Source organism: Actinotignum timonense (genome assembly GCF_900155575.1).
Lineage (GTDB): Bacteria > Actinomycetota > Actinomycetes > Actinomycetales > Actinomycetaceae > Actinotignum > Actinotignum timonense.
This window is the reverse complement of the sequence record NZ_LT706966.1, coordinates 899,395-1,014,737: the sequence shown is the minus strand read 5'-3', so window position 1 is coordinate 1,014,737 and position 115,343 is coordinate 899,395. Positions and strand designations below refer to the sequence as shown.

The window sequence follows — 115,343 nt, the reverse complement described above, 5'->3', positions numbered from 1 at the left end:
ACTGTCAATTGGGTAAAGGTCCATTGGAAGACAGTTGTTGGCGTGGTTGCGGTAGGCGCCGGCATCGCTCTTCTCTGTTCCGGCATTGGTGCCCCCGCAGGAGCTGGACTTCTTACCGTTGTTGGCTATGGAGCTGCAATAGGTGCCGGATCCGGAGCACTTATCGGCGGAGGATCCTCAATGATTAGCCAGGATCTTTTCAATCACGACAATTTCAGTTGGGGAGAAGTCATTTACCAGACCGTTCTCGGCGGGGTTAGTGGAGGCATTGGCGGCGGACTTGGTGCCGGTGCATCACACGTAACGACCAAACTTCTTAAAGGTGTCAACTGGGTGAAAGGGCAGGTTAGCCATATCCCGCAACGAATTAAGAATATCGGGAATATGTTCAAAGGTAAGCCACGTGTACCTATCAAGATCTCCACAGATCTCTCAAGAGCGCAGGGAATCGGCGTTGATATCGTTAAAAGTGTGACTTCTGATTATTCTAAGGAAGCTACAAATTGGGTCGGAGACTCGCTGTTTAAGGATTACGTCGAAACAGGAAACTTCAATCCAAACTTCAGCGAAGAAGACCTCGCCGGACGCATGGTAACGGTTACCGGTGCACAATTCACGGGCGGAGCTTTACGAATCAAAGGCGTGAACCAGATTCCCACCTCGTCAGGTTTATCAAACGCCCAGAATCTTGTGCTTCAGAAGGGTGGTAAGTTCTTGACGGAATTCGCACCAAAAGAAGTCAAGAATCTCGAAGCTATTCGCGCGGATCTTGTAGACGGCGATGGTGAATTTAAGTCAGCTTCCCACGCACGCAGGCACATCAAGTCATTGGCCGAGTCGGTCAAGGCGTTAAAGTAACGATACGATACGATACGCCTCTCAGACACAGTTTCCTTGAATTTTCGTGGGCGGGACCTTTGAGAGTTCCCGCCCACGAAACTCCAACTTTCATAACTTCTTCACTCCCCTCATCTATACCATCCTGGAGGTTTTCTTTTGAGCAGCTACATCGGGCCTCTCGCTAGTTTCACCGCGGGTGCTGCGGCACCAACAATTCAGCGACGACTCCGGAAGATGAGCACGTACCCGCGTGAGCCACGAGTCTTCTCACAGGCGAAAATCTTCCTTCCGGTCGGTGGAATCGGAGTCTTTCTCCTCGGACTAACGGTCATCGCCCTAGCAACCAGTGACGAGGCCAGCCGCCCCGACGATGCCACCCTAGGAATTATCTTCTGCTCCATCGCAATCATTCCGTGCCTCTGGTTCCTCTGGATGGGATTAGCGCGCAGGTTCGGCGTCGACAATGAAAAAGTCTGGTCCCGTTTTGCACCGGTGTTTTACCGTGAAATCTACTTTTCGGACATCACTCGAATCACGTTCGACAACCTGGGTTTTCGCCTCTACAACAGGCAGAACAAGTTCCTCGGAGTAGCAATCAACCGCTTCGATTACACACTCGCTTACCTGCGAATCCTTGAAGAGCTGAAGTACCGCCGTTTCACGGTGGGCGACGTCGCCCCGCGCGACCCGCGCTGGCCACAGGCCGCACAGGAACTACGCAATGCACTCGCCTCGGAAGCCTATCGCAACCACCAGAACTACTACGACAACCACCCGGCCGAGCTTCACGAGCTCACCGCTCTCGCCCAGGGCCGCTAATTACTTACGTACTCAAAAAGGACGGATACCGATGTCCGCGTCTTTCTCTTTCACGGCCGGCTTCGCAACGGGAGCTACACAATCCCCGCTGCAACGCCGCATCAGGAAGATGAGCGATTACCCGCGCCAAGAGCGAGTTTTCTCGATAGCCAAGCGGGCAGTGCCTATCGGCGGCGTTTTCCTAGCAATCGGGATCCTTGGTATTCTCGGCACCCTCATCGTGTCATCAGGATCAAACCTTGGTGACTTCATCCCGGAACTCGTGGGATTTTCCGCCAGTCTTATTCTGGGTTTGCTCCTGGTATGGGTAGGTCTAGCTCGCCGATACGGCGTTAATCAGGTAGGCGTATGGTCCCATCTGACTCCGTTTTTCCATCACGACATCCCATACTCTCAGATCACCAGTATCACCACTGCCGGCAATGACGGCTGGAAGGTTTATGGGAACAGCACCCATCTCACCCTCTCCAAAGATGTTTTCGATTACACTCTTGCCTACCTACGGATTCTTGAGGAGCTCAAGCACCGCCGTTTCACCGCCAACAATGTTGAACCCCACGACCCGCGTTGGCCCGAAGCAGCACAAAACCTACGTTATGAACTAGCCGCGGAAACCTACCGCAACCACCGAGGCTACTACGACAGCCGCCCCGCCGAGTTCCAAGCACTGATCGAGCTTTCCGAGGGACGTTAAGAGCCCACGGGGTAACGCCCTACCGCTAATGCGTTGAGCTCCTGCAATTCGGCGGGATGGGAATCATAGTAATTTTGGTGGTTCCGATACGCCTCGGCCGCCAGCCGATTACGCATATCCTGCCACGCCTCCGGCCACCGCGGATCATGGGGCTCGATTTTCCCAACCGTGAAGCGCCGGATCCGCATCTCCTCCAGGATCCGCAGGTAGGCAAGAGTGAGATCGAAAACATTGATAGCTAATCCGATGGGCTTTTTTCGCTTACCGAAGACACCAAAACATACGCCATTAAAAGTAATTCGCCTTATATCCGCGTAGCAGATTTCGCGGTAGAAAAAGGGCACAAACCGAAACCAGAATTTTTGATTATCCACACCAAAATGGCGCTTGTATCCGATCCATAAGAACCACATACATACAAGCATCATGATCGAGCAACAAATAATTCCAAGCGTGGCGTCATCGGGTCTACTTGCTTCGTCAGCCGTTGCCAACACGATTGCGGTGAAAGCCATTAAAACCGTGCCCGGCCACCCAATAGCAAAACAAATTCTAGCTTGTGACAAGACCCGCGGCTCGCGCGGATATTTACTCATTTTCCGCAACGCCCGCTGAAATGAGGGCGCGGCCGCAACCAAAGCGCCTACCGGAAAGGACATGAGGAACCTCCAACTCAGGAGCCGCTGCGGCTACCGTGTTTCAGCCGAATGATCGATTGGACGTGGCTACCGATGCCACGCACCATCCACCACTAACGGTACGATGCGAAGCTCGTCCCGCGCTACCGTGTTTTGCCACACCCTCCACCGAGGCCCGCGCACATAGCAAGTGACCAAGCGCATTGTGATGTTCTCGGTAGCAAACAGCCATTTTCGCCAGTGAGCCTCAGCAGCGGGAACACCCCAAAGCACCACGCTATCGCCAATACCCAGACCGCTACGAGCGAGCTCTTAGCATTCTTGTTCAACACTGCACCACATCACGTCCAGCCACCACAAAGCCATCACCAACCGCCGCCAGCCAACTCTAACCGACCCAGAAAAAGCCCTATATTCCCCGTCCCGAAAAATACCAAAACACCCTCTAGTAAAAATAATTCACACCACCCCAGCCCAATAAACTTCATGCTATAAAAGCCCACCGCAAAAGCGCCGCCTCCAACCACCACCCACCCCAGCCCACTCCCCCAGAAACGGCACAATAACCTGGCAAAACACCCGCACTCTCACCCCGCAAAAACCCGCCACCCCGGCCATTTTTCCTACCAGAACCCAAGCTCAATCTGGTTATAATACCTAATAAATTGAGCACTTACGGTACGTCTTTCCGCGGCTTGGCACCGCCCTTATTCCTACCTCCACGGAACAGACCCCGCCGCGCTCCTTGACCAACAGCATCACAACGAATGGATGACACATGAAGAAATCACTGACAAGCTTCGGGAGCGCCGCCCTGGTGGCCGCGCTCGCCGGGGTGGGATTACTTCTGCCCGCCACGGCCGGAGCTACGAACACCCAGCTCACTTTTAACGTCCGCTCGCTCACGGGCGGCGCGGTCAATTGCCAGGGCGAGGATACCTGCGTGGAGAAGATCGGCGACGTCGCCCACGTGACCTACACGGTGCAAACCACTCCCCTGGTCGTTTCCTCGGACCGCATCCAGACCGCGCGCGGCACCTCCATTTTCGTGCCCGCGGTCCTGGAAAACGTGAAGCTCACTCTCACCAGCGTGCCGGACAAGGCTTGGGAGGTTGCGGAACAATCGGATCCTCGTATTACGACGACGACACCCGTGAAACCCGTTGATCAGCCCCTCCCCGTTATTGAGGTCAAGCGCAACTCCGAGGGTGAGCTCGAATCGCCGCTCAACGGCGGGTTGGTTTCCTCGGATGTGACCAATCCGGAATTGGGCGTCTGGCGAATTCCGGCCGGTACCGCTAAGGCCGGGGATGCGCCGTCGTACTTCGGCTACAACGGACCGGTGAAAAATATGGAGCTGTACGACGAATACACCTTCGGCGTGAACGAGCCCGGGGTGTACACGATCAAGGTGGAAGGCGATGTGACTGTGCAGTCCGAGCTGACCGTGCTGCCGATCCGCGCCACCAATAAGCTCTGGAAGTGCTCTCAGGAAGGCGGCGGGCCCGGGTCGTGGGATGAGGGCTGCCAGCCGCTCACGGATTATGACTGGGGCCAGATGGATGAGCTTCCCAAGTATTCGCTCACGGATGCAGCCACGAATAATTTCCTCGCCGGGCATCACACGCCGGCGGGTCTGACCGGCTCGACCCAGTGCATTGTGACCGGGGAGTCGGGCCGCGCTGACCTCATCGGCACGGATACCGGGGAATCTCAGGCTGTCCATAACCTCTATAGCCAGGTTTTCGCGCTGCGGTATAACCCGGCTGTCACGTACTATTTGAGCGGCGTAAACGAGGACGGCTGTGACCAGGCGGCTGCCGTCGTGAAGGTGTGCGCGAAGCCCGCGCCGGAGGACAAGAAGCCCGGCGCGCCCGATGCCTCCGGTGAGGACGCCCCGATCATCCCGGGCGCGAAACCCACTGCTCCGGGTACGCCTGGCACGCAGCCAACTGCCCCGGGTACTGAGCCCACTACTCCCGAAACGCCCGATAGTGGCACTCCCGGCACCCCGGGTACGCAGCCGACTACTCCGGGCGCCCCGGATAATTCGGAGACTCCCGGTGATCACGCCCCGAGCACTCCGGATGGCGATACTCCCACAACCCCGGGTACCCCAAGCACTCCGGGAATTCCGAGCGAGTCCCCCACTGTTCCGAGTACACCCGGCGACCAGCCGAGTACGCCGAGCACTACTCCAACCACCCCGGGCAACCAAACCCCGGAAACGCCCGGTACATCAGGAACACCTGAAGCACCCGGCACTCCGGCCGGCACACCCGCCACTGAAAATCCCGGCACGAATCCGTCCGAGGGCCCGCAACTGACGAAGAAGCGCACCCAGCCCCAGCTGCAGCGCACCGGAGCCTCGGCCGCCTTTGGCCTGGCAGCTGCCGCGGTCTTGCTCCTCGTGGGCATCCCGGTGGTCACGCGCAGCCGAGCCAAGCGCACGGCATAGCGCGCCTTAACCGCAACGCGGGAGAGGGCCGGTCACCAGACCGCGCCTTCTCCCGCGTTTGTTTTCCGTGCGTCAACCACGTATTCAACCACCCTATTCACAGCGGAGGCACGGAACTTGCCACGAATACCTCACCGCCGCCCCCTTGACCAATGTAGCCTATAGACTACAATTAGGTCATGGAGATGATTTCCAGTAGCTTGTTCGATGCGTGGCTAGACAAGCTGAAAGACAAACACGCACAGCGGCGTATCTTGCACGCAATAGCGAGATGCGAAGCTCACGGAATGATGTTAGGAGATATCAAACCTGTTGGCGGAAAAGTCAGCGAGATGAGATTTCATTTCGGTTCGGGCTACCGGGTGTACTACACGCAGCTAGGTGCAGTAACGGTTTTCTTGTTAGCCGGCGGAGATAAGTCCAGCCAAAGCAGGGACATTCACATAGCGCAAGAACTGGCAAAACAACTCAGGGAGGAACAGCGATGACCAAGGTAACTTTTTCAACTTTCGACGCAAGCAAATACCTTGATAGTCAAGAAGCGATGAACGACTACCTTGCTATTGCTCTCGAAGACGGCGATACAAAAACCGTGCAGGTAGTTTTGCGTGATATTGCCCGGGCCCGCGGCATGAGCCAGCTCGCTAAAGATACTGGACTCAACCGCGAATCGCTCTATAAATCACTGTCAAAAGACGGCAATCCGTCCTTTGCTGCTATCACGAAAATCATGAAAGCCCTCGGACTGAAAATAACGCTCGCTCCCCAAAACGTCTAGTTCCCGGTTACCATCTCGAATCACGCCAGCCCAGGCTCCTTCGATCCGTGTCACGGTTACGTTGTCGTTGCAATCGCGTTATTGGAACGACGACGGCGCTATCCCACTACGCCCCCAGCCACGCAGATAGGCTCAGTACGGAGCGCTAACTTCTCCGACCCGTCAGCGTAAGCAAGCGGAGAAGCACGGATCAGGCTCATGCGCCACGCATATCCTCGCCCGGGCTGGATGGTGCGGAACCGTGGTGGATTCTGCACCCGTTCAGCGTATACAGCAGGAGCCGCCCGCGTAGCGAACGGCCCCAGATACTCCTTCAACATCGTGGTTGATGAGTAATGTCAATCTACCATGCAAAAGGTGGCTCTGGCTGTTTCCACGAATACCTCACCAGCCCGCCCCAGGCGTGCTTGCTTGCTCCACGCCAACACACACCGCAAACCAACCAGCCAATCAAGAGGCACAAACACCAAACCAGAACCACCACCAGAATTCGCGGCCCCGATCATGCGCGTGTTCCCCGCAACGGCGTTCTCCAGGACGATAGCCTCACCAACCCCGGCCTCAACCAGCCGGCAAGCCACCCGCCCAGACCCATACCGGCCAACCACATCCAACTGGTTTTCCTTATCCAACCAATACCCCAACTCCCGACTCCCCTCATGCGGCAACAACAACGCCCGCTTCGTAATATCCGCACGCCGCACCGACTCACGCCCCGCCAGATCACTACCACTCCGGGTAAGCAGTCCCCACCGGTCCTCACCCGGCAAGCTCAGTGTCTCCCACGCGTCACACTCCCAGGAAGCATCCAACACCGCGAAAGACGCACTCCCTTCAGCAAGCATGCGGGCCGCTTGCTCACGCCCACAAGCCCGCAACTCAAAACTAATCCCCGGATACCGTTGCCTCACTTGCCCCATCACACTCGCGAGACTCTCCAGGGCACTAGACTCACGTCCCACAATCACAATCCGCCCGCGTGGGTCATCCACACTATCTCGTATCTCACTCACGGTTTTATCCACCAACCCAAGAATCTGAGTCGAGCGCTCCACCAGATGCCAGCCCGCGGGCGTGAGCTCACTACCCCGCCCGGCCCTTTGAGTGAGCCGATAACCCACTTCTTCTTCTAACAACTGGATACGCTTGACCACAGCCGCTGTGGTACACCCGCACTGACGTGCTACCGCGTCCATCGTCCCCAGCCTCGAATACAATACGAGGGTTTCTAATAACTCAAGCCTCACCACAACACCCGTCTTCTAACACCACAAAAGCCACACGCCCACAGGCCCTACACGCGTTCACTACAAAATGGGGAAACTACGCCGTCTCCACCCAGCGCAAGCAAAACTGCACACTCACCGCAATGAAAACTGCACGGGTAGCGCAAGCAAAACTGCACGGCTAGCACCGCCACAACTGCACGGCTAGCGCAATGGAAATAAGTAGGGGTGGTAGGTAAACCAGTTTCGTACATTCACCTACCACCCCCAGCCCCCTCATACACTCAAAGGGGCTAGCCGACATGGCTCTTATTTTGTTTAGTTACGACGACGCTGCCAGGCGATCAGCCCACCAGCCAGCATGAGCGCAACCGCCAGGCCAGCCATGCCCGCGGTAGTCGCACCAGTCACGGGCAGATTCTTGGTAGTGGCCTTGGGTTTGCCGATCTTCACGGTAAACGAATCCAATTCTTTACCCTTACCGTCATTGACCGTGATGGTGATCTTCTCACCAGGCTTAGCATCCCCATTCGGGGTAACAGTGATACTGCCATCCGGGTTCAAGACCGCACTGCCCGGGCCGTTCACGGTAACCGTGGTGCCAGGAGGCACGTCCCCGCCCTTGTTAGGCACGTCAACCTTCTTACCCGGACCCGTGATCGCATCATCCCAATCCGGGGCTGGTTTCGGCTCCGTAATCGTGACAGTTACTTCGTCGAGGGGGTTGCCTACCTTATCGACCACCTTGACCGTGATCTTCTCACCAGGGGTTGCTCCCTCATTCGGGGTGACAGTAATCGAGCCGTCAGGGTTCAACACCGCAGTACCAGGACCAGTAACCTGAGTTGTCGTGCCCTCAGGCACTTCGCCCTTGCGTTTCTCGATAGTTACCGGGGTGCCCGGGGTCGTAGACCCATCATCCCAATCCGGGGTATCAACCACCTTCACCGGCACAGTAACAACCGGCTTATCGGGTGTCGGATACTTAGGTGTCACCTCAACAGGCGGAGTCAGCTCGCCAGGATTCTTGCCCTCAGGGATAGTGATCGTGACCTTACAATCCTTATCCACCGTCACAACTACCCCGTCAGCGCGGGTTACCGGGCCAGTCGGTTCACACTGGGCCGGGTTATCGGGCCCGTTGATCGGATCAATAATGATCTTCCCGCCCGGCGGGACAGGTGTCGGATCCGGATACGTGGGTACACCGGTACCAGCCATACATACCTTCACCTCGTCCTCGTTCATATCCCGAGTTTGGGTCTCCGTCTTAGAGGTGACGTTCTCGGTGTCAAGCACCCACTTCTTCGAGACACTATCCCACTTATACGGCGTGGTTGTCACAGTCCTGGTCTGGGTGACCTTGCGAGTCTGGCAGTCCTTAGCACCCGCGTCTGTCGAGTCAGTCCATTCGGTTTCTTCAGCCTTGAGGCCGGGGTTCACGGTGCATTCTTGCAACTCGCTATCTGTCATATCCCGAACCTGAGACTCAGTCACGACCCGGGCCTTGTCAGTATCAGCCACCCACGTCTTGGTAGCCGCATCCCACTTATACGAGGTCGTGGTGACCGTGCGAGACTGCTTGACCTTACCGGTCTGGCAATCCTTAGCGCCCTCATCAGTCGAGTCAACCCATTCGGTGTTGTCGATCTTGTCAGCAGGCTTAGGGCTACAGACCTGAAGCTCAGCGTCGGTCATATCCCGAACCTGAGACTCAGTCACGACCCGGGCCTTGTCAGTATCAGCCACCCACGTCTTGGTAGCCGCATCCCACTTATACGAGGTCGTGGTGACCGTGCGAGACTGCTTGACCTTGCCAGTCTGGCAATCCTTCGCACCCTCATCGGTAGAATCCACCCATTCGGTGGTATCGACCTTGTCGGCGGGGCGAATCGCACACGCCATAAGTTCCGTGTCGGTCATGGGCCGGGTTTGAGTCTCGGACTCAACCTTCACCTTATCTGCATCCAAAACCCACGTCTTAGAGACGGTATCCCACTTATAGGGCGTGGTCGTCTTGCTGCGAGTCTGCGAGACGGTCTTAGCCGCGCAGTTCTTCGCATCGCTACCGGTCCCGTCCACCCACTCGGCTGTCTTCACGTCATCGGCGGGTTTGGGGGTACAAACCTGAAGCTCCTCATCACTCATAGCACGCGTCTGGGTCTCAGTCTTCGTGATCGCGTGCTCCGGGTCAGCAACCCAGGTCTTCGAGCCAGCATCCCACTTGTGCGGGGTCGTGGTCACGGTACGAGTCTGCGTCACCTGCTTAGTGTCACAATTCTTAGCATTCTGGTCAGTTGCATCCTCCCACTCACCCTCAGTCACCGTATCTGCCGGGGCAGGCTCACGGACATACACCGAGAGCGGAGTAGCCTCACTGAACTCAACCTTGCCATCACCAGTCGTCGTGAAGACACCCGCGGTAAACGACGTATTCACGTCACCAACCTGGTTAGCGGTAACGTTCACGGGCAGGGTGCCGGTTGCAGTCGAGGCCAGAGTGCCGGTAGAAACCTTCACCGCCGTCACAGCCGCAAGAGCGGCAGTCTCGGTCGGGCAGGCAACCCAGGTCAGGGTCTTACCCGACTTGTCAGCCGCAAGAGCGGTTGTTACTTGGCCACGATCTTGAGTCGTGCATTGCACCGAAGCATCACCCGGTACTTCACCAACCGATGCGAGGGTTACGTTCTCGGGCACCTGCCACACCAGCTCACCCATGGCATCACCGGTGGTGGCGTTACCCCACGAGAGCGTCAACGGAATGCTCGCGGTACCGTTCTCCAACGTCACGACGTTGTCAGGAGCGCTGGTGGAAACAGACGCGGTGGCCTGCTCAACCAGACCTGTAGTGAACGAGATGCTCTTAGAGCGGCGTACCTCGCTCAGCGGCTGCTGAGAAGAATCTAGGATAACCTTCGTGGTCCCGGTCTGCGGGGACTTCGCCACAACTTGGGCCTGCACTACATAGTTCGGGTTACCATCCACCACCGGGAACGAAACAGTATCCCCAGGAACAGAGCAATCCTCACGGTTCACATCAGCCGCGGCCGGGGTCAGGGTTCCGCTGGTGCCGGGGTTAGTGACTTTCAAACACGCCGGAAGCGTGGCCGCGACCGTGCCTTCGGTGAGGCCATCTTTCGCGGTGAAACCAAGATTCAGGTTACGAACCTGACCAAACAAACCATCCGCCTTATCCCAGGCCGGATTCAAACCAAAGGTCCCATCAACAGCAGTAAAATACGAGGAGTGATAACTCGCCGTTACCGACTCGTTCGCAACGACTTGTCCGTCAGCAGTAACCATGAAGCGTATAGGCAACTGCGTACCTATAGCCGATGTATCACCAACGGAGCGGATCATGCTCATATCGATGCGAGAAGCGTTTTGGTTATTTAATTGAGGCAAGGAGATCGGCCATCTTCCTTTAACCCGCACCGCTTTTACATCGCTCATGTCTGTAGCGTCACTACTCCAGCCCTCTGTCCCATCCCCAAACATTCCGCAGGAGAAACCATCAGCCATGGAATCAGCGTCACCGCGATAATACTCAGCAGGCTCGTTCTCAACCTTCACAACATTAAGTTGGTCAGGTGGGAACATGGCACACAAGGTAGCGTGCTTATTTTTCAAATTACCGGAGTTTGGGAACCAAGAGGCGAAAGTAATTCCCACTGGCTGTTCTTTCGAGATTGCATACCCCGGAGCGTAATAATCCGGCGTTTTCCACTGATTATGAATTTCCGAGTGAAGAACAGGCTGGGAGGCATCAATAACAGGACGTGTGAACGGTTCAGTTGCTGAGGTAATCGGGTATTCCGCTCCGCTGAGAGTGGTGGCGTAGATTTGCGCTTTGCCAAGCGTAATAGCCGTGTCACCGGTGGCTTTGTCTGCAGGGACAGTGTAATACAGTTTTACGAAAGCAATAATATTTCTGTTCCACGCCCGATCCATATAGTCTCTGATCGGCCAAGAGGACGCCGTCAGATCAGCACCAGTAACAGTAAATACTACTTTCCCATCCGTGACGGTTACTTCACCGCATTCGCCGCTATTGCGGAGAGAAGAATTGTCCGGATGACTACCATATTTTTCACGCGGGTAGCCCCAAACCCTATCTGTTGCGCACGTGAAAATCGTTCCTTCAGGAGCGGTCACCGGAATCTCGACACGGTAGTCTCCACTTAATGCCTCCAAGCCCTTATTTAACCCAGAGTCCGGACGAGGCGATTCGATGTGCACAACCGAGTGAGAATTAATATTCCCGCTGATAGTTTCCCAGCTGGCTTTTGCAGTAATACCGTCCATACTGGCGGTGAAGTCTGGTTTTGCCGACATCGTTGTCGACACCTTATTCGAAGTAGCACCACCAGCCGTGAACTGGAGCGGGATCACCGAGCCATTCGCAGCCCGGCGCACAAACACCTTCACCGCCGACTTCACGGACTGCCCAGCCATACCCGTGAGTTCACAGCGAAGCGTGTTCTTATTCTGGTAGGTCAGGTCATTAGAAATCGCCTTGCCGGCATTCTTACAAAACGAATCAGAACCCGGAGCAAACTCCACACCAGCAGGGAGCTCCGCCTCGAGCGTATAGTCACCATCCTTGGTGACCTGCCAGGACACCTCATAATCAACAGTATCCAGCGAACGCACAATGTTGTTCTTTGGGCCGCTGTCCTTGCCCGGCCCATCATCAGCGGTGAACTCGGGGGTACCATCAGCCACAACCGCGACCACAAGGTCCTTCACCGTATGCTCGGCCGCAAAGCTATAAGACGCTACCCCCCCCCCGTCACAACAGCGAGCGCAGCAACAGACGCCGCAACCCGTTTCCCAATCTTGAACATCAAGACAGCCTTTCTCAGTCCTTTTTCAAGCAAACACAATGTTCGCTTCGTTATCCCGCCACCAGAAAACCAGCGAGATCTATCCCTTCTCGCAAAACTTTTCTAGCTTGGCACGAATAGCCACGTGTGAGTGGCCTTCAATCACATACCTTAACCGATTTCCTTGCATATTTGTTAAGAGAAAGACACCACTATTCACGCATCGCCGCCCGAACCACCGCCAGATCACCTACTCACAAGCCACTGACCTGCATCTTTACACATTTTATTATGCAAGCACCCGGTTCGCCCGTTGCATCCGGTTCACCCGACTCGTCTACTCCCACGCCGCTACGTCACACCAACAGCCACTTCGCGCGAATGGTGTTTCTGAAATATGTGTTACATCGGAGCCCCCGGCAGGACTCGAACCTGTGACCTGCTGTTTACAAGACAGCTGCTCTACCAACTGAGCTACGGAGGCAATTCTTGCCCGGCACACCCACCGAGCAAGGAACCAGAGTTTATCATGCCAGAATCCCCCCTCTGGAACAAATAGGGATCCCGGGAGCTAGCACCCAGCGGGGCGGCGCGAAGCGGCCGCCCCGCTGCGGCGTCGTCGTACCGAAAGGGCACGCGGCGCCGAGGGCACTACTTGAGGGCGTCGAGCGCGGCGCCGAGCTTGCCGTCAGTCCAGTCCGCCACCTGCTTGCCGTTGAGGAGCACGGTGGGGGTGCCGGTGAAGCCGTCGGCGCTGAACTGCTGGAGCGACTGGCCCAGCAGCTCGGAGTACATGGCGGGCTTGCCGTCCCCAACGGAAACGTCCGCGATCATTTGCTCGGCTTCGGCATCGGTGAGGCCAGCCTTCTTACCGAGTTCGGCCAGCTGCGCGGTTTGCGGCACCGGCACCTTTTCCTTCGATTCGAAGAGCGGGGCCGTCATCGCGAAAATTTCGTTGTGGTAGGCCGCGAAAACATCGGGGCGATGCTCGGCCACCCACAGCGCCGAGGCCGAGGCAGTGTGTGAGAATTCGTACTGCGATTCCACCACGAGCGGGTGGTAGACCAGCGTGATTTCGCCGTTCTTCGCGCGCTGGGTGAGCTCCTCCGCGTAGGAGGTTTCCAGGCGGTTGCACCACACGCACAGGTAGTCGAAGTAAATATCAACCACCGGCTTGCCTTCGTTCACGGTGCCCGCCGCCAGCGAGCTGCCCACGCTCACCCCCACATCCGGAGTCACGTTTTTCGGCAGCTGCGCGGTGACCTTCGGGGCGGGGCGCTCGGCCAGCGCGGTGGCCGGAGCGCTCGGGTACGCGGCCGCGGAACTTTCCTGCGAGGCCGGGGCGCCCGCATCATCCTTCTTATTCGAGAGGATGAACCACACGGCCGCCGCGATGAGCGCCACCACCACAACAGCCGCCACAACCGCGAGCGCGCGATTGCGCCGCGCCCGCTTCTTTTCCTGTTCCTGGAGCCGGGCCGCCGCCGCGCGCGCGGTTTCACGCCGCTGCGCCGCGGAGCTTTGCCGGTTATTCTTCTGAGTCTGTGCCATTCACTTTCCCTCGGTTACGACGACGCGCCTGCGGCCAGCCGGCCACTGCGCCTTTCACCCTGACTTTAACATGTCAATTATCGCCGCTTTCCCTGGGAAAAGTGAGGGCCGGCCGGGTGACATTGCCCGCGCGGGAGGTTTGGTGGAGGTTTGGCGGGCTGCGCTGCCGGGTGCTCCGGCCGTTTAGCGCCCCGCGCCGCCCACAATATCCTCGACCATCGTGACCAGCGGTTCGCCGAAGTACCCGAAGCTGAGCGGGGTATGCGCGGGCACGCCGAGCACCCCGGAGAGCGCCAGGAGCGCGAGTGCGGCCGCGCCGGCGGCCAGCACCACAGCCCAAAAGGCCCGGTATGGGCGGGTGGGGGCGAGCTTGGCGAAGATGACCGCGCTGCCGCCGCGCGCTATCCGCCCGCTCGGGCCGAGCCAGGAGATTCCCACGCCCGCGAGCGCCGCCACCGTGCCCGCGCCCGGGCCGGTGAGCCCGCCCAACCGCGCCGCCACGTAGCCGAGCGTAACCGCGAGGAGCCCCACGCCGTGTAGCGGAATCACGCTGAGGGAGCTTTCCGCGAGGGTGAGCGGGGCGCGCAGAATTTGGCCCAGGTGTTCGCCGCGGAACGGCCCGCCTTCTTCTGCACGACGCCGCCGCAGCCGCGCTGCGTTCCGCTCCGCAAAGGCCAGGCACACCGTGACGAGAGCATATCCCACATATCCGGCGATCTGCCAGGCAGCCACCAGCGCACATAGCAACCCGCCCAGCACGAAGCTGAGGACGGGGGTGCGGCGAGGCGGGCGGGCCCACGGCGGGAGCGGGGCGGGTTCTAGCGGGGCGGGTTCTAGCGGTGCGGCGCCCGGATAGGGTGCGGCTTCTGGCTGGGAAGCGAAAGGTGCGGCGGGGCCAGGTACGGCTTGCTGATAAGCGCTGGCTTCCGGATAGGGCGCGGTGGCGGGCGCCGCAGGGCCCGGCGCGGCTTGCTGATAAGCGCTGGCTTCCGGATAGGGCGCGGTGGCCGAGCCGGCGTAAATGGGTTGGGGCCAGGTTTCCGGGAACGCACTGGGAACGCTATCCGTGGCGTTATAGCTCGGCGCCGCCGCCCCGGGAAGGGCCGCCGGCACGGTTGCATCCAGCTGGGTGGGCAGGGCGCGGGGTGCGGTAGCGGCGTCGTCGTACCATGAAACCGGATCCGCAAGGGCCGCAACTACCTCATCAATCCCCCACCGCTGCTCTACCGGCTCGGCAAGCGCGGCGCGCAGGGCGTGGGCGATGCGCGGCGGCACGCCGGTCACGTCCACGTCCCCCTCGAGGACGCGACGCATGATCACCGCCGGGTTCGCGCCCGGGTAGGGATCGTGACCGGTGGCGGCGAAAGCGATGACCGCGGCGAGCGCCCACAGGTCAGCGGCTTCGTCTGGAGCGTGGCCGCGCAGCACCCGCGGATCGAGGTAGCCGGGAGTGTGGGTGACCGCGCCGGACATGGTGAGGCGGCTATCGCCACCCGTTTGCGCGATGCCGAAGTCAATGAGGACCGGGCCGTTCGCGCCGAGCATGACGTTCGAGGGTTTGAGATCGCGGTGCAGCACCCCGAGGCGATGCACCGAGGTGACCGCGGCGTGCAGCTGGCGGGCAAGGGTAACCAATTCCGCGGGCGGGTAGGGGCCGTCCACGCGCACGTCCTCCGCGAGAGTGGGGCCTTCCACCAGCTGGGTGACGATAAAAGCATCCTCGTCATCCGTTTCGGCATCGAGGACTTCGGCAACGTAGGGCCCACGCACCCGCTGCAACATCGCAACCTCGCGGCGCAGGCGTTCGCGCCCGGCCGCCCCATCCACGGCCGCGGGGTGAAGGAGTTTCAGGGCCACGCGGGTGCCGGCGCCGTCCACCGCCTCGTAGACCGTGGACATGCCGCCGAAGCCAATGCGCCGCACCAGCCGATAGCCACCAATTTCCTCCCGCATACCTCAAAAATACCGAAGTGTGCCGGCCCGCGCATTTTTAGCGGGAATTCACTCTCGTATTCCCGTTCCTGACGTGGCATAATAGTGGATGAGCGTGTCAATGCCGACCGCTATAACTGATGGAGAATTCCCATGGCTTCTGTGTCACTCGTCAATGCGACACTGTACTATCCCGATGCGCCTGCGCCAGCGGTGGACCACGTGAATCTCCATATCAACGACGGCGAATTTTTCGCCCTCACCGGCCCGGTCAGCTCCGGAAAATCCACGGTTTTACGCATGATTGCGGGGCTGGAGGATGTGGATTACGGGTCGGTGCTGCTGGACGGTGAAGATGTGACCGCGCTGCCGCCGTCCATGCGCGATGTAGTGATCGTATTTCAGAATTACGCCCTGTATCCGCATATGACAGTCGCGGATAATATGGGCTTCCACCTGAAAATTGCCGGGGCGGACCCAGATGATATCGCCGCGCGGGTGGCGCAAGCGGCAGATATTTTGGAGCTCACCGAGTTCCTGGACGCGAAACCAGCCCAGCTCACCCGCGCCGAACGCCAGCGGGTCTCCATGGGGCGGGCGGTGGTGCGCCGGCCCCGAATTTTCCTCATGGATGAGCCGCTGAAAAATATGGATGTGGAAATTCGCGATGAGATTCGCGAACAGATTGCCGTGCTTCAGGAACGCACCGGCATCACCACGGTGTACGTAACAAACGATCCGCGCGAGGCTTTCAGCTGCGCCCATCGGGTGGGCGTTATGGTGGATGGCGCCCTCCAGCAGGTGGGGACCCCCGCGGAAATTCTGGCGGACCTCACTCCGCCCGTGCGGGCCTTCCTGGAGGAAGCCGGGATGGTGGAGGCGGGGGCGCTGGTTGATGGCGCGCTCGTAGACGGCGCGCTCGTGGCGGAGAACCCGAGCCCCGCACCGGCCTAGCGCGCCCGCGCGCCGAACTACCCGAGCGCGCCCGAACGCGCCGGGCTCTCGAGCTTTCGGCTACGATTAAGCCGCAGCTACTCCCGGAAAGGACACTCATGCGATCCTCGCTATCCATTATGGCGGCTAGCGTTGAACCTGATCTCCTCGATCTGCCGTGGAACGTGGCGCTCGAAGAGTGGCCGCGCGATCTCATCGCTGCGCTCCCGCGCGGTATTTCCCGCCACACCGTGCGTTTCGTGCGACTCTCCGGGCGGATCATCGCCATTAAGGAAATTTCCGAACTGGTGGCGGTACGCGAATACGAACTGCTGCGCACCCTCAAGCGCCTCGGGGCGCCCTCGGTGGAACCGGTGGCGGTGGTCTCCAAACGCACCGACGCGGAAGGCAATGCCCTCAACGCCTGCCTCATCACCGAGCACCTCCCCTTCTCCCTTCCCTACCGCGCGATTTTCGGGCAGCAACACCGGCGCGCCACCATCGCCCAACTGATTGACGGTCTAGCTGTGCTCCTGGTGCGGCTCCATCTCCTCGGATTCTTCTGGGGTGATGTATCGCTGTCGAATACCCTCTTCCGCCGCGACGCGGGAACTTTCGCCGCGTATTTGGTGGACGCGGAAACCGGGGAGCTTTACAGCCCCATCACCCAGCGCAAACGCGAATACGATATCGACGTGGCCCGCACGAATATTATTGGCGAGCTCATGGACTTGCAGGCCGGCGGGGTGCTTCCCGAAGATTTCGACACCATCGGGGTGGGCGATACGTTCTCGGATCGCTACTTCGAACTGTGGGAGGAAATCACCGCGCAGGTGGCCATCGGCCCGGATGAAAAGTGGAAGGTCACGGAGCGGGTGCGCCGCCTCAACGACCTGGGCTTTGACGTGGACGAGATCGCTATCGATTCCGGCCCGGACGAAGACCGCCTCCTCATCCAACCCAAGATCGTGGAAGCCGGGCACTATTCGCGCAAGGTGTGGCGCCTGACCGGCCTGGATGTGGAAGAAAACCAGGCCCGCCGCATCCTCAACGATATTGACGAATATGCCGCCCTCCACAATAAGAGCGGCAAATCCGATATGATGATCGCCCACGATTGGCTCGCGGATGTTTATGAGCCGACCGTGGCCGCGATCCCGCCCGAACTCACCGCGAAACTGGAGCCGGCCGAGCTCTTCCACGAAATCCTGGAACACCGCTGGTTCATCTCCGAAGACCAGCAGCGCGATGTGCCGCAGGCCGAGGCCGTGGCCTCCTTCGTGGAGAAAGTGCTGCGCCACCGGCGTGACGAATCCACCTTCCTGGACGGGGAAACCGGGGAGATTCCCGCGGTCACACCTTAGGCCGCGCTGTTCTCCGTGAGCTCCTTAATAACCAGCTCCGCGAGCTGAATAGTATTGAGGGCCGCACCCTTGCGCAGGTTATCGGCCACGCAGAAGAAGGCCAGCCCGCGCCCGCCCGGCACCGAAGGATCGCGGCGGATGCGCCCCACGAAGCAGGGGTCCTTGCCAGCCGCATCGAGCGGATTGGGCAGGTCCACCACTTCTACACCGGGAGCACCTTTGAGGAGCTCGATTGCAGCTGCGACGTCGACCTCCTTCTCAAATTCCGCGTTGACGGACATCCCGTGCGCGGTATACACCGGCACGCGCACGCACGTTCCGGCTACCGCGAGGTCCGGGATGCCGAGGATTTCGCGCGATTCGTTGCGTAGTTTTTGTTCTTCGTCGGTTTCGCCGCTGCCGTCCGCGGCGAGGTTCCCGGCAAAAGCGACCGCGTTGAAAGCGATGGGAGCCCGGTACACCTCAGGTTCGGGCAGTTCCACGGCGTGCCCGTCCAAGGCGAGGGCTTCCACATCCCCGCCCAGCGCGGCGCGCACCCCGGTGGTTAGCTCGTGCACGCCCCGCACCCCGGAACCGGAGACCGCCTGGTAGGAGGAGGCGATCAGACGAGTGAGCCCGTAGGCATCGTGCAGCGGCTTGAGGATGGGCATCGCGGCCATGGTGGTGCAATTCGGGTTGGCGATAATGCCCTTGGGGCGGCGCGCGATATCCTGCGGATTGACTTCGGATACGACGAGCGGCACGTCCGGGTCGCGGCGCCACGCGGAAGAATTATCGACGACGACGGCACCGGCCGCAACGAACTTCGGCGCGTAGGTGCGCGAGGCATCCCCGCCAGCGGAGAACACCGCGATATCAATGCCGGCCAGGTCAGCGGTGGCAATATCTTCCACCACGATGTTGTTGCCGCGGAAGGGCAGTTCGGTGCCGGCTGAGCGCGCCGTCGCAAAGAACCGCACCCGGTCCACCGGAACGTCGCGTTCTTCCAGCAGGGCGCGCATAACCCGCCCGACCTGCCCGGTTGCTCCCACTACTGCCAAGGTGATGCTCATCGGCCTGTCCCTCCGTAAACGATTGCTTCTTCGCTGGCATCCAGCCCGAAGGCGGTGTGGACCGCGCGGGCGGCCGCGTCTAGCACATTCGGGTCTACCACCACGGAAATGCGGATTTCCGAGGTACTGATCATATCCACGTTCACGCCGTTATCCCCCAGGGTTTTGAACAGCTTGGAGGAGACGCCGCTGTGGGAGCGCATGCCCGCGCCCACGATGGAGAGGATGCCGATTTCGGAGCTGACGGCGATGTCTTCGAAACCGAATTCGGCCTGGTTGGCGCGTAGCGCGGCGACGGCGAGGTCCACCTGATCGCGGGGAACCGTGAAGGAAATATTGCTCAGGCCCACCCGGGTAAGCGCGGTGTTCTGCACGATCATGTCAATATTGCAGTCCGCTTCGGCCACACAGGAGAAGATTTTCGCGGCGGATCCGGGAAGATTGGGCACGCCCGTGACCGAGATTTTGCCCTGGTTGCGGTCGTGTGCCACTCCGACGACGACGGCGTCTTCGTATCCGCCCTGTTTCGCGGTTTCTTCCACTATCCACGTCCCTTCGTTCTCGGAGAATGATGATCGTACGTGCAAGGCCACATTGAATTTCCGGGCGAATTCCACCGCCCGCAGGTGGAGCACTTTCGCTCCGTGTGCCGCTAATTCTAGCGTTTCTTCGTAGCTGAGTTCGCGGCGTTGGCTGGCCGCGGGGACGATGCGCGGGTCCGCGGAAAGCACGCCATCCACGTCCGTGTAGATTTCGCATACGTCCGCGCCGAGGGCGGCGGCGAAGGCCACGGCGGTGGTATCGGAGCCGCCCCGCCCGAGGGTAGTGACGTCATTGGTGTCGTTCACGCCTTGGAATCCGGCAATAATGGCGACGGCGCCGTCTTGCACGGTCCGGAAAATGCGTTCGGGAACGATCCCGGTGATGGAGGCATTGCCGTAGCGTGCATCGGTGTGCAGGCCGGCTTGCTGGCCGGTGAACGAGTGCGCCGCGACGCCTTCGTCATTGACGGCCATGGCGAGGAGGGCCATGGAGATGCGTTCCCCCGCGGTGAGGAGGATATCGAGTTCCCGCGCGGGCGGGTTATCGGTGACGTTGTGGGCGAGGTCCAAGAGATTATCGGTGGTGTCTCCCATGGCGGAAACCACAACAACGACTTTGTTTCCGGCTTTGCTGGTCTGGGCAATTCGTTTCGCCACTCGTCTGAGTCCGGCGGGATCGGCGACCGAGGATCCCCCGAACTTCTGCACGATGAGTGCCACATTAACTCCTATTTTTCCGAGACTTACTAATGGTAACTGGAAGCGCGGGGCCGCCTGCGGGGCTTTCCGAGATTTTCAGGTGAGATTGTTCTCCTGCTCGGTGCTCTTATGAGCGAGATGCCGCATTATACGAAGCGTCGCTTTGTGCGAAGTACCGCTTTGTGCGAGGTGCCTCATTGGGGCGGTGCGCTGTGCTTTACGGTGATCCCGGACTGAGCTGTTTAGTTGTGCTCGCCGTGCGTTTCCGCAACTGGGGCGGAAGGCGTGGTGCCCGGAACCACCGAGGGCATTCGTCTCGTGTCTGTCATGCCTGTTCCGGGCGTGCTCGTGGTTTCCGTGCCCGTGCCGGGTGTGTTCGTGGTGCCCGTGCCGGTGGTTTCTGTGCTTGTGGTGGTGGCGGTTGTGCCGCTGGTAATGCGGGTGCGACCTTCGAAGGCGCGCGAGAGTGTGATTTCGTCAGCGTATTCGAGGTCTCCACCCACGGGGAGTCCGGAGGCGAGGCGGGAGAGCGCGATTCCGATGGGGGTGAGGAGGCGGATGAGGTAGGCCGCTGTGGCATCGCCTTCAATATTGGGGTCGGTGGCGATAATGACTTCGGTGACGCGGCCATCTTGGAGCCGGGTGAGGAGTTCGCGGATGCGCAGGTCTTCCGGGCCGATACCTTGGATGGGGTTGATGGAGCCGCCTAGCACGTGGTAGCGCCCGCGGTATTCGCGGGTGCGTTCGATGACCATGATGTCTTTGGCTTCTTCGACGACGCAGATCACGGCATCACTACGCCGGGCATCTGAGCACAGCGAACAGATATCAGCTTCGGTCACGTTGCCGCAGATCTGGCAGAAGTGAACCCGTTCCTTGACCCGGAGCATGGCTTCCGCGAGCGCCCGCACTTCAGGTTCTTCTTGTTCGAGGAGGTAGAAGGCAATGCGTTGGGCGCTTTTCGGGCCGATGCCCGGCAGGCGCCCGAGCTCATCAATGAGCTCCTGCACGGCGCCGTCATACACCCCCGCCACTACATTCCTCCTTGTGCGGTATCAATTTCTTCAACGATGGTTCCCGAGAGCATTTCCACCACAACTTGCAGACCGACAACATTGCTCTGCTCGATTGTGGGATCATCCAAGGAGACATCATCCTCCTCAGTAGAATACCCCACCCCCGCCTGCGGCGCGGAATTATGCGGGCTGTTCGGACCGGCTGGCGCGGAGCTGGCCGGCGCAGCGGGTGCATTGACACTGGGCCCAGGGCCCGTGGCTCCCCTACCGCCGGGCGCGCGCAATTGCGGGCATATCGCGCTTTTCTGGCGGATGGCTGCTGCGTCGTCGTACCTGAACCACAGCTTGCACTCACGCCGTGAGAGTGCCAGAATCTCTGTTAGCACTCCGAGTATGTGAGTGNGGCCCAGGGCCCGTGGCTCCCCTACCGCCGGGCGCGCTCCCCGCAGGCGCGTTGCCCCCCGCTGCTCCGTGGCGAAGCTGGCGTAGGTGTTCCCGGGCGTCATAGGTGGGGACTTCCTGGGTGCGCTGCGGCGGGCGCGGGATATGGAAATCCTGCGTGGGCTCAGGTGCGGCTGGCTGCCCCGCAGCTACCTGCCCTGCTGCGGGCTGCGCCGCGGCGAGTTGGCTGCCACCTAGTGCCGGACTTCCCGGGGATGCCGGCATATCGTTCGGGCCGGCGAAAGGCTGCGGCATGGGCATGTTTTGAAGATAGAAGGGAATCTCCCCGCCAGGGTTAGCTGATCCGGGGCTAGCTGATCCGGAATTAGCCGGGCCAGGGCTGGCCGCGCCAGAGCTCGCATTTCCGGGCGCGGCTTGTTGCCGGCTGGGCGGGTAGTCTTCCGCGTCATCCGGATCGGAGAGTTCTTCAGGTTCAGGCCACTCATCATCCGCGGCCGCGCTACCTGCACCGCGGACTGCTTCCTGCCGTGCGGGTGCACCGGCAGCGCTGGCGGGAGCAGGAGCAGGAGCGGCCGCCGCGGTGGCGGCATTAGCTTTTGGGTGGGCACCACCGCCATCGGGACCGCTCGGGCGCGGCTGAGCTGTAGCTGGCGATTGGGGATTCTCCGCAACCGTTGCGTTAGCCGGCTGACCCGCGCTACCCGGTTGCCCCGGGGCATCGGCCTGCTGAGGGGCCGCGGAAATAACCCGCACGGTGACCGGAACCGAGGTGAAATGCGAAAGGTGGGCACTCAAACGCTCCACATTCCGCGGATCTTGGAGGGCGCCGAGCACCTTCTCCGAAGAAAACTCCAGGGCAACCTGGTTTCCCCGCGAGCCGAGCACCCTGGTAGGCCCGGAGAAAATCGCTTGGGCGAAACGCCCGGATGAGGCTACCTCCGCCCACCGGGCCGTGAGCTCGGCAGCGTGATCCGGCCCCGATTCCTCCGGAGCGGCCACCCGCTCCACACTACCTTCGCGCGGTTGCTGCACTGCTGGTTCACCGGCTGGCTGAACCGCCTGCTGAGCCGGGTGTTCTTCCGCTTGCGGAGCACGCTGCTGCGCGGGTTGCTCCACCGGCTGCGCGGGTTGCTCCAGCGGCTGAGCTGCAGCTGGCGCCGCGGACGATTCCTTAGCCTGTTGAGGAGCGGGCTGGGTGGGAGTTGCGGCGTCGTCGTTCTGTACCGGAACGGAAGTAACAGGCTGCGGCGCAGACGCAGCCGGAACGCTAGCAGAACCCGGAACTACCGGGGCCCCGCGCTGCGCTGCGGCCGCAGCGGCGGCTGCCCGGGCCTTTTCCCGCGCAATATCCTGCGGCGATTTCCGCGCGTTTCCACCACTTGCCGCGGGTCCAGTAACGGGGCGCGCCGCGCCGCTTTCCCGCGCCGCGCCACCGGAACCGCTCCCCGAAGGCGCCGCCCCGCTGCCGGGAAGCAAAAGCCGAGCACAGAGCAATTCCAGTTGTAAGCGCGGCGAGGTAGCGCCCACCATCGCGGAAAGCGCCTCGTTCGCACGCTCGGCACTTTCGGTGGCGCGCGCCACCCCCAAAGCCTGCGCCTGGGTGCGCATAGCGGCCAGCTGATCCTGCGGTAATTCACCCAAAGCGTCCGCCGCGGCATCCCCCGCCAAATCGATGACGATCAGATCGCGCAGGCGCTGGAGCAGATCTTCCACGAAACGGCGCGGTTCGTGCCCGGCACCGATAAGTTCTTCGACGACGCCGAAAAGCTGGCTGCCCGAACTTTCGGCAATGGCGGTGACCGCGCGATCCAGCAAGCCGCTATCCGTATAACCCAGCAGCGCAACCGCCTGAGAATACGACAGCGTGGAGGTTTCCGAACCGCCCATGAGCTGGTCCAAAACCGAGAGGGAATCACGCACCGATCCCCCGCCCGCGCGCACCACCAAACCGAGCACCCCCGGTTCCGGAGTGATGCCTTCCTCCGCGCAGATTTGCGAGAGGTATTCCTCCATGCGCGCCGGGGAGACCAGGCGGAACGGATAGTGATGAGTACGCGAGCGGATAGTGCCGATAACTTTTTCCGGCTCCGTAGTGGCAAAAATGAACTTGATATGAGCCGGAGGTTCTTCCACGAGTTTGAGCAGAGCGTTGAAACCCTGAGTGGTGACCATATGGGCTTCGTCAATAATGAAAATCTTGTAGCGATCCCGGCTAGGGGCAAAAGCCGCGCGTTCGACCAGGTCACGGGCATCATCCACCCCGCCGTGGCTGGCCGCGTCCATTTCTACCACGTCCAGCGAACCGGGGCCATCCCCCGCCAGTTCCCGGCACGAGGCACATTCCCCGCACGGCGTATCCGTGGGCGCCTGCGCACAATTCAGGCAGCGGGCAAGGATGCGCGCCGAGGTAGTTTTCCCGCACCCGCGCGGGCCGGAGAAGAGATAGGCGTGCACCGTGCGCTCCCCGCGCAACGCAGCCATGAGGGGACGAGTTACCTGCTCCTGGCCGATAACATCTTGAAAACGCTCCGGGCGATACCGCCGATACAATGCCATGCTCACGAGTATCAGTCTACGGGGTACCTACGACACGAATCACGCGCGCAAAAAACCTGTGGATACAAGATGGTAGATACAAGACGCCCCACGCACCCGCCAGAGCCCGCATACCCTTGCTGCCTTCCGGCCCTGGGGGAGTTTTGCAAGATGACGCCACGTGGGGAGTCAGGTGCCAGTCTAAACGAGTTCGCGGGGAATGCAAAACACGGGGAGAAACACGGGGAGATCCCCCGGCTTCATTTTCACCATTTTTTGTGTCGGAGGCCCGCGGTACACTCTCTAGCGTGAGTGGGCGGTCCCCGCGATGGCGGGAGTATCGCCGTCGTCCACAACAACAGGGAGAATCAATGGCTTTCCTTACCGAAGATCTATTGGAAACACTGCGCTCGCGGGCGGCGGCGGTGGATGCCGCCAATGAATTCCCGCGTGAGGACTACGAAGATTTGAAGCAGGCCGGCTACTACGGCGCTTTTGTCCCCAAGGAATACGGCGGGGCCGGCTTGAGCTTGGTGGAGATTTGCGCGGAACAGACCCGTTTGGCGAAGTACGCTCCAGCCACTGCGCTGGGCATTAATATGCACCAGATTATTGTGGGGCTCGGCCGCCACCTGGTGCGCAACGACGTAGCCGCCGGGGAAAAGATTCTGCGCGAAGCCGCGGCCGGTAAGCTGTTCGCTTTCGGTATTTCTGAACCTGGTAATGACCTGGTGCTTTTCGGTTCGCTCACCCGGGCCGAACGCGATGAGGCGGGATACCGGCTGTACGGCACCAAAGTTTTCACGTCCCTCGCGCCCGCGTGGGATTACCTCATGACTTTCGGCGCGCTCAAGGATGACTCCGGGGTGCGTGACGTTTTCGGCCTGGTTGAACGGGGCGACGGCGGCTTCGCCATCAAGGACGATTGGAACACCCTCGGGATGCGGGCCACCCAATCCAATTCCACGGTTTTGGACGGCGCGCTACTTCGCGATGAAAACGTGCTGGGGATCGTGGCGCCGGGCCCGAATAAGGAACCGGTTGTTTACGGCATCTTCTCCAATTTTGAGATTCTGCTCGGGGCCACCTACCAGGGCATTGGTGAACGCGCCATTGAGGTTGCGGTGGAGCATGTTAAGAAGCGCCGCTCGGTCCTCCACAATGATGTTTACGCAAATGATCCCGATATTCGCTGGCGCATTGCGGAAGCCGCGCTCACAATGAACGCGGTGGGTCCGCAGCTACGCGAACTGGCCGCACATATTGACAGCGGGGAGCTGGGCGGGGCGGATGAATACCCGCGTTTCTCCGCGGCCAAGAATGCGGCGGCGGAAGCGTCGCTGCGCACCGTCGAAGAATGCATCCGCGCCTGCGGGGGAAGCTCGTATTACGCAGGTCATGAACTTTCGCGGCTCTACCGCGATGTGCTGGCCGGGCTTTTCCAGCCTTCCGATCAGGAATCGCTGCACAGTTCCTGGGCCAGCCTGGTGCTCGGGCCCGTCACACGTAAGGAGAACTAGCCCCAGAAATCAAGGAGTATCTATATGAGTGAATCCGTACCCGAAGTTTCTTACAGCGCGGTTCCGGGCAGCTCGGTTTCGTCTAGCGCAGTTTCGGGCAGCTCACTTTCCTACAGCGCGAACGTGGATCGCGCGCTGCTCGGTGATCTTCCCTGGCAGCCGGCGCTTGAGCATCTGGATTTGCTGGCCGCGCCGGTGGCGGCAGGTTTGCAGGCCGTTGCACAGAACCATCCTGAACTGGGCGCGCAAGCCCTGGTCACGGAGATTGATCCGGAGTTCGCGGATACCGAACCGATGACGGAGCATTACGGGCTCGATTTGGCGGTGTCGTGTAATTGCGTGCTGGTGGCCGGCAAGCGCGAAGGTGAGGAACGGGTGGCTGCCTGCGTGGTGCGGGCAACTACCCGCGCGGATGTAAACCACGTGGTGAAGAAGTTCCTCAACGTTCGCAAGGCTTCGTTCTGGCCTACCGAGCTGGCGGTGGAAGCTTCGGGTATGGAGTACGGCGGGATTTCCCCGGTTGGGGTTCCGGCCGCATGGAATCTCCTGATTGATGAGCGGGTGGCTGCCGGGACGGCTCTTATCGGCTCGGGGCTGCGCCGCTCGAAGCTCGTGGTGCCGGGTGCGCTGCTCGCGCAGCTACCCGGCGCGCACGTGCTGAGCAACTTGGCGATTGAGTGATCGGCGATCAGGTAGTTGGCAATCGAGTAATCGGTAATCGAACTGACTGGCGACTGAATAATCGGCGATCAAACTAACTGGTGATCGAATAACGTGGGCATCACCTCATCATGCTGAGTGGTGCTCATGCCCGAATCTACGCTAAGCTGTACAGGCAGTTTAAAACTGCCCTGGAGGATTCGCCTAGTGGCCTATGGCGCACGCTTGGAAAGCGTGTTGGGTGCAAGCCCTCGGGGGTTCGAATCCCCCATCCTCCGCAATAGGTTTAGCCCCCAAGCCGGACAATCGGCTTGGGGGCTTAGTTTTTGTTGAGCTGGTGCGGGAAAGTCGGGGTTGGTGCGGGCCTATAGGACACTTGGGGGTGCGGACGGTTTCCTAGAGATTTTTAAGGAGAACGTTCAATGAGTAAGCGTACGTACACGAGAGAGCAGATCCGTAAAGCCCTCACCACCTACCAACGCACGCAATCGGTAACCGCCACAGTCCGTAAACTGGGCTACCCAGGCCGAGACACGCTCTACAAATGGATCCGGAATAGCAACGAGAAACCAGAGCAGAGAAAACCGAAGAAACACGCCCCTAACCAGAAAATATCAACGGACGTGAAAGTAACTGCCTGCAAGCGATTCCGCAGCGGGGAAAACGCCTACACTATCGCCCAGGATCTAGGAATCGTGAACTGCACAAACATCTATGCTTGGGTTAAAAAGTGGGATGCGGAAGGCAGTCTAGGACTCATGAACGAGAAAGAATGCGACCAGATCAAAGCGAAAACCCGCCACCAACTGGAAGCCCAGCTACCCCAAGACCCGGAAGAATTACGTGCTCTTGTAGCCGATTTAATCGTGCAGAAACGCGTCTTGAAAGCCCAGCTCGAGCTAGCAAAAAAAGGAAAAGCCCGCACAGGCGGGCGCAGTGAAGCGGTAGAGAAAACACGGGTAGCTAACCAGCTACGCTCTACCACGCCGCTAGCCATGGTCTTAGATACCTTGGATTTGCCGGCAAGCTCGTACTATTACACCGCTAAACAGCTAGAGCGGCCTGACAAGCATGCTCGCTTGCGTGAGTTGATCGCTCAGATCGCGCGCGAGGGCTTGTATACGTATGGGTATCGGCGTATCCGTTTAGCGCTTAGAAAGCTTGGGTATGTGGTCTCGGAGAAAGTCATCCAGCGCTTGATGCGGGAAGAGGAAATCCCGGTCAGGTATGCCAAAGCACGCCGGAAGTACTCTAGTTACGGCGGGGAGATCAGCCCGGCACCGGAAAACCTAGTCGAGCGTGACTTCCACGCTGATGAGCCCGGACGGCTTTGGCTCACGGATATCAGCGAGTTCCACGCAGCTAACGGGAAGGTTTATCTCTCCCCGATTATTGACTGTTATGACGGGAAAGTCGTGGCGTATACGAGGGGATTACACCCAACCTCAGTGTTGGCTGATTCCTCCCTTGAAAACGCCCTGGCAACCCTCCCGCACCAGCGTCTAAACGAGCTACAAGCCGGCCAGAGTGAGCATCCACTCGTGATCCATTCGGATCGGGGAGTCCACTACCGGTCTGTGTCCTGGATTGAGCTTACGCGGCGTTACGGGTTGACGCGGTCGATGTCGAAGAAGGGGTGTAGTCCGGATAATTCTGCTTGTGAGGGGTTTTTCGGGCGGATGAAAACCGAGATTTATCACGGGAAGAAGTGGGCTACAACCGATGAGTTATGCGAGGCGATAGACGAGTATATGTTCTTCTATAACCAGAAGCGTATTACCTTGAAGTTCGATGGTTTAACGATTGTGGAGCATCGTCAAGCGGTTTTAAGCGATAATGTCCAATAAACAGTCCGCAGCCCCTTTTGTCCTATAAGCCACGGTCGTGTCGCGTTTGTTCTGGTCTTTGGTGGTCTTTTTCGGGTTCTTGGGGGTACATTCGGGGGTACACGTTCGGGGTACGAAGTAGTACCCCCAAAGCTAGGCGGCAAGCTGGCTGACACGCCCCGCAGTAATGCCGAGAGCGGATGCGATATCCCGCGTAGAGTACCCCTCCTCCCGCAAAGCATGAATCGAGCGCAAGGTCGCTTCTTGCAAACGGGCCTTTTCTTCTTGGAGTTCGAGTCGCTTCTTAGCGATTGCGAATGCCGTTCCAATTTCCGGGCTTAAGCCTTCGCCAGCTTCTAGCTGGATGTTGAACGTGGCGTCGTCTGGTAGATCCGCAGAGAGGATAATTGCGTCAGTCATTCCTTTGCAGAGCTTTTTAAGGGTGGGAGCAAAGTCGAGTGCTCCGGGATACTCGACACACTGACCAAGCCAGTCACCATCTTCCCTGGTTACAGTCACGCGGTAGGTTTTCATTTCGTTAGCCATCCTTCCCCGAGTATTGGCGCAAATTACTTTTCGACCGTCGCCGACATTTCGATGCGTTTGTTGATTTCTCCTGCCTTTACATCTACAAATTTAGCCACTAAACACTAACTGGTCAAGATTCTAAACATTCCGATCTTCCCGGCCGCCAGCGGGTGTCGAACGGAAGGAAAAACCCGATCTGTTTACCCATGTAGACGCGGCATGTTTACAGGGGTACACTATCCGCTACGAAACGGGCCCACCCCTTGAACGAGCTCAAGACAATCGCGAAACAGACCGGCCACACGCTCGTAACCACCGAAGGCACTTGCCACACGCGCGTTACCATCGGCAACGTAAGCAACATCGTGGGGCGCCACCGCGACATTCCAGAGGAAACCGCAAAGGGCACAATCCGTAAGTTCAGGAAAGGACTAGGACTATGAGCAGGACGCACGTGAGAGCCTTCCGCGACCACGGATGGTGGGGGCTCGAACTTACAGTAAACGGGGAAATTTACCATTCCCAAGCCCGCAGACTCAACGAAATTAGCGATATCGTCGCCGATGCGCTCAATCTTCTTAATGTTGAAAACCGCGGATTCGATTTAGTCATAGACGTTGGCTCAACCGCCGAAACTATTGCTCGGGCCAAGAAACTATCCCGGCAAGCTCACGAACTTCAGTCACGTGCATCGCAAGCTACACGAGAAGCCGCTACCAGCTTGCGATCTTCGGGTATGACCGTCCGTGAAGTTGCAGAGATTATGGAGCTCTCACCCGGCCGCATTTCCAAGATCCTACAAACAGCCTAGGAACCACGAAATCTCACAGGAGACCCACGCTTTGAGTAGCGTGTTGTGCGATGCTTATCCATAACCGCCGCGGGGCGGGAAGCTTCTTCGGCTTCCCGCCCCGCGTGCATCCATTTATTTTTTGAGGCCGGCGCAGTCCTCAGCAGAGTTCCGGTCAAGCCCGGCCGAGTTCCAGCCAGGTTCCGATCCAGATACCGGTCCAGTCCCGACCAGGTTCCGGTCCGGTCTCAGCCGAATCCCCGTCCAGCCCCGCTCCGAATCGCCACATCATTCGCTCGAGTCCGGGGCGCTTAGCTGCGCCGTCGTACTACAAGGTGCGGCTAATTGCTGGCGTGCGTTCCGTCCGCACCGTGCGAAGCCTCGCGCGAAGCATCCGCGCCGCTCGCGTGATCCGCACCTGCGGCACCGCCCGCGCGCTCCGGAAGCCCGGCACCGCCCGCGTGCGTCGCGCCTTCCGCAAGTTCCGCAATCCCCGCGATTTCCGCGAGCTCCGCAAGGTCCGGCGCGCTCTGCACCCGCTGGCTCGCCGGCGTGCGCGCCAGCTTCCCATCAGGCTGAACATCCCAGGACCGCTCCAGGTGACCTTCCGCAAGTTCCGCACCCGCGGGGGCCGAGGCCGGCGTCGCCGGTTCAAGAGACGTACCGCGCAGGCGCGAAACCGCGCGCATGCAGTGGTAGATGATAATGGCACCGAAGGAACCGAGCGCGATCCCCTCGAAGACCATATCCCCCACCGTCCAGGTGTAATTCGCGATCGCCACCACCATCGCCACCGCGGCGGTATTGAGGTTGACCGGGTCGGAGAAGTCCACGCGGTTCTGCACCCAGATACGCACCCCGAGCATGCCGATCATGCCGTAGAGGATCGTGGCCGCGCCGCCCAGCACTCCGGGAGGAATCGTCGCAACAACCACGCCGAACTTCGGGAACATGGACAGCACCAGGGCCGTGACCGCCGCCACGATGTAGGCCGCGGTCGAGTAGACGCGGGTCGCGGCCATCACGCCGATGTTTTCCGCGTACGTCGTGGTACCCGAGCCGCCGCCCGCGCCGGCGAAGACCGTGGACAGGCCGTCGGCGAACAGCGCCCGGCCGGTCACGCCGTCCAGATTGCGCCCGGTCATCGCGGAAACCGACTTCACATGCCCCACGTTTTCCGCGATCAGCACCAGCACCACCGGGACGAACAGCCCGAGGGTGGATACATCGAAAGCCGGGGCGTGGAAAGTGGGGATACCCACCCAGCTGGCGTCGCCAATCGCGCTGAAGTCCACTTCGCCGCGGATGCAGGCGCATACATAACCGATAATCACACCGATCAAAATGGACAGGCGCCCGATAATTCCCTTGAAGAGGACCGTGACCGCGAGCACCGCCACGATGGTCACCACCGCGGTCACCGGCGCGGCCTTGACGTTATTCCAGGCCGCGGGGGCCAGGTTGAAGCCGATGAGCGCCACAATTGTGCCGGTCACCACCGGGGGCATGAGCTTATCGATCCACCCCGCGCCGAAGACCATCACGATCAGGCCGACCAGCAGCAGGGCCGCGCCCGTCGAAATAATGCCACCCTGCGCGAGCGCCATCCCGTGCGAATCGATGGGGCCACCGCCCTGGGTGTAGCCGGTCACCGCGCCGATAGGCGCAATGAGGGCAAAAGAAGAGCCCAGGTAACTGGGCAATTTTCCGGCGGTAATAAGGATAAAAAGAAGGGTTCCGCATCCCGTGAAGAACAATGTCGTCGAAGGATCGAAACCCGTTAGTAAGGGAACGAGGAACGTTGCGCCAAACATTGCAACAACGTGCTGCATTCCAATGCCGATTGTGGCTGGCCACCCCAGCCGTTCGTCCGGTTGAACCACCTCACCCGGCGCGATGCGCACACCGTCGCCGTGAAGTTTCCATACTTGTGCCATGAATGCTCTCCTCGTTGCTCTTCGCGCGGGCTTACCCGCGCATAGAAGGAATGGGTTCGCAATCTCGCAGTGGCGCGACCGGGATACCGCGTGGCGACCGGCCCGCCCACACTCGTTTGAACCTGAATTAGTGTATGGCTTTTTACGGACGGTGCAAGTCCCGCGCGGCTCGCTTCACAGGGACGACGACGCCGCTACCGCTCAAAAACTAGGTAAACTCTACGTAAACAAGGTGACATGGGATGTGTCACACCTCCGGAGTCGGCGAACAGTGCGGGCTATCTCCCAGCGCGCGCAGCTGCTTTTTCGGGGCCGGTGAACTAGCGTTAAACCCGTGACCCAGCAGCATCTTGGGCCCCGCGAGGCCTACCGTCGTAAGATCCAGCAGCGCCAGACCGTGGTGTTCAGCATCGTGTCCGGGGCGCTCGCACTTGTTTTTGCCCTCTGCCTGCTCATCTGGCTCGGCATCATCCCCTCCCCGATCAATAAGGAATTCGCGGCCGACCCGGATCCCGATGAGGTCACCATCCCCTGCCTGAGCGGCCCCACCGCGCCGCTGGAGCTCTCGAAAATTAACGCGAATGTGTATAACTCAACGTCGTCGAGCGGCCTTGCGGCGGAGGTTGCGCATAACCTCGCGGAAATGGGCGTCACGGTAGGGACGACGGCGAACTGGCCAGCCGGTGTAGATAAATACGGTGCGATTGTGCAGGCCGGACCCGATGGCCTGGCCGCTGCCTACACCCTGGCAACCTTCATTCCTGATTCGGTGGTGGGATTCTCTAATGACACCACGGGCCAAACGGTCACGGTGATCCTGGGTGAGAAATTCGATGCACTGCGCAACCCGGAAGATGCTGCCGCTCAGCTCACCGATGGGCAGCTTACTTCCCCGGGCAATTGCGTGCCGGTAAGCGAAGCGCGGAAGTAGGCAGCTAGCTTAGTTGCCGGCCACCGCGCCGGGCCCGAGGTGATCATCGCGGTCCGAGTAGAGCACGGTGAAGCGCTCCACCACCACATCCCCGGCCGGATCGAATTCCAGCCCGGCCGCTGCCGCTTCTGCCCGGAAGAATTCCGTGTGGGCGGCGCGCCAGCTCTCCAAGCTGCAATCACCTTCGCCTTCAGCCTGCGCGATCTGCGCGCTGACCTCTGTAAAGGGCATGACCTCCACGCTATCGGTGCGGATAAGGGCACGCGGGCGTTCTTCCCCATCCAGCACAATCGCCAAATCGCCTTTTTCGGGGAGCGGCACATCTTCGGCGCGGTAGCTATCCGCCCAGCTCGACGTCGCAGTTTTCCTCCCCGCCACGATAAGTTCAGCAATCTCGGTGGCCTCTTCGGAGGTCAAACCGAAGCTAAATGCCGGGGGCCGGAAAGCGGAAATTGATTCACCACCGGTGATGACCTCAAGCGGGTTGATTTTCCCGCGCGTGACCGCGCGGGCCCAAAAAGCTTCGAGGAAGCCTTCTACCTGGGTGTTCTCACTCATGAGCGCTCTCCTCGAACGGCTCGGACGGTTCGGACGGTTCGGATGTGCGTTTCGCCGGCCCCGGGTTCAAACCTTCGGCCTCCAATGCGGCGTTGAGCCATTGGGTGGTAAGAATGCGCACCAGGGCATTAGCGCCCAGCGCCCCGCCCGCGATGGTCAGCGCGCGATACCCGCGTTTATTCCAGCGCCTCGCCCCGGCGATAACCATCGCCAAGCCCAGCCCGGCCTGCGCGGAAGAAATAATCTCCAGCAGCCGCGGATGATCCAGGTAGAGGCGCCGGTACACCTTCCACATTCCGGCCGGGGCCGAACCGTAACCGGATACCTCATAGGCCAGGGAGGCTTTCATGCGTTCCGGGAAAGCCTGCGGGGTGAAGACGGTCGCTTCCGGAATATCCGCCGGAATATCCGCGGCTTCCCGCGCCCCGCGCAGCACTTCACCCACCGCTGCCGGCAGGCCCAACACCTCAAGGAAGCGCGGCACCGCTTCGGATACCGGGGCGGTGAGCGCCTCGGTGAGATCCCCGGCATCCACCTCCGGGAAATCATCGAGAATACGCCGCACCCGCGCCCCTGCTCCCAGTTCTTCCCGGGAGAAAGCCGCGGCGGCACTATTGGCTTCCACGTGCGGAAGATCCTGGAGGGTATCCAGCCACTTCCAGTAGGTGATCCCGGAGTTCTGCCGGATGACCAAAACCGGGTTGCGCCAGCTGGGCGCCGCCCCCGCGGTGGAAAGCACAATCACGAACCCGGGCCGCCGCCCGATTTCCGCATCGCGAGCCAGGGGCACATCCGCCACCATGACATTGGCGTTCCCGTGCGCGAAAACAGCCACCGGTTTTTTGATGCGAGCCGCCAGGCCCGGCACCCGCGCGAAAGGCACATCGGAAATAGCCACCATGGGCCCGTTGTGCATGGTCGGGATTTTACCTTCATCACCGGGCAGCAGCGGGGAATCGGAAACCGGAGCGAAAGCCTGAGTTTCCTCCACTATCGGGTTCGCCGCGGCCGGTTCCGCCGCGTGAGCGGCGGCGTCGTCGTGCTGAAGGTGCGCATCCGCGTACGCGAGATCCGCCTCCGTGACATCCACTTCACCCAAATCAATATTCGGGTACACCACGTATCCATCCACCTCAATGTGGATTTTGCGCAGTTCGTGATCCATTTTTTGGGCGAAATCCACGAGGTTGAGGCCGGGCACGATGCCGGGTTCTTCCTCCCGAGCGCTCGCGCCGGTATCGGCATCCGCACCGGCCTCGGATTCTTCACCGCTTCCGGAAGGCACCGCGTTTTCCTCGCCAGCCGGCGCCGATGTGCCGCTAGGCCCATTCGATTCAGCCGCTTCCAGCACGCTCCGGATCGTGGCGACGCGGCGCCGCTTGCCGGTCACCGCGATTTCGAAACGGAAAATATCACCGTCGTGATCCCCGCGGACCACCACGCCTTCGCGCGCGAAGAATTCCTCGAGCTGGGCGGGGCTGGTCAGGCTCTGGTCGAGCCGCTGTACCTCACCGCGAACCGGCCTCCACTGATACATTGTCCCCTCCGTTCATCCGTGCCCGGATCCGATCAACCTGGTAGAGCGAAATCCCCGTGGCGACCGCGGCGTTGAGCGATTCCATGCGCGCGGCAATCGGAATCGAGGCAATCACATCGCATTTATCGCGAATGAGCCGCGCCAGCCCGCGCCCTTCCGAGCCGGTCACCAGCACCAGCGGGGTATCGGCCAGGCTGAGGTTCTCCACCGTGGTGGAGCCGCCGCCGTCCAAACCGACCACGAAATAGCCCATTTTCTTCAGCTCATCGAGCGTGGAAGCAAGGTTCGTGACCCGCGCGGTCGGCACAATGGACACCGCCCCGGCCGACACCTTCCACACCGTGGCGTTCACCCCGGCCGCGCGACGCTCCGGCACGATGACCGCGTCCGCGTTGAACGCCGCCGCGCTGCGCAACACCGCCCCCAGATTATGCGGGTCGGTCACCGAGTCGAGAGCCACGAAAAGCGGCAGCGGGCCGCCCGCTTCGTGGCGCTCCAGAGCCGCGTGCGCTTCCTCAATGGCATCCGCGTACTCGTAGGGCGGCACTTCGATGGCCACGCCCTGGTGCACGGCGTTATCCGTCATGCGGTCAAGCTCCCCGTGGGAAACTTCCACCAGCGGGGCGCCCAGCGCGGTTGCCTGCGCCACCAGCTCCGCCAGGCGCTCATCGCCCACCGCGGAAGTCTGCATAAAGACCCTGGTCAGGGGCACGCCGGCCCGTACCGCTTCGCGCACCGGGTTACGCCCGCAAATAAGTTCGTGGCCGGGCGCCGTGTGCAGATCGCGGCGCAGCTTGAAGCTGGAACGCTCGCGCGCCTCGGCTTGCGCCTTGCGGGCATCGCGCACCTGCTTTTCTTTATAGGCCTTGTGGTAGACCCGTTCCTCCGCTTTCGGGGTGGGGCCTTTGCCTTCCAGGCGCCGGCGGTTATTCCCGCCCGAGCCGACCGTAGCGCGCTTCTTGCCCTTGGGGCGCCGGGTGCGTCCGTCTCCCATATTTCTCCTACTTTTCTTCCGCGCCGGTGGCGAGCTCTGCTGTTGCGGTGGCGGGTTGCCCGGTTTCGCTAGCGGGCACGCCTGCGCCTGCCGCGGGCACTTTCGCCGCGGTGGCGGTTTTTTGCGCGTTTTCTAGGTGCCAGTGCGCGCCGTCCGCCGAATCTTCCACCGCGATGCCGGCCACGTGCAAAGCATCGCGGAGCGCATCGGCCCGGGCCCAGTCTTTCGCGGCGCGCGCGGCCGCGCGTTCCGCCAGCATAGTATCGACGACGGCGCCCAGCGCCCGCGCGGTTGCTTTATCAGCGCCACTGGAATTACGCCAGGGGGCAGCCAGGGGATCCAGGCCGAGCACATCGAGCATGGCCCGCACCCGCACCTGGGCGGCGCGCACTCCGGCGCTGTCCCGTTCCGCGAGCGCGGCGTTCCCGCGGCGCACCTCCTCATGGATCGCGGCCAGCCCACTCGAGACATTGAGGTCATCATCGAGAGCCCGCACGAATGCTTCGGGTAGATCCGCCGGACCCACCGCCGCGATTTCTTCCGCCGGTACTTCTTCAGTGGCAGCCACCGAGCGTTCCACGAATCCAGCCAGGCGCTCCCACACCGCCCCGGCTTCCGCCAGGCTTTGCGGCGAGTAATCCACGGTGGAGCGGTAATGCACCGTTCCCAGCGCGAAACGCACCACCGCCGGGGATACCTGCGCGGTAACATCCTCCAACGAGACGACATTCCCCAGCGACTTACTTATTTTTTCGCCATTAACGGTCACCCAGGCGTTATGCATCCAGTACCGCGCGAAATTCCGCCCGGCAGCGTGGGCCTGCGCCTGCTCATTTTCATGGTGCGGGAAGCGCAAATCGATCCCGCCACCGTGAATATCAAATTCCTTACCCAGGTAGTGGGTGGACATCGCGGTGCACTCCAGGTGCCAGCCCGGCCGCCCGCGCCCCCAGGGAGTATCCCAGGCCGCGCTTTCCGGTTCACCCGGCTTGGGGGCCTTCCACAGCGCGAAGTCATGCGGATTGCGCTTATCGGCTTCCCCGCCTTCCTCATCCACCACCATATTTTCGAGCTTTTGGCGGGTGAGGGAACCGTAATCGGGTAGCGATGCGACGTCGAAATACACATTGCCGGGCTTGCCCACATAGGCGTGGCCGGCGTCGATAATCTCCTGAATAAGCGTGATCATCTGCGGGATGTGCCCGGTAGCGCGCGGTTCGTACGTGGGATCCAGGATGCCGAGGGTGCGGTAGGCGGCGCTGAATTCCTTTTCGAAACGGTAGGCCCAGGCCCACCACGGGGCACCGGCTTGCGCCGATTTATCGAGGATCTTATCGTCAATATCGGTGACGTTACGCACCAGGCGCACCTCATTGCCGCAGCGGCGCAGCCACCGCACCAGCACATCGAAGGCCAGGGCGGAGCGAATATGCCCGATATGCGGGGACCCCTGCACCGTAGCGCCGCACAGGTACACACTGACCTTCCCGGGTTCCAGGGGAACGAAATCCCGGACGGCACGGGCTGACGAATCATAGATCTTGAAGCTCACGTAGTCAGTTTACCCGCTCCCTGCCGGCCAGGCAGCGCCCTTCCTCTGCTGGTGTACCGAGACGGCGCAACTGCGCCGTGACCGAAGCTGCGCCGTCGTACCTATTCCCGCACCACTCCCCCGCGAGCGCCGTTCAACGCCTCGTTACCCTCCTCGCCTACGATGAAGCCATGCACAACACTTCCGCAACGCCGGGCGCGAGCATGCCGCCGGCCACGCAACCGGCCAGCACGCCGGCCACGCCGCCCGCGCGTTCCGTTCTTTTCAACCGCCGCGTGCTCCCGTGGGCGCTGTGGGATTGGGGTTCGGCAGCTTTTAACGCCGTCGTCACGACTTTCGTTTTCACCCCGTATCTGTCCAACGAAAAATTCTTCGGGACCCAAGCCAATGCTTTGATCGGCTGGGGCCTGGCGCTGGCCGGGCTGCTCGTGGCGCTTATCGCGCCTGCGGTGGAGCAATGGGCGGACCGCTCGGGGAAGAAAAATTCCCTCCTCACCCTCACCACCTTCGTCACGATTGTGTGCATGGCGCTGCTGTTCCTGGTGGCGCCTTCGCCTTCTTACCTGTGGCTCGGGGTGGTGCTGCTGGCCGTGGGCAATATTGTTTTCGAGATCGGTTCGGTGGTCTACAACGCGATGGTCACCGATATTTCCACGCCGGCCACCCTGGGCCGCATCTCCGGTTTCGGTTGGGGCATGGGTTACGTGGGCGGTATCGTGCTGCTCCTCATCCTTTTTATTGGTTTCATCAGCCCGGATACCGGTTGGTTCGGGGTGACGAGCGCGAACGGCATGAACATCCGCGTATGCATGATCGCGTGCGCGCTGTGGACGCTCGTTTTTTCCGCCCCGCTCATGGTGCTGTCCCGCGACGAAGCCCCGCGCGGGGAACAATCCCGCGGCATCATCGCCGCCTACCGGGCGATTTTCCGCTCTATTGCGCGGCTGTGGCGCGCGGATCGCTCCACGTTCTGGTTCCTCATTTCTTCCGCGATTTACCGCGACGGCCTGGCCGGCGTCTTCGCCTTCGGCGGGGTGCTCGCGGCTCGCGTTTTCGGTTTCACGCCCGGGGAAGTCATGATTTTCGGCATCGCGGCGAACGTGATCGCGGGGGTTGCGACCATTGCGTTCGGGTGGTTGGAAGATATTATCGGTGCGCGCCGCGTTATTTTGATGTCGCTCACTTTGATGATCGCGTGCGGCTGTGTGTTGTTCTTTATGCACGACGCCGGGAAATCCCTCTTCTGGGTCTTTGGCTCCCTGCTGTGCATTTTCGTGGGGCCGGTCCAGAGTTCTTCGCGTACCTACCTGGCGCGGCGTGCCGGCCGGGAGAATAGCGGCGAGCTTTTTGGCCTCTATGCCACCACCGGCCGCGCGGTTTCTTTCCTCACTCCGGCCCTCTATTCGGCTGCGATTATGAGCTTCGGCTCGCTGGCGGGGGTAAGCGGCGACGCCGCGGCCCACTACGGCATCCTCGGGATTATCGCGGTGCTCGCGGTGGGGCTGGCCGCTTTCTACGGTTCGCTGCGCGCCGGGCGGCGCTAACTCTGGCAGCGTCGTCGAACCTTAATGCGTGAAGCGGCCCGGGAGAATTCCCGGACCGCTTCGTTCACACGGATCTCAAAACGTGCCTGTGCTTCAAAACGAGCGTGCGCCGTAAAAAACGAAAACGCCACGCGCCTGAGGCGAACTAGGCGGAAGCCGCGGCGCCTTCTTCTGAGCTACTTTCCCGGCCTTCGTTACCTTCGGCCAGGATCTCATCGAGGAGTTCACCGGCTTCTTCTTCGCTCAATTCGCGGGCGAGGGCAATTTCCGAGCAGAGGATCTGGCGGGCGCGCTGGAGCATCCGCTTCTCCCCCGCCGAAAGGTGGCGGTCGGTATCCCGGCGGGTCAGGTCACGCACCACTTCGGCTACCTTATTAACATCCCCCGAGGTGAGCTTTTCGGTATTCGCCTTGAACCGCCGGCTCCAATTGGAAGGTTCTTCCACATCCTGTTCGCGCAGGACCCGGAACACCACTTCAAGCTGATCTTCGTTGGAGACATCACGGACCCCAACTTCCTCAATGGATTCGGCCGGAACCTGAATGACCATATCGCCCTGCATGACGTTAAGCGTGAGGTAGGTGCGCTTTTCACCCCTGATAATCTTGTCTGAAATATCAGTAATTTCCGCTGCCCCGTGATGCGGGTAAATAACGGTTTCTCCGACCTTGAACGGCATTGAATCAGAACCCTTTCTCCGCTGCGCGTTCGCGCAATATGCGCATATCCGATAGACATTTTACCATTGACGGTGTAGTCTCTGATCTTTTTTGCGCTGCAAGCCACAAAGCGCTGAGGTGCGGGCCACAAGTTCGCAGGCAGGCAGGCCGCCCAAGTTTGCAGGAAGACCGACCGCACGCTCACTCCGCATGCGGGAACGCGGGCAGCCGCCCGCGCTCGCGCCCAGGCCGCGACTACTCAGAAACCAGCTTGTAGCCGAGCCCGCGCACCGTCACCAGCGCGGTGGGCGCGGAGGGATCCACTTCGATCTTCGAGCGAATCCGCTTGACGTGCACATCCAGGGTCTTGGTGTCACCCATATAGTCCAGGCCCCAGATACGGTCGAGGATCTGGGGGCGGGTGAGCACCCGGTCCGGGTTACGCAAGAAGAGTTCGAGGAGTTCGAATTCCCGCAGCGGCATGCTGATGAGTTCCCCGCCCACGTAGACTTCGTGCTTATCGGTATCCATTTCGACCCGGCCCACCCGCAGCACATCTTCGTCCACGTCGTCGGCGGCCCCGGTGCTGGCCCGGCGCAGCACCGCCCGCACCCGCGCCACCAGTTCCCGGTAGGAATACGGCTTGGTCACGTAATCATCCGCGCCGACTTCCAAGCCGACCACCTTATCGATTTCAGAATCCTTGGCGGTGAGCATAATGATGGGCACATCGGAGGTGGCCCGAATCCGGCGGCATATTTCCTCCCCGGACATCCCCGGGAGCATGAGGTCAAGAAGCACCACATCGGGGCGCGCCACCCGGAATTGTTCGAGGGCCGCGGTGCCGTCCGCGGCGGTGACCACCTCGTAACCGTCCCGGCCCAGGTTGAATGCGAGGGTATCGCGGTAGGTCGGTTCGTCATCAACAACAAGAATCGTGGTCATGGTGTTTCGTTACTTCCTCTCCGAATGCTCGAGCAGATCGGTTTCAAGACTAGGAGCCAGCGCAGAATCCCCGGCCAACGCAGCGCTACCGGCCAGCTCAGAACCAGCAGCAGAGTCAGGAATATATGGCTCGGGTAGGCAGATGGTGAAGGTGGAACCCTGGCCTACCTTGCTCCACAATTTGATCCGCCCGCCGTGGTCCTGGACCACGTGCTTGACGATAGCAAGGCCGATCCCGGAGCCCCCGGAATTGCGGTCCCGGGCGGCATCCCCGCGGTAGAACCGTTCAAAAATACGCTCGCGTTGCGCCGCCTCAATTCCTTCACCTTGGTCGACGACGGAAATAAGCACCTGCCCATCCGCCAGCGATGTTGCTATCGAGACCCGCCCGTGCGGCCGGGTGTAGCGCACCGCATTATCCAAAAGATTGCGGATCGCGGTGGCGAGCATGCGCCTATCGCCATACACCGCGAGGCCCGGCTGCCCGCCGCTCACAATTTTCACCCCGCGATTGGCGGCTTCCACATCCATCCGCGCAACCGATTCGGCCACCACCGCATCAACATCCACGAGCTCCGTGGTGGTCAGCGCATTGCCTTCTTGGAGGCGCGAAAGCTCGATAATATCCTGAACCAGGCCGCGCAGGCGCACCACTTCGGTATCCAGCTGGGCGGTGAAATGCCGCACCGCCTGCGGGTCATCCGCCGCGCTTTCCAGGGTTTCCACCAGCAAAGAAATCGCCCCCACCGGGGTTTTTAGCTCGTGGGATACATTGGCCACGAAATCCCGCCGGGTTTCCTCCAGCTTGAGCTTCTCGGTATTGTCCTCGAAAAGCACGAGCACCCGCCCGCCGGATAGCGGCGCCGCGTAGACCATCAAGCGGGTATCGCTCTGGTTTTTCAGCGTGGAGCGCTTAATGGAAAGCGGGCGGGAGAGTACTTCCCCGGTATCGCGCACCCGCGCCACCAGCTGGATGAATTCCGGGCGCACCAGGCGATCATCACGTACCAGCCCAAAACTATAGGCCTGGGTGGAAGCGCGTTCCACCACATCAAGCGCGGACACCAGCACAAAGAACTGCGGAATCGCCTCGAGGACTTTCACGGCATCCTCCACCGGCTCCACCGTGGTGGTCACCCGCAGCGGGCGCAGGGAACGCTGCGAATAGGCGAAAGCCAGGGAGGCGATAATGCCCACGGCGATGCCTCCGCACACCGCAGCAAGAACAGCGATTCCTTCTACCATGGTTCCAGACTAGCCTGTCCGAGCGGAGCCTGGCACGCCCCACAGCCCCGAAACCCCGCTATTTACCTACTGTTTACGCAATATGCCGCTAGTGTTAACCCCGTACTGCTGAAATGAAACCTGTGGTGCGCCGCCGTGCGCTACGAACGCGCCCGCGGGCGCACAGACATGAGGAGCTTTAATGCGTCAAGAATTCCGCAACGAAATGAAGACGCTCGAGGAAACGCTTGCCAAGCAGGCTCGCAGCGCCGCTCGGGCGATGGAACACGCCGCAGATTCGCTGCGGAACGCCAACCTGGCCCTGGCGGAATCGGTTATCGATGCCGATGCGAATATTGATGAGCTGCAGCGTCAGATTGAGGATATGGCTATTTCGCTGCTGGCGCGCCAGGCGCCGGTCGCCTCGGATTTGCGGACCGTGGTGACCGCCATGCGCATCGCCATCACCCTGGAGCGCATGGGCGATCTGGCCCGCCACGTTGCCTATATCGCGCGCGGGCGTTTCCCCGAGCGCGTGGTGGGTGGCCCCGGCTACGACCTGCTGGTACGCATGGCTGATGAGGCAGTGCGGGTGGGCCGCCAGGTGGAAGAGCTGGTGCGCAAGCAGGACCTCGCCATCGCCGATGAAATCGATGAACGCGATGAGGTTCTTGACGATCTGCACCGCCAGTCCTTCCAGCTGGTGCTCGATGAAGATAACGGCATGAGCCACCAGGAAATCGTGGACGTGGTGCTGCTGGGTCGCTTCCTGGAACGCTACGGGGATCACGGGGTGACCGTGGCGCGCCGCATGCACTTCCTGGTCACCGGCCTGCGCGTGGATGTGGAATCCACCCCCGGCACCGAAGAAGAAATGCTCGGTGGCGACTTCCCCGAAGGTTTCTCCGCCGGGGATATGGAAGACTAATCGCCGCCTCGCCGCACCGGCCAGCTTCGCGAGCCAGCTCAGCTCACTAGCCAGCTAGGCTCCCGCGGCCGGCCGCGGCGCCGTCGTTCGGGCCTGTACTACACGCGGTCGCTGACGCGTGCGGTACGGGCCCGCACTAGTTTCCCGCGCACCGGAACACTCAACCACACGAGGGCGAAGAGCGCCGTCGTGACAAGAACAATGGCCGCACCCGCCGGAATATCCGCCGCCCAGGACAGCCACACCCCCACGAAAGCACTCGCGCACCCGAGGAGCGGGGCGAGGAGCATCATCGTGCCCACGCGGTCGGTGAGGAGGCGCGCGGTGGCGGCCGGGGTGACGAGCAGGGCCAGCACCAAAATATTGCCGATGGATTGCACGGAAATCACCACCGCGAGCGCCACGGTGAGGTAGAGGCACACGTCCACGAGCAGCACGCGGGTGCCGGTGGCGCGCGCGAAATCGCGGTCCACGCTCACGGAGAGCAGCGCCGGGTGGAGCACGGCCAGGAAAAGTAGCACGGCCGCGGCCACCACCGCGGAGGTGAGCACGTCGGAACTATCCACGCCGGTGAGCGACCCGAAGAGGAAGGATTCGAGGGAACCGGTGTAGCCGGGGATGCGCGCGATCAGCGCCACGCCGAAGGCGAAAGCCGCGGCCATAAAGATGCCGATAATGGAGTCTTCGCGCAGGTTGCGGTTTTGCGAGGCGAGCGCGATAAGAAGGGCGACGACGCCGCCCGCGACCGCTCCGCCCACCAGAATGGACCCCTGGAGCGCAAATGCGATAACGATGCCGGGGAAAACGGCGTGGGCGAGGGCATCCCCCAGGAAGGACATGCCGCGCAGCACCACGTGTACGCCCACCGCCCCGCACACCACCGCGGAGAGCATGGCGACCAGCAACGCGCGCGGGAGGAAGCCGAGTACCGGATTGGACAGGTCGGCCAGGAAATCAAAGAAACTCATGCTTTCACCATTCCGAGGACGCGCAGCAGCGGCGAGGAAGCCCGCACCTGGAAAGTTTCCATCCACAGGTCGGCGCGGAGGATATCGGCGGGCGGACCGGCCGCGATAATTGTGCGGTTGAGGAGGGCCACGCGGGTGGAAATATCGACGGCCTGGGTGAGGTCGTGGGTGGACATAATGATTCCGGCCCCGCCGGCGCGCAGCGAGAGGAAAAGATCGGCCAGGGAATCCTGGGTGGGGTGGTCGAGCCCGGTGAAGGGTTCGTCCAGGAGGAGGATGGCCGGGTCGCGCACGAGGGCGCGCGCGATGAGGATGCGCTGTTGCTGCCCGCCGGATAGCTGCCCGATGGGACGACGGCGCATCTCGAATAAATCGACCCTATCGAGCGCCGCATAGACTTTTTCCCACGCGCTACGCCCGAGGCGCGCCCGGGCGAGCAACCCGCGGCGTTCCAGCCCGGTGGCCACCAGTTCCTCCACGCTCATGGGGTAGCCCCATTGGGTGGCGCGGGACTGTGGCACGTAGCCGATGGCGCGGTGCGGGCGGCCGGGCCGGACCCGCTCCCCGCGCACCTCGACCGTGCCGGCTGCCGGGGTGAGCAGACCCATAATGCTGCGCATGAGGGTGGTTTTCCCGGCACCATTCGGGCCGATGAGGCCAACGAGCTCGCCGGCTTCCACCTCGAGATTGACATCGCGCAGCACCCGCACTCCCCCGAGCACAACCGCGAGGTCACGAACCNGTGCGCGGTAGAGAATCGAGTCATGAGTTGTCCTTCGTGGGTTCGGTAGCGGGAAGCTGAGCGGCGGGCGGCGCGGCTTGCGAATCAGATTGCGGCGCAGCGCCCGGGTCCGCGTGCGTATCGGGCGCGGTAGGCAGGGGCAGCCGCGGGACCTGGTAGTCGGGAGGCCAGGCCGGCAGCGCGCCCGGATCGAGGCAGCTTTTCAAGGCGCGGCCATTGGCGATCATCATGGCTTCGTAGGTGGTGGCGGCGCCGTCGAAAGAATCAGAATAGAGCTGGCAGACCGCCACACCCGCCGCGCCCGCCACGGCCCGCAACTCCCCCGCGTGCGAGGCCGTGGTCGGCTCCCCGAATACCGCGGGAACGCGCAGGTCCAGGAGCGTATGGGTGAGATTGGCGAGCTGGCGCGCGGAAGGCTCCAGCGCCGGATTCGGGGTGACGAAACCGACCGTGTCCAGGCCGTAGGCACGCGCCAAATAGCCGAAGCCGTCATGCGCGGTTACGAGCTTGCGTTGCCGCGCCGGAATAGAGGCGACGACGCCGCGCAGCCACTCATCCACGCCTCGCAATCTGGCAATATACGCCTGCGCATTGGCCGCGTAGGTGGGCGCTCCCTGCGGATCAAGGGCACTGAGCTCGGCCGCGATGGTTTCCACATAGGCGATGGCGTTCGAGGCATCCAGCCACAGGTGCGGATCCACATCGCCGTGCACGTGTTCGCCGAGCACCGCCTGGGCCAGCACCCAGCTGGTATCCCCGGCCCGCCCTAGGAAACGCCAGGCGGGATCGCCGGGAATCTGGGTGGCCACGGTATGGGGCACCGCCACAACCGCGCTATCCGGGGAAACTTCGGTGGTGCGGGCCGATTCGATTTCCCCGCGCAGGGTAATGGCGCCGCTATCGGCCATGGTGATATCCACGTGGCCGGCATCGATCACCCGGGTCCGCCCGGTGCTGGCCGGGTCTACCCCAACGGCAAAGACCACCGTGCCCTCCCCGAGGCTGCGGCTCTCCCCGTTCTCCTGCACTTCGGCGCGCATGCGCAATTCGTAGATGCCGGGGGCGGAAAAAGCCCAAGACATATGGGTGTGGGCCTGGGCGGGAAGATCCACATGGCCGAGATCCTCGCGCGAGGAATCAATATAGACCTTGGGTCGCCCGAACGTTCCGGTGGTGAAAGCGGCGAGGGTGCCCGGGCCGGTGACCGAGACCGCGCGCAGCGAAACACTGGGAGCCGAAGTGGTGGGGGCGGAAGGGGCGGCGTCGTCGTTCCCCTCCCGTGATTGTGCCGCAACGGGTGCGCCGGCACGGAAACCGAGCCACACGGTACTGAGGGCTGCGTCTTCAACGAGTGCGATGTGGCGTGCGCCGTACGCGACGGCCGCCTCACCCAAACCGACGTTTTTTACGCCGGGGCGCCTGGTAGCATCCATGGTGGCGAGCAGCGCTTGGTCCTCCAGCAGCAATTGGTTGGAGAAGACGATGTCCGCCCGGGCCAGTTCCCGCAAGGACCGTAGTGACGGTTCAAAAGAATGCGGGTCTGCCCCGGGCGGCACGAGGGAAGTCACCTCACCCCGCTCGCCCAGAACATTCTGGGCGAGGTCCGCGAGTATCGGAGTGGAGGCGACAACCCGTGGCGCATCGGAATTCCGATCGCCAGTTTCGGCGCGGGTCCTCACTCCCGCGGCCGAAACACTACCCGTCAGCGCTTCCTGGCTCCCACCGGAAGGGATACCGGCAGGGCAGACCATCGCGAAGATGGACGCGATGGCGGGTAGCAGCTTCATCATGCTCGGACACACACCTCCGGATACGTGAATCCAGGCCGCCGGGCGGCGGCGCTGCGCTCGGCTTTCAGGCCGGGCGCTTCCCAGGCAGCGGCCGAGCCGCTCACAAGCCGTAACGATAACCGTTATCATTACCAGCTCAATGGTAGGGGGTGGGGCGGGGATGGACAAGTCCCGGCCGCGCTGCCGTGACTGAGTTAACAGCAACAGGGCCCCGGTCTGACCGGAGCCCTGCTACCTAGCTTGCCTAGCTCAGCGCTAGCAGCTGCAAATTACGTGCGCATGACGCGAATTACTTGCCCTGGTTGGCAACTTCCGCGATCTTCTTCTGCGCTTCGGGATCGAGGTAGGTGCCACCCTTCTTCACGGGCTTGAGGGTTTCCTCATCAAGCTCGTAGACCAGCGGAATGCCGGTGGGGATGTTCACGCCCACGATGTCATCATCGGAGATGTCATCAAGGTACTTGACGATGCCGCGCAGCGAATTGCCGTGCGCCGCGATCATGACGGTCTTGCCGGTCTTGATAGCGGGGACGATATCGGATTCCCAGTAGGGCAGCGCGCGCGCCAGCACATCCTTGAGGCATTCCGAGCGCGGGATCGGCTCACCGGCGTAGCGGGGATCCTGATCCTGCGACCATTCCGAACCGAGCTCAATGGCCGGCGGCGGAACATCGTAGGAGCGGCGCCACTGCATGAACTGCTCTTCGCCGTATTCGTCGCGGATTTCCTTCTTGTTCTTGCCCTGCAGCGCACCGTAGTGGCGTTCGTTGAGGTGCCAGGAACGCTGCACCGGAATCCAGTGGCGATCGCATTCATCCAGGGCAATATTCGCCGTGGTGATCGCGCGCCGGAGCAGCGAAGTAAAGAGGAGGTCGGGGAGGATGTTGTTCTCCTTGAGGAGCTTGCCGCCGTGAGCGGCTTCCGCGCGCCCCTTTTCCGAGAGCGGCACATCAACCCAACCGGTGAACAGGTTCTTTGCGTTCCAATCGCTCTCACCGTGGCGGAGCAATACCAGTGTGTAGGTCATATTGTTATTCTTTCATGTCGCGGCGCGGGTTACCACGCCCTTTGCCTAGAACTTAAAGGGGAACGACGACGCCGTGCGCCCGCGCCCGGCATCACTGCCGGCCGCGTGCGCAGGGCTGGGCCACCAGCGGTTTAGCAGCCGATTGACAGCTGCGAAACGGCCACTTAGCAGCCCGGCGCGTTCGATTCCACCGAGCAGGATCCGGGGCCCGAGGAGCTCGGGTCGGAACTGGGGTTATCCGAAGGGGACGAGGAACACGAGGCCAGGGCCAGGGAGCACAGCAGTGCGCCCGCCACAGTCAGTAGTTTCTTCTTCACCTTACCCACTCTACCGATGGAAGCTCGCCACGGGCGAGCCTTGAGGCCTAGCGCGGCGGGCGCCGGACTGCGTGTCCCCGGCGCCCGCCACCTGCCAGGCTGGCTCTGCCGGCTTAGTTCGCCGCGCCTTCAGCTGCGCCGTCGTTCTTCTTTTCCGCCTTGGCGCCCTTCCCGGAAGCCTTTGCGGAAGCGGGCGAGGCGCCCTCGAGCTGGGTATCGACGAGCTCTTCGGCGGCCGGATCATCCTGATCGGCTTCGGCGTGCNTGGAAGCTCGCCACGGGCGAGCCTTGAGGCCTAGCGCGGCGGGCGCCGGACTGCGTGTCCCCGGCGCCCGCCACCTGCCAGGCTGGCTCTGCCGGCTTAGTTCGCCGCGCCTTCAGCTGCGCCGTCGTTCTTCTTTTCCGCCTTGGCGCCCTTCCCGGAAGCCTTTGCGGAAGCGGGCGAGGCGCCCTCGAGCTGGGTATCGACGAGCTCTTCGGCGGCCGGATCATCCTGATCGGCTTCGGCGTGCTCGAGGCTGGCCTTGGCCTTGTGATCGTAGATCTCCACCTGGGCGTTCGTGGCCGATTGCGAGGCCGAGGGCCGCGAGGAGTCACCCTTGCGTGCCTTCGCCGCGCGGCGGCGGGCCGCCTCACCGGTGCCGAGGTCAGCGAGCACATCCACGCCGCGCGAGGCGGTGTAGCCCACTTCGCCTTCGAAGGCGTCCACGATGAGGGTGCGCAGCTCGGAGACGAGCGGGGCCTTCGGGTTGGCCGGGGTGCACTGGTCTTCCAGGGCGCGGTCGGCCAGCCAGTCGAGCTTGGGCTCGAGCGCTTCCCAGGTCACCCCGTTGGCCTTGAGGCTCATCTCGATACCGAGATCCTCGGCGAGCTTAGTGACCTCGTCGATGAGGGATTGCACGCCCTCTTCGGTGGTCGAGGCCGGGAAGCCCATGTACCGCGCGAATTCCGCGAGGTCTTCGTCGGCGCGGTAGTGCTCGTAGGCCGGGAAGATGGAGTGCTTGTAGGGCTTGGTGGCGTTGTAGCGAATAACATGCGGCAGGAAGATCGCGTTGGTGCGACCGTGCGCAATATCGAATTCACCGCCAACCTTGTGCGAGAGCGAGTGCACAATGCCCAGGAACGCGTTCGCGAAGGCCATACCGGCCATAGCCGAAGCGTTGTGGACCTTTTCCTTCGCTTCCATATCGCCATCCAGCACGGACTTGCGCAGGTTGGCGAAGATGAGCTGGGCGGCGCGAATGGACAGGCCGCGGGTGTAATCGCTGGCCATCGTGGACACGTACGATTCAATCGCGTGCGTGAGCGCGTCCATACCGGAATCGGCGGCGGTGCGCGCGGGCACCGAATCCACGTACTGCGCATCCACAATCGCCACATTCGGGGTAATCGCGTAATCGGCGAAGGGGTACTTGACGTGGGTTTCGGCGTCGGTAATCACCGCGAAAGGCGTACATTCCGAACCGGTACCCGAGGTGGTCGGGATGGCCACGAACTGCGCCTTGCGCCCCAGCTTCGGGAAGCGGTAGGTGCGCTTGCGAATATCCATGAACTTCTGCTTCATGCCGAAGTACGAGGATTCGGGATGTTCGTAGAAGAGCCACATGGCCTTCGCGGCGTCCATGGGGGAACCGCCGCCCAGGGCGATAATGCAATCGGGCTGGAATTCTTCCATGAGTTTCGCCCCGCGGAACACCGTGGTCGAGGAAGGGTTGGGTTCCACGTCCTGGAAGATGTTCCAGGCGACGTCGTCCCGGCGGGCCTTGAGGTGATCGATAATAACGTCCACGTAGCCGTTCATGACCATGCCCGGGTCGGTGACGATGAAGACACGCGAGATCGCGGGCATCTTCTGCAGGTACTGCGTGGAGTACCGCTCGAAGTACGTCTTCGGCGGAACCTTGAACCACTGCATATTGTTACGCCTTTCCGCAATTCGCTTGATATTAATGAGGTCGACGGCGCTGACGTTATGCGAGACGGAATTCCGCCCGTAGGAACCGCACCCGAGCGTCATGGAGGGGATGAGGCCGTTGTAAACGTCGCCGATGCCACCCAGCGCGGAAGGAGCGTTGACGATAATGCGGCAGGCCTTCATACGCAGGCCGTATTCGCGCGCCACGTCCTTATCTTCCGTGTGGATCACCGCGGTGTGGCCCAGGCCGCCGAAACGCAGCAGCTTTTCGGCCACGTCGAAGCCTTCGGCATCGCCTTCCACGGTGGTGTAGCCGAGCACCGGGCACAACTTCTCACGCGAGAAGGGTTCTTCGGGGCCCAGGCCCTCCAGCTCAACAAGGAGGATCTTCGTTCCGGTGGGAACGTCAATGCCCGCACCTTCGGCGATGCGGTCCGCGTTCATACCCACAACGTCGGCGCTGATGGTGCCATCCGCCTTGACCATGAACTTAGCAAGCTTCTTCTTTTCCTCCGGGGTGACAATATGGCAGCCCATGCGCTCGAATTCGGCGAGCAGTTCTTCGCGGATCGAGGCATCGATCACGAGGGACTGTTCGGAAGCGCAGATCATGCCGTTATCGAAAGTCTTCGAGAGGATGAGGTCATTAACGGTGCGCTTGATCTTGGCGGTCTTGTGCACGTACACCGGGGCATTGCCCGGACCCACGCCCAGGGCCGGCTTGCCGGTGGAGTAGGCGGAGGCCACCATGCCCGCTCCCCCGGTGGCGAGGGCCAGGGAGATGGAATCGTGGTTGAGCAGGGTCTTCGTGGCTTCCAGGGAGGGAGTTTCGATCCACTGGATGCAGTGTTCGGGGGCGCCGGCGGCAATCGCGGCGTCCAGCATGACCTGCGCGGCCAGCGCCGAAGACTTTTGCGCACTGGGATGGAACGCAAAAATAATCGGGTTGCGGGTCATAATCGAGATGATGCACTTGAACATCGTGGTGGACGTCGGGTTGGTCACCGGGGTCACTCCGGCGATCACGCCCACGGGCTCGGCAATTTCGATAATGCCCTTTTGCTTATCCTGGCGAATAATTCCCACGGTGCGGTCATACTTGATGGAGTTCCAGATGTATTCCGTGGCGAAAAGATTCTTGATGCACTTATCTTCGTAGAGGCCGCGGCCAGTTTCTTCAATGGCGGCCTTGGCGAGCACCATGTGCTGATCAACCCCGGCAAGGGCCATCGCGTGCACAATCGCATTAATCTTTTCTTGATCGAAGGCATCGAATTCTTCGAGGGCGGATATTGCCTGCGATGCCAAGCGATCGATCATGTCACCAACGTCGGTGCGGTCACCAATTTGCTGAGTGGTAGCCATAGTTCGCTTTCTCCCGATGGATCCGCGCCTGTGTCACCTTCGGCATATAGCGTTGCCCCGCGCTGCGGGAGGCCCGCCGTGCGGGAGAACGCCGGCTCTTGACGAACCACGCGCGTTTCCGTGCGAGCCGTGATGCCGGTTGCCGGCTCCATCGTCGCTCGCGCCTTTACCTTAGCGAATGAAAGATGCTTGCGTTGTAGCGCAGCTCGCACCGGGCGCGCCGCGGAATGAGCGCGGGGAAAGTCGGGACTTTCTGCCCGTTACCTGCGGTTTTACGCGCGGAAAACGCACTGAAAAGCCCTGAAAACTCCTCAGAAAATCGCGGCTCGCGCGCGCGGTGCGACGCAAAAAGTAAAAGTCAGACAACTTTGCGGGACTGATGTCCTCTTCTTCGCCGCCCGCAAAGTTATTTTTTTCACGACGGCGCTAGCCGGGCGCGGGGTGCTTCGGCGGGTGATGTGAAGCTTCGCGGGGCTCCACTCATACCCTTAGTCGTCCAACTCCTCCTCGTAATCCTCCCGGACCGCGCCGGTAGAGCCTGTAAGAAGAACACCGCCATCGACAATAGAACCGGGTTGCGGTGCCGGCTCAATATCAATGGGGAGAGCCAGCTTGATGGGGAAGCCGCAATCAGCGTCGATGCTGTACCACTTTTTACCTGTACGGCTATTCGTGACAATCTCAACGTTCTCACACACTGCCGTGAAGAGGGCACTGGGACTGGCTTCATCGGGCTCACACTCGCCCTCGTATAGGTCGAAAAGATCTGGACTCATGATGAGTTTCGGACCGAAAGTGAAGCTGTCGTCACCGATGGATTCCTTAGCTTTCTCCCACTCTTCAAGGGTCGGAAATACCTCGAGGGCCACCCCAATAGCGGCTAAGTGATAGTTAGTGTAGTGAGCCAGATCGCCGGTGCTGTAGGCATAGCGAACGGAATGGTGGATGGGATACATGTGGGGGTCATCCACACACACGAGCACGCGCGTGAGGAGCCACTTATCCGCATCTTCCTCGTTGAAGTCCGGATCATCGAAGATCCCTGGATCGTCGAAGAAAGCCGGATCGTATACATCTACGAGCGCAAGCCCCGGCGCCAACTGGAAAGCACTCACCACGTGCCCAGCGGAACCGAGAAGCGCCATTGTTTCAGCGAAGAAACCATCCGCAGTTTTAAAGAATCCCACGCATACGCCCGAGGGGTCATCGTGAATAACAAGGAATTCGTAGTAGGGATCACCGGCCAACATTTTCATGGTGCTCAGATCCAAGCACTTCTTCAGCTCGGTAGTATCTGCCGGAAAACCCACTACCTCTAATGCACTCATTGGTTCCATGCGCTTATTTTTTCATGGAATATCTATGCAAACAATGGCATGTCGCAGTCCGCGAGCGCATAGCCAGGTAACGCTTTTTGTAATACGATAATTCTATGGATGAAACGATCAAGGGAATACCGGTTACCGAAGAACAAATACAGGCATGGGCCGCCGAAGCGGAAGCCGGCTACGATGTCGAGACTCTTACCAAACGGGGGCGGGGGCGCCCCGGGCGAGGCACCGTTCCCAGCCAGGTGGTTGCCGTCCGTTTCACGCCAGAGGAAATTAAAGCCATTGATGCTCGCGCTCGGGAGCTCAATGTTACACGCTCCGAACTGATTCGCGAAGCCGTCTTAGCATGACAATTTCACTTCATGCCTCAGCCCCTACAACCCCGTCGCGCTACTCCTGATCGCTACTCCTGGGCGTTATTGGCCGGCTCGCTGACCCGGCGCAGCGCGGGCACCAGCGCCAGGACCGCGAGCAGGGAAAGCACCAGCGCGGCCAGCAAAGCCACCAGCAGCACAGGAGAGAAAGAGGCATCCAGGGAAACAGAACGCATCTCCATGAGCAGCCAGCCCGCCCCGAAACCGGCCGCCGTTGTGATCGTGGCGATGACCGCCAGCGGCAGCACCGACTCCACCACGAGCATGGCGGCCAGCTGGCGCACCTGCATGCCGCTCAGGCGCAGAGTCAGCAAAGAGCGGCGTCGTTCCAATAACCCCGCGTACGTCGAGACCAGCAGCGACACAATCGCCACCGCAAAGGTCAGCGCAATTCCGGCGTAGACCAGGTACGTCATCGTCTCCACGGTCTTATCCACCGCCACCGCGATACCGCGCCCACCGGCGAACACAAACACGCCGCCTGGCTCGGTGAGCTGCGCATTCATGAGGACCGTGCGCACGGCCTCAATATCGCCCGGCTCGCGCAGCTCCAGCAGCACCGCGCGCGCCTCCCCGGAAATATACGCGTTGTAACTTCCCTGCACGGTTTCGGCTAATTGCATGGCATCAGGAGCTTCGACGACGGCGCCCGGCGCATCCGCCAGATCCCAGAAATTCACGCCGATCACGCCACTGCCCTGGCACGTGAGCCCCACAGCGCGAGCGGCACTCTCGCAGGGAAGCACCACCCAGGACCGCGCGAGATAAGGCACCGTGAGGGCCCTCGCCCCCGGAACATTCGCCGGAATCGCCCGGGCCGCGGCCTCGGCCTGCTCCGGGCTGAGGTTCGCGAGCACCGCGGTGGTGCTCGGCATCTTCTCCGCCACGGTCGGCACCTGCGCGCCCAGGAAATCCACTTCAGAAACCGTAGTAATAAAGAAGGTACCGGCGAAAAGCGCGAGGATCACCCCGGAAACCGAGCGGGCAATCCGCCCCGAATGCGCCCGCACGTATTTTTGGCCAATAATCATGGGCGCCCGCCGCGCCCAGCGCGCACTCAGACCGGCCAGCACGTAGATCAACCAGCGCGCCGCCACCACCAGGCCGAGCATCATGATAACCAGCGCAATCAGGAAAAGATTTTGTTCGGTGCCGGTGGCGTTATCCGGCTCGCTGGTGACATACAGATAGCCAAAGATCGCGCAGGCCAGCGCGATACCGGCGAAACTGATCGGAGAGGGGCGGGTGAGAGTGCGGCGGCGTCGTACCACCCCCAGAGGCGTGGCATCGATGCGCCGCAGCCCCCACAGATTCGCTCCCACCACCATCGCAATAATCGCGAGCGCGGCAAGCGCGTAAGCCAGCGGCGTGACCGCGAGGGACTCGGCCCAGTAACGCCCGCGCGCCAGTGGAATCTCCGCGAGAAGCGGCCGCGCCACCGTGAAAAGCGCCGCGCCCAGCACGTACCCGGCCGCCGCTCCCACCAGGGCCTCAAGAATAAGAATCCCGCGCACCTGCCGCCGGGTAGCCCCCACCAGGCGCAAGGTGGCGTAGCGCTGTTCGCGCTGAGCACTGCCGAGCGCCGCCGAAATGGAAATAAGGAAAAGCACCGGGAACAGCAGCACCACCAGCCCGATGAGCAGCAGAATGAAATTCGGGTCGCTTCCGCTGGAGCCGGCCGGCTCGAAGGACGCAAGGCTGCGGGCATCTTCCACTTCGCTCAGATCGGTGCCCACCACGGCGAGGAGGTCGTCCGGGCCGTTGGTGAGCTCTTGCGGCAGCGTGCCCCGATCCACGCGCCCGAAGCGGTGGGCGACCGCCGGATTCGCGCTGGTCTCCAGCAGGGTTCGGGCACCGCGCGAGAGCAGATATTCGCCGCGGCCCGGCCAGGTAATGCCGTGCAGCTGCGCCGGATCGCTCACCCCGGCCGCGTCCACATACACAACCTCGACCTGCGCCCCACCGATCACCGCAAGGTCATCGATACCGGGGCGATACATTTTTATGTGCGACGACGCCGCAGCTGCGGGCAGATCCGAAGCATAAGGTGCATCGTGCAGCGTGTCCTCCCAGGATTCGGCGGTGCGATCCAGGGTGGCGTGGGTGAAAGCCGCGAAGGCGAGCAGGAGGACGGTTCCGAAGGCGACCGCGCCGGTGATGAGGGCGAGGCGGCCTTTGGTGCGGCTGAGGGATTGGCGTACCACGATCCAGGCCATATGCATGGTTATGCCTCCAGGATTCCGTCGCGGACGATGATCTCGCGGTCCGCGTAGGCGGCGATGGTCGGTTCGTGGGTGACGAGCACCACGGTCATGGCGTGTTCGCGGGCCAGTTGGACCAGGCCGCTCATGACGTATTCGGAGTTGAGGGAATCGAGGGAGCCGGTGGGTTCGTCGGCGAAAAGGATGCTGGGGTGGGGGCTCAGCGCGCGGGCGATGGCGATGCGCTGGGCTTCCCCGCCGGACATTTCGCCAGGTAGGGCCTTCGCGTGGTCCGCCAGGCCGACGCGTTCGAGCCAGCGGTAGGCGGTGGCGTAGGCGGCGCGTTTCTTGGTGCCGCCCAGGAGAAGCGGCACCGCGATATTATCCAGGGCGGTGAGCTCCGGGACGAGCTGGCTGAATTGGAAAACGAAGCCGAAATCCTCGCGGCGCAGCCGGGTGCGGTCGTTATCGGAAAGCGCGGTGAGCTCGCGGGGATGGGTTGCGGCCGCGGCATCCGGGGCGCCGGACTGGCTCGCGAGCTGGCGTGCGGTCGCGGCATCCGGAGCGCTGCGCCGGTCCGCCGGGGCCGGGCCGAAGTACGTGACCGTGCCGCTATCGGGAAGTTCGATGCCGGCCAGCGCGTGGAGCAGGGTCGATTTGCCCGATCCGGAGGGCCCCATAATGGCCAGGACTTCCCCGCGACGAATATCCACGCTGACGCCGCGCAAGGCCACGGTTTTGCCGTAGCTTTTCGCGAGGTCGCGGGCGGAAAGGATGATATCGCTCGCGGCTGGTGCGCCCGTGCCGATGCTAGTCATAGCGGTATTGCTCATAGCTCCTCCTTGAGCTGGTCGAGGCGCGAGGAAGTCAATTGGATCCACCGCAGATCGGCCTCGATATGGAAAATGGCGCTGTCGAGAAGAAGTTTTTCGGCCAGCGGGGCATTCTGTTTGCGGGTGGTGAGTTCGCGCATGCGCTGCTGGTGGGTGGCGCGCTGCGCTTTGAGGTAGCCGGAGGCATCTCCGGTGACGAGGAGCGAAAGAATCGTTTTGAAATAGAGGTCTTCTTGGAGGGCTAGCGCCGGAACTTCCGGAGTGGCCAGCCATTCACGCAAGGAGCGCTCCCCGGTGGTGGTGAGGGCGTAGCGCGTGCGGCTCGGGCCACCCGAACTTTCATGATCACCCACCTGCGCGACTTTGGCATCGCGGGCCAGCCGCGCCAGGGTGGCATACACCTGGCCGGCCAAAATCGGCTTATCGCCCGCGAAGTAGCGGTCGTAGAGCTTTTTCAACTCGTAGCCGTAATTCGGTTCGCGGGTAAGCAAACCGAGGAATGCGTACTGAACTTCCATTCCGATACCAACTATTCACTCAGTAACTAGTTCTACTAGTCACCGAGTGTATAGCGGCGGGCGCGGGGTGTGCAAGGAGTGCGGGAGCCGTAGCGAAAAGTAAGTGCACCGGGCGGGTTGCGATGATAGCTACACGAGCACGCGGGGCGGCAGGCGCGGCGCCGTCGTTACTACCGCAGGTCAAGGAGGCAAAAACCACAAACGATTTTCCCACTCAGTTTGCGTCTCACGGATTTTGCCATTACTCTTTCAACCATGGCTTTCAACACCGCTGCATTCGTATCCGCCTCCATGGCTCTGGGTACCTGCATGTGTATGTGCATGCGAATGTGCATGTGCCACTAAATTCACTTAGCGCATTTTCGTCGCCGCATCGCCCGTAGTGGGCACAATTCCCTCATTTTTCGGATAGCAATATCCGCAATTTCACGCACCCAAAAATGGATTAACTATGCCTAAAAACCTATCTTTTGCCACCCGAGTTGTTAACGATTACTCCGCATCGCGCCCGGATGACCAGTACCGTGCGGTCATCCCGCCTATTTATTTGGCCTCCACGTTCGAGCAGCCCACCGACGGCTCGGCCGGCGCGTACGGGTATCAGCGCAGCTCCAACCCGACCCGCGGCTCTGTTGAATCCGCGGTCGCGTACGTGGAAGGCGCCGAGCACGCCCTGGCTTTCGCCACCGGAATGGCCGCAACCGCAACGGTATTTTCCTCCCTGACCACAGGCGACCGGGTTTTACTCACGTCCTCGGTGTACGGAGGTACGTTCCTCTTTGTTGATGAATTTTTCGCCCACCGCGGGATAACCGCCGAGTTCGTCGATGACTTCAACGAATTGACCGAGATTCCCGAGGATACCGCGCTGGTATTTCTGGAATCGCCCACGAATCCCACCCTGCGGGTGACCGATATTTCGCATGTCGTGGCTTTGGCGAAAAAAGTTAATGCCAAGGTGGTTGTGGATAATACGTTCTCAACCGCATACCTGCAAAAGCCTCTGGAACTGGGCGCAGACGCCGTGGTGTACTCGGGCACAAAGTATTTCGGTGGGCACTCGGACGTTTTAGCGGGATTCATATTAACGAACGACGACGCCTGGTACGCCAGCCTGAAAATCGCCTCCAAGGCACTGGGCAATCCCCTCTCCCCCTTCGATTCTTATTCGATTCTGCGCGGGTTGAAAACACTTGTTATCAGGCTCGACCGGCAGCAAGAAAACGCCGCAATCCTGCGGGACTACCTAGAGAATCACCCGGCAGTTTCGCGGGTATTGGCTCCGGGCTGGTATTCCCCCAAAGAAAAGGAGATTCACGCGCGCCAATCCCGCGGCGACGGCGCGCTCTTCGCCTTTGAGCTCGCTGAAGGTATCGACTTCCATGCCTTCGCGAAGAATTTGAAGCTTATGCGCTTCGCGGTTTCCCTGGGCTCCGTGGAAACTCTCATCTGCCACCCGGCAAGCATGATCCACGAAAACCTCACCCCGGAAGAACGCGAAAAGGCGGGTATCTCCGATCGCCTGCTCCGCTTATCCGTTGGCACTGAGGATGCTCACGATCTCAAGGCCGACCTAGAAAATGCCCTGTCCGCTATCGATTAAAGGAACCGTCGATTATCTGAACCCTCGATTGAGGGAAGCATCAAGTACCCGACCCATCGATCAAAGGGAACCATTAGGTACCCAAACTATTAATCACCCCAACCATCAATTAAGGGAACCACAATGAAGAAAATATTTAAGGTGCTGGCCGCCGGCCTTGCCGCTGCGACCGTACTGAGCGGTTGCGGAGCTAAGAAAGACGCGCTCGCCCAGGTAGAAGAATCCGGAAAACTCAAAGTGGGTATCGAGGGCACCTTCGTGCCCTACGGCTACCACGACGAGTCGGGCAAACTGGTGGGCTTTGAGGTGGAAATCGCCAAGCTCATCGCCCAAGACCTCGGCGTTGAACCCGAATTCGTTGAGACAAAATGGGATTCGCTCATTGCCGGTCTTGATACGGGCAAATATGACATCGTCATCAATAACATTAACCCGACTGAAGAGCGCCGGCAGAAATACGATTTCACCAACCCTTACGCCATTTCTCGTTCCGAGATTCTAGTGAAAAAGGGCGCCGGTATTACCAAGCTGGAGGATCTGAAAGGCAAGAAGTGCGCCCAGACTCCCTCGTCCGACTACGGCCAGACTGCCGCCGCGGCCGGTGCCGAGATCGTGCCCACCCAAGGTTTTTCGGAATCAACCCAGCTGGTCATTAACGGCCAGGCTGACTGCACGGTGAACGACGTGGTGACGGTTTCTGACTTCCTGAAGAAGACGACCGCTACCGATCTGGACGGCATCAAAGTTCCCGGCGGCGAGCCGGTCCAGATTTCGGTCATGCTGGCCAAGGGCTCCGATCCCCTCAAGGACAAACTGAACGAATCGATTGCTAAGGGCCTCAGCAATGGCTCGTACGCACAGATTTTCGAAAAGTACATCGGCGAAGATATTTCGCCTAACTAAGCCCATATAAAAGGTACGTCATGAATACGATCACGCTATGGCTCGAGTCATTTCCGCAACTCTTAGAGGCCACGTTAAAAGTTACGATTCCGCTTTCGCTCATTTCTTTCGCGATTGCGCTCGTGTTGGGCATCATTACCGCCCAGCTTCGGCTATCGAAGAGTCGAATAGCTCGGGCCATAGCGTGGTTCTACGTGTGGATTTTCCGCGGTACCCCGCTCCTCGTGCAACTATTTATCGTCTTTTTCGGGCTTCCCAAAGTTGGCATCACGCTATCGGCCTGGCTCGCCGCGATCATCACTTTTTCGCTCAATACCGGCGCGTATATTTCCGAGGGAATCCGCGGGGCGCAACTCTCCATTCCTTCCGGCCAGTGGGAGGCCGCATCCACCTTACGGCTCACGCATTGGCAAACACTGCGGCACGTTATTGGCCCGCAGATCTGGCGGATCGCGCTGCCCTCTATCAGTAACGAGTTCGTGAACCTGGTGAAATCAACCTCGCTGGCATCCGTTATCACTATTTCCGATGTTTTCCAGATCGGCCAGCAGATCACCGCGCGCGTCTATGAGCCCCTGGTACTTTACGTTGAAGTTGCGGCGATTTACCTCGCTATCTGCACGCTACTGACCTGGCTGCAGGCATACCTGGAAAAGAAAACCTCCAAGCACGTGGTGAAAAATGATTGAGATTAAAGACCTAGCTAAAACATTCGGCACTGATATCCACGCCTTAGCGGGCGTCACCGCGAGCTTTTCTCCCGGCAAGACCACCGTGATCGTGGGGCCATCCGGTTCCGGTAAATCCACGCTGCTGCGCACGCTGAACCTGCTGGAGATCCCCAATTCCGGGAGTATCCGGGTTGAGGATTTCTCGCTCACCTTCCCCGCGCAGGTCACGCGAGCAGATAAAGAAAAAATCCGTTCGCACTCCGCCATGGTCTTCCAGGGTTTTCACCTGTTCCCGCATCTGACCGTCCGCGAGAATGTTGAACTTGCGCCACGACTGCACGGAAAAGACCAGAAAGCCGCGCGTGCCGACAGTGAATTATTACTTGAGCGAGTTGGACTCAGCGCGAAAACAGATGCGTATCCTGCCGAACTTTCCGGCGGCCAGGCCCAACGCGCGGCAATCGCCCGGGCGCTTGCCATGCGCCCGAAGTATCTTTTGTGCGACGAACCAACTTCAGCGCTGGATCCGGAGCTCGCGGCTGAGGTGTCCAAGGTTCTTTCCGAACTGGCCCGCCAGGGTCAGGGCTTGATTGTGGTGAGCCACGATATGAATTTCACCAGGCGCGTGGCCGACCAGGTGGTTTTCTTGGACGCTGGACACATCCAGTACGAGGGCGCCCCGGAAGATTTCTTCACATCCGCGAACGAACGCATCGTGAAGTTCTTATCGGTGTACGACCCGTCAGAGAATTTGTAGGAGCGCGGCAGGCGCGGCGTCGTCGTACTACTATGGCGCGCACCCGCGCGCGTTCCTAGGCGTTATCCGCCTCCCATTCGCCGAAGGTGCGGCCGTCATCCGCGAGCCATTCGCGCCGGCCGTTCGAGGAGCGCCCCAGGATCACCGCGGCCGCGGTGGAAGGCGAGCCGAAAGCAATATCGCGGGTGAGAACCGCGGCGCCGTCGGAAATTTTTATGGAACCATCGTCGACGAGCTTGTGATGCAGCGCGGCGTAGCTGGTGTAGGAACGGAGCGTCGATTCGGAAGCGCCCCGCAGCTGCCATTCGGCGACGACGCGCGAACCTTTGAGAACGAAATATTCGCCATCCACCAGCTGCATCGTGGCATCCACCCCTTTATTGGCCTGGCGGAGGTGGAATAGCGCGGACGTGGACGCGGGCGTTTCGGGAGCGGGAGCAGCGGGAATCGTGGAACGCGAACGCAGCACATTCACGCCGAGAATCGGGAGAATGACCTTGACGTTATCCAGGAATGATTCCGCCGAGGCCTGCTGCCCCTCCGAAAGCTTGCGCAGCCGCGGGACCTGCTTGTTATCGGGCATGGAGCAGCGCTCGGCGGCCTGCGCGATATCCACGAGGCGCGACTCGAGGTAGCCCCAATGCCCTTCGTTGAAAGATTTTTGCATGCTGCCGATAATGACGACCCGGTTCCACTGCGGTTTGCGCTGGTCGTGGGTGCGCAGGCGCTCGCTGAAATTTTCAGTTTTGCCGATGTAGCACCAAGTGTTGTCGATGGCGTCCGGATCCGTGCCGAGGAGGAGGTAGACGCCGTTGCCGTGGGCGTCCTCGCGGCGCAGCAGTTCCGATAACTGGTCGCGGCGTGCGGATACGACGACGCCCGTCCAGTCGGCGATGCTTGCCGTCATGATCCCGCCGGGCGTGCCATCCACCAAGAACAGCTCAATCGCTTTGCCGCGTGCCATGCCACCAGTGCCTTTCCGGGGTTCCATCTGGGGATTTCCTAGACGTAACTGCGTTCGGCGCCTAGGTTCCCCCGATGTGCCAATGCTCCTCTCAGATTCTATGTGAAAGTGCAGCAGCCGCGACTGGGCACGACTATCGCCACGCAATTAGTCACGCAACTAATAACGCAGCCTTCGCAAGCTTATGCTTCCCGCGCTGATGAGGACGCCAGCGAGAACCGCAAGGGGCAGGGTAACTGCACCGGTATGGGCCAAGCTCGTGCTGGGGCCACTGGTGTTGCGCGGGTGATTCCGGGTGGGCGAGGCCGTTGGGTCTGTTGAGTCTGTTGGGGTAGCACTCGGGGCTGTAGCCGTTGGCGAATCGGTTGGTGTCGCGGTTACCGGAACGGTCGGCGTAACAGTTGGTATTGCGCTTGGACGCTCGGACGGTGTTACCGTCGGCGCGGAGGTCTGCGTCGGCGGGGCAGGTGTGACCGTCGGGCAGCTCGGGGTAGGAGTTGGCACAGGCTTGCGCGGTGTTGGTTCTACCGTCGGCCGTGGTTCCGGGGACTCCGTTTCATTCGGATCAGGTGTTTCCGTCTTGTCTGGATCAGGCGTTTCACCACCCGCGGGTGTAAAACTACCTGGCGACGGCGGCACTTCCGGAGCTGGCAATGTCGGCGTAAGACTCGGTGAGGGAATTAGTAGAGGCGGGGGCGCAGTGCCCACACCCGGCGTTGGGACCGGATCGGGAGTGGGTTCCTCTTCTTCATCATCCTTGGGTTCGGAAGGCTCGGGTTTGTCAACAGGTTCCGGAGGGCACATTTCATTGGCACTCAGCACCTTCGAGGCGATCACGTCTTCCGTATCTTGAGTCCGCGCAACTAACGATACTTTAGTTCCCGCAGTCAAGTTATCGGCTAGGAGGTTGGTGTCGAGATCCTCAAAGGTTGTCGATTCGCCGAAGTAGTTATCGTCAATTTTGAGCCGGTACGTAGGGACACGGTTTTCTACGGTTGGAGCGGTAAGTCCAATCTGTCGCCATTCGCCCCAGCGCGTCTCGCGCGCGAAGTACGTTATCGTGACCGGCTGGGCAGCTTCGGCATCGCTCGTTAGGTCAAGTTCACCGTCACAATTAAAGTAATGTGGTATGCCCAGAGAAACTTTGGGATTGCCCTCCTCATCTCTGACGGCTGGTTTCGGGGACCACTGACAGTTATAGGTGTCGTTGACGCGCAACTTCAGAAAGGGTGCCACGAAGCTAGGCTTGCCATGCTCACCCGCAAGAGTGACCTTAACGGAGAGCTTGAGACGGTACTTCCTATTCGTTTCCGCAACACTAAGCCTGGTTGCACCATTATCGCAATGCGACGCGATACTGAATTGCGCAGTTTTATCAATGAACCCCGTGCCATTTTCCAGCTGTTCATCAATCCCCACGCCGAGGGCCGCTGGAGTGGACACACTCAAAGAGAGGAAGGCGACGGCAACTCCCGCGAGTGATCGGAGCCAGGCATTCGTCATTCATTCACCCCAATTCCAGGACAAATAATGGTTCATTCATATCTCCGGTATTGTTCCGCGCCTCGCAGTGGGTGGCAGTATGGAACTCGTGAGACTTCCACACATCCGACGAGCAGTGACGACACGGACATAACACCTAAATCGTTTTACATGTTAACACGCAAACATACTTAGTTTTGGGACTAAATATAGTGATGTAAGGGCGATATATTTCCAATATGTTTATATTTGAGTCGTACCCAATCTCTTGACTATTCGGCACGTCACTATAGCATTGCAATTGGCTTAGAACGCTCTCCCACCTGGGCAAACGCACCCATTCGCCAACACTCCTAGCAAGCCCCGCGATTCGCTGCCACATAGTAAAAAGCGGCAAATATTTCGATGTGACGAATTTACCACCGGCGATGAGAACCCAAGAATAATGCGGCCTAATGAAACTGAATGAAAACTGTAGGCATGGTCGGAAGCGTCAGTAAGGAGTCTGATAGGCACCTTGGAGTGCACACCATGTGGCAGCTTCCAGAGGCTATCTAAGCGGCATAAGTGACGTATGCGGCGGTCCAACTTGCACAACAGAAATGGGCCAACTTGCACAATAAAAACGGTCCAACTTGCACAATAAAAACGGTCCAACTTGCACAACGGACGTGTTAACATGTGATAACGATAGTGAAAGGAGGGTATCCACATGGGCGATTCTTCAACCCTTCCAGCCTATTTACCTCGGGTAGCCGACAGCCTGCTGGCGCGAAAACTCAAAGTAGCTGGAGCTGTACATATTCAAGGCCCGAAGTGGTGCGGCAAAACGGCTACCGCACAACAGGCAGCAGCGAGCGCTATCTACTTGCAAGATCCGGATCGTTCCGCTGATTACCTTCAGCTCGCTTTCTCAAAACCCTCTCTCCTTCTGGAAGGTGAACGCCCGCGCCTGATTGATGAATGGCAGATGGCTCCGCAGCTCTGGGATGCGGTGCGCTACGCCATCGATAGGGAGCATGGCCGCGGCAGATTTATTTTGACGGGTTCGTCGACGCCGCGCCAATCTGAGATGCCAAGCCACTCGGGCGTTGGCAGATTCGCGCGGATCACTATGCGCACCATGTCCCTGTGGGAAACTCAGGAATCAAGTGGCGCAGTTTCCCTTACCGAGCTTTTTGATGGCCAGCACGATATTGGTGCTTTAGTCAATTTCGATATTGAGCGAATTGCTTTCGCAATTTGCCGGGGTGGTTGGCCCGAAGCCGTCACCGAAAAAGATGAGGGCACCGCCCTCGATATGGCGAAGGAGTATATCCAGCTTCTCTTGGATACCGATATTGCGCAGATCGACGGAATTAACAGAAACCGCACCTGGGCGCAGGCAATTTTGCGTTCCTACGCCCGTAATATTTCTTCTCAGGCGACGCTTGCTACCATCGCGCAGGATATGCAGGGAGAACCGCCCGCGCGCAATACCGTTTCTGATTATGTGGATGCTTTGAACAGAGCCTTTGTATTCGAAGATTTGCCCGCATGGAATCCGCGCCTGCGCTCGAAAACGGCAGTCCGCACCAGTCCTACGCGCCATTTCTGCGATCCATCGTTGGCCGCCGTTATGCTCAACGCCACCCCGAAGCGACTTTTGAACGATTGGGAAACTTTCGGGCTTCTTTTTGAATCGCTGTGCGTGCATGATCTGCGGGTTTATGTTGATGCCTTGGGCGGCCAGGTCTACCACTATCGCGATAAAACAGGTTTAGAAGCCGATGCCGTCCTGGTCTTAGATGATGGGCGCTGGGCCTTGGTCGAAGTGAAATTGGGAGAACAATCAATCGACCAAGCCGCTGACCATCTCAAGAAGCTCGCACAACGGATCAATACCTCCCACGAGGGTGAACCCGCATTCTTGCTTGTGGCCACCGGCACTCAAGTGGCTTATCAACGTGACGACGGCGTGCTGGTCGCGCCCTCGGCGGCGCTCAAGCCCTAATTGGAACTTGCCCTCGCTCAGCGTTGAGACACAGCGGTAGAGTTCGCAACGATACGGAGGTGAGATGTGAACGAGCGTAACTGCGGGCATCGGTCGTCATCCCCACCGAGAATCACGCCCCTCGTCAAGTGTTTAGCGCTCATAGGTTGTTCTCAGCTCGTTGCCGTCGGGTTGTTTTACTGCGTAGCGGAAACGAATGCGGCTACTGCTTCTTTTGCATCAGTGTTGGAAATGAGCTTCCTGACGATATTGGCCAGCTTCTTCCTCAGGAACGGTGTCATCACTGCTCTGGTAGTAGCTTGCATGTTACTCATGCTCATATCTCTCGCCCTCATTGGAGTACTTGTGCGTAAGCCCGGAATGTCCCTCTTCGCTACGCTGTCCAGCATCACTCTAGGCTTGTTGCTATATTTCCCAACCGCAGGTGGCGCACTGTTTCCACACGCACTTGAGATGTCGCCAATATCTTTTGGGCTACTTCTGCTTTTCGGGGTTCCTCTCGCAGTGGTCATCTGCGGGCGGCTGATTCATAAACAATGCTCACACACAAACCATTAGACATTCTCTCGGCGCCGGCTCGGGAGTAGGAGTTGATTGCTAGGCTACGTCCCTTCTGCACAGAAGAGAGATACCCACAGACGCACAAACCAGCAGCCAGCAAATTATGAAAATGAAAGCGACTAAGCCTGAATGCAGCGTGTTAACCCCGGGCGAAGATAGGAGGCTAAGCAATTCAGTTCTGTCCAACGCTGCCGGAAGTGAACCAATATTCCCAGTCAAGGTAAACCCGTGCAAGACTTTGAAGAAGCCAGAAGAGCCGGACAACATTCCAATGCCAAGCGTTTCAATGCCGAAGGTCCAGCCAAGGCCGAGCATCACAGCACCCAATATCGACCTGGTCAGATACCCGAATAGAGACCCCAAGACTGCATATGAGAAGAGCCCGAGAGCCGTGGCGCCAAGACCCAACATCGTTCCGCCGAAATCAAAGTCGAACCCCGCACCTTGAATAGCGGTGAAAATAGTGGAGCAAATAGCCGCTGCAATAAAAGAACACAAGGCCATAATCAAGGAGACGACCGCCATGGTGACCAATCGGCTGACTCCAAGCCACCAGCGTTTGGGGATTCTTACCAAAAGGACACCCAAGGTCCTTGACTCGTAGTCACTGCAGACCAGGATGGCTCCCACTGTGACGCCAACCGGGATGGCATAAAGAGGGACAGAAGCTGTAACGTATTCACCCAGCACCGACAACTCGAGGCCTGCCCGTAGAGCTTCAGCAGCTTCGGGCCCGATTGCATCGGTCGCAGTGTGGTAGACGATGTACGGAATTACATAAGCAAAAATCACGATCTGGAGAACCCAGATGAGCACAGCTATCCGAATCGCCGGCCTAAGGGTCGCCGCTTTCACATCTGTGCGAACGATCTGCCATAAATCTGTTGACGAGCTTTTCTGGACACTAACAGTACTCATTTCACTGCTCTTTCTGAGTCATCGACAGATAGGCGGCCTCTAGGGAGTCTCGTCTTTTGACGGACCTGACCTCGATATCCTCCTTGACTAGGACCTTGACCAGATCGGATGCATTCACATCCTCCGGCAGATAGGCAAGGAGGCTTGACCCCTCGGCCTTGACCTTGACGCCCATGGCCTCCAATAGCCGTGCAGCCTTAGCTGGGTCTCCCACTTGCAGCTCTAATGGAGCCTTACCGTTGAACTGTTGACGAAGCTGCTCTGGTGTACCGTTAGCCACAAGTTTGCCAGATTCCAGGACGGTGACAGTGTCGCAAACTTGCTCAATTTCTCCTAGCAGATGGCTGGAAAGCAAGATTGTGGTTCCGGACTCCCGAAGGGCCCTCATCAAATCTCTCGTTTCCGCAATCGCCTGCGGGTCCAGGCCATTGACCGGCTCATCAAGAATTAGCAACTCGGGCTTGCCTAGAAGGGCAATGGCTATTCCGAGGCGCTGCTTCATGCCGAGAGAGTATCCTGAGGCCTTATCTTCAGCTCGATTGGCCAATCCAACAAGATCGAGGATACGCTCACATTCAGCAGTGTCCACACCGAAATATCCGGCGAATAGGGCCAAATTTTGCCTTCCACTAAGGTGCTTATAGAAGGCAGGCATTTCAATCAACCCACCCACCTTGTGGGCCATCTGCCCGGCAGGCCGTCCGAATACATTAACGGTGCCGGATGTGGGTCGAATCAGATTAAATAGGCACTTCATCAACGTAGTTTTACCGGCCCCATTCCTACCCACTAGCCCATGAATGGCACCCTTTTCTACAGAGAAATTGAGGCCATCAAGCGCCACCATTCCTGTCCGGTAGGTCTTACTCAGACCATGACAGTCAACAACCTTTTCCATTGGCTCTCCTATAGCTTCGAACCAGTTTGTCTTCAGGAGCGGTACCGAAATCACTGTACTTATCAGCTAGCAGGTAACCAGTTTTTTCCACTTGCGAATCTTGGTTCGGAAGGTGGTAAACGGGGCGACCGTGTTGATATGCACCCACTTCCACACCGGCCACGCCGATGGCGTGGAAGATGCCCACGCCCGCTGCCCAGACTCAAACAACTCCGCTTCAGTCAGGCCACCCACCATCTTGACCACTTCACCAAGCAAGTTCCCGAACTGGTCAATCAACTCTTCAGCAGGTTCTTGTTCCCAACGCTGGTAGAACGACTCATACAAGCCACCCAGCTGGTTCCACTTAAAACCAGGGGCCGGAGTCACCACATCTTTGCCCGCTTGCTCGTCACGTTCCCAGCTGAGCAATAGTTCTATCCAGCCCACCTGGTAGGCGATCATCTGCCGGGGCGTGCGATCAACACCATCAACCAGCCGATCCCAGCCATCATCGGGCACGTCTGCGAACTCGCCGAGAAATAGACTGCCGCGTTTAGCGATCTCTACCTGCAGCTCAGTGCCAGATTCATATGATCTCACCGCACACCTCCTTGCGAAGCAGCGTTAGTTTCATGCTCCGCTAGAGCATTATACCATGAACCTATGCCCGATTACGAGAAATACGACACCCGCTAACGCGGACTTATTAAATCCGACGTGGAAGTTGGAGCCACCTGAGAGAATCGAACTCTCGACCTATTCATTACGAGTGAATCGCTCTGCCGACTGAGCTAAGGTGGCACGCTACCCGCAGCTAGCCGCGTATGCGGCCAGTTCACAAGGCAACAGATGCATACTACCCGGCCGGTGCGCGGGCACGCAAACCCCGGAGCCGTGAGCTAGCGAACGTTGCGGGCGGGGCAAGGCGACCGGGCGGCAGGCGCGGCGTCGTCGTAAAAAGAAAGGAAAGAAAAGTGTTGCTCCCCGGGGCGAGAGTCACATGAACTCGCCTCGGGGAGCAACATGGGGATTACAACATCCCCAGATGAGCACACCGACCACCACAACCGGCGGCTCAGGCCTATAAAGTTTTTGACAATCAGCCCTGCTTGAAAGCCCATTCAAGAATGGCCGCGTCAGCACATACAAGCATAACGCCCCGGCGCTAAGGGAGCAAAGAATTGCGTTCCCTATTTATGTGTACAACTTCACTACGGGACCGTAACTTCGTGAAATTTGCAGCAATTCCATGCCGACCTGGGACGATAGGCCGATATTAAGCACACGCCCCGGCCCGCTCAGCCCGGCGTTCACCGCACCTCGCCCACCTCGGCCGCTCGCCACGAAGCGCCCGCTCACCACGCTAACGCGCCGGGCAATTAAGGTTCTCCGGGACGGCTCCGGTGAGGTAAAACTGGCGAATCGGATCATCGATGCACCGGCCCGCGGTCCCGAAAGCGGTATGCCCATCACCTTCCCAGGTCACCAGCACGCCAGATTCTAAATCCTCAGCGAGGGACTTCGCCCAAGCCTGCGGGGTAGCCGGGTCGTACTTGGTGCCGATCACGATGATGGGCGCCGCGCCGGCCGCGCGGAAGGGCCCCGGATTCTCCTTCGCCTGGGTGGGCCACACCTGGCACAGATCCGAACCCGCGTAAGCATCCCCGAGCAGCGGGCCACCCTTGGTAGCCCGCGAGGCTTCCTCCAGTTCCGCATCCGTGGCGGGCCGGTAATCCGCACAATTAATAGCCCAATTCGCTTCCGTGGAATTATCCAGGAAATGCCCGTCGCTCGGATCGCGGCTCTGCCCGGTCAGGGCGATGAGCTGGAGAACCGTCCCCTTATTTTGCTTATCGACCTCCGAAATCCCCTCCATGAGCACCGGCCACAGCATCTTGCTGTAGAACGGAATAGTGAAAGCCGATAGCGCCTGCGCGCCGGTAAGCGGCATATTCGGATTCCCGGTGGCGATGGGGGTGGCGGTGGCGGCGTCGATAATACCGCGCATATGCGCGATGCCCTCATCCACGTTCCCCTTCAACGGGCAGCGCGAACCCTGTTCCTGCTGGCACCATTCCACGAAACGGCGCGCGGATTCTTCGAAACCACGCGTTTGATCGGTGGCGAGACGGGCCGTGCCCAGGGTGGTGTCGACGGCGCCGTCGAGCACCATACGCCCCACGTGAGCAGGGAAAAGATCCGCGTACTGCGCGCCCAGGAACGTGCCGTACGAATAGCCCAGGTAGTTGAGCGAGCGATCCCCCACCAGGTGACGCAGCACATCGAGATCCTGCGCCGCCGAACGGGTATCAACGTACTTGAGATACTCGCCGTTTTTCTCCTTGCAGCGTTCGGCCACCCGCCGCGCATCCGCGGCCTCCTTCGCGCCCGCCTCCGGATCGGAATCCGGGTAGGTGGTATCTACGAGCTGCTGCAATTCCGCATCCGTGAAACAGGTTATCGGGGTGGATTCGCCCACCCCGCGCGGGTCAAAACCAATGACATTATATTTTTCGACAACATCCTTGCCCAGAGAAATCGAGGCCGTGGGGAGCAACTCAAGACCCGAACCACCCGGGCCACCAGGATTAATAAAAATAGAGCCGACGGCGCTGCCACTCGCCTCTTGTTTCCGCATCGATAATTCGATGGTCGCCCCTTCCGGGTCCTCATAATTCATGGGAACCTGGACGCGAGCGCATTGATCTTTGCCGCAAGAAGTCCATTCCACCCGCTGCTCATAGAACCGGGCGAGCTGCGCCGGATATTCGGGCAACCCGCCGGTGGAGGTATTGCCGGTGCCGCCACGCACCAGGGCATTATTGGCACACCCGGAGACTAAAAACAGCACGGCGCCGAGAGCAGCAAGAGTTCTTTTCACGTGTCTAGCGTACGGGAGCAAGCTGGTAATAGGCAGGAGGCCGCCATAATTTCGCTAGCCGTGCAATTACTGCATTTTCGCGTCTCGGGCATTGCGCGGGCGGTCACCCTCTGACAGACTGAATGTGACGCTCACTACACATATTGAGAATGTCGCGTCCACGCCCCAACCTGCGTGCCCACGTAAAGGAGGAAGAATGAAGGCTATTCGCTACTACGGCAAGGAAGACGTCCGGCTTGAGGATATTCCTGAACCTGAACTCCGGCCGGGAACCGTGAAGATTTCCCTGGCGTACAACGGTATTTGTGGCTCTGATCTGCACCTGTACTTCGATGGAGTCATGCCACCGGCTCCCTCGGCTGATGAACCCCACCCCATTTCCGGAGAAACTCTTCCGGTGGTTTTCGGCCACGAATTCTCGGGAACGGTGGATGAAGTCGGCGAAGGCGTCACCAAGGTCAAGGCCGGTGACCGTGTTGCCGTGGAACCCTTTATGGTGTGCGGGGAATGCCCGGCCTGTAAGAAGGGCATGTACAACCTCTGCGAAAAGATGGGATTCATTGGAATCTCCGGGCGCGGTGGTGGCCTAGCCGAAAAGATCGTGGTGGAGGAACGCTGGGTTCATAACGTTGGCGATATTCCGCTCGATCAGGCCGCTCTTATCGAGCCGCTTTCCGTTGGCCATCACGCGGTCGCGCATGCCGGCGCCGCTTTCGGCAAGGCCGAAGGCAAGGTCGCCGTGGTGGGCGGGGCCGGTCCGATTGGGCTGCTCACCGCCGCGGTCCTCAAGGCTTACGGCGTGAAAACCATCGTGTCCGAACCTTCCGAAATTCGCCGTAACAAGCTCAAGGAAGTGGGGGTTGCCGATCTGATCGTCAACCCGGCGGAAGAGGATCTGCTGGAGAAGGTGAAGGAATTTACCGACGGCGTGCTCGCGGACTTCGCTTTCGATTGCGCCGGGATTTCCGCGGTGGCCGATCAGCTTCTCAGCGTGCTCACCACCGGCGGGCACCTCGAAGTGGTGGCGCTCCACGTCCATCCCTTCGAGCTGGATCTTATGGGTGCCATTATGATGCCCGAACGCTCCATCAGCGCGTGCATTGGTTACTGCAATGATCACGAACCGTCCATCAAGCTGGTGCAGGAAGGCAAGGTCAATCTGGAGCCGCTCATCACCTCGAAGATCACCGCTGATCGCATCGTCGAGGATGGCTACAAGCGCCTGCAGGGCAACCCGGGCGAAGTGAAGATCCTTGTTTCGATGAAGTAGCTCGATGAAGTAAGGAGTAGCGCGAGCTAGCGAGCGGACGCAGGCGCGAGAGTCGGCGAAGCCAAGTCGATAAACATCGCTTCGAGGGCGAGCTGCGGAGCAACATTCGCGGCCAGCCGGCGCCGCGCCTGCGCCACCGCGTCCATGCGCGCCACCGAGAGCTCCGGGGTGGAAGCCGCCGCGGCAGCGATAATCTGCGTTTCGAAATCGGCGTTAATAAGTTCGACGCCGGCATCGACCTGCACCGCCAGCACATCACGATAGAGTGCCAGCACATCAAGCATGGCCCGATCCAGGTAGTCGCGGTCCTCCCGCACCGCCCGCTTTTTCCGCTGTTCCTCAAAAGCACGGATCTGGGCGCGTTGCGAAGCCGAACCGCTCTCCCGCTCCCCCAACCCAATACTGGCCCGGAATTCCGCGAGCTCGGTATCGGTTTCGGTACCAGTTGCCGCCTTCGCGCCCTTTTTCGATGCGGTGCCGGAGTGCGCGGATTTCGACGCGGTATTTTTCGACGCCGCACCCGCGCTTGCCGGATAGTGATCGAGGAGATGCTGGGCGGCGAGCACCGCGTCGGCAGTCCCGCTCAGATCAAGAGTTTCCCGTAGCAGCGCGGCGCGTTCCGCCGCGACCTGCGGATCACGAAGTAGAGCGCGAGCCCGGCCAATATGGCATTGCGCAATACGGGCGGTCGCGCGGGCCGTACGCTCATCAACCTCGAATTCGCCGGCCAGGAGCTGGGCGACCGCTTCCACGCTCGGAACCTGGAGGGCCACGTGGCGGCACCGGGATCGAATCGTGGGGAGCATATCCTCCGGCGAAGCGGTAATCAGAATCCACACGGTATCGCGCGGGGGTTCCTCGATTGCTTTGAGGAGAACATTCGTGGTGCGTTCCAGCATGCGGTCTGCGTCTTCAATAATGATGATGCGGCGCCGACCCACCGAAGGGAACGTATAGGAAGATGCTACCAGCGAACGGGTTTCTTCCACCGAGATCGTCACCGAGCGCGGATCCATCCGGATTACATCGGGATGGGTGCCGCCCAGCGTGGTGGTGCAGGCATGGCAGTGCCCGCAGCCGGGCACAGCGCCGGTGCATTGCACGGCAGCCGCGAAAGCGAGCGCGGCAACCGAGCGCCCCGATCCGGGCGGCCCGGTAACCAACCAGGCTTGGGCCATTGCCGCGCTGCTAATATCCGCCGTCGTACTAGAATCTGGCGATGGGCCGGGCAGCTCCGGGTCGCCGATCCGCGAGGCCCAGGCCGCCCGCTGCAAGAGCTCGGCAACCGGCTGCTGGCCAATAAGCGCGTCGAAAACGCTCATGATGCTTCTCCCGCACCCGGCCCGGATGCACCGCGATCCGCCAAGCCCTCCACGGCTTCCAGGCCTGCCAGATTTTCCAGGCCGGCCAGACCTTCCAGGCCTGCCAGCAGAGTTTCCACCCGCGCAATAATCTGGGCGGCCAACTCGGCAACCGTCTCGCGTGCATTAAGCACCAGGTAGCGCTGCGGATTATCCGCCGCGAGCGCGAGGAAATTCTCACGCACCGCCCGGTGGAACTCCCGGCCTTCCGCCTCGATACGGTCGTAGTGGCCGTCATCCGCGCGCGCTAAGCCCTCATTTTCCGGGATGTCGAGGAGCACGGTGAGGTCCGGCCAGAGTTCTTCGGTGGCCCACTCGGATATCGCCCGGATTCCCGCGCCGAGCTCGCGCGCCCCGCCCTGGTAGGCCAGGGACGAATCAATATAGCGATCCGAGAGCACGACCGCCCCGGCCTCCAGACCCGGGCGAATAACGGAAGCGACGTGCTGGGCGCGATCCGCGGCGTAAAGAAGCGCCTCAGCGCGCGGACTGACGGCACCCCCGTGCAAAAGCAACTCCCGAATCTGGGTACCGAGCATGGTCCCCCCGGGCTCCCGGGTCTGCACAACCGTATACCCGCGCTCGGAAAGCGCCGCAGCAAGCAGCTGCAACTGGGTTGTTTTCCCAGCTCCATCCCCACCTTCAAAGGTAATGAACACCCCGCGCATTTATGCCTTCTCGGTGGTCGATTCGGTAGCGGACTTTTTCGCGGAAGGCTTCTTCGCGGTGGTCTTATTCGCAGCCGGTTTCTTCGAGGTTGTCGTCTTGGCCGTCGAAGTTTTCGCGGAGGTCTTTTTCGCCGTCGTTTTCTTCGCGCTTGAGCTTGCGGACGCGGTCTTCTTCGCCGTGGTACGCCGTTTCACCGGGCCCTTCGCGCGCCGATCCGCGAGCAGTTCGTAAGCGCGCTCGGGGGTAATATCCTCCACGGTATCGCCCTTGCGCAGCGACGCATTCGTTTTCCCGTCGGTCACGTACGGCCCGAAACGGCCCTCTTTGAGCACCACCGGCGCTTCGGTCACCGGATCGGTTCCCAACTCCTTGAGCGGGGGCTTGGCAGCGGCCTGCCCGCGGCGCCGCTTGGGCTGGGCCAGCAAGGCCTGCGCCTCCTCCAGGGTGATCGTGAAAATCTGCTCCTCGGTTTCCAGCGAGCGCGTATCTTTCCCGTGGGTGATATACGGGCCGTAACGCCCGTTCGTCGCGGTGATATCCACGCCGTCCTCACCCTGCCCGATCACGCGGGGCAGATGCAGCAAACGCAGCGCCTCCTCCAACGTGACAGTTTCCGGTTGCATGGACTTGAGTAGCGAGGCCGTGCGCGGCTTCGGCGCTTTTTTGGAGACTTTCCCGGTGGGAGTGAGCGCGACTTCACCCTCGCGAATAATTTCGGTGACGTAGGGCCCGAAACGCCCGGATTTTACGACGACGCGCCGCCCGGTTTCGGGGTCTTCGCCCAGCTCACGCCCATCGGAGGATGCCTTCTCCAGGATGTCGCGGGCGGCCTCCACCGTCATTTCATCGGGGGCCATGCCGGCTGGCACCGAAGCACGTTTATCCGAGCCCTCTACTTCAAGATAGGGCCCGTATTTGCCGTTGCGCAGGGTGATTCCCTCCCCAATCGGGGTGGAATTAATAGCGCGTGCATCAATATCCCCGAGGGATTCCACCCGGCCTTCCAGGCCCGGTTTATCGCCATCTCCCCGCCAGAATTTCGACAGGTAGGTGACCCGGTCCCCGCTGCCCTCCGCGATACGGTCGAGGTCGGTTTCCATCTGGGCGGTGAAATCGTAATCCACCAGGTCGGGGAGGTTTTCTTCCAGGAGGCGCACCACGGAGAAAGCCGTCCAGGTAGGAACGAGCGCCTGGCCGCGATGCTCTACGTATCCGCGGTCGGTAATGGTGGAGATCGTGGAAGCATAGGTTGAGGGGCGCCCGATACCCAGTTCTTCCATTTTCTTCACCAGCGATGCTTCGGTGTAGCGCGGCGGGGGAAGCGTTTCGTGGCCGGTGGCTTGCGGGGCGCTGACCAGCAGCGCTTCCCCTTCTTTTACGTCCGGGAGCCGGGCGGCATCCGTAGCTTCGTAACGATTAGCATCCCGGCCTTCTTCGTACGCGGCCAGGAACCCGGGGAAGGTAATCACCGTTCCGGATGCGGAGAAGGTGGCGGTTTGGGCTCCGGCCGCCCCGCTCACCGGCACATCAATTTTTAGCGAAACCGTTTGCCCGCGTGCATCTTCCATCTGGGAAGCAACCGTGCGCTTCCAAATGAGTTCATAGAGGCGGAAGTCCGCTCCGGACAGTTCCCCGGCCACCATCTGCGGGGTGCGGAAATGGTCCCCGGCCGGGCGGATAGCTTCGTGAGCTTCCTGCGCGCCTTTCGCTTTCTTACCGTAGAAACGCGGCTTTTCCGGCAGGCTGGCCTGCCCGTACAATTCCTTGATTTGGCTGCGGGCCGCGCTGATGGCCTGCGCGGACAGATTCGTGGAATCGGTACGCATATAGGTGATATAGCCCGATTCGTACAGCGACTGGGCGATCCGCATCGTTTGGCGCGAGGAGAGGCGCAGCTTACGCCCGGCTTCCTGCTGCAAGGTTGAGGTGGTGAAGGGTGCGGCAGGGCGACGGCGATACGGCTTTTCTTCCCGGGTGCGTACCGTACCCCTCGCGCCTTCGAGTGTTTCCGCCAGCTCACCGGCCAGCTCGGAGTTCAAAGCACGGACGCCTTCTTTAGTGGCCTTGGCGGAGAGGGCGCCGTCGTCGCCAAAATCTTTACCGGAAGCAATTCGCGCGCCGTCAAGGGAATGGAGGGCTGCTTCGAATTGTTCGGACGTGCCGAAAGTAGCGGTCACGTCCCAATACGAGGCGGAAACGAAAGCCATGCGTTCGCGTTCGCGCTGGACGACGAGGCGCGTGGTGGCGGATTGGACGCGGCCGGCGGAGAGTCCCGCGGCGACCTTGCGCCACAGCAGCGGCGAGACTTCGTAGCCGACCAGGCGGTCGAGGATACGGCGTGATTCCTGGGCGTCCACCAGCTGGGTATCGAGCGCGCGAGGTGTTTCCAGGGCGCGGGAGATCGCCTCAGGAGTGATTTCGTGGAAGACCATCCGCGAGGTGGGAACTTTCGGCTTGAGCACCTCGTAAAGGTGCCAGGCGATTGCTTCCCCCTCGCGGTCCTCATCGGTTGCCAGGAAGAGTTCATCGGCGTTCTTCAAAGCTTTTTTCAGCTCGGCAACAGTTTTGTTCTTCCCGGCAGAAATAACGTAGTAGGGCGCGAAATCACCGTCCACATCAACAGCGAAGCGCCCGTAGGGACCCTTCTTCATACTGTCAGGGAGCTCCGAGGGCTGGGGCAGGTCTCGAATGTGCCCCACGGACGCCAGCACCTCGAAATCTTCGCCTAGGTACCTGCCGATCGTGCGCGCCTTGGCGGGAGACTCCACGATAACCAGCTTCGTCACAACTGCATCCCTCACTACTCACGGCGTGACAAGGTCACGCCTCCAACACATATTTTGTGCCCTGTTGTCACACGGTAGCACGCCCGCGCCGAAAACCGGCGCTCGTGACGGGTACTCCTTACAGGTACTCGTGACGGGCGGCTCGTGACGGGCGCTCTATTGTTTATCGCCTAGCTCCCGGTTCCTGTTCCCATTCCTGTTCCTTCGGTCAAGAGCCCGGTGGCGATGAGCTCGCGCACCGTCTCGAGCAGGCGGGCTTGGACCGCACTGCTATCCTCCCCGTAAATCTGCGCAATCGCCTGGCATAAGGCCCCCACGCTCAACTCGCCATCGCAGGCACCCACGAAAGCCGCGACTTGAGAATCGGCCGGGAGGGTCTGCTGGAATCCGCCCGTGTGCGCGAGAACAATACGCAGTGGATCGGCCGCCCCGGGATCATAAAAACGATGCTCGATTACTTCGGTGCGGGTGAGGTGGCGCTGCGCTAAATCCTCATCGGGGGCGGCCACCAGGTGCCGGTTATTCCAAACCCGCTGAATATGCTGGCGAATATCACCCTGGGGACGGCCCGGTATTCCCTCGGTGCGGATCATAGGTTCGCGAGCGGCAGCCGGACGGGAGAGGATTCCGTAGCCCAGGCTGATGGCGCGTATCCCGCGCGCGGCAAAATCATCGAGCCAGGTACGGTAGGCATCCTCGTATCCAGCATCGCGCGGGCGTAGGCCGCCATCCCGGAGCCACATTTCCACGTAGTGGGCCGGATCGACGTCATCACGCGCAATGAACCAGGCATCGAGGCCCGCCACCCGGGCCCACACCTGCGGGTGGGTATCCCAAGAGCAGCCGTCTTCCACTTCCCAATTCCCCAAAATATAGGCGGTGCCGGTATCCGTGAGGTGGGCGGGAAGCGCGGAGATGAGTTCAGAGAGGAGAGTATCCCCACCGAAGCCACCGTCGCGATACTCGAAATCGACTTTTTGCCGGACGCTTGCGGGGGTGATAACGAAGGGCGGATTGGACACGATGGTGTCGAAACGCCCTTCCACCGGATCGAAAAGGGAGCCTTGGAGCAGTTCCACTCGCACGGCCGCGAGCGCGATATTGAGGGAGGCGAATTGCAAAGCTCGCGCTGAAATATCGGTGGCGACCACCTCGCAGCCGTGCAACGCGGCGCTAATGGCATGGATCCCGCAGCCGGTTCCCACATCCAGAACCCGTCCCCCGGTATAGGTGACGATATTCGCGAGGGTGCGGGTGGCCCCACCCACCGGCATAACGTGGTGGGCTCCGGGTACCCGGCCGGCCAGTTCCCCGAAATCGGAGGCGATCAGCACTTCGGTGCGGGTGATCCGCCGAGTGCCCTTGCGGGTAATGTCCAGCGGAACGGGAACCACTTGGAAACGGGCCCGGTATCCCGCGTTGCCGATAACGAGCAGCGCGTCGCGCGTGACCCGGTCACCGAAGGTAGCAGGAAAAGCGCCCTCGAGTTCCGCGGCACTCAAGGTGTCTCCAAGAATAAGGAGGCGAACCTGGCAGGCCAGGATCTCCGCTTCGGTATGCGGGGCGGTGGCCTGGTGGCACGCTTTTTCGCATACGAGGAGCGCGGGAATGCGCTGCTCGCGGCGCATGGCGGCAGTGGCTTCCGGGCCGAGCAGGGTGGATATATGTGTGGTGGTATAACCTGTGAGATCTTGACGTAACGTGGTGGCGAGGCGCTCGGGGGCGCCCGGGACAAAGAGCTCCATGCCATAACAGTAAACTGCCCGGCCGTGTTGAGGAAAGCCCCGGGCGCAGAAGCGGGAGCTGGCTGTACGGCTAGCGCGCTGGTCTTTGGTTTCCGGCGCCATGGCCTTCGGTGCTTTGGACTGCAACGCTTGAGACCGCATTGCTTTGGCCTTCAGCGCTCCATCGGGCACACTACACATATGCGCCTCCTTTCCCTTCTTGAAGAATCCGCCACCGCGGGACAGTTGGTAGCGCTGCGCAAACAAAACGCCCGCCTCGCGCGGGTGGCCGGGTGGCCCGCGTGGGTCAACCCGCAGGTCAAGGACGCCTGCGCTAGCCACGGCGTCCCGCACCTGTGGGAGCACCAAGTGCGCGCCGCGAACCTCATTCACGCGGGGACCCATACGGTGGTGGCGACCGGGACCGGTTCGGGTAAATCTTTGGCGGCGTGGGTGCCCGCGCTCACCGAGATGCTGAGCCCGCGCGACTCGGGTAGTTTGGCGCGGGTGAGCGCCCCGCCAACCGTGCTGTATCTTTCCCCCACCAAAGCTTTGGCGGCGGATCAATACACCTCGCTGCGGGCCCTGGCCCGGGATGTGGACTCCCGTATCACGGTGGCTACCGCGGACGGGGATGCCGACTCGGAGGAGAAAACTTTCGCGCGCGACCACGCCGATATTGTGCTGACCAATCCTGATTTCGTGCATCACGCGATGCTGCCCCAGAAAGACCGGTGGCAGCGGATCTGGCGTGGGCTGCGGATGATCGTCGTCGACGAATTTCATTCGTATAAGGGCCTGTTCGGGGCGCATGTGGGCCATGTGGTGCGCCGGATTTTGCGTATCGCGGCGCTGTACGGCGCCCATCCCACCGTTGTTTTCCTGTCGGCAACCGCCGGCGCACCGCAGGAAACCGCCACCAGATTTATCGGAACAGCTTTCGGACCCATCGAAGCGGTCACGGATGATGCCTCGCCGCGCGGCGAACGTACCGTTGCCTTGTGGCAGTGTTCTCCTGTCGACGACGACGCAACCGGCCACGTTCCTCCCGGGGAAGAACCGGGAGCCGCGGAGGATACCGCACGCCGTTCGGCCATGGTGGAGGCGGCTGATTTGACCGCTCGTTTCGTGGCCGAAGGCGCGCGCGTCCTCACCTTTGTGCGTTCGCGGGCCGGAACCGAACGGGTTGCCGAGCTGACCCAGGAGTTTTTGCGCGAGGAACACAATCCGCTTGCCAAGGCTGTGGCGGCTTATCGCGGCGGGTATCTTCCTGAGGAGCGCCGCGATCTGGAGCAGCGGCTGCGCTCGGGGGATCTGCGAGCCGTGGCAACAACGAATGCCCTGGAATTGGGGATTGATATTTCCGGGCTGGACGCGGTTATTCTCACCGGGTGGCCGGGCACCACCGCCTCTTTTAACCAGCAGGCGGGGCGTGCCGGGCGGGCGGGTAGTTCCGGTTTGGCCGTCTTTATTGGAACCTCGAATCCGCTAGACCAGTATCTTCTGGCCCATCCGGATACGATCCTGAGCGCAGGTGCAGAAGCGAGTGTTTTCGATCCGCTCAATCCGAATGTGTTGACCGGGCAGCTGTGTGCGGCCGCGGCCGAGCATCCTCTCACCGCGGCAGATGCCGCAGTTTTCGGGCTCCCTGACACCTCGCTTTTCGACGAGTTGAGCGAGCAGGGGCTCTTGCGCCGCCGCCCCGGCGGGTGGTTCTGGGGGCACGCGGGGATTAGCGCCCACAATCTGGTGGACCTGCGCGGTGAGGCAAGCACCGTATCCATTGTTGATGAGGAAGATGGGACCATCTTGGGGACGGTGGATGCCGCGCGGGCGGATACCACCGTGTACCCGGGGGCTATCTACGTGCATCAGGGTGTTCCTTTCGATGTACTGACGTGTGATGGTGACGAGGCGATCGTGCGGCATCGCCTGAAGGATGATCTGCGGACTTTTGCCTCGGAGGAGACAACCGTGAAAATCCTCCGTACGCGCGCCAGTACCGCAACCCGGTTCGGGACCTGGGCCTGGGGTGATGTGGAGGTATTCAACCGGGTTATCGGGTACCACCTGCGCCGGGCTCGCGATGGCATGTACCTCGGGTTTCACCCCATTACTCCGCGGGAGCGCAGCATGGAAACGTGCGGGACCTGGTGGACGATGTCATCGCAGGATTTGGAGGAGCTCGGCATTCCTGCCGCGAATGTTCCCGGGGCCCTGCATGCCGCCGAGCATGCCGCCATCGGTATGCTTCCCCTCTTCGCGATCTGCGACCGGTGGGATGTGGGAGGCTTGTCTACCGCGTACCACCTGGATACCGGGGCGGCTACCGTGATTATCCACGATGCTGCTGCCGGTGGTTCGGGTTGCGCCGAACGGGGGTATCGGGCCGGCCGGGAGTGGATCCGCGCCACCCGCGATGCCGTGGCCGGCTGCCCGTGCCAGAGCGGGTGCCCGCGCTGCGTCCAGTCCCCGAAGTGCGGTAATAACAATGACCCGCTGTGGAAAGAGGGCGCGGTACTGGTGCTCAGCGCTTTGAGCTGCGCGCTCGATGAGCTGGCGTCCGCGCCGCCGGTACCGTGACCCCGATCAATAGGCCCGGCCCGCGATGTCACCCGGACCGCTACCGGCACCGCGCGGGCGCGGGTGCGTACCCGAATCGAAAATATTTCTTCGGCTTCGCTACATTCTTCGACGACGGCGCCGCTGCGCTGCGCGCTGCGCTCGCTCTTGGTGCAGGCTTCGGCTAGCGACCAACCCTGGTTGATCACCCGCTCCGCGGTTTGCACAGCGATGACATCTGCCGTGGCACGGGCCTCCATTCGCGCGATCACCACGGTGACCGCGGTGAGCACCGCCCCGGTCAGGACAAGCACCAGGGCTATCACCCCAATCGCGAGCACCGTTCCTGCTCCCTGCTCGCAGGCTTGAATTGGAACCCGGGGCCGGGCAGTGCGCGGCTTCCAGTGCCGGACGTGCAGTGGATCCCGATGCCGAGCACGAGTCGAATCCTGGTGCCGGGCGCGGGCTGAATCCCGAGGCCGGCCCCGGCTTTCCCTCCGGCACAGCAGATAGAGCCGGTGCCATTCGCGCCAGCTATCCCGCCAGGAGATACGCTGCTGCACGAGCGCAGTCCGCTTCCCGAGCACAGTTCGCCGCCCGAGCACGGGCGCGCCCCGGCTCCTCGCTGAGGCCCTCATGTTCCGAGCACCCCGGGTTCCAGATCTACCGAGGTACTGGCTTCCATGGTGATACCCAGGGCCCGCAGCGGACCGGCTGCCTGGGCTCGCACCACCACGTTCACGTGATCTTCCGCGCGTTGCAGGTGCAGCTTGGCCCGGGGTGGGAGTTCGCGAGCGCGCAAGGACTCCTCACTTTCCCCGCGTGCGGCAAGAACCGCAATATCGTGGGAGGCGCTGCGTAAGGAGATGTATTGGGCGCCGGCGCTCAGTGCCCCGAGCGCGAGCAGCACGATAATGAGCACGCTGACAATCCCGAGGGCCACTTCCACGGTGACCATGCCCGCTTCCCGGTTCTCCACGCCGTAGGGCCGGCGCAAAATGCGCGAAAGTTTGCGCGAGCGGATCTCGCGGCGGCGGCAGGCACAGGGAATTGCGATATGCCCGCGGGCCTCAATTACCTCGTGGCATTGTGCGCACAGGCGCCGGCGTTCCCGGGACCTGCGGACCGGCTGGGCAAGCGGGCCGGCGAGCAGGGCTCCCTCGCCGTCCGTGCCCCGCGGGAGAGAAGGAAACTCCTGGCATTGCTCAGGGGATTGCTTGGGTATCATGACGGGTCTTTCTCTTTCTAGGGAGCCGCGAGCACCCCACCGGCACCGGTGGGGAACCCGGGGCTTATATGGGTCAGGCGATATTGAGTCCGCGCCGGAAAATCCCGGCTATGAGTTCACGCATCCAGTCCTGCTGGGAGAGCCAGTAGAGGATCCCGGCAATAGCGCAAGCGCCGAGGGTGCCGACGGCGTATTCGGTGGTGGTCATCCCCGCTTCCGGGTGGCATTTCCCCTCGAGGAAGGTACCGCCCGGATGCGCGGGGAGAGCTGATCGAACGGGGCTGAGTGCTGTGGTCATGATGCTTCCTTTCTTATCTGTAACGAACCGTGTTGTGGTTGTTGGTGGGTGGTGCCGGACCTCGCTACCCACCGCTCAGAGCCTGGGCTGCGGGCTGCTCGGAACGTGCTCGGTCCGGCTCCGTCAGTCTCCCGCGCCTTGCACCCTCCCGCATCCGGCCCCTCGGCATCTGTGGATAACCATCCCGTTCCACGTACCTGGGGATAAAAGTGGATAAAGCAGCGTTCGGCGGGATGCGCCGGAACGGCCCGGCTTTAGTGGAAGAGGCCGGTGGCGGCGCCAGCTACCGCCGGAACGATTCCGACGAGGATAAATGCCGGTAGGAAGCACACCCCTAAAGGAACAACGAGGCTATTGCCGAGTTCGGCCGCGGCCCGGCGTGCTTCTCTAGAACGACGACGCCGGTAGCTGCGGGCAGCCGTGCCAAGCAGGGTGAGCGGGGCTACCCCGTTTTCCCAGGCTGGCTGGAGGGCCTCCCGCAGCAAGTGGGCGCGTGGATGTATTCCCTCCCATGCTTCAGCCCAAGGTGCGCCCAGCAGGAGGAGCTGCGCCGTCGTACCGATATCGAGGTGAGCATGTTCTTCGGCGACGGCGAAAGATACCGCTTCCAGTGCGGCGGGCAGGGAAGCCCCGGAGGAGAGCGCCACCCGCGCGAGGTCGGCGAGGAACGCCGGATCGGAGGGAGGTAGGCGCCGCCCGGTTTGGTGCGCCGTTCCCGGCAGATAAGAGCCATCCTGCCGGCGCGCACTTCGCCTGGTGGCGGGCCTCCACGTCCAAGCGAGCAGAAGGACCAGGAGGCACAGGGCTAGCCCCATTGTTCGGCTTTCCGTACGAGGCGGCGCATCCAGAGGATCCCGGCCACTTCGCAGATGAGCGCGAGGGCAAGGCAGCACCGCCCGATGAGGGTGCCAACAAGGAAAGTCACGGGATTACCTCCGAAAAATGAGCCGAGGAGCATGCCGAATAGCGGCATGGCGGCCAGCATTTTCACGGCCGAACGCGGTCCGGCCAGGGCGATGCGGCGCTCCCCGAGCGCATCGCTGGATTCGGAGAGCGCTGCCGCGCAGCTCTCGAGGATGCGGGCGGCCGAGGCACCGGTGTGGTGGGTAAGGCGGCATACCGCGATAAGTGCGGGAATGCCGAGGAGGCCCCGGGCGCGGCGCGGATTGCGGGGCGCGCGCTCCCATAGTTCCCGCAGGAGTACGGGGACTCCTACGTCGTCGATCTGGCCAGCGGGGTCGCGCTTGGGTTCGCTCCCGAGCCCCCTCCTAGAATCGCCCGCGCCACCGCCCGTGCCCCCGAGTGCCGCACTTTCTCTATGCGGCTGGAAACGGGCGAGTGCGGCGAGCCAGGCGCGGCGGTGATCGGCACCCGAATCAATGCGGGCCGCAACTTCCACGGCGAGCAGGCCGGCGTCGAAACTAGGCGGGGAAGCGCGCATTTTTCTGCGGAGCACCCCGCGCCCGGGCGGTGTGCTGCCCGGCGAGCGCATCAAGCGACGTGGCGTATCGTGGGCACGACTCCCCGGCCGGCTTGTATGAGCTCGGCGCCGGGGCCGGCCCGCATGGGTTCGGTTCCCCGACCGGCCCGCGTACGCGTATACGCTCAGCAGAATTCCGAGAATAACCAGAATTACCATGTTCCCTCCAGCCCTAGTCGCGGGCCCAGGGTGGCCCACCCGGGGCCAGCACGGATGGTGCCGTCGGCACTGATAGTCAACGCATCCGGAGCCTCAAGCTCGCCATTGCGGCTGTGGAGGATAGCCACGTGGGTGATGCGCCGGGTCGGCCCGTGGCGCTCGATGGAAATAATGGCGTCGAGGGCCGCGACCGCTTGAGCGGCAACCACCGCGGCAGACATTCCGGCCAGTGCCCCGAGGGCCACAAGCCGGGCGGGAACATCGCGTGCCGAATTGGCGTGAATGGTGGCCCATCCGCCTTCGTGTCCGGTATTGAGGGCCGTGAGGACCTCGCGCACTTCTTCACCGCGGCACTCCCCCACCACTATTCGATCCGGGCGCATCCGCAAAGCGGCCCGCACCAATTGGCTCATGGTGATTTCGCCGTGGCCTTCCACATTGGGGCGCCGGATTTGCAGGTGCAGCACATGCGGGTGCGCGGGGCGTAACTCCGCGGCTTCCTCAATAATAATGAGGCGTTCGGTGGCCGGTACGCAGCTGAGCAGGGATGCCAATAATGTGGTTTTCCCCGAGCCGGTAGCGCCCGCCACCATGACGTTGGCACGCCGCTCCACCAGGGCCGTCAATACCGGGGTGAGGGCGGCAGGAAACGTGCCGGCAGCCTCGAGCTCGGCGAGCGTGAAGGTGCGGGCCCGTTGGGTACGCAGTGAGATAGCAGCACCTTCTGCGGCCAGTGGGGCGAGGACCGCGTGCAAGCGCGTTCCATTGGAGAAGGTGCCGTCGGCGATAGGAGCGGCGTCGTCCAAACGTTGGCCGGCGCTGGCAGCTAAACGCACCGCGAGTGCGCGCACCTCCCCCGCGTCGGAAAGTAGGGCGCTCAAGGCTTCGTCGCGTTCCAGTCCGGTTCCGCGATCCAGCCATACCCCGGTGCCACCGTTGATTAAAATATCGGTGACGGTGGGGTCCTCAATCACGCGCCGCAGGTGCGGGCCCCAGCCGCGGGCCACCGCGTTAATATCGCGGGCCGCTCCCAGCACATGTTTGATTTCTATCGCGTGGGGCGCCACCGCGTAGAGCACTCCGGGCACGCTGACGCCGCGGGCTAATTCCCGGCGGGTACGGGCCAGGTCACCGCGGTTGCGGGCCACACCCCCGCGGTTGCGTATCTCATCCGCGCGGGCACCGGCCAGTTTTCCGCGGGCACCGGCTAAAACCCCGCGGGCCCGAAGCACACCTAATTCGCGCGGGCTATCCATATATCCACCCCTTACCCGCCTGCCAGTACCGCATCGAGATGCGCGGCGAGCTGCGTGATATCACGCGCCGCAACGGAGCGGCGCTGCTCACCCACCGCAACGCCGTGGGAGAGGTCCTCATCCATTCCGCGCAGGCGCCGCACCGGAAGCACCTCCTGGCCGATATCCACACCGAAGGCCTGAGCCTCCACCTTGTGGGCGCATCGCGCCGCGATGACCACGGGCGTGTTCTCCCCCAGGTCGCGCAGGATTCTGGGGATGGCCTGAGCATCGCGGTCGGTTACCCCGGTAACGAGGACCACCGCATCGCACCAGGCCCGCCAGCTGGCCGGCCCGGTGCCCGGCAGCAAGGAGCTGCGCGGGAGATCCACATAGGTGGTGTCGTTCGCTTGGGAGAGCGCGTCAATGGCGTGCGGCACCGCCTCGCCGTTCGGTGGCGCTCCGCCGCGAACGTCCGCGCTCAGCAGGCTCAGCTGCCCGCGCGAGGGCAGGGCCGCCCGGAGCCGCTGCGGGATCAGCGTGCCCTCCGCCTGGGCAATATCCGCCCAGCGCACCCCGCGTTTGTCCCGGAAACCCATGAGAATTTCAAGCCCGGCCGAAAGCGGATCCGCATCCACCACGGCGGTACGCGTGATACTCAGCGAGGCTAGCCAGGCCGTGATCATCGATACCCCGAGTCCGCCGCGCACCCCGGCAAGCCCGATAATGCGCCCGCGCCGAGTTTGCCCAGCCGCCAGTACGAGCTCGAGAAGATCTTCGGCTTGGCGCGGGAGTTCCAGGACCACCGATCCGCGCGGAAAATAGCTGGCCAGCACCGGGTGGAAACGCGCGCGAACCGTGGGCAGGGCCGCCGGAAGTTCCTCCAATTCGAGCACGGCCGGCGGCGCAGCTACCTTCGGTGAGCCGCGCGCCACCTGTATTCCGGCCAGCTCCGTGACCGCCTCCACCTCCCGCACAACTTCCTCATGCTCGCAGATAAGGGAGACGAGCTCGCGCGGGACCGCGGAGATGAGGGGCGCGGGCGAAGCACCACCGGAAACAGAAGCCCCGCCGGAAAAAGAAGCCCCGCCCGAAACAGCAGCGCCGGACGACTTTCCGGCGGCGGCACCGGAGGCAGCGCCAGCAGCCGAAACACCAGGGGATAAAACACGAGAAGAAGTCATACCCCGAGCTTGCCGCGCCTCGCACACCTCCGCAGCCGGGTTGTGCGCCGCTGTGGATAACCCCTACACGAGCGGTTCTGTGGATACGTGCGCCCGATCTACATCACACCACCGGCTTACCGTCACACCACCGGCTTACGTCACACCATCCACCCCGGCGGGCACCACACCACCCACTTTGTGACACGCCGCCCGCTTTATGGCACACCGCCGAAATTCTCCACATCCGCGTGATTTCTGGCATATCTTTGAGAAAGAACTATCAAGGGAGGACCCATGTCTACGCCAAATGACCCGTACACTACCGCGTCGCGCCGGCCACTAGATGATGACGATATTCTCGAGCCCATTGCCGAGGACCATCTCGCGGACCAAGAAACCGCCTACCTCCCCACCACCCAACCTCCCGCTCCCGCCCCCGTTTTTTCGAACGACGACGCCGCTCCGTTCCCGCCGGCTCACCCCGCTGCGGACGTTGCTAGCGAGCCCGCCCCTTTGAGTGATTCCGCGCCCGTGGTTGCCGCCACGAAGGAACCCGAAGGCGAAGTCGCGGACCAGCCTGAAGCCGCTGGCCAACCCGAAACCGCGGGCCAGCCCGAGGGCGCCACCACCGAAACAGAGCAGCCCGCCTCGACTCAGCCCGCTCCGGAAGAAGCCGAAGCCGCGCAGCCCACCAGCGAGGAACCCGCCGAAACCACCGCTTTCGCGGAGGCAACTACTCCCGCCGAAACCACGCCTCTTCCGGAGCCCACCGAAGCCACGCTTCCTGCTGAAGCCACCTCGGCTGAGCCTTCCGAGCCCGCCACGCCAGCGGCACTCGCACCGGAGGAAGCCAGCCCGGAGCCAGCCGCGCCGCGGCGTCGTTCCGTATCTGAATCACTGGCCGCCGGAGCTTTCGATGATGGCTACCAGGCGGAAAGCTCCGCCCCGGACCGCGAATACGCGAACCTGGCACAGGCAGCCGGGGTGACCGCAACCGTTCCCGCAGCGTCCGCCGGCCCGGAAACCGGCACCACCACGGACACTGATCCCTACGCCTCCGCCGGTGCCGATCCCTACGCCACCACAAACACGGACCCGTACGCCTCCGGGGAAGCGACCGCAACCGCGCTCTACCCGCCGGCCGGCGAGTTCGGCGACCCCGGCGCGGAACCGGCAGCGGCACCTACCGCCGCCCACGCCGCGGGCTTCGACGCCCCCGTCTTCCCGGCCGTGCGCGAGGAAAGCTTGGAAGACCAGCGCACCTGGGCGGATATCGCCGAAGTGGAGCCGATTCCGGATGCCCCCAAGGGCCGGGTGTGGACCCATATCTGGGTCGCGGCGGTCACGCTCCTGCTGCTCCCACTGACCTGGTATCTCATCTCGGACGCGGTGGCACGCCTGCACCTGGCTCGCCCGATCGCCCTGGAAACCGCCCCGGTTAATGTGGCGGCACTCATCGAAATGGCCGGAGGCGTCGCGCTGCTCGTGGTTATTGCGCTGCTCGCGGGGCTGTCCTCCCTGGGCGCACAGCTGTGGGGCTGTCTCCTGGTAGTTGCTGGTCTCGCAGGGCTCGTACTTCCCGGATATGCGCTGCGCGGGGTGCACTGGCTGGATTCGCTTATCGGCGGATTCAAGCCGATCACGGATAATATCGTGCACCACTTCGCTTACGACCTTGCGTTCGGTGGGTTTATGCTGCTGGGTGCGGTGCTGGCGGCCATCGGATTCGCGGCGCACTGGGCGCGGTCCCGCGGTTCGCGGCGCGCCCGCGCTTTCACGGTGCGTGAATACCGCCTCCCCGAAGACGAAGCATAAAAAGCCGGGGCCGCGAAAAGCCCGCGCGCAGAAAACCGCACCTAGAAAAACCGGAGCGTAACAAGGTACCGTATGAGCTCACTTCCCGCCGATAATTCCTGCGTATGGATCCCCGGACCGTGGGAGCATCGCCTCGTGACGGCGAACGGTGCGCAATTCCACCTGGCCTATGCCGGGAGCCACTCGACCCGCACCCCGCTGGTGCTATTCGTGCACAGCTACCCGGAGTACTGGTACGCCTGGCGCCACCAGATCGAGCCGGTGGCGCAGGCCGGTTACGAAGTCGCGGCCGTGGATCTGCGGGGCGTGGGCGGCAGTGATAAAACGCCGTCGGTGCAATCGGGGCCCGAACTGGCCCAGGACCTTATTTCGCTGACCGAATCCCTGGGGGCGAGCTCGGCGGTAATCGTGGCCGCCGGCTCCAATGCCGTGCTCGGGTGGGCGGCGGCGGCCATGGCCCCCGATATTATTACCGGGCTCGTGACGGTAGCCAGCCCGCACCCGCTCGGGCTGCGGCATTTCGGACGCGGGATTCGCCCGCGCGGCCTGCTCGGTTTACTCACCTCACGGCTGGGGAATCGTTCCCCGCGTGCACTCGGGGATACGCGAAATATGCGCCGGCTGCTCCTGGAATGGTCCGCCCCGCACAGCCACGGCGCCGCGGACGAAGCCGAACAGTACGCCGCTGCCATGCGGCTCCCGGAGGCCGCGGCGAGCGCCGTCGAACAACTGCGCTGGACCGCAACCTGGCGGCGCCGCCCCTCCGGCAAAGCCTGGCGCGATATCCTCTCCACTCCCGTGGATGTGCCGGTGTGGGCGGTGCGCGGCCTGGCCGACCGCATGATTAATGAGCGGGCCTGGGCTGATGATCGGTCCTTCGCCACCGGCTCCTACCGGCTCATTGCCGTGCCGGGCGCCGGGCATTTCATCCCGGAAGAATCCCCGCGCGAATTCACTAATATCGTGCTGGATTTCCTTTCCCAACTCGAGCGCTCGGCCCGGGTATGAGACATTTTCCGTGAATAATGGCAAAATGTGACATGAGACTACTTCAGGAATATTCTGAGTACATCGGAGGAAGGCTAGAGATGGATACCAGCGTTTTACGAACCGTGCCCCTTTTCAAGGACATGGATGAGGAAAGTCTCGCCGCTCTCGGCGCGATGATGAGCGATACGTCCCTCAAGCGGGGCGAATCCCTTTTCCACGAAGGCGACCAGGGTGATCGCCTTTACATCGTCACCGACGGCAAGGTGAAGCTCAGTCACACGTCCGACGACGGGCGCGAAAATCTGCTCGCCGTTCTCGGACCCGGGGAAATCATCGGTGAACTTTCGCTCTTTGACCTGGGGGCTCGTTCCTCCACCGTCACCGCTATTGCGCCGACGCATCTGCTTTCCCTCGCGCATCGCGATATGAAGAATTTTATCGAGGAGCACCCCGCGCTGGCCATGTCGATGCTCCGTGAAATGGCGCGTCGCCTGCGCAATACCAATGAGAATCTTGCCGACCTGGTGTTCTCGGACGTTCCCGGCCGCGTGGCGAAGGCGCTGCTCGACCTGGCCAATCGTTTCGGCGAGCGCACCCCCGAAGGCGTGTACGTGGCGCACGACCTCACGCAGGAAGAGCTCGCGCACCTCGTGGGTGCCTCGCGTGAAACGGTCAATAAGTCTCTGGCTGATTTTGTTTCCCGCGGGTGGATTCGGCTCGAAGGTCGCGCCGTGCTGCTCCTGGAGATTGGCCGCTTGCAGCGCCGCGCCCACTAGTCTCTACGTTTTATACTCACGTTTAACGCGTGACGCGGGTGGCTGGGCCCTGTCCAGGGTTCCGACCGCCCGCGTTCGCGTGCCTTCCGGGCCCGTTTCCTTACGGTTTGGTACGACGGCGCAGCTGGGGCGACGCCGCAGCCGCGTTTCCGTGCCGTTCCGCGCATTGCAGCGCAGTGCTTTTAGTACGACGGCGCAGCTATCGGCCATCATGAACCTCAACAATCACACCAGCACCTGGGGAGGGGGGCATGTGTTGTCGGAGCTGTACTTCGCATGTACAACATCTGCAGTACACCCCGGAAAAACACCCAGCCCCGCCTCCGCAGACCGGAAAAGCTGAGCGCCGAAGGAATGCCACAGGATGCAAATTGGTAACCATCACGGTCGCGTAGTGCAAGCCCAGAGCAGAAATCAGGCCAAAATGGTGCGTGGATTTGCACCCTGTTGCAGGCCCACTGTTGAGCCTTCGCACGCAACCAAAACCCGCTTCTTTACCGGGCGGCGGGAGTGTTGGGCTAATAGACAAATGGGGGTGCGGACGGTTTCCTAGAGATTTTTAAGGAGAACGTTCAATGAGTAAGCGTACGTACACGAGAGAGCAGATCCGTAAAGCCCTCACCACCTACCAACGCACGCAATCGGTAACCGCCACAGTCCGTAAACTGGGCTACCCAGGCCGAGACACGCTCTACAAATGGATCCGGAATAGCAACGAGAAACCAGAGCAGAGAAAACCGAAGAAACACGCCCCTAACCAGAAAATATCAACGGACGTGAAAGTAACTGCCTGCAAGCGATTCCGCAGCGGGGAAAACGCCTACACTATCGCCCAGGATCTAGGAATCGTGAACTGCACAAACATCTATGCTTGGGTTAAAAAGTGGGATGCGGAAGGCAGTCTAGGACTCATGAACGAGAAAGAATGCGACCAGATCAAAGCGAAAACCCGCCACCAACTGGAAGCCCAGCTACCCCAAGACCCGGAAGAATTACGTGCTCTTGTAGCCGATTTAATCGTGCAGAAACGCGTCTTGAAAGCCCAGCTCGAGCTAGCAAAAAAAGGAAAAGCCCGCACAGGCGGGCGCAGTGAAGCGGTAGAGAAAACACGGGTAGCTAACCAGCTACGCTCTACCACGCCGCTAGCCATGGTCTTAGATACCTTGGATTTGCCGGCAAGCTCGTACTATTACACCGCTAAACAGCTAGAGCGGCCTGACAAGCATGCTCGCTTGCGTGAGTTGATCGCTCAGATCGCGCGCGAGGGCTTGTATACGTATGGGTATCGGCGTATCCGTTTAGCGCTTAGAAAGCTTGGGTATGTGGTCTCGGAGAAAGTCATCCAGCGCTTGATGCGGGAAGAGGAAATCCCGGTCAGGTATGCCAAAGCACGCCGGAAGTACTCTAGTTACGGCGGGGAGATCAGCCCGGCACCGGAAAACCTAGTCGAGCGTGACTTCCACGCTGATGAGCCCGGACGGCTTTGGCTCACGGATATCAGCGAGTTCCACGCAGCTAACGGGAAGGTTTATCTCTCCCCGATTATTGACTGTTATGACGGGAAAGTCGTGGCGTATACGAGGGGATTACACCCAACCTCAGTGTTGGCTGATTCCTCCCTTGAAAACGCCCTGGCAACCCTCCCGCACCAGCGTCTAAACGAGCTACAAGCCGGCCAGAGTGAGCATCCACTCGTGATCCATTCGGATCGGGGAGTCCACTACCGGTCTGTGTCCTGGATTGAGCTTACGCGGCGTTACGGGTTGACGCGGTCGATGTCGAAGAAGGGGTGTAGTCCGGATAATTCTGCTTGTGAGGGGTTTTTCGGGCGGATGAAAACCGAGATTTATCACGGGAAGAAGTGGGCTACAACCGATGAGTTATGCGAGGCGATAGACGAGTATATGTTCTTCTATAACCAGAAGCGTATTACCTTGAAGTTCGATGGTTTAACGATTGTGGAGCATCGTCAAGCGGTTTTAAGCGATAATGTCCAATAAACAGTCCGCAGCCCCAATGGTGGGTCTTATACCCGGACTTTTCCTTGCCATACCAATGAAAAGTTGACCTTATTGAGCTCACGCACCCCAATGGACTTGCTTCCTTGACATTCATGGCGTGACATGCGTTGACGGATAACTCTTTGCATCCATGCTGCCGCGCACCACAGCCACAAGGTGGGCAGAGCACGCAGTGTGCGTTCCGGGCCGCGTAGACGCCACAGTGCACGTTAAAGGCACGAAAACGGTCGTGAACGGTGCCCTCCCTCGCACTTCGTTTGCCAACCCTGTTCATACGGTTCCGGGCCAGATCCAGGCCCCGCCCGCACTCGCGGGCCTGCAGCCTCTGTTTCCTCGCGTCCTGGTACGACGGCGCAGCTAGGGCGACGGCGCTACTCTAGCAGCCACACACAATACAATATCTACCCCCCTAGACTTGAATTAGTCGAGAGGGGTAGACTACGCTTATGAAGCGCAGAGATTTACTCAACGAGCTACGAAAGGTAGCGAAAGCCAAAGGCGAGGAACTAATCCTCACCGAAGGAGGGAACCACACCCGGGCACAGATCGGGGACTGGGTCGAACCAATTCCCCGCCATCGTGAAATTTCCGAAAGGCTCGCTCGTAAGATTCTCGAAAGGAGCAAGAAGTGACAACAATAGATACCACGGTTACCCGTGACGGAAATTGGTGGGTCGCCGAATTTACCCTTAACGGAAAAGAATACGGCACGCAGGCGCGCCGCCTTGATCAGATCGAAGAAATGGTTAAGGATGCCGCTGCGCTTATTACGGGAGATTCTCTCGATAGTTTCGCCGTTAACGTCACCGTTGACACGCCTGAATTCGCGGAGGATATTAAAAAATATAAGGAGGCTTCGCTCCGTTTGGTTCAGGCGGAACACGAAACTCGAGACGCTTCTCGGCTTGCGGTTGCCCGGTTACGGGATGCAGGTTTTTCTCTTCGTGACATTGGTGTAGTTATGGGGATTTCATACCAACGCGTAGCTCAACTCTGCGCATAGCCATCATTCGAAACAAGGATTGGAAAACACGGGACGCCTCCCACCCGGCCATCCTGAGGTCGCTCTTCCAGGTAAGCCCGGATAATCGCTCTTGTGACGGGGATTCTCCGGATCGCTTCGCGGTGAGCGTCACCGAGGTATGAGAAAATCCCGCGTCACAGGCGGACCTATGACGCGGGACATCACATGGTCGGGGTAGCGGGATTTGAACCCACGGCCTCTTCGTCCCGAACGAAGCGCGCTACCAAGCTGCGCCATACCCCGTACTTTGGCAACTCAATAATAATAGCCCTCCGCAGCGGAAAAAGCTAAATCCGATCTAGTGATCTGGCGTACAACCAGGCAAGTGCGCTATGCGCCTCGCAGGTCAGCGGGGCACCTTCCCCGCGGGAACTTCCCCGCAGCCCAGCCCAGCACCTCCCCGATCAGCACGCTCACTCCGCGCCACCGCGCACCCGCAGCACAATCGCTTCGGGTGGCCGGAGGAACCTGACCGGCGTATACGGCGACGTCCCCAGGCCCGCAGACACATTCACCGCCATGCCACCACGCAGCACGCGCACGCCGTCGCCGCGCAGGGGCAGGCGCTCCTCGGCCCGGTCGCCTCCCGCACCCGCGCCACCCGCACCCGGCCCAGTACCGACCTCATCACCACAAGGCCAATCGAAAAGCCCGGAATCGTAGCGCAACGGGAGATCACAATTCGTGGTCAAAGCGCCGAATCCGGGCACCGCCAACTGCCCTCCGTGGGTGTGGCCGGCCAGCGTCAGAGCTGCGCCGTCGTTCATTAAGACGTTGAGAGCGGCGCAATACGGTGCGTGAACGACGCCGAGACGCAGATACCCACGCCCAGCGTTCATGCGCGGCGCGCGGCCCGTGTTCGCGCTTTCACCCCGAGCCGCGGCACCTTCCGCGGTATCGGTAACCTCGCCGGGCCGCGGCATCCGGGCCCGGCCGATATGGGGGTCGTCCATGCCGACTGCGTCGATGTCCCAGGCCGCCGCGCGCAGCCGCGCCCGCCGATTATTGAGATCGATCCAGCCGAAAGCTTCCAGCCCGGCGGTCATTTCCTCCCAGGGCAAATCCGGTTCGTCCTTCTCGGCGAGCGGCGGGAAGAGCCCCTGCGCCACGTAGCGCAAGGGATTCTTGAGCACCGGCGCGAAATAATCATTCGAGCCGTACACGAAAAGCCCCGGAATATCAGCGAGCGGCGCCAGCGCCTCAAGGAGAGGGCCGACGGCGCGCGCTTCGGACAGATGGTCGCCCGTCAGGACTACGAGATCCGGGCGGCAGCGCTCGGCCAGGTCGCTCAAGAATTGCCGCTTGGCTCGGTGGCGGCGCAGCAGGTGCATATCCGAGAGGTGGAGAATGCGCAGCTCACCGGCCGTGCTCGCAACTTGCGGCAGCACCAGCACCCGCTCGCGCAGAGTGTAGCGGTGTGCTTCGTGCAGCGCCCAGCCCAGGCACCCGGCCCCCGCTGCCACGCCGGCACCCAGGGCCTTGAGCGCGGTGCGCGGGACTCGGTGCTTATCAGCTTCGCTCACGGTATCCGCCTTCCTTTTCGCGCGTCCTACGGTTTCTGGAATGCCACCGGCCCTGATGACCCGGCCCGCCTAGCACACCCGGCCAGAGTTTCGCACCGCGCAGCCCGGGCCGCGCAGCCCGGGCCGCGCAGCATCGGCTACTCTTCCACAACCTCGACTTCTTCGTATTCTTCGTTGCTCTCGCCTTCGTGAACGGACTCGGGCGGAACCGCGCCCTGCTCCCCCGGCGCGGGTTGCGCAGGGGCCGGTGCAGGCGTGGGTGATGGCGACGGCGTGGCCGGCTCCCGCATGGCGGGTGCCGGGCGCCGCATCGGGGTGGTGGGCTGCGGGAACGGCACGGCCGGCTGACCGGCCAAAGCGGCGTTCATATAATCGGAGAACATCATGGCGGGGAATAGCCCGCCGTAGACTTCCGAGTGCCATTGGCCCTTAATAACGGCGTCGAACATAGAAATATTGCCTTCCATGTGACCCTGCCAGGTCACAGTGGCAAGCTGCGGGGTGTAACCCATAAACCACGCGTGCCAGTCCTTATCGGAGGTACCGGTTTTCCCGGCCACCTGGCGCCCGCGCAGCGCCGCTTTCTCACCGGTCGCCCCGGGTTCTACCACGTGCTGAAGCACCGCGTTTGTTTTGCGCGCGGTTTCCTTGGAAATAGCCTGCTGGCACTGCGGTTTACGTTCGGAAATAACCGTACCGTCATGCTCCTCGATGGAGGTATAAGACATCGGATCGCAGCGAATACCATCATTGGCGAGGGTGGCACCGGCCGTCGCCATAGAGAGCGGGGTGACGTTATTCGTACCCAGAATCATCGGGGGAACAATAGTAAAGGGCTCGTGATCCCCGCGTTCCACGCCCATGGCCTGGGCTTTATTCGCGATCTGGCACAGATCCAGCTTCTGGGCCATATGCGCGAAAGTCCCGTTGGTGGACATACGGGTACCTTCCAGCACCGTGCGCGGGCGGTTGGACTGCCCGAGGTTCCCCACCGGCCAGGGTTCACCCGCCAGATTCGTGCAGGAAGCCTGGAATGAGCTCTGCGGCAGCAAGCCTTCGCTACTATCCACCACGTCATAGGCACTACGCCCAGAATCCAGCCATTCCACCAGGGTAAATATCTTGAATGTTGATCCGGACTGGAAGCCGGCACCGCCACCCATATCCTGCGGGGCCGTGACATTCACCTGCGTCATGCGGGTATCCGTGTCATTCGGAACCCCGAAGCGGGTATTTTGCACCATCGAAACAATATGCCCGCTCCCCGGCTCCACGGACACCAGCGCGGCATCAATTCCGGAGGCATCATCCACGGGCTGGTGCGTGACCACCGAGTCATACGCCTGCTGCTGGCGCGCCGAATCCAGGGTGGTGCGGATGACTTTGCCGCCGCGGTAGAGCTGGCGGGTACGCTCGGCGCGGGTGGCACCCAACGCCTTGTCATTGAGCAAATCCTTGACCACGTACTCGCAGAAGTAGGCGCTAATACCCGCCGAACCGCAGCCGGCCGATTGCTCGGAAACGTGCATATACGATTCAATCGGAGTGGCCTGAGCTTCCTTCATTTCCGCTTCGGTAATAAAACCGGAACGGTACATTTCGCCCAACACCACATTGCGGCGCTCGGTATTCGCTTCCGGATGGCGCACCGGATCCCACTGGGCCGGATTCTGGGTGATCCCGGCCATCGTGGCCGCTTCCACCACCGTCAAATCCTTCGCGGACTTGGAGAAATAGCGCTGCGCGGCAGTTTCCACCCCGTATTGCGAGGGGCCGAATTGCGCAAGATTGAGATAGCCGGTGAGAATCTCATCTTTCGTCATCGTTTTTTCGACGGCGATAGCGTAACGAGCTTCGTTGATTTTACGCGCGATAGTCTGTTCGGTAGCCCGCTTGATTTTCTCATTATCATCAGCGATACGTCCCTCTTCCAGGAGCGCATTTTTCACGTACTGCTGGGTGATAGACGAACCACCCGAAAGCCCGCCCGAGGTGAGATTGGAGACCAACGCGCTGACGGTGCCCTGCACGTCAATGCCGTGGTGCTCGTAAAAACGCCGATCCTCAATTGCGACGACGGCGTTTTTCATATGCTGCGAGATCTGATCGGAGCGCACGTTGATCCGGTTTTCAATATAGAACCGGGCCAGCACCGATCCGTCTTTGGCCAGCAGGACCGTCTGCTCCGAAGGTTCGGTAAAGCCTAAGTCCTCCGGCACGTCGTCGAAAATACCGGTCACCGCACTCGCCGTAGTCCCCATCGTCATAACGAAAGGCAGCGCAATCCCGGCCATGAGGGCACCTCCGCCGCACAGAGCCAGGATCAGCGCCAGCACGAACGTTCCAATTTGGCGTCCGGTCGCTTGTTTTTTCGGGCTAGAACTCGACATACCCCTAAGAATACTGACCCGGCGCAGCGAAAGAAACGAGACATACGCTTCCCCGGGGTTCCCCGCGCTTCCCCAGCGCTTACCCAGGCTCCGCCCCTCCATAAGGCGGACCAAAGTAGCGCACGTCATAAAACGCTAATACTATGATCGTAAAACAGTAAAGAACTGCACCGTTAAACACCACCACGCCGGAGTGAGGGGGATAGATGACCACAACACTAGCCCTGTATCCGCACTGGGCAGATGCCGCCGCCTGCACCGATATCGATCCCGATTCGCTTTTCGTGCGCGGCGCCGCCCAGCGCCAGGCCCGCTCGATTTGTTTTCGCTGCCCGGTGCGCCTGCACTGCCTGGCTGATTCGCTGGACGCGGAAATGATGTTCGGGGTGTGGGGCGGGATGACGGAACGTGAACGCCGCGCCCTGCTGCGCCACCACCCGGAGGAACGCAATTGGAGGCGTCGCATTTTTGAGGGGCGCGACCCCCTAGCCCGCTCCCTGCGCGAGGGGGAGGGCTAAGCACGCCCACCGGAAATTTAGCCCGCGGGCAGCTGGCTGCGCCGTCGTTCCACCAGAGACGCCGCAACTTCGCGCAGCCGTAACCTTCGCGCTAACCTATGACCAGGCGCGGTATTCCGCGCGCTCACACTCAACGATTCCGCGAGAGGCCTACGCATGGACACTATCAGCACCCGTTTGACCAGCCTGGGTATCACCCTTCCCCCGGTTGCCGCTCCTGTTGCAGCTTATATTCCCGCCAAGCGGCACGGGGATACGGTGCGAACCTCCGGGCAGCTGCCTTTTGTGGACGGGCAACTGCCGGCCACCGGGAAACTCGGCGCGGAAATCACCGCGGAGGACGGCTATTCTTACGCGCGTATCGCCGGGATTAACGCCCTCGCGGCGGCCGCGGAAGTTGCGGGCGGCGTCGATCATATCCGCGGTATTTCGCACGTCACCGTTTTCGTGGCGTCCGACCCGAGTTTTACCGCGCAACCCCAGGTCGCGAACGGTGCCAGCGAACTTTTCGGGGAGATTTTTGGCGGCGACGGCGCACATACGCGCTCAGCCGTCGGCGTGAGCGTGCTCCCGCTGGACGCCCCCGTCGAGGTCGAAATCGAAGTGCTGCTGCGCTAACGGCGCATTGCGGTTCGCGCGCGGGAGCTGGCGCGGTGAAGGCGCGCGTCCGGTGGCGGGCCGGAGACGCGAACTAGGAAGCGAGTTCCTGGCGCGGTTGGGCCTCCAGGAATTCGCGCACCTCCGCGCTGGGGATCTCGCGCGCGTAACTGCCACCCGCGAAGGTCTCCATCGCGCCAATGCCGCGCTGGAAAACAAAGCGGATGGCCCCGCCCAGCGATTTTTTATCGTGGCCCATGGCGCGCATAATATCCGCCACTCTCACCCCGGCGGGTAGCTCGGTGGGCAGGCCGATGGCGCGCAGCAGGATATCCACCCGCTGGGCGTCCTCCGCGGTGAGGTAACCGTAACGCAGCCCGAGCCGGCATTGGAGGTTCAGCCCAATCGCCACGCATTCCCCGTGCGGGAGGGAATAATCGAGCGCGGCTTCCAGGGCCCGCCCGATAGTGTGGCCGAGGTTGAGGGCCATGCGGCGGTTGCCTTCGTGCACATCGGATTGCACGATCTCCACCTTAATTTCCGCATTGCGGCGGGCAATATAGCCGCTGAGTTCGGTATCGCCCACCATCTCCCGCACGCCCCTACAGCGCCGCACGAAGTGTTCTTCCAGGGTCTCGAAGAAGTTGCGGTCGGCCAGGCAAGCGTGCTTGACGGTTTCGCCCATGCCGTCGCGCAATTGTGAGTCGGTGAGCGTTGCCCAGCACGCCACGTCGATGAGGACGGCGCGCGGCTGGTGGAAAGCCCCGATAAGGTTGGTGGCGGCCGGGGTATCCACCGCGGTTTTGCCCCCGATGGCGGCATCTGCGGCGCCCACGAGCGTCGTCGTCATGGTGATATACGGGACGCCGCGGGTGAAGGTAGCGGCCACGAAACCGGCCAGGTCGGAGACCACCCCGCCGCCCAGGGCCACCACCACGGTATCGCGGTTGAAGCCGGCCGCGAGCATGGCATCTTCCAGCTGTTCTTTGGTGGCGCGGGTTTTGTTTTCTTCCCCGGCCGGGAAAACGAAGAGCTGCGGGGCGCGGGATTGTGCGGTCGGAGATTGGGCGGCGCGGGCGAGCACCTCCATGACCTGCGCGCCAATGAGTTCATTGACGGTGCTATCGGTAATAACCGCCACCCGGGAGCGGCCCAGCCCGGCCGCCTCCAGCACGCCGGGCAGCTCGCCGGCCAGATCGGTGCCGATAAGTAGCGGGTACGACTCATCAACGGTGCGAGTCAATTCAACATTGAGGCGGGTAACCACGTGATCCTCCTGGGTTAGTGGTTGGTTACGGGTGCGGGATTGGAAGTATGCGCGCAATTGGCAGCGTTGTCGGGATGTGCGCTACGCGCATGCTGCGCCACCCACCAGTGCATGGCGATGGCCGCGGCCGCGGCAACGTTGAGGGAACGAGTGGAGCCATCCTGGGTGATTTCCACCGCGCCGTCGCAGCGTTCGAGTAAATCGGGGGAGATCCCGGCGGATTCCTGCCCGAACACCAGCAGGCAATTCTCCGGAAGTTCGGACTTCTCCAGGGGCACCGCGCCCTCCTGGTTATCGATGGCGATGAGCTGGTACTTATGCTCGCGCGCCCATTCTTCCAGGTCAGCCGGAGTGGGATGGTAGTACATCGTGAGGTAGCGATCGGTGACGAGCGCCCCGCGCTTATTCCACTTGTGCCGCCCCACGATATGCACACCGCCGAAATTAAAAGCATTGGCGCTGCGCACAATCGAACCGATATTGAGGTCGTGCTGGAGATTCTCAATGGCAATATGGGCGCTGACCGCCCGGCTCGCCATATCCGCCTTGATCGCTTCCACGCTCCAATAACGATATGCGTCGACGACGTTACGGTGGTCACCTTCCGCTAAAAGCTGCGGGTCCAGGCGGGGGTCGTCCGGCCAAGGCAGCGGGTGCGGCCCCACCCCGACCGTGCGTTTTTCACCGTAGGGCGAGCCACCCGGCTCCGGGATGCGGTGCGCGGGCAGCTCAGCGGCCTCATCCGCGGGCGCGGCGGGATCGCCAGCGCCTGCGGTAGGCGCCGCATCGGCAGTATCCACGGCAGGGGCAGCCTCATCCGCGGGCACGCTGAGATCATCACGAGAATCACAAGACTGGGAAGAATCTGTCACTCCCCCAGTCTAGCGGCGCGCCCGCCCCGACCATGGGGAAGCGCCATATTTACCCGCGGGCCACCGGGGCCCGTGTTTCGTTGGCGCCGTCGGCCTTGTACAGTGGTATACGCAAGCGCAATAAACGATTCGCCACCCCGAGCCCGGGTGCGGGAAACCCTAAGAAGTGGAGCAGCGATGACGAAGATGTGGAAACCTCTCGCGGTGGTGGCCGCCGGTGCCCTGATCCTGAGCGGGTGCGCGAATAATGCGCTGGTCTCCTCGGAAGGCGGGCACGGCCCGTCGATCAGCGAAGGGCACGGCCGGGGCGGATCGGACGGCGCTCCTATTTTTGACGAAAGCATTTCGAAAACCGGGCAGTTCACGCCGGTTGCCGATAGCGCTCAGGCCCGCGAGATTATTAAACGCGCCATCGCCAAGCAGGATGAGATTATTGCGAAAAGCTCGCAGGATTTCTTCGGCACCGCCATCGGAATGGATATGTCCATGGAGATTTCCGCGGATGTGCCCGGTGAGGGCCCCGGGGTTGCCACTATCGATATTGATATCGATGTAGATCCGAGCACCCGCCTCATGGCCATGGAGATGGATATTGACGCCTCCGGAATTCCCGGGGCGGAAGCGGAGGGCATGCCCAGCAAACTCTCCACCGCGCTGTGGATCGGGGAAGGTTCGAAGCCGGATACTGTCACGGTGTATACGAATATGGCCGGTTTCTGGAGCAAAACCGAGGAAAGCCTGGCCGATATTGTGGATTCCGGAGATGCCCCCACCTCGCCCGGCTCCTACCGCGGGGAAGATATTTTCCCGAATATTGAGAAGACCCAGGTTTTTGAGGACGCGGAAAACTACCTCATCGTCGGCCCGCTTTCCGAGACGATGGCGCAGGAAATGCAGGGGGCCTCGCCCGGTTTGGACCTGAGTGATTCCGCCAATCTTCAGGTGCGTATCGATAAGCAAAGTTACGAGGTGCGGGGCATGGCCATCGTGGCCCCGGCCTACTTCCAGGGCCTGCCCACGGAAACGCGGGTGCGCTGGGATTACCGCCAGGCCAAGCCGCTCCAACTGCCCGATGAGGCACGTAAGGCCCCCGCGGAAAGCAGTAGTTTCTAAGCTTGAGTGCGCCCAGACAGCCCCGGCCCCGCGAATTTCCGCACCAGGGCGCGCGGGGCGAAACGTAACGCCGCGGCGGCCGCCTTGTACAGCGCGGTGGGCGTAACGAGCACCCGCCCGCGCCGGCATGCCTCCAGCGCGGCACTCACCACGGCTTCGGGCTGCGCAAAAAGCAGATCGGCCCACTGGCTGGCATCGACCGCGGCCCGCTCGTGGAATTCGGTGCGGATAAGCCCCGGGGTCACGCAGGTGACCGCCACCCCGTTCGGTGCCAGTTCCGCGGCCAGCCCTTCAGAAAATGTGCGCACCCAGGCTTTATGCGCGGAATAGGTGCCTTGCGCGGTGCCGGCCGTCATCGAGGACACGTTAATAATTCCCCCGTAGCCGCGCCGCGGAAACTCCCGCGCCGCCGCGTGGCACGTGATAAGAACCGCGCGCACCATCACGTCAAGCGCTTCTTCTTCCCGCTCCAGCTCCCCGGCGGAAAATTCCTGCCCCAGCCCAAAGCCCGCATTATTGACGAGCAAACCGATGGGCCGCGAGCGCTGCGCTACCCGGCGCGCAACCACACGAGCGTCGTCGTGCCGCGAAAGATCAGCGGCAAGCACCTCCACCTGCACCCCGGCGACCTGCCGCAGATCATGCGCAATCGCCTCCAAACGGGCCCGATTGCGCGCCACGAGCACGAGGTCATTTCCTTCGGCCGCGAGCTGCCACGCAAATTCCAGGCCGAGCCCGGCGCTGGCACCGGTAATAAGAGCACTTCCCATAACCGCTATGGTAACGTGCCCGCGGCTCTCTACACTGGTGCTATGCGTATTGCCACCTGGAATATTAATTCTGTGCGCGCCCGCGCCGAACGCGCCCGCGCCGTCCTGGAACGCTGGGACCTGGACGCCCTACTCCTCCAAGAAACGAAATGCACGCCCGCGCAGTTCCCGCGCGAAATTTTCGAAGAGGCCGGATACGAAGTCGCCTGCGCCGGCCTCAACCAGTGGAACGGGGTCGCGATTCTTTCCCGCGTGGGGATCGAGAACGTGCAGGTGGGCTTCCCCGGTCAGCCCGGTTTTTCTAAGGTCGACGACGACGGCGCGCTGCTCAGTGCGCCCACCGTAGAAGCGCGTGCCCTGGGAGCGCGCCTGGGTTCGGGGCCGGCCGCGGTCAATGTGTGGAGTCTGTATATTCCCAACGGGCGGGCCTACGGGGATCCGCATTTCCATTACAAGCTGGAATTCCTCGGTGCCTTGCGGGCGGCGGTGAGCACGCGCCTGGGCGAGGAACCGGAGTATCCGCTGCTGTTAGCGGGGGATTGGAATGTGGCCCCGCGGGATACGGACGTGTGGGATATTGATTATTTCCGGAACGACGTTGGCATGTACGTGACCGCGGAGGAACGCGGGGCGCTGGCCGGGCTGCTGGAGGCAGGGCTCGCGGATATTACCCGGGCGGCCGAGGGCGCGGATTACACATTCTGGGATTATCAGCGTTTGCGGTTCCCGAAGAATCACGGGATGCGTATTGATTTTGGTTTTGCTTCCGCGGCGCTGGCCGCCCGGCATACCCGCTCCATCATTGACCGGGACGAGCGGAAGGGCAAAGGAGCTTCCGACCACGTCCCGGTCATTATGGAGTTTGCGGGCTAGGCGGCGGAGTTGTGGCGCGTGCCCGCCACGCTAGGCCGCGCGGGTGATCTGGGCGCGGCGCCGGCGGGTACGCAGGGGCAAAATCCGCGGGCCGCCCAGCCCCGTGGGTGTCTCTTATACCCCTCTAGATGGGTATAAGAGGNCCCGCCCAGGAGCATCGGCAGCGGGGCGAGGGCATTGGTGAGAGTATAGGCGCCCATCGCCGCGCTCAGCCCGTAGAGCTGGGTGGCCGGGAGTTGGAAAATTGAGAAAACGTATGAGCACCCGGTGATGAAGGTGAGCAGGCAGGCACAGACGAGCACCCGCCAAGGATGAACCTGACGCATGATTTCTCCGTCGTTACACGAAACCGCCCGTCGCGGCGCGGCCGGCGGGTAACGCGGAGGTGTGGGCCTGTGCGCCCTGGCGGCGGCGCGAAGCCGCACACCGGGCACGGGCACAAAACCGTGCACCGGACACAGGCTCCCCGCCCGCGTTACCTACGGTAGCGTAACTTAGGGGTGGGGTGCCGACCGTGCTATCTCATTATTCGGCCATCGGAACCCGTGCGCGAGGTTGCGATTGAGAGTCAGTGACGGGTGTATAGAACGGGTTCGAATTTATCCACAGAATCGCGAAACGCTGCCCTTATCCGCAGGGCGGCGGATAGCTCTTTGCTGCGCCTTGACACCATGCGAGAATTACGGAGAAGGAAGGGTAACCACCCGAAACTCACAATCGAAGGAGAGACACCATGAGTATTGATAGAGCACGTAGAGTGACTCCAAATCTCACGTTTAACTCGCTTGAAGATGTCCTCAAGCGCAAAGAAGAAATCTTGCAGGAGGTCAGAATGACCCGCGAAGAATTCGACCTACGCGCCGATAACTACCAGCTCGGACCAGACGAGGCTGAAGCCTATTTCGAGATGGAAGGCTTAGATTACTTCGAAGAGGTGTGCCGTGGTGAACGAATACTTAAATGAGCGTGCTGATGAATTTGCGGCACATCTACAGCTAATTGGGGAGCTCATCGATCCCAGGTTTTCCGTATTGAAGCAGGCCCTCACAAGAGAAGACCCTCCGACAATAAGATTGTCGGGAAATATTTACACTGATCGTTTCCTTATTGTCCGCTTCGAATACGCGGTTTTTCTCAATCCGGATAACGGGGTTCTTACCGTCGCGGAATCAACGTTCTCGGTGATACGCGGGGAGGTCGGAAAAGAGCCCCTGGTGCGTTGGGATTATATTCGCTCACCACGTTCGCATATCCCCTGCGCACATATCCAGGTACATGCCCATCGTGATGAATGGACACACGCCTTAGTATTAGGCGGTACTCATTCCCGTCGCTCACGCCGGCGCATCAAGCATGCATTGCGTACTCCCCGGATTGCCGATGTCCACTTCCCCGTGGGTGGACGCAGGTTCCGGCCCTGCCTGGAAGAAATCCTCCTTTTCGTTATTGACGAGTTCGGGGTCGCATGCACACCACAAGCCCTCGAAGCACTCCAGCAAGGCATGCGGAAATGGGAAGAGATCCAGCTAGAATCCGCGATCCGTAACAACCCCGCCACCGCAGTCCGAGTGCTAGCAACGGTTGAAAAGTAGCCCAACCGAGAAGAATCGGACGGATAAGGTGCGGAAACCGGCTACCTGCAAGGCAACGGCAACCAGAAGACCTCATTCGGCCATCGTTACCCACACAAGAAGCAGCTAGAGTAGCTCCGCCACTTCCGCGATGGAGGGATGCACATAATCGGGGCGGTAGGGGAAGTTCACGATCTCCTCTTGCGCAGTGGAACCGGAAAGCACCAGGTGGGTTTGCAGCCCGGCTTCCATGCCCGCGAGGATATCGGTATCCATCCGGTCCCCTACCAGCGCGGTTTCTTCAGAATGCGCGTCGATAAGATTGAGCCCCTTGCGCAGCATGACCGGATTCGGCTTCCCCACGTAATAGGGCTGGCGTCCGGTGGCTGCGGTAATCATCGCGGCTACCGCCCCGGTTGCCGGAATCGGACCCAGATCGGACGGGCCCGTCACATCCGGGTTGGTGGCGATGAACCGGGCACCCTTGTTGATGAGGCGGATTGCGGTGGTGAGCGCCTCAATGGAATAGGTGCGGGTTTCCCCGAGAACCACCACTTCCGGATTGACATTCGTCATGACGAAACCAACGTTGTACATCGAGGTAGTGAGCCCAGCTTCACCCACCACGTAGGCGCGCTTATTCTCCACCTGGTCCGCAAGGAAATTCGCGGTGGCAGCTGCCGAAGTCCAAATATGATCTTCCGGAACAATCAGCCCGGCTGCTTCCAAGCGGGCGGAAAGATCACGCCGGGTAAAAATCGAATTATTGGTAAGAACGAGGTAGGGGTACTCTTTTTCGTTGAGTTTATTGAGAAAATCCGCGGCACCCGGAAGTGCCTTTTCTTCGTGGATGAGCACACCATCCATATCGGTGAGCCAGTTTTTAATCACTCGTGTCATACCGCCATGATATCGAGTTTCACAGCTCTCGAAACGTGCCGAGGGCCCAGGCCGCTCCGGGCTAGCCAACCCGGCCCTCACACGCAGGCAGCTCAGAGCCGCGTGCATCAGCCCCGCGGCGCACCGCCGGCTTAGGCCCGTGCCTGGCGCAGATACCGGTACACGGTCGGCTCGGAAAGATTCATCGCGAGCGCCAGGTCGGTTACCGCCCCGCGCAGCTGGAAGAATCCGTCCTCGTCCAGCGAACGCACCACTTCCAGGCGCTCGGCCTGGGTGAGGTGATCCACGGAGACGTGGTAACGCGAGAGCACCGACTCCATAGCAGCCGTTTTCATATCGGCAACCGAGGAAGCCAAAATTTCCGGCTTTTCCGCAGGCGCTTCTTTGCGCCGCTCGGGATTGGGGAAATACAGGGAGGCGATTTTTTTGACCGTTTCGTCCAATTGCCGCAGCACGGTTTGGTCAGAATTAAGACAGAGCATCCCAATGATGCGGCCCCGTCGTCGTATAAAAAAGGTGGACGAACGCAAGGTGCGCGCGCGGCCGGGCGTAATCGCCTCGTAACCGGTGAGGTAATCGGCTGTGGTTCCTTCGCCGGCGCGCAGCACCCGCAACATGAGGTCGGTGGCCGGGGAACCCACGGTGCGCTGAGTGACATGCGAATTCGCGATGGCGATAACCGAATGGTCCAGGTCGCTCACGTCGTGGAGTACCACCTCGGTACTCTCCCCCAGCGCTACCCCGAGGAACTCCACCAGCGGCTTGAAGGAAGCCACGTACTCGCTATCCGCCTGGGATATTGCTTCACCGGATATCCCTTCGCGGGATATTGCAGAGTCCACTTCGCCTGATATCTCTTCCCGGGACCCGACTTCCTGGGATATCGCTTCTCGTGGCGCCTCGTCGCGTTCCGCTGCCTCCATGGCACAGGCTCCTTCCTGCCTACGGCCCCATTGCTGTATCTTCTGACAAAATATCTTAAATGACGACATAGTGCGGGGGTGCACACCGCTACGAGTGGCACCCCCGACTAACCGCCCTGCTTTACAGGGTCTCTTCACCCTTGGCGATGTAGGAATCCATCTCCTTTTCGGGAACCATATTGCCGCCGGTGATCCACGTGAGGTGGGTGGCACCCGCGAGCTTCTCCGGGGTCAAGCCCGCCCGCTCCAGGTACTCGCTGGCGGCGAGCACGTGGAAGGGCCCTTCGAAGGAAGTGGAGGAGGAAGGCTCGATGCGCAGGTCCTCGGTCTGGGCCAGGAGCGCCACGTTTTCGTACATGGTCTGGTCCTCAACGGTGTAGTAGCCGTCGATGAGGTACTGCATGCGCGACCCCACGAAAGCGGAAGGACGCCCGCAGGCCAGGCCGTCCGCGGCGGTGAGGTTATCGATGCCGAAATCTTGCACCGCGATCTCGTCGTGCTTGCCGGTCATCACGCCGAGGAACATGGAGGGCGAATGGGTCGGCTCGGCGAAGATGCAGTGCACGTTATCCCCGAACACGGTCTTGAGGCCGAAGGCCACGCCGCCCGGGCCGCCACCCACGCCGCAAGGCAGGTAGGCGATCAGCGGATGATCGGCATCCACCGTGACATCCAGGGACTGGAACTGGCCCTGCAGGCGGCGCGCGGCCACCGCGTAGCCGAGGAAGAGCGAAGGCGAATTCTCGTCGTCCACGAAGTAGGCGGTGGGATCCGATTCGGCTTCCTTGCGGCCCTGGGCCACCGCCACCGAGTAATCCGATTCGTATTCCACCACGTTCACGCCGTGGGAGCGGAGCTTATCCTTCTTCCACTGGCGCGCGTCGGCGGACATATGCACCGAGGCCTGGAAACCAAGCTGAGCGGACATAATGCCGATGGACAGCCCCAAATTCCCGGTAGAGCCCACCGCCACCTTGTACTGGGAGAAGAACGTGCGGGCTTCTTCGGTATCGAGCTTGCGGTAGTCATCCTCGAGGGTGATGAGGCCGGCTTCCAGCGCGAGTTCTTCAGCGTGCTTGAGCACTTCGTAGACACCGCCGCGGGCCTTGATCGATCCGGAAATCGGCAGGTGCGAATCGAGTTTCGCCCACAGCTGGCCCGGGATCTGCACGCCCTTGCGTTCGGCGAGCTTGGCTTGCATGGTTGGAACCGCGACCAGCGGGGATTCCAGGATGCCAGCCGTGGGGCGAGCGGCCGGGAAAACTTGGCTAAGGTAGGGAGCCCAGCGCTTGAGCCGAGCTGCGGCGTCGTCCACATCGACCACGGTCAGGCCGACCTTTGCCAGGCCCTCCGCGGCGGGAAGCACCTCCGGATTGAACCAATCCGCGACCTTGAGGTCCACGAGGTCCTGAATAAGCGGGTAGTCCTCTACCCACTGTTCGAGCGTTTTTCCAGCGATAGTTGTCATGACTGAGTCCTTTCTCAGATGGATTGGCGGATAAGTGTGGTGCTGCTAATAAGTGTGCGGCGACTAAGCGTGTAGCTGCGGATAAGCGCGCGGCGGCGGAACCTGCCGCGCCCGTAATGCCGTCCGCATCTGCAGCGGCGGCGAATCCCGCGCCTAAATCACCAGGTGAAGCAGCATGGTCATGCACAGGGCCACCACCGAGGCAATGGTGGTGCCCACGGTGAGAGTCTTGAGCGCATCCCCCACCGAAATGCCCATGTATTCCTTGTACAGCCAGAAGAGCGAATCGGTCACGTGCGTGAGGCCGATGGCGCCGGCGCCCACCGCAATCGCCATGAGCGCGGGGCTGAGATCCGGGGATGCCTGGAGCATCGGCAGCACGATCCCGGCCGCGGAAATCATGGCGACCGTGGCGCTCCCCACCGCGAAGTGCAGCACAATGGCGATAAGCCAGGCGAGGATCAGCGGGCTCACGGGCAGGCTTCCCATGGCGCCCGCGATGGCCTTGTCCATCCCGGAAGCCATAAGCACCGCGTTGAAGGCACCGCCCGCGCCGATAATGAGGAGCACCCCGCCGATGGGGCTGAAGGAGGAATCGGTCACCGAGGACAGATCCGAAAACGACTTGCCCCGCGAAATCCCCAGCGAGAAGTACGCGAAAATCACCGAAATAAGAAGCGCCAGAATCGGGTTACCCACGAGGTCCACGAATTGGCGCAGGCCGTTTTCTTCGGGCAGGGTCTGATCCGCAACGGTGCGGCACACCATAATAATGAGTGGCAGCAGAATTGTGAGCAGGGTAATGCCGAAACCGGGCAGGGAACGGTCCGCGTCGTCGTTCTTAAGAACATTTTCGCCCGCGGCAGGCGCGTCACCAGGGGTTCCGTTTGATTCGGGGCCGGGTTTTCCTTCGGCGACGACGCCGCTTACCTGGCCGGCGCCCGCGGTGACATGTGCACGTTCAAGCTGACGCAGCCCAATTCCGGTGTAGAGCGGGCCGCCAATGAGGGCGGCTGGGATCCCAACGATGAGACCAAGCATGATCACCATGCCGATATCCGCACCGAGGGTACCAGCAATAGCGGTAGCGGCCGGGTGCGGGGGCAGGATACAGTGGACCACCATAAGGGAGATGGCCAGCGGCACTCCCACTCGGATCTTCGAGCAGCCCACTTCCTTGGCCACCACGAAAACGAGGGGCACCAGGAGCACGAAGCCAACTTCCACGAAGACCGGGATACCGGCGATCAAGCCGAGGAATGACATAACAATCGGGGCGCGTTTCTCGCCGAAAACCCGGAGCATTCCCTTGGCGAGGCGTTCGGCCCCGCCGGATACTTCCAGCATTTTTCCGAGGATTGCGCCGAAGCCAATAATAAGAACGAGGAATCCGAGCGTTCCACCAACGCCCTTTTCGAGTACATCGCCCACTTCCGCGGGCTTCACGCCCGTGACCAGTGCGACGGTAATCGCCGCGATGGTCAGGGCGATCGAGCCGTGTAATTTCAAGCCGACGATGAGCACAACAACGAGCACAATCGCCGCTATGAGGACTGCGATCAGCCCTCCGGTTCCTAGGGTCATCATAACCTCCCGTGTAGCGCCACATCAGTGTGGCCTGTTCCCAGCCTACACACCCGACGATACTTTTGTCATCATGATAAGTTTATTATCACGCTGTGGCGCAGCTTGCATGGGCCCGTATATTTCTGCGGAGATGGCAGACTTGAGCCATGTCCGTGGATAACAACACCGTTAGCAGCGCCGATAACCGACTCGCTTCTGATTCTTTTAGCTTCCCGCATGCGCTCGGTGTTATTGACGGCGCCGGGCGCACCACTTTTTCTTATGGGAATCCCCGGGAGATCTACCCGTATATGTCGGTCACGAAGCTGCTGGTGGCGTGGGCGACTCTCATTGCAGTAGAGCGCGGCCTGGCCGATTTTGATGATCCGGCCGGCCCTCCCGGTTCCACGGTGGTTCATCTCCTCGCGCATGCCTCCGGGTTGCCGGAAGAGGAAGGTCCGGCGCGGGCCGGGGTTGAAGAAAAGCGCATTTATTCGAATTACGGTTTCGAGGTGCTCGGTGATTATCTGGAGAAACGCACCGGGATATCGATCCAGAATTGGGTGCGGCAGGTGGTGATTGAGCCGCTGCGCCTGAGTTCGGTGGCCGTGGAGGCAAGCCCGGCGTATTCGGCGGTGGGGAATTTGCGTGATCTGGCGCGGTTCGCCGGGGAGCTGCTGCGCCCGCGCCTCATTTCCACCGAGTTGGCGCGCTATGCCACTACCGTGCATTTCGACGGTCTGCCTGGGCTGCTGCCTGGCTACGGCTGGCAGCGCAATAACACCTGGGGTTTGGGGATGGAGATTCGCGGGGAAAAGGACCCGCATTGGACGGGGCCCTCATTTTCACCCCACACCTTCGGTCACTTCGGGCAATCGGGTTCGTTCCTGTGGGTGGATCCGGAGCTCGGCAAGGCCGGAGTTTTCCTAGGCGCCCGGCCTTTCGGGCGCGAGCACCGCAAGTTCTGGCCTGCGCTCACGGAGGAGATGCGCGGCCTCTAGAAGGCCACGCCCCCAGAACAGCGCTACGCCCACCTGCACCTACTCGCCGGGAAAGGCGAGCTGCGCAGCTGCGCCGTCGTACTAAAATCAGCGCCCGCAACAGCTGCCGCTACACAACAGCGCCCGCGGCGGGTTTCCCTACCACAGGCGCTGTCATACACAACTCACTCGCGTGGAGTGACCGCTTTAGTCTTCGCCTTCGCCGTTCGGGGAGACGAGGATCTTGACCGCGGTTTCGTTGCGGTTGATGAGGGGGTCGAAGCCCTTGTCAACGAGGTCTTCCAGGTTGATCTTGCCGGTGATGAACGGGGCAAGATCGATCTTGCCCGAGGCGACCAGCTCAATCGTGGCCGGGTGGGTGTTGACGTAGCCGATAACGCCGCGCACATCGAGTTCCTTCATGACCACGGAGTGCATATCAATATTCGGCTGGTGACCCCAGATCGACATATTGACGAGCACGCCGCGCGGCCCGAGCGCCGCGATGAGCTGGTTGAGTACCACGTCCACCGAGGTGCATTCGAAGGCAACATTGGCGCCCACGCCGCCGGTGAGCTTCTTGGTCTCTTCCACGATATCGACTTCGCGCGGATCCCAGGCGTAATCAACCACGCCGGCATCAACGGCGCGCTGGCGGCGCAGCTCGGAGAGTTCCGAAACCGCGACCTTGAGGCCCTTGGCTTTGAGCACCGCACAGCAGAGCACACCGATGGGGCCGGCCCCTCCCACGAGGGCGAAATCGCCTTCCTTGACGTCGCCGCGGTCCACGCCGTGGACGGCCACGGAGAGCGGTTCGATGAGTGCGGCCTGGTCAAGCGGGATATTGCCCGGGATCTTGTGGACCCAGCGCCGCTTGACGACGATATTTTCGGCCAGGCCGCCGCCGCGGCCGCCCAGGCCGATGAAGTTCATATCGGGGGACAGGTGGTACGTGGTCGATTCGGGACCGGTATCCACGCTGTCGCGGATAATATACGGTTCGACGACGACGTGGTCGCCGGCCGCGAGGTCCGTTACGCCTTCGCCAACTTCGGCAACGACGCCGGACATTTCGTGCCCGAGGGTGACCGGGACTTCCTCACCGGAAATCGGATGCGGGTGGCCTTCCGCGGGGCAGAAAATGGGACCGTCGAGGTATTCGTGAAGATCGGTACCGCAGATACCGCACCAGGCAACCTTCACCCGCACAGTGCCGGGTTCGAGCGGCTGCTCCTCGATATCTTCGATGCGAATATCGTGGTTACCGTAGTAACGCGCTGCTTTCATATCTCCTCCATTGGGTAGACCGTGCGCGATTGCGCGCTTTTTATTTTAGTCGACGACGACGCAACTATGAGGTGCGGACCACTTTTTACGCTGCACGCTGGATTGGGGCCACGCCCTTGCTTTCTGGGCTGGAGGCAGGGCGCACCCGCCGTGGAGGAAACACCCTGGCCGCCTGTCATGTGCATGGTCAGCTCTTCGGTTTAAATGCGTGTGTGGGGTGCCAGCCCCACAACAGGACTAACACCCCACACAATAAAAAACATGGCGGCAGTGACCTACTCTCCCACACCCCACCGAGTGCAGTACCATCAGCGCAAACAACCTTAGCTACCGGGTTCGAAAAGGAGACCGGGCGTATACCCTTGCCGCTATAACCACCGCCACAACCAAACAAACACCAACCAACCACACGTGGTGGCCAGTCATCGCACAGTGAACGCAAACATACCTATCTCACGCAAAAACAAACAAAAGCAACCCGTCAAAAGTTGTTTTGGTTATCGGTCCATTAGTACCAGTCAACTAAACACCTCACAATGCTTACATCCCTGGCCTATCAACCCGATCATCAACCGGGGACCTCACCCACTTATCTAGTGGAACGAGAACTAATCTCGAAGCAGGCTTCCCGCTTAGATGCTTTCAGCNAGACCGGCGAAAACCAACAGGGTGGTGCGTAGATTGCTGGAGTCGAGGAGTCGTTGGGCCAAGGGCGCCATGACGATGCCGGAGGCTCCGTTCACGCAGGAGATAATTCCGGAGATGAGCCCGCGTCGGCCCGGGAAGAAACGCAGGGTATTGGACAGCGCGGAGGTGAGGACCAGGCCCATGCCGATGCCGCCGATGAACCCGTAGCCGAGCACGAACTGGAGCGGGGAGCTTGCGCAGGCCGCGCTGGCCCAGCCGATGGCCGCGCACAGCGCGCCGATGGTTGCCGTCCAGACCGCGCGGCCGCGGTCAATGAAGTACCCGCCCAGGAGCATCGGCAGCGGGGCGAGGGCATTGGTGAGAGTATAGGCGCCCATCGCCGCGCTCAGCCCGTAGAGCTGGGTGGCCGGGAGTTGGAAAATTGAGAAAACGTATGAGCACCCGGTGATGAAGGTGAGCAGGCAGGCACAGACGAGCACCCGCCAAGGATGAACCTGACGCATGATTTCTCCGTCGTTACACGAAACCGCCCGTCGCGGCGCGGCCGGCGGGTAACGCGGAGGTGTGGGCCTGTGCGCCCTGGCGGCGGCGCGAAGCCGCACACCGGGCACGGGCACAAAACCCCGCGGCGGGCGCCGGCGGGACAGGCACCATGAGGACTCGAACCGCGGGCTTGAGCATCGCCCCCGGATACAGGCGCTTGAGGCGCGCCTGCCGGGAATCGGGCAGCGCCACCGGCGTGAAACGCACATTGCGCCCCATCTGGGTAATTTCCTCCAGCCCGGCACTGCGCGCCAGGTCACGCAGCTGCGCGATCCGGAAGAGCCGCGCTGCCACCTCGGGAATCTCCCCGTAGCGGTCGCGCAATTCCGCGCGAATTTCCTCGCGCTGGGCCTCCCCGCGCGATGCCGCCAACTTGGTGTAAATTTCCAGCCGCAACCGTTCGGAAGGCACGTAATCCTCGGGTAGGTAGGCTTCCACCGGCAGCTCGATGCGCACATCGCTACTGGCGTCGTCGTCGCCCGGAATCTCCCCGCGCATTTTCGCGACCGCTTCGGAGACCATGCGCACGTACAAATCGAAACCGACGCCCTCGATGTGGCCGGATTGTTCGCCGCCGAGCATATTGCCGGCCCCGCGGATTTCGAGGTCTTTCATGGCGACCTGCGTGCCGGCCCCGAGGTCGGTATTCGCGGCGATGGTGCGCAGGCGTTCCAGGGACGTTTCCGTGAGCGCGCGGTCCGGGTCGTACAGGAAATACGCGTAGGCGCGCTCGCGCCCGCGGCCCACGCGCCCGCGCAGCTGGTGGAGCTGGGAAAGCCCGAGCTTATCGGCATTATCCACAATAAGCGTATTCGCATTGGAAATATCGAGGCCCGTTTCCACGATGGTGGTGCAGATGAGGACGTCGATCTCGTGGTTCCAGAAATTCTGAATAACATTTTCCAGATCGCGTTCGCTCATTTTTCCGTGGGCGACGGCGATGCGCGCCTCGGGCACCAGCTCGCCGAGCTGCGCGGCCACCCGGCCCATATCCCCCACCCGGTTATGCACGTAAAAAACCTGGCCGTCGCGCAGCAACTCGCGGCGAATCGCGGCGCTGATCTGGCGATTTTCCCGCGCGCCCACATAGGTGAGAATCGGGTGGCGCTCCTCGGGCGGGGTGGCCAGGGTGGACATTTCCCGCACCCCCGTGACCGCCATTTCCAGCGTGCGCGGAATCGGGGTGGCCGACATCGAGAGCACATCGATATTCGGGTACATCTGCTTGAGGGTCTCTTTATGTTCGACGCCGAAACGCTGCTCCTCGTCAATCACCACCAGGCCGAGGGCTTTGAAACGCACATTTCCCGTGAGTAGGCGGTGGGTACCGATCACCACATCGATACTGCCGTCGGCCAGCCCCGCGATGACCTCATCCGATTCGCGCGCGCTCTGGAAACGCGAAAGCGCCGCCACCCGCACCGGGAAGCCGGCGTAGCGTTCCTCGAAAGTCTCGCGATGCTGCTCCACCAGCAGGGTGGTGGGCACCAGAACCGCCACCTGGCGGCCATCCTGCACCGCCTTGAAAGCCGCCCGCACCGCGATCTCCGTTTTGCCGTAGCCCACATCCCCGGAAATAAGGCGATCCATGGGGACCGGTTTTTCCATATCTGCTTTCACTTCGTCGATAGTGTGCAGCTGATCGGGGGTTTCCACGTAGGCGAAAGCGTCCTCCAGCTCGCGCTGCCAGGGCGTATCCGGCGAAAATGCGATACCCGGGGTGGCCATGCGCTGCGCGTAGAGGCGAATAAGCTCCGAAGCAATTTTGCGGGTGGCAGCGCGGGCCTTCGACTTGGTTTTCTCCCAATCGGCCCCGCCCATTTTATTGAGGCTCGGGGATTCCCCGCCCGAATACTTCGAGACCTGGTCAAGCTGATCGGTGGGCACCCAGAGCTGATCGGGCGGCCCGCCGCGCCGCGACGGCGCATACTCGAGAACAATATATTCGCGCTGCCCGCCTTTACCACCAATCGCGCGTTTTTCCATCCGCACGAAACGGCCCACCCCGTGGCGATCATGCACCACAAAATCCCCGGGAGTTAGCGAGAGCGGATCAACGGCATTCTTGCGGCGCCGCTTGGGCAGCGTGCGCATATCCCGCGTGGAGGAACCGCCCCGCCCGGTCAGATCCGCACCCGCGTACACCCCGAGCTGCTGACCTTCCATAACGAAACCCTCGGCGATGGGGGCGGCCACCACGTAAACCACCCCGGGTTCGAAGTGCGCGGGGAGCTCCGCTACCGCGCTGGCGGGAACGCCCAGCTCACCGAGCTGTTCGGCGTAGCGGCGCGCCAAGCCCGGCCCGTCCACCACGAGCACCTGACGCACCCCGCGCCGTGCCTGCTCCCCGATAGCGGCGAGAGCCTCATCAACTTTCCCGAGGAATTTGCGCGGTTCGCGCGCCGCGACAGCGGCGCCGGCGTCGTCGTTCTTGGTGGTGCCCCCGGTGGAAGTGACGTTGCCGGAAAAGCCGCCGAGCGTCCACCAGGCCTGGCCGCGTTTCAGCGCTTCCGCCCGGGTCGCCGCGACAGTCGCGAAACTCGCCGCATTGGCCTGCACCGGAGGCGTACCACCGGCCGCTGCCGCGCTCCAGGCCGCCGCCAGGAATTCCTCCGTGGTGGCGATGAGCGATTCGGCGCGCTGGTCCACGCGCTCCGGCTCGATAATGAGAAGGCGGGCGGTGGCGGGAAGCACGTCCACGACGGCGTCCATGCCGTCCACGAGCACCGGCGTGAGGGATTCCATGCCCTCCGGGGCGATGCCGGCGGCGATTTTGTCGAGCATATCGGTGGCGCCGGGCAGCTCGCTGATGAGCGAGCGGGCGCGGGTGCGCACCGATTCAGTGAGGAGAATTTCGCGGCAGGGCGGGGCGTAGAGTTCTTCGCGCTCCTCCATGGAACGCTGGTCGCCCACGGAGAAGGTGCGGATTTCGTCCACGGTATCGCCGAAGAATTCCACGCGGATCGGGTGGCGTTCCGTGGGCGGGAAAACGTCCAGAATTCCGCCGCGCACCGCGAATTGGCCGCGGCGTTCCACCATATCAACCCGGGTGTAAGCAGCGTTTACCAGCGCATTTTCCACCTCCTCCATGGGGGCGTCCTCGTTGAGGCGAATGCGCACCGGCGCCAGATCGCCCAGACCGCGGGTAATGGGCTGAAGCAGCGCGCGCACCGGCATAATGAGCAGGCGCAGCGGCTCGAATTCCTCCGGATGGGCCAGGCGGCGCAGAGTGAGGAGGCGGCGAGCCACCGTATCCGAACGCGGGGACAGGCGCTCGTGCGGGAGCGTTTCCCAGGAGGGGAACACCGCGATCTGCTCGGCCGGAAGGTAGGCGCGCATCGCGCCCTCAAGGATTTCAGCCTCCCGCCCCGAGGCGGTGATGGCCACGTGGAGGGGCGCGGGGGTGGTGGTTTCCGCGGTGGGGTTTTTCGGTGCGGCGGTTTCTGGTGCGGCGGCCGTGCCGGTTTGCCGAGCCGCGCTTTCCGAGGCATTCGCGCGCGCGAGGTACGCCAGGGCCGGCGGCACCACCCCGCGCGGC

At 61.3% G+C, this 115,343-nt stretch carries 92 protein-coding genes, 4 tRNA genes, 1 rRNA gene, 1 other RNA gene, 1 pseudogene and 1 other annotated feature (1 of these 100 running past the window's edge); of the genes and pseudogenes, 37 read left to right on the top strand and 62 right to left on the bottom strand.

Annotation, left to right across the window (positions count from 1 at the left end; genetic code table 11):
• From CZ322_RS04235 to CZ322_RS04225, 3 genes are all read left to right on the top strand, one after another.
• A protein-coding gene (locus tag CZ322_RS04235; RefSeq protein ID WP_087070349.1) for a DUF6531 domain-containing protein crosses the window boundary here: on the top strand, window positions 1-858 show its 3' portion. The gene continues 4,815 nt to the left of window position 1, outside the view; only the last 858 of its 5,673 coding nucleotides appear in the window; its start codon lies beyond the left edge, outside the window; the stop codon is at window positions 856-858.
• Window positions 859-1,074: 216 nt separating this feature from the next.
• Entirely contained in the window at window positions 1,075-1,659 is a 585-nt protein-coding gene (locus CZ322_RS04230) for a hypothetical protein (RefSeq protein ID WP_087070348.1), read from the top strand.
• A gap of 31 nt (window positions 1,660-1,690) precedes the next feature.
• Window positions 1,691-2,353: a hypothetical protein gene (locus tag CZ322_RS04225; RefSeq protein ID WP_101595432.1), complete on the top strand. Its 663-nt coding sequence runs from the start codon at window positions 1,691-1,693 to the stop codon at window positions 2,351-2,353.
• Here the strand turns inward: CZ322_RS04225 and CZ322_RS09870 are convergent.
• Window positions 2,350-3,012, bottom strand: coding sequence for a hypothetical protein (locus CZ322_RS09870; protein WP_143231844.1), 663 nt, complete (start codon window positions 3,010-3,012; stop codon window positions 2,350-2,352). The genes CZ322_RS04225 and CZ322_RS09870 overlap by 4 nt on opposite strands.
• Window positions 3,013-3,769: 757 nt before the next feature.
• Between CZ322_RS09870 and CZ322_RS09990 the strand changes: the two genes are divergently transcribed.
• From CZ322_RS09990 to CZ322_RS04205, 3 genes are all read left to right on the top strand, one after another.
• On the top strand, window positions 3,770-5,449 hold the full coding sequence (locus tag CZ322_RS09990; protein WP_159454987.1) for a hypothetical protein: 1,680 nt from the start codon (window positions 3,770-3,772) through the stop codon (window positions 5,447-5,449).
• Between the two features lie 179 nt (window positions 5,450-5,628).
• Window positions 5,629-5,937 carry a type II toxin-antitoxin system RelE/ParE family toxin gene (locus CZ322_RS04210; protein WP_087070345.1) on the top strand — a complete coding sequence of 103 codons (309 nt, stop codon included), beginning with the start codon at window positions 5,629-5,631 and terminating at the stop codon, window positions 5,935-5,937.
• The gene (locus tag CZ322_RS04205; RefSeq protein WP_087070344.1) at window positions 5,934-6,227 is read left to right on the top strand and encodes an addiction module antidote protein; all 294 of its coding nucleotides are present in this window, start codon (window positions 5,934-5,936) and stop codon (window positions 6,225-6,227) included. The genes CZ322_RS04210 and CZ322_RS04205 overlap by 4 nt, the downstream gene beginning before the upstream one ends.
• A 338-nt stretch (window positions 6,228-6,565) precedes the next feature.
• Here the strand turns inward: CZ322_RS04205 and CZ322_RS04200 are convergent, their stop codons facing one another.
• The 5 genes from CZ322_RS04200 to CZ322_RS04180 all read right to left on the bottom strand — a co-directional run bounded on the left by CZ322_RS04200 (window position 6,566) and on the right by CZ322_RS04180 (window position 15,783).
• Complete coding sequence (locus CZ322_RS04200) at window positions 6,566-7,474, bottom strand: LysR family transcriptional regulator (protein ID WP_268760138.1); 909 nt, start codon at window positions 7,472-7,474, stop codon at window positions 6,566-6,568.
• Window positions 7,475-7,771: 297 nt separating this feature from the next.
• Entirely contained in the window at window positions 7,772-12,202 is a 4,431-nt protein-coding gene (locus tag CZ322_RS04195) for an Ig-like domain-containing protein (protein ID WP_143231842.1), read from the bottom strand.
• Window positions 12,203-12,690: 488 nt separating this feature from the next.
• Window positions 12,691-12,763, bottom strand: a tRNA-Thr gene (locus tag CZ322_RS04190).
• A 167-nt stretch (window positions 12,764-12,930) separates the two neighbouring features.
• Window positions 12,931-13,830: a DsbA family protein gene (locus CZ322_RS04185; RefSeq protein WP_087070341.1), complete on the bottom strand. Its 900-nt coding sequence runs from the start codon at window positions 13,828-13,830 to the stop codon at window positions 12,931-12,933.
• Between the two features lie 183 nt (window positions 13,831-14,013).
• Window positions 14,014-15,783: a serine/threonine-protein kinase gene (locus CZ322_RS04180; RefSeq protein WP_087070340.1), complete on the bottom strand. Its 1,770-nt coding sequence runs from the start codon at window positions 15,781-15,783 to the stop codon at window positions 14,014-14,016.
• 132 nt (window positions 15,784-15,915) lie between these two features.
• Between CZ322_RS04180 and CZ322_RS04175 the strand changes: the two genes are divergently transcribed.
• Together CZ322_RS04175 and CZ322_RS04170 are read left to right on the top strand one after the other, a co-directional pair.
• Entirely contained in the window at window positions 15,916-16,716 is an 801-nt protein-coding gene (locus CZ322_RS04175) for an ABC transporter ATP-binding protein (RefSeq protein WP_087070339.1), read from the top strand.
• 98 nt (window positions 16,717-16,814) lie between these two features.
• A complete protein-coding gene (locus tag CZ322_RS04170) occupies window positions 16,815-18,059 on the top strand; it encodes a DUF4032 domain-containing protein (protein WP_087070338.1) in 1,245 nt (414 codons plus the stop codon).
• On the opposite strand, the gene CZ322_RS04165 is transcribed toward CZ322_RS04170, so the two are convergent.
• The 6 genes and pseudogenes from CZ322_RS04165 to ffs all read right to left on the bottom strand — a co-directional run bounded on the left by CZ322_RS04165 (window position 18,056) and on the right by ffs (window position 24,499).
• Window positions 18,056-19,111, bottom strand: coding sequence for an aspartate-semialdehyde dehydrogenase (locus CZ322_RS04165; RefSeq protein WP_087070337.1), 1,056 nt, complete (start codon window positions 19,109-19,111; stop codon window positions 18,056-18,058). The two genes, CZ322_RS04170 and CZ322_RS04165, sit on opposite strands and share 4 nt — an antisense overlap.
• Complete coding sequence (locus CZ322_RS04160) at window positions 19,108-20,373, bottom strand: aspartate kinase (RefSeq protein ID WP_087070336.1); 1,266 nt, start codon at window positions 20,371-20,373, stop codon at window positions 19,108-19,110. The genes CZ322_RS04165 and CZ322_RS04160 overlap by 4 nt, the downstream gene beginning before the upstream one ends.
• A 407-nt stretch (window positions 20,374-20,780) precedes the next feature.
• Window positions 20,781-21,386, bottom strand: a pseudogene (gene recR, locus CZ322_RS04155) (recombination mediator RecR); the annotation flags it as partial.
• Window positions 21,386-21,754, bottom strand: a complete 369-nt coding sequence (locus CZ322_RS09865; protein WP_143231841.1) for a hypothetical protein — start codon at window positions 21,752-21,754, stop codon at window positions 21,386-21,388. The pseudogene recR and the gene CZ322_RS09865, both read right to left, overlap by 1 nt.
• Window positions 21,720-24,326 carry a DNA polymerase III subunit gamma and tau gene (locus CZ322_RS10090; RefSeq protein WP_234984546.1) on the bottom strand — a complete coding sequence of 869 codons (2,607 nt, stop codon included), beginning with the start codon at window positions 24,324-24,326 and terminating at the stop codon, window positions 21,720-21,722. The genes CZ322_RS09865 and CZ322_RS10090 overlap by 35 nt, the downstream gene beginning before the upstream one ends.
• 76 nt (window positions 24,327-24,402) lie before the next feature.
• An RNA gene (gene ffs / locus CZ322_RS04145) (signal recognition particle sRNA small type) lies at window positions 24,403-24,499 on the bottom strand.
• Window positions 24,500-24,676: 177 nt separating this feature from the next.
• On the opposite strand from ffs, the gene CZ322_RS04140 reads away from it, so the two are divergent.
• From CZ322_RS04140 to CZ322_RS04125, 4 genes are all read left to right on the top strand, one after another.
• Window positions 24,677-25,825, top strand: coding sequence for an acyl-CoA dehydrogenase family protein (locus CZ322_RS04140; RefSeq protein WP_087070333.1), 1,149 nt, complete (start codon window positions 24,677-24,679; stop codon window positions 25,823-25,825).
• Window positions 25,826-25,849: 24 nt separating this feature from the next.
• Complete coding sequence (locus CZ322_RS04135) at window positions 25,850-26,506, top strand: YbaK/EbsC family protein (RefSeq protein WP_234984457.1); 657 nt, start codon at window positions 25,850-25,852, stop codon at window positions 26,504-26,506.
• Window positions 26,507-26,678: 172 nt separating this feature from the next.
• Window positions 26,679-26,763: transfer RNA gene (locus CZ322_RS04130), tRNA-Ser, on the top strand.
• A 144-nt stretch (window positions 26,764-26,907) separates the two neighbouring features.
• Window positions 26,908-28,332: an IS3 family transposase gene (locus CZ322_RS04125; RefSeq protein ID WP_087069845.1), complete on the top strand. Its 1,425-nt coding sequence runs from the start codon at window positions 26,908-26,910 to the stop codon at window positions 28,330-28,332.
• A gap of 132 nt (window positions 28,333-28,464) precedes the next feature.
• Here CZ322_RS04125 and CZ322_RS04120 read toward each other — a convergent pair whose 3' ends face one another.
• Window positions 28,465-28,857: a hypothetical protein gene (locus CZ322_RS04120; RefSeq protein WP_143231840.1), complete on the bottom strand. Its 393-nt coding sequence runs from the start codon at window positions 28,855-28,857 to the stop codon at window positions 28,465-28,467.
• Between the two features lie 421 nt (window positions 28,858-29,278).
• Between CZ322_RS04120 and CZ322_RS09855 the strand changes: the two genes are divergently transcribed.
• Window positions 29,279-29,650 (top strand): hypothetical protein, encoded by a 372-nt coding sequence (locus CZ322_RS09855; protein ID WP_101595674.1) that lies wholly within the window; start codon window positions 29,279-29,281, stop codon window positions 29,648-29,650.
• Window positions 29,651-29,970: 320 nt separating this feature from the next.
• Here CZ322_RS09855 and CZ322_RS04115 read toward each other — a convergent pair whose 3' ends face one another.
• Entirely contained in the window at window positions 29,971-31,566 is a 1,596-nt protein-coding gene (locus CZ322_RS04115) for a uracil-xanthine permease family protein (RefSeq protein WP_087070331.1), read from the bottom strand.
• 334 nt (window positions 31,567-31,900) lie between these two features.
• On the opposite strand from CZ322_RS04115, the gene CZ322_RS04110 reads away from it, so the two are divergent.
• The gene (locus tag CZ322_RS04110) at window positions 31,901-32,497 is read left to right on the top strand and encodes a LytR C-terminal domain-containing protein (protein ID WP_087070330.1); all 597 of its coding nucleotides are present in this window, start codon (window positions 31,901-31,903) and stop codon (window positions 32,495-32,497) included.
• Between the two features lie 9 nt (window positions 32,498-32,506).
• Here the strand turns inward: CZ322_RS04110 and CZ322_RS04105 are convergent, their stop codons facing one another.
• From CZ322_RS04105 to cysS, 4 genes are read right to left on the bottom strand one after another with little or no spacing between them, the layout of a single operon-like run.
• Entirely contained in the window at window positions 32,507-33,055 is a 549-nt protein-coding gene (locus CZ322_RS04105; RefSeq protein ID WP_087070329.1) for an ASCH domain-containing protein, read from the bottom strand.
• Entirely contained in the window at window positions 33,048-34,592 is a 1,545-nt protein-coding gene (locus CZ322_RS04100) for a hypothetical protein (RefSeq protein ID WP_087070328.1), read from the bottom strand. Before CZ322_RS04100 ends, CZ322_RS04105 begins: the two co-directional genes overlap by 8 nt.
• On the bottom strand, window positions 34,564-35,586 hold the full coding sequence (gene rlmB / locus CZ322_RS04095; protein ID WP_087070327.1) for a 23S rRNA (guanosine(2251)-2'-O)-methyltransferase RlmB: 1,023 nt from the start codon (window positions 35,584-35,586) through the stop codon (window positions 34,564-34,566). Before rlmB ends, CZ322_RS04100 begins: the two co-directional genes overlap by 29 nt.
• 7 nt (window positions 35,587-35,593) lie before the next feature.
• Entirely contained in the window at window positions 35,594-37,138 is a 1,545-nt protein-coding gene (cysS, locus tag CZ322_RS04090) for a cysteine--tRNA ligase (protein ID WP_234984456.1), read from the bottom strand.
• A 170-nt stretch (window positions 37,139-37,308) separates the two neighbouring features.
• On the opposite strand from cysS, the gene CZ322_RS04085 reads away from it, so the two are divergent.
• Window positions 37,309-38,682 carry an MFS transporter gene (locus CZ322_RS04085; protein WP_234984455.1) on the top strand — a complete coding sequence of 458 codons (1,374 nt, stop codon included), beginning with the start codon at window positions 37,309-37,311 and terminating at the stop codon, window positions 38,680-38,682.
• Between the two features lie 145 nt (window positions 38,683-38,827).
• On the opposite strand, the gene CZ322_RS04080 is transcribed toward CZ322_RS04085, so the two are convergent.
• From CZ322_RS04080 to CZ322_RS04070, 3 genes are all read right to left on the bottom strand, one after another.
• Complete coding sequence (locus CZ322_RS04080; protein WP_016443353.1) at window positions 38,828-39,361, bottom strand: CarD family transcriptional regulator; 534 nt, start codon at window positions 39,359-39,361, stop codon at window positions 38,828-38,830.
• Window positions 39,362-39,596: 235 nt separating this feature from the next.
• Window positions 39,597-40,286: a response regulator transcription factor gene (locus CZ322_RS04075; protein WP_026429031.1), complete on the bottom strand. Its 690-nt coding sequence runs from the start codon at window positions 40,284-40,286 to the stop codon at window positions 39,597-39,599.
• Window positions 40,287-40,295: 9 nt separating this feature from the next.
• The gene (locus tag CZ322_RS04070) at window positions 40,296-41,531 is read right to left on the bottom strand and encodes a sensor histidine kinase (protein WP_087070325.1); all 1,236 of its coding nucleotides are present in this window, start codon (window positions 41,529-41,531) and stop codon (window positions 40,296-40,298) included.
• Between the two features lie 181 nt (window positions 41,532-41,712).
• Between CZ322_RS04070 and phoU the strand changes: the two genes are divergently transcribed.
• A complete protein-coding gene (gene phoU, locus CZ322_RS04065) occupies window positions 41,713-42,438 on the top strand; it encodes a phosphate signaling complex protein PhoU (protein ID WP_087070324.1) in 726 nt (241 codons plus the stop codon).
• 98 nt (window positions 42,439-42,536) lie between these two features.
• Here phoU and CZ322_RS04060 read toward each other — a convergent pair whose 3' ends face one another.
• The 7 genes from CZ322_RS04060 to CZ322_RS04035 form a co-directional block, all read right to left on the bottom strand.
• Window positions 42,537-43,406: an anchored repeat-type ABC transporter permease subunit gene (locus CZ322_RS04060; RefSeq protein ID WP_087070323.1), complete on the bottom strand. Its 870-nt coding sequence runs from the start codon at window positions 43,404-43,406 to the stop codon at window positions 42,537-42,539.
• On the bottom strand, window positions 43,403-44,128 hold the full coding sequence (locus CZ322_RS04055) for an anchored repeat-type ABC transporter ATP-binding subunit (protein WP_234984454.1): 726 nt from the start codon (window positions 44,126-44,128) through the stop codon (window positions 43,403-43,405). The genes CZ322_RS04060 and CZ322_RS04055 overlap by 4 nt, the downstream gene beginning before the upstream one ends.
• Before the next feature lie 40 nt (window positions 44,129-44,168).
• Window positions 44,169-45,938 (bottom strand): anchored repeat ABC transporter, substrate-binding protein, encoded by a 1,770-nt coding sequence (locus tag CZ322_RS04050; protein ID WP_234984453.1) that lies wholly within the window; start codon window positions 45,936-45,938, stop codon window positions 44,169-44,171.
• A 289-nt stretch (window positions 45,939-46,227) separates the two neighbouring features.
• On the bottom strand, window positions 46,228-46,965 hold the full coding sequence (locus tag CZ322_RS04045; protein ID WP_016443345.1) for a phosphoglyceromutase: 738 nt from the start codon (window positions 46,963-46,965) through the stop codon (window positions 46,228-46,230).
• 164 nt (window positions 46,966-47,129) lie between these two features.
• Window positions 47,130-47,282, bottom strand: a complete 153-nt coding sequence (locus CZ322_RS09985; protein WP_154653577.1) for a hypothetical protein — start codon at window positions 47,280-47,282, stop codon at window positions 47,130-47,132.
• A gap of 361 nt (window positions 47,283-47,643) precedes the next feature.
• Window positions 47,644-50,562: a bifunctional acetaldehyde-CoA/alcohol dehydrogenase gene (gene adhE, locus CZ322_RS04040; RefSeq protein ID WP_087070321.1), complete on the bottom strand. Its 2,919-nt coding sequence runs from the start codon at window positions 50,560-50,562 to the stop codon at window positions 47,644-47,646.
• A gap of 488 nt (window positions 50,563-51,050) precedes the next feature.
• Window positions 51,051-51,899: a hypothetical protein gene (locus CZ322_RS04035; protein WP_101657643.1), complete on the bottom strand. Its 849-nt coding sequence runs from the start codon at window positions 51,897-51,899 to the stop codon at window positions 51,051-51,053.
• 95 nt (window positions 51,900-51,994) lie between these two features.
• On the opposite strand from CZ322_RS04035, the gene CZ322_RS04030 reads away from it, so the two are divergent.
• Window positions 51,995-52,243, top strand: coding sequence for a ribbon-helix-helix domain-containing protein (locus CZ322_RS04030; RefSeq protein ID WP_087070319.1), 249 nt, complete (start codon window positions 51,995-51,997; stop codon window positions 52,241-52,243).
• A 53-nt stretch (window positions 52,244-52,296) separates the two neighbouring features.
• Here the strand turns inward: CZ322_RS04030 and CZ322_RS04025 are convergent, their stop codons facing one another.
• Genes CZ322_RS04025 through CZ322_RS04015 form a run of 3 tightly spaced genes read right to left on the bottom strand, consistent with a single transcriptional unit; the run spans window position 52,297 to window position 55,819 of the window.
• The gene (locus CZ322_RS04025) at window positions 52,297-54,489 is read right to left on the bottom strand and encodes an FtsX-like permease family protein (RefSeq protein ID WP_087070318.1); all 2,193 of its coding nucleotides are present in this window, start codon (window positions 54,487-54,489) and stop codon (window positions 52,297-52,299) included.
• A gap of 2 nt (window positions 54,490-54,491) precedes the next feature.
• On the bottom strand, window positions 54,492-55,301 hold the full coding sequence (locus CZ322_RS04020; protein ID WP_180948686.1) for an ABC transporter ATP-binding protein: 810 nt from the start codon (window positions 55,299-55,301) through the stop codon (window positions 54,492-54,494).
• A complete protein-coding gene (locus CZ322_RS04015; protein ID WP_087070317.1) occupies window positions 55,298-55,819 on the bottom strand; it encodes a PadR family transcriptional regulator in 522 nt (173 codons plus the stop codon). Before CZ322_RS04015 ends, CZ322_RS04020 begins: the two co-directional genes overlap by 4 nt.
• Window positions 55,820-56,270: 451 nt before the next feature.
• Here CZ322_RS04015 and CZ322_RS04010 point away from each other — a divergent pair, with 451 nt between their 5' ends.
• From CZ322_RS04010 to CZ322_RS03995, 4 genes are all read left to right on the top strand, one after another.
• Window positions 56,271-57,422 (top strand): trans-sulfuration enzyme family protein, encoded by a 1,152-nt coding sequence (locus CZ322_RS04010; protein WP_087070316.1) that lies wholly within the window; start codon window positions 56,271-56,273, stop codon window positions 57,420-57,422.
• Window positions 57,423-57,545: 123 nt separating this feature from the next.
• On the top strand, window positions 57,546-58,325 hold the full coding sequence (locus CZ322_RS04005; RefSeq protein ID WP_087070315.1) for a transporter substrate-binding domain-containing protein: 780 nt from the start codon (window positions 57,546-57,548) through the stop codon (window positions 58,323-58,325).
• A gap of 20 nt (window positions 58,326-58,345) precedes the next feature.
• A complete protein-coding gene (locus CZ322_RS04000) occupies window positions 58,346-59,014 on the top strand; it encodes an amino acid ABC transporter permease (protein WP_026429043.1) in 669 nt (222 codons plus the stop codon).
• Window positions 59,007-59,753, top strand: a complete 747-nt coding sequence (locus CZ322_RS03995; protein WP_087070314.1) for an amino acid ABC transporter ATP-binding protein — start codon at window positions 59,007-59,009, stop codon at window positions 59,751-59,753. The genes CZ322_RS04000 and CZ322_RS03995 overlap by 8 nt, the downstream gene beginning before the upstream one ends.
• 55 nt (window positions 59,754-59,808) lie before the next feature.
• Here the strand turns inward: CZ322_RS03995 and CZ322_RS03990 are convergent, their stop codons facing one another.
• Window positions 59,809-60,717, bottom strand: coding sequence for a GIY-YIG nuclease family protein (locus CZ322_RS03990; protein WP_159454985.1), 909 nt, complete (start codon window positions 60,715-60,717; stop codon window positions 59,809-59,811).
• A gap of 1,122 nt (window positions 60,718-61,839) precedes the next feature.
• Here CZ322_RS03990 and CZ322_RS03985 point away from each other — a divergent pair.
• Window positions 61,840-62,199: a hypothetical protein gene (locus CZ322_RS03985; protein WP_087070312.1), complete on the top strand. Its 360-nt coding sequence runs from the start codon at window positions 61,840-61,842 to the stop codon at window positions 62,197-62,199.
• Window positions 62,200-62,911: 712 nt separating this feature from the next.
• Window positions 62,912-64,192, top strand: coding sequence for an ATP-binding protein (locus CZ322_RS03980; protein ID WP_087070311.1), 1,281 nt, complete (start codon window positions 62,912-62,914; stop codon window positions 64,190-64,192).
• A gap of 597 nt (window positions 64,193-64,789) precedes the next feature.
• On the opposite strand, the gene CZ322_RS03970 is transcribed toward CZ322_RS03980, so the two are convergent.
• The 5 genes from CZ322_RS03970 to CZ322_RS03950 form a co-directional block, all read right to left on the bottom strand.
• Entirely contained in the window at window positions 64,790-65,671 is an 882-nt protein-coding gene (locus tag CZ322_RS03970) for a hypothetical protein (RefSeq protein WP_087070309.1), read from the bottom strand.
• Between the two features lies 1 nt (window position 65,672).
• On the bottom strand, window positions 65,673-66,569 hold the full coding sequence (locus CZ322_RS03965; RefSeq protein ID WP_087070308.1) for an ABC transporter ATP-binding protein: 897 nt from the start codon (window positions 66,567-66,569) through the stop codon (window positions 65,673-65,675).
• A 66-nt stretch (window positions 66,570-66,635) separates the two neighbouring features.
• A complete protein-coding gene (locus CZ322_RS03960) occupies window positions 66,636-67,151 on the bottom strand; it encodes a ClbS/DfsB family four-helix bundle protein (RefSeq protein ID WP_087070307.1) in 516 nt (171 codons plus the stop codon).
• 125 nt (window positions 67,152-67,276) lie between these two features.
• Window positions 67,277-67,352 (bottom strand) — tRNA-Thr (locus CZ322_RS03955).
• Between the two features lie 562 nt (window positions 67,353-67,914).
• Window positions 67,915-69,432 (bottom strand): alpha/beta hydrolase, encoded by a 1,518-nt coding sequence (locus tag CZ322_RS03950; RefSeq protein WP_143231838.1) that lies wholly within the window; start codon window positions 69,430-69,432, stop codon window positions 67,915-67,917.
• A 196-nt stretch (window positions 69,433-69,628) separates the two neighbouring features.
• Between CZ322_RS03950 and CZ322_RS03945 the strand changes: the two genes are divergently transcribed.
• Window positions 69,629-70,702: a 2,3-butanediol dehydrogenase gene (locus CZ322_RS03945; protein ID WP_087070305.1), complete on the top strand. Its 1,074-nt coding sequence runs from the start codon at window positions 69,629-69,631 to the stop codon at window positions 70,700-70,702.
• 26 nt (window positions 70,703-70,728) lie between these two features.
• Here CZ322_RS03945 and CZ322_RS03940 read toward each other — a convergent pair whose 3' ends face one another.
• From CZ322_RS03940 to CZ322_RS03925, 4 genes are all read right to left on the bottom strand, one after another.
• Entirely contained in the window at window positions 70,729-72,024 is a 1,296-nt protein-coding gene (locus CZ322_RS03940; RefSeq protein WP_087070304.1) for a DNA polymerase III subunit delta', read from the bottom strand.
• Window positions 72,021-72,731 (bottom strand): dTMP kinase, encoded by a 711-nt coding sequence (gene tmk / locus CZ322_RS03935; RefSeq protein WP_087070303.1) that lies wholly within the window; start codon window positions 72,729-72,731, stop codon window positions 72,021-72,023. The genes CZ322_RS03940 and tmk overlap by 4 nt, the downstream gene beginning before the upstream one ends.
• On the bottom strand, window positions 72,732-75,518 hold the full coding sequence (gene topA / locus CZ322_RS03930; protein ID WP_087070302.1) for a type I DNA topoisomerase: 2,787 nt from the start codon (window positions 75,516-75,518) through the stop codon (window positions 72,732-72,734).
• A 170-nt stretch (window positions 75,519-75,688) separates the two neighbouring features.
• Window positions 75,689-77,263, bottom strand: a complete 1,575-nt coding sequence (locus tag CZ322_RS03925) for a DUF7059 domain-containing protein (protein ID WP_234984452.1) — start codon at window positions 77,261-77,263, stop codon at window positions 75,689-75,691.
• A 180-nt stretch (window positions 77,264-77,443) separates the two neighbouring features.
• Here CZ322_RS03925 and CZ322_RS03920 point away from each other — a divergent pair, with 180 nt between their 5' ends.
• Window positions 77,444-79,825 (top strand): DEAD/DEAH box helicase, encoded by a 2,382-nt coding sequence (locus CZ322_RS03920; RefSeq protein ID WP_087070300.1) that lies wholly within the window; start codon window positions 77,444-77,446, stop codon window positions 79,823-79,825.
• A 613-nt stretch (window positions 79,826-80,438) separates the two neighbouring features.
• Here the strand turns inward: CZ322_RS03920 and CZ322_RS03915 are convergent.
• The 6 genes from CZ322_RS03915 to CZ322_RS03890 all read right to left on the bottom strand — a co-directional run bounded on the left by CZ322_RS03915 (window position 80,439) and on the right by CZ322_RS03890 (window position 85,388).
• Entirely contained in the window at window positions 80,439-81,032 is a 594-nt protein-coding gene (locus CZ322_RS03915) for a TadE family type IV pilus minor pilin (protein ID WP_087070299.1), read from the bottom strand.
• 73 nt (window positions 81,033-81,105) lie between these two features.
• A complete protein-coding gene (locus CZ322_RS03910; protein ID WP_087070298.1) occupies window positions 81,106-81,330 on the bottom strand; it encodes a DUF4244 domain-containing protein in 225 nt (74 codons plus the stop codon).
• A gap of 254 nt (window positions 81,331-81,584) precedes the next feature.
• Entirely contained in the window at window positions 81,585-82,145 is a 561-nt protein-coding gene (locus CZ322_RS03905) for a type II secretion system F family protein (protein ID WP_087070297.1), read from the bottom strand.
• Window positions 82,136-82,771: a type II secretion system F family protein gene (locus tag CZ322_RS03900; RefSeq protein WP_087070296.1), complete on the bottom strand. Its 636-nt coding sequence runs from the start codon at window positions 82,769-82,771 to the stop codon at window positions 82,136-82,138. The genes CZ322_RS03905 and CZ322_RS03900 overlap by 10 nt, the downstream gene beginning before the upstream one ends.
• A gap of 191 nt (window positions 82,772-82,962) precedes the next feature.
• Window positions 82,963-84,225, bottom strand: coding sequence for a TadA family conjugal transfer-associated ATPase (locus CZ322_RS03895; protein ID WP_234984451.1), 1,263 nt, complete (start codon window positions 84,223-84,225; stop codon window positions 82,963-82,965).
• A gap of 11 nt (window positions 84,226-84,236) precedes the next feature.
• On the bottom strand, window positions 84,237-85,388 hold the full coding sequence (locus CZ322_RS03890; protein WP_087070295.1) for a CpaE-like family protein: 1,152 nt from the start codon (window positions 85,386-85,388) through the stop codon (window positions 84,237-84,239).
• A gap of 276 nt (window positions 85,389-85,664) precedes the next feature.
• On the opposite strand from CZ322_RS03890, the gene CZ322_RS09980 reads away from it, so the two are divergent.
• The 4 genes from CZ322_RS09980 to CZ322_RS03870 all read left to right on the top strand — a co-directional run bounded on the left by CZ322_RS09980 (window position 85,665) and on the right by CZ322_RS03870 (window position 90,951).
• Window positions 85,665-87,185 (top strand): hypothetical protein, encoded by a 1,521-nt coding sequence (locus CZ322_RS09980; RefSeq protein ID WP_087070294.1) that lies wholly within the window; start codon window positions 85,665-85,667, stop codon window positions 87,183-87,185.
• 72 nt (window positions 87,186-87,257) lie between these two features.
• Entirely contained in the window at window positions 87,258-88,193 is a 936-nt protein-coding gene (locus tag CZ322_RS03880) for an alpha/beta fold hydrolase (protein WP_087070293.1), read from the top strand.
• Between the two features lie 80 nt (window positions 88,194-88,273).
• Window positions 88,274-88,951 carry a Crp/Fnr family transcriptional regulator gene (locus CZ322_RS03875; RefSeq protein ID WP_026429058.1) on the top strand — a complete coding sequence of 226 codons (678 nt, stop codon included), beginning with the start codon at window positions 88,274-88,276 and terminating at the stop codon, window positions 88,949-88,951.
• A 575-nt stretch (window positions 88,952-89,526) separates the two neighbouring features.
• On the top strand, window positions 89,527-90,951 hold the full coding sequence (locus CZ322_RS03870) for an IS3 family transposase (protein ID WP_087069845.1): 1,425 nt from the start codon (window positions 89,527-89,529) through the stop codon (window positions 90,949-90,951).
• Window positions 90,952-91,478: 527 nt separating this feature from the next.
• On the opposite strand, the gene CZ322_RS10325 is transcribed toward CZ322_RS03870, so the two are convergent.
• Complete coding sequence (locus CZ322_RS10325; RefSeq protein ID WP_257960052.1) at window positions 91,479-91,607, bottom strand: hypothetical protein; 129 nt, start codon at window positions 91,605-91,607, stop codon at window positions 91,479-91,481.
• Between CZ322_RS10325 and CZ322_RS03860 the strand changes: the two genes are divergently transcribed.
• Window positions 91,601-91,975 carry a hypothetical protein gene (locus CZ322_RS03860; protein WP_087070292.1) on the top strand — a complete coding sequence of 125 codons (375 nt, stop codon included), beginning with the start codon at window positions 91,601-91,603 and terminating at the stop codon, window positions 91,973-91,975. The genes CZ322_RS10325 and CZ322_RS03860 overlap by 7 nt on opposite strands.
• A gap of 187 nt (window positions 91,976-92,162) precedes the next feature.
• Here the strand turns inward: CZ322_RS03860 and CZ322_RS03855 are convergent.
• The 3 genes from CZ322_RS03855 to CZ322_RS03845 all read right to left on the bottom strand — a co-directional run bounded on the left by CZ322_RS03855 (window position 92,163) and on the right by CZ322_RS03845 (window position 95,909).
• A tRNA-Pro gene (locus CZ322_RS03855) sits at window positions 92,163-92,239 on the bottom strand.
• A gap of 170 nt (window positions 92,240-92,409) precedes the next feature.
• Complete coding sequence (locus tag CZ322_RS03850; RefSeq protein ID WP_200807167.1) at window positions 92,410-93,519, bottom strand: metallophosphoesterase; 1,110 nt, start codon at window positions 93,517-93,519, stop codon at window positions 92,410-92,412.
• Between the two features lie 137 nt (window positions 93,520-93,656).
• Window positions 93,657-95,909, bottom strand: coding sequence for a transglycosylase domain-containing protein (locus tag CZ322_RS03845; protein ID WP_234984450.1), 2,253 nt, complete (start codon window positions 95,907-95,909; stop codon window positions 93,657-93,659).
• Between the two features lie 206 nt (window positions 95,910-96,115).
• Between CZ322_RS03845 and CZ322_RS03840 the strand changes: the two genes are divergently transcribed.
• Complete coding sequence (locus CZ322_RS03840; protein ID WP_087070290.1) at window positions 96,116-96,427, top strand: WhiB family transcriptional regulator; 312 nt, start codon at window positions 96,116-96,118, stop codon at window positions 96,425-96,427.
• A gap of 156 nt (window positions 96,428-96,583) precedes the next feature.
• Window positions 96,584-97,045, top strand: a complete 462-nt coding sequence (locus tag CZ322_RS03835; protein ID WP_087070289.1) for a RidA family protein — start codon at window positions 96,584-96,586, stop codon at window positions 97,043-97,045.
• A 73-nt stretch (window positions 97,046-97,118) separates the two neighbouring features.
• Here the strand turns inward: CZ322_RS03835 and aroB are convergent, their stop codons facing one another.
• Complete coding sequence (gene aroB, locus CZ322_RS03830) at window positions 97,119-98,291, bottom strand: 3-dehydroquinate synthase (RefSeq protein WP_087070288.1); 1,173 nt, start codon at window positions 98,289-98,291, stop codon at window positions 97,119-97,121.
• 14 nt (window positions 98,292-98,305) lie between these two features.
• Window positions 98,306-99,118 carry a TrmH family RNA methyltransferase gene (locus tag CZ322_RS03825; RefSeq protein ID WP_375713963.1) on the bottom strand — a complete coding sequence of 271 codons (813 nt, stop codon included), beginning with the start codon at window positions 99,116-99,118 and terminating at the stop codon, window positions 98,306-98,308.
• A 222-nt stretch (window positions 99,119-99,340) separates the two neighbouring features.
• Between CZ322_RS03825 and CZ322_RS03820 the strand changes: the two genes are divergently transcribed.
• Window positions 99,341-100,276, top strand: coding sequence for a hypothetical protein (locus CZ322_RS03820; RefSeq protein WP_087070287.1), 936 nt, complete (start codon window positions 99,341-99,343; stop codon window positions 100,274-100,276).
• On the opposite strand, the gene CZ322_RS03815 is transcribed toward CZ322_RS03820, so the two are convergent.
• Window positions 100,273-101,046 carry an SDR family NAD(P)-dependent oxidoreductase gene (locus CZ322_RS03815; protein WP_087070286.1) on the bottom strand — a complete coding sequence of 258 codons (774 nt, stop codon included), beginning with the start codon at window positions 101,044-101,046 and terminating at the stop codon, window positions 100,273-100,275. The two genes, CZ322_RS03820 and CZ322_RS03815, sit on opposite strands and share 4 nt — an antisense overlap.
• A gap of 42 nt (window positions 101,047-101,088) precedes the next feature.
• On the opposite strand from CZ322_RS03815, the gene CZ322_RS03810 reads away from it, so the two are divergent.
• The 3 genes from CZ322_RS03810 (at window position 101,089) to CZ322_RS03795 (ending at window position 103,511) form a co-directional block, all read left to right on the top strand.
• Window positions 101,089-101,919: an exodeoxyribonuclease III gene (locus tag CZ322_RS03810; protein WP_087071154.1), complete on the top strand. Its 831-nt coding sequence runs from the start codon at window positions 101,089-101,091 to the stop codon at window positions 101,917-101,919.
• A gap of 733 nt (window positions 101,920-102,652) precedes the next feature.
• Window positions 102,653-102,883: a hypothetical protein gene (locus CZ322_RS03800; RefSeq protein ID WP_087070284.1), complete on the top strand. Its 231-nt coding sequence runs from the start codon at window positions 102,653-102,655 to the stop codon at window positions 102,881-102,883.
• Window positions 102,884-102,992: 109 nt separating this feature from the next.
• Window positions 102,993-103,511: a hypothetical protein gene (locus tag CZ322_RS03795; protein WP_234984449.1), complete on the top strand. Its 519-nt coding sequence runs from the start codon at window positions 102,993-102,995 to the stop codon at window positions 103,509-103,511.
• 105 nt (window positions 103,512-103,616) lie between these two features.
• Here the strand turns inward: CZ322_RS03795 and CZ322_RS03790 are convergent, their stop codons facing one another.
• The 4 genes from CZ322_RS03790 to CZ322_RS03775 form a co-directional block, all read right to left on the bottom strand.
• On the bottom strand, window positions 103,617-104,390 hold the full coding sequence (locus tag CZ322_RS03790; protein ID WP_026429073.1) for an HAD-IIA family hydrolase: 774 nt from the start codon (window positions 104,388-104,390) through the stop codon (window positions 103,617-103,619).
• Between the two features lie 131 nt (window positions 104,391-104,521).
• On the bottom strand, window positions 104,522-105,313 hold the full coding sequence (locus CZ322_RS03785) for a helix-turn-helix transcriptional regulator (RefSeq protein ID WP_234984448.1): 792 nt from the start codon (window positions 105,311-105,313) through the stop codon (window positions 104,522-104,524).
• A 121-nt stretch (window positions 105,314-105,434) separates the two neighbouring features.
• The gene (locus CZ322_RS03780; protein WP_087070282.1) at window positions 105,435-106,781 is read right to left on the bottom strand and encodes a D-serine ammonia-lyase; all 1,347 of its coding nucleotides are present in this window, start codon (window positions 106,779-106,781) and stop codon (window positions 105,435-105,437) included.
• A 153-nt stretch (window positions 106,782-106,934) separates the two neighbouring features.
• Entirely contained in the window at window positions 106,935-108,368 is a 1,434-nt protein-coding gene (locus tag CZ322_RS03775) for a GntT/GntP/DsdX family permease (protein WP_234984447.1), read from the bottom strand.
• A 146-nt stretch (window positions 108,369-108,514) separates the two neighbouring features.
• Between CZ322_RS03775 and CZ322_RS03770 the strand changes: the two genes are divergently transcribed.
• Window positions 108,515-109,348: a serine hydrolase domain-containing protein gene (locus CZ322_RS03770; protein ID WP_087070280.1), complete on the top strand. Its 834-nt coding sequence runs from the start codon at window positions 108,515-108,517 to the stop codon at window positions 109,346-109,348.
• A gap of 186 nt (window positions 109,349-109,534) precedes the next feature.
• Here the strand turns inward: CZ322_RS03770 and CZ322_RS03765 are convergent, their stop codons facing one another.
• The 4 genes from CZ322_RS03765 to mfd form a co-directional block, all read right to left on the bottom strand.
• Window positions 109,535-110,614: a 2,3-butanediol dehydrogenase gene (locus CZ322_RS03765; protein WP_087070279.1), complete on the bottom strand. Its 1,080-nt coding sequence runs from the start codon at window positions 110,612-110,614 to the stop codon at window positions 109,535-109,537.
• A gap of 262 nt (window positions 110,615-110,876) precedes the next feature.
• Window positions 110,877-110,996: ribosomal RNA gene (gene rrf, locus CZ322_RS03760) — 5S ribosomal RNA — on the bottom strand.
• Between the two features lie 118 nt (window positions 110,997-111,114).
• Window positions 111,115-111,213, bottom strand: a sequence feature (23S ribosomal RNA rRNA prediction is too short).
• Between the two features lie 33 nt (window positions 111,214-111,246).
• Window positions 111,247-111,765, bottom strand: a complete 519-nt coding sequence (locus CZ322_RS03755; RefSeq protein ID WP_087070278.1) for an MFS transporter — start codon at window positions 111,763-111,765, stop codon at window positions 111,247-111,249.
• Window positions 111,766-111,778: 13 nt separating this feature from the next.
• On the bottom strand, window positions 111,779-115,333 hold the full coding sequence (gene mfd, locus CZ322_RS03750) for a transcription-repair coupling factor (protein ID WP_412459459.1): 3,555 nt from the start codon (window positions 115,331-115,333) through the stop codon (window positions 111,779-111,781).
• Between the last annotated feature and the right edge of the window lie 10 nt (window positions 115,334-115,343).

Excerpts from the sequence above, each read along its gene's own strand:
- CZ322_RS04005 (WP_087070315.1), top strand. The coding sequence starts at position 57,546 with ATGAAGAAAATATTTAAGGTGCTGGCCGCCGGCCTTGCCGCTGCGACC.
- CZ322_RS04085 (WP_234984455.1), top strand. The coding sequence starts at position 37,309 with ATGCACAACACTTCCGCAACGCCGGGCGCGAGCATGCCGCCGGCCACG.
- CZ322_RS04030 (WP_087070319.1), top strand. The coding sequence starts at position 51,995 with ATGGATGAAACGATCAAGGGAATACCGGTTACCGAAGAACAAATACAG.
- CZ322_RS03945 (WP_087070305.1), top strand. The coding sequence starts at position 69,629 with ATGAAGGCTATTCGCTACTACGGCAAGGAAGACGTCCGGCTTGAGGAT.
- CZ322_RS03965 (WP_087070308.1), bottom strand. The coding sequence starts at position 66,569 with ATGGAAAAGGTTGTTGACTGTCATGGTCTGAGTAAGACCTACCGGACA.
- CZ322_RS04125 (WP_087069845.1), top strand. The coding sequence starts at position 26,908 with ATGAGTAAGCGTACGTACACGAGAGAGCAGATCCGTAAAGCCCTCACC.
- CZ322_RS04180 (WP_087070340.1), bottom strand. The coding sequence starts at position 15,783 with ATGCGGGAGGAAATTGGTGGCTATCGGCTGGTGCGGCGCATTGGCTTC.
- phoU (WP_087070324.1), top strand. The coding sequence starts at position 41,713 with ATGCGTCAAGAATTCCGCAACGAAATGAAGACGCTCGAGGAAACGCTT.
- CZ322_RS03995 (WP_087070314.1), top strand. The coding sequence starts at position 59,007 with ATGATTGAGATTAAAGACCTAGCTAAAACATTCGGCACTGATATCCAC.
- CZ322_RS09855 (WP_101595674.1), top strand. The coding sequence starts at position 29,279 with ATGAGCAGGACGCACGTGAGAGCCTTCCGCGACCACGGATGGTGGGGG.
- CZ322_RS04120 (WP_143231840.1), bottom strand. The coding sequence starts at position 28,857 with ATGGCTAACGAAATGAAAACCTACCGCGTGACTGTAACCAGGGAAGAT.
- CZ322_RS03915 (WP_087070299.1), bottom strand. The coding sequence starts at position 81,032 with ATGATACCCAAGCAATCCCCTGAGCAATGCCAGGAGTTTCCTTCTCTC.
- CZ322_RS03875 (WP_026429058.1), top strand. The coding sequence starts at position 88,274 with ATGGATACCAGCGTTTTACGAACCGTGCCCCTTTTCAAGGACATGGAT.
- CZ322_RS03910 (WP_087070298.1), bottom strand. The coding sequence starts at position 81,330 with ATGACCACAGCACTCAGCCCCGTTCGATCAGCTCTCCCCGCGCATCCG.
- CZ322_RS03880 (WP_087070293.1), top strand. The coding sequence starts at position 87,258 with ATGAGCTCACTTCCCGCCGATAATTCCTGCGTATGGATCCCCGGACCG.
- CZ322_RS04025 (WP_087070318.1), bottom strand. The coding sequence starts at position 54,489 with ATGCATATGGCCTGGATCGTGGTACGCCAATCCCTCAGCCGCACCAAA.
- CZ322_RS03985 (WP_087070312.1), top strand. The coding sequence starts at position 61,840 with ATGTGGTATGCCCAGAGAAACTTTGGGATTGCCCTCCTCATCTCTGAC.
- CZ322_RS04010 (WP_087070316.1), top strand. The coding sequence starts at position 56,271 with ATGCCTAAAAACCTATCTTTTGCCACCCGAGTTGTTAACGATTACTCC.
- CZ322_RS03810 (WP_087071154.1), top strand. The coding sequence starts at position 101,089 with ATGCGTATTGCCACCTGGAATATTAATTCTGTGCGCGCCCGCGCCGAA.
- CZ322_RS03970 (WP_087070309.1), bottom strand. The coding sequence starts at position 65,671 with ATGAGTACTGTTAGTGTCCAGAAAAGCTCGTCAACAGATTTATGGCAG.
- CZ322_RS03800 (WP_087070284.1), top strand. The coding sequence starts at position 102,653 with ATGAGTATTGATAGAGCACGTAGAGTGACTCCAAATCTCACGTTTAAC.
- CZ322_RS04080 (WP_016443353.1), bottom strand. The coding sequence starts at position 39,361 with ATGCCGTTCAAGGTCGGAGAAACCGTTATTTACCCGCATCACGGGGCA.
- CZ322_RS03775 (WP_234984447.1), bottom strand. The coding sequence starts at position 108,368 with ATGATGACCCTAGGAACCGGAGGGCTGATCGCAGTCCTCATAGCGGCG.
- CZ322_RS03835 (WP_087070289.1), top strand. The coding sequence starts at position 96,584 with ATGGACACTATCAGCACCCGTTTGACCAGCCTGGGTATCACCCTTCCC.
- CZ322_RS03820 (WP_087070287.1), top strand. The coding sequence starts at position 99,341 with ATGACGAAGATGTGGAAACCTCTCGCGGTGGTGGCCGCCGGTGCCCTG.
- CZ322_RS04185 (WP_087070341.1), bottom strand. The coding sequence starts at position 13,830 with ATGGCACAGACTCAGAAGAATAACCGGCAAAGCTCCGCGGCGCAGCGG.
- CZ322_RS04070 (WP_087070325.1), bottom strand. The coding sequence starts at position 41,531 with ATGGTAGAAGGAATCGCTGTTCTTGCTGCGGTGTGCGGAGGCATCGCC.
- CZ322_RS04210 (WP_087070345.1), top strand. The coding sequence starts at position 5,629 with ATGGAGATGATTTCCAGTAGCTTGTTCGATGCGTGGCTAGACAAGCTG.
- CZ322_RS04000 (WP_026429043.1), top strand. The coding sequence starts at position 58,346 with ATGAATACGATCACGCTATGGCTCGAGTCATTTCCGCAACTCTTAGAG.
- CZ322_RS04035 (WP_101657643.1), bottom strand. The coding sequence starts at position 51,899 with ATGGAACCAATGAGTGCATTAGAGGTAGTGGGTTTTCCGGCAGATACT.
- CZ322_RS04015 (WP_087070317.1), bottom strand. The coding sequence starts at position 55,819 with ATGGAAGTTCAGTACGCATTCCTCGGTTTGCTTACCCGCGAACCGAAT.
- CZ322_RS03940 (WP_087070304.1), bottom strand. The coding sequence starts at position 72,024 with ATGAGCGTTTTCGACGCGCTTATTGGCCAGCAGCCGGTTGCCGAGCTC.
- CZ322_RS03890 (WP_087070295.1), bottom strand. The coding sequence starts at position 85,388 with ATGACTTCTTCTCGTGTTTTATCCCCTGGTGTTTCGGCTGCTGGCGCT.
- adhE (WP_087070321.1), bottom strand. The coding sequence starts at position 50,562 with ATGGCTACCACTCAGCAAATTGGTGACCGCACCGACGTTGGTGACATG.
- CZ322_RS04140 (WP_087070333.1), top strand. The coding sequence starts at position 24,677 with ATGGCTTTCCTTACCGAAGATCTATTGGAAACACTGCGCTCGCGGGCG.
- CZ322_RS03840 (WP_087070290.1), top strand. The coding sequence starts at position 96,116 with ATGACCACAACACTAGCCCTGTATCCGCACTGGGCAGATGCCGCCGCC.
- CZ322_RS04060 (WP_087070323.1), bottom strand. The coding sequence starts at position 43,406 with ATGAGTTTCTTTGATTTCCTGGCCGACCTGTCCAATCCGGTACTCGGC.
- CZ322_RS03870 (WP_087069845.1), top strand. The coding sequence starts at position 89,527 with ATGAGTAAGCGTACGTACACGAGAGAGCAGATCCGTAAAGCCCTCACC.
- CZ322_RS04075 (WP_026429031.1), bottom strand. The coding sequence starts at position 40,286 with ATGACCACGATTCTTGTTGTTGATGACGAACCGACCTACCGCGATACC.
- CZ322_RS04205 (WP_087070344.1), top strand. The coding sequence starts at position 5,934 with ATGACCAAGGTAACTTTTTCAACTTTCGACGCAAGCAAATACCTTGAT.
- CZ322_RS04165 (WP_087070337.1), bottom strand. The coding sequence starts at position 19,111 with ATGAGCATCACCTTGGCAGTAGTGGGAGCAACCGGGCAGGTCGGGCGG.
- CZ322_RS04175 (WP_087070339.1), top strand. The coding sequence starts at position 15,916 with ATGGCTTCTGTGTCACTCGTCAATGCGACACTGTACTATCCCGATGCG.
- CZ322_RS04225 (WP_101595432.1), top strand. The coding sequence starts at position 1,691 with ATGTCCGCGTCTTTCTCTTTCACGGCCGGCTTCGCAACGGGAGCTACA.
- CZ322_RS03980 (WP_087070311.1), top strand. The coding sequence starts at position 62,912 with ATGGGCGATTCTTCAACCCTTCCAGCCTATTTACCTCGGGTAGCCGAC.
- CZ322_RS03780 (WP_087070282.1), bottom strand. The coding sequence starts at position 106,781 with ATGACAACTATCGCTGGAAAAACGCTCGAACAGTGGGTAGAGGACTAC.
- CZ322_RS09980 (WP_087070294.1), top strand. The coding sequence starts at position 85,665 with ATGTCTACGCCAAATGACCCGTACACTACCGCGTCGCGCCGGCCACTA.
- CZ322_RS03900 (WP_087070296.1), bottom strand. The coding sequence starts at position 82,771 with ATGCGCGCTTCCCCGCCTAGTTTCGACGCCGGCCTGCTCGCCGTGGAA.
- CZ322_RS09990 (WP_159454987.1), top strand. The coding sequence starts at position 3,770 with ATGAAGAAATCACTGACAAGCTTCGGGAGCGCCGCCCTGGTGGCCGCG.
- CZ322_RS04100 (WP_087070328.1), bottom strand. The coding sequence starts at position 34,592 with ATGTATCAGTGGAGGCCGGTTCGCGGTGAGGTACAGCGGCTCGACCAG.
- CZ322_RS03785 (WP_234984448.1), bottom strand. The coding sequence starts at position 105,313 with ATGGAGGCAGCGGAACGCGACGAGGCGCCACGAGAAGCGATATCCCAG.
- CZ322_RS03765 (WP_087070279.1), bottom strand. The coding sequence starts at position 110,614 with ATGAAAGCAGCGCGTTACTACGGTAACCACGATATTCGCATCGAAGAT.
- CZ322_RS03905 (WP_087070297.1), bottom strand. The coding sequence starts at position 82,145 with ATGGGGCTAGCCCTGTGCCTCCTGGTCCTTCTGCTCGCTTGGACGTGG.
- CZ322_RS03770 (WP_087070280.1), top strand. The coding sequence starts at position 108,515 with ATGTCCGTGGATAACAACACCGTTAGCAGCGCCGATAACCGACTCGCT.
- rlmB (WP_087070327.1), bottom strand. The coding sequence starts at position 35,586 with ATGGGAGACGGACGCACCCGGCGCCCCAAGGGCAAGAAGCGCGCTACG.
- CZ322_RS03895 (WP_234984451.1), bottom strand. The coding sequence starts at position 84,225 with ATGGATAGCCCGCGCGAATTAGGTGTGCTTCGGGCCCGCGGGGTTTTA.
- CZ322_RS03815 (WP_087070286.1), bottom strand. The coding sequence starts at position 101,046 with ATGGGAAGTGCTCTTATTACCGGTGCCAGCGCCGGGCTCGGCCTGGAA.
- tmk (WP_087070303.1), bottom strand. The coding sequence starts at position 72,731 with ATGCGCGGGGTGTTCATTACCTTTGAAGGTGGGGATGGAGCTGGGAAA.
- CZ322_RS04045 (WP_016443345.1), bottom strand. The coding sequence starts at position 46,965 with ATGACCTACACACTGGTATTGCTCCGCCACGGTGAGAGCGATTGGAAC.
- CZ322_RS04170 (WP_087070338.1), top strand. The coding sequence starts at position 16,815 with ATGCGATCCTCGCTATCCATTATGGCGGCTAGCGTTGAACCTGATCTC.
- CZ322_RS04135 (WP_234984457.1), top strand. The coding sequence starts at position 25,850 with ATGAGTGAATCCGTACCCGAAGTTTCTTACAGCGCGGTTCCGGGCAGC.
- CZ322_RS03790 (WP_026429073.1), bottom strand. The coding sequence starts at position 104,390 with ATGACACGAGTGATTAAAAACTGGCTCACCGATATGGATGGTGTGCTC.
- CZ322_RS03990 (WP_159454985.1), bottom strand. The coding sequence starts at position 60,717 with ATGGCACGCGGCAAAGCGATTGAGCTGTTCTTGGTGGATGGCACGCCC.
- CZ322_RS04105 (WP_087070329.1), bottom strand. The coding sequence starts at position 33,055 with ATGAGTGAGAACACCCAGGTAGAAGGCTTCCTCGAAGCTTTTTGGGCC.
- CZ322_RS04050 (WP_234984453.1), bottom strand. The coding sequence starts at position 45,938 with ATGATGAAGCTGCTACCCGCCATCGCGTCCATCTTCGCGATGGTCTGC.
- CZ322_RS03845 (WP_234984450.1), bottom strand. The coding sequence starts at position 95,909 with ATGTCGAGTTCTAGCCCGAAAAAACAAGCGACCGGACGCCAAATTGGA.
- CZ322_RS09870 (WP_143231844.1), bottom strand. The coding sequence starts at position 3,012 with ATGTCCTTTCCGGTAGGCGCTTTGGTTGCGGCCGCGCCCTCATTTCAG.
- CZ322_RS03925 (WP_234984452.1), bottom strand. The coding sequence starts at position 77,263 with ATGGAGCTCTTTGTCCCGGGCGCCCCCGAGCGCCTCGCCACCACGTTA.
- CZ322_RS03920 (WP_087070300.1), top strand. The coding sequence starts at position 77,444 with ATGCGCCTCCTTTCCCTTCTTGAAGAATCCGCCACCGCGGGACAGTTG.
- CZ322_RS04230 (WP_087070348.1), top strand. The coding sequence starts at position 1,075 with ATGAGCACGTACCCGCGTGAGCCACGAGTCTTCTCACAGGCGAAAATC.
- CZ322_RS04115 (WP_087070331.1), bottom strand. The coding sequence starts at position 31,566 with ATGGCACAAGTATGGAAACTTCACGGCGACGGTGTGCGCATCGCGCCG.
- CZ322_RS04020 (WP_180948686.1), bottom strand. The coding sequence starts at position 55,301 with ATGAGCAATACCGCTATGACTAGCATCGGCACGGGCGCACCAGCCGCG.